Origin of the sequence: Vibrio sp. T3Y01, from assembly GCF_013114525.1 — a bacterium.
GTDB lineage: Bacteria > Pseudomonadota > Gammaproteobacteria > Enterobacterales > Vibrionaceae > Vibrio > Vibrio chagasii_B.
The window spans coordinates 1-115343 of the sequence record NZ_VTXJ01000011.1 but is presented as its reverse complement, the minus strand read 5'-3'; the positions used below and the strand labels follow the sequence as shown (position 1 = coordinate 115343).

The following is a 115343-nucleotide window of genomic DNA, read 5'->3' as shown; positions in this document are numbered from 1 at the left end:
GCAGAGCCACCATTTTCAGAAGACGCTGAATCGACAAGGTAGAAAGCAAACTGCCCATTCATCGTCCATGCATAATCAAATACAAGCGGCATCATTTCCGTTGATTGCAACAAACGGTAGCTGCAACGCCATGAGCCTTGTCTTGTGTCTTTGTCTGGTAACAACGCGTGCAACAAATCTCTTGCTGCGCTTGGGTTGTCCTGTAAGTAATTCAGGTGCCAATGTAATTCTTGGTCTTCCGGGATCTCTCCTCCATCATCCACACAAAACCACTGGCTTGAGAAATCTCGTTGATCTGAAAGGTTGTCGAACGAATCTGTTAATGTGTTGGCAATCGCACTGCTTAGATGACCGTGGTCCTCTAATGGCTTAGCTAAAAAGTCTTTAATACCAAATCGTAGTGCTTTTGCTACGTCAGACATGTCATCTGTCGCAGACACCACAATCATAGGCAGCGATGGGTACTCTAAACTGAGCTCTTCTACAAGCTCGATGCCGTCCAGGATCGGCATTGATAAGTCACACACAATTAAATCTGGCGCTGCATCTCTGAGCTTCTGCAAAGCGTCCAGTCCGTTTTCAGCCTCAACCACTTTATAACCAACCTTCTCAAGGTAAGCACCGGTTATACGGCGAAAAATAGGATCATCATCAACCAACATTACGCATTTCCGGTTAATCACTTCCTGCGCCGAGGTCATTACTGGCTGACTGTGAGTTTTGTACATAATTTCTAACCTCACAAAACTAAGTCGAATTATTATTGTTATCTGTTCTAAGAACTAATATAAAACTTAGTAATAAAATGCTAAATACACAAATGTTCACTCTTTACTGGTAATTCGTGACAAGGCTTGGAATACTTGTAAATAGTGCAACAAGTTGACATGACGCAAACATTGATCTCAATGTTACGTATAAATTAGATGAGATTGTAAACAAATGTGTCTGGATTTATGAAATTAGATGATTTAAACCTCTTTCGACTCGTCGTTGAAAATGGGAGCTACACCGCAACATCGCGCAAGACTATGATTCCGGTTGCGACCATCACACGACGCATCCAAGCTCTAGAAGACTCGCTAAACCTGAGACTTCTCAATAGACACGCGCGTAAACTCTCTTTAACAGAGGCTGGCGAACGTTTCTTTAATGAATGCTCTCCACTGCTGCAACGTCTCTCTTCGACTGCCGAAGAACTGACGGATGTTTGTAAAGGTGCTTCCGGTAAGATCCGCATTACAGCGCCTTCCAACCTAACTAAGCGCATGATGATGCCAATGTTCAGCGACTTTATGACTCAATACCCAGATATCAATATTGAGTTGATGATGAACAACCAAGCCGATCAACTCGACCCTACAGAGTGGGACGTGATTTTCAGAGTGGGTCCGCAACGTGATTCAAGCCTCATCGCTCGAAAAATCAGTGAAGTAAAAGATATTCTTATCGCGAGCCCTGATTACTTAGCGAAGAACCCTGCACCGAGCCATGCTGAAGAACTGGCGAACCATTCATTGCTTAAAGGCTACCCACTGATTAAGTGGCAGCTAAGTAACTCGAATGATGAGACAGTGGTTAACAGTGAAAAAGGCCGCTTCAACGCAAACGCACTTAATGTGGTGAGACAAGCTTGTTCTGAAGGTCTAGGTATCACACTGATGCCTGACGTGATGATTCGCGAATACATTGAAGATGGTAGCCTAGTACAAGTACTGGAAGACTGGAGCGCTAACCCGCGTGACATCTACATGCTTTATAACCACAAAGACCATCTACCTGAGAAAGTTAGATTGTTTATTGATTTTGTGATCGCTTACCACATTCACTAGGTTAATCCCCTACTTCAAAAACAAAAAAACCAGAGCCGATGCTCTGGTTTTTTATATTCTTGCCACTAACGAAAACTAAGCGCCTTCGTTGTGCAACTCTAGATTCGCTAAATCTTGCTGGATCTCACGCTGAATCTTAGAATCGTCATTACGTAGAGAGTCTAGGAAATCTAGGTACGCTTGGTCGATATCACCCGTTACATACTCGCCATTAAACACAGAAGTATCGAAACGCGCGATGTCTTGGTTGCCCATGCCTACCGCAGAAATCAAGTCTGGTAGCGTTTGGAAGATCAGAGCGTCTGCGCCAATCTGCTTACAGATCGTTTCATTGTCACGACCATGAGCAATTAGCTCTGTCGCGCTTGGCATATCGATACCGTAAACGTTAGGGAAGCGAACCTCAGGCGCCGCTGACACCATGAACACTTTGTTTGCGCCAGAGTCACGAGCCATCTCAATGATTTGCTCTGAAGTGGTACCGCGTACAATAGAGTCATCAACCAATAGAACGTTCTTATCCTTAAACTCAGAGCGAATTGCGTTGAGTTTGCGGCGAACCGACTTCTTACGCTGCTGCTGTCCAGGCATGATAAACGTACGACCAACGTAACGGTTTTTCACGAAACCTTGACGGTATGGCTTGTCGATAGCTTGAGCGATACGCAGTGCAATGTCGTTAGAGGTTTCTGGAATTGGGATAACCACATCAATGTCTAGGTCTGAATACTCTTCTTTAATACGCTTACCGAGTAATTCACCCATCTCAACACGTGCGCTGTACACAGAGATTTTATCGATAAATGAATCAGGGCGTGCAAAGTATACAAACTCAAAGATACATGGGTTTAGTTGTGGGTTGTCTGCGCATTGCTTAGTGAAAAGCTCGCCATCGAATGTTGCATAGATAGCTTCGCCAGGTGCCACATCGCGCATGAAATCAAAACCAACAGCATCCAGTGCTACCGACTCAGACGCTACCATGTACTCTGTTTTACCTTCGACTTCACGCTTACCTAGACACAGTGGACGAATACCGTGTGGGTCGCGGAATGCGATCATACCGTGGCCGATGATCATAGCTGTTACTGCGTAAGCGCCACGAATTGTGCGGTGTACGTTTGATACTGCGCGGAAAACATCATCAGAAGTCACGTTACCTTTAACCGTGTCGATCTCATGAGCCAACACGTTCAAAAGTACTTCTGAATCTGAAGTTGTATTCACATGACGACGGTCTTTTTCGAACAACTTTTCACGAACTTCGTTCGCGTTCGTTAGGTTGCCGTTGTGAGCCAACGTGATGCCAAAAGGCGAGTTTACGTAGAAAGGCTGAGCTTCCGACGCGCTTGAGCTACCTGCAGTCGGGTAACGAACATGGCCAATGCCAACGTTACCTTGGAGGCGTTGCATGTGTTTTGCTTCAAAAACATCTTTTACTAAACCGTTCGCCTTACGCAGACGAAAACGATTGCTTTCTATGGTACAAATACCAGCGGCATCTTGGCCACGATGCTGCAATACCGTTAAAGCGTCATAAATAGACTGGTTTACAGGTGTTGAACCCACGATTCCAACAATACCACACATGTCCTAATCCTCGATTTTTCGACATTAACTGGCGCTATAGCGCGCCAGATAAGAAACTAGATGTTGCTTGTAAATGCTCGAAGAACGGCGCAATGATTCGACTAAATTCCGGAACCAACTGCGAATTCTTCCACCACTCAGAACTTGGGAATGCAGTAAACGCATCCATGAAAAACAACACTGCAGAAACAATCAAAACACCACGTAAGCCACCAAAGACGACACCGAGGATTCTGTCTGTACCTGACAGGCCTGTTTTCTGAACTAGCTGCCCGATAACATAGTTAACTAAAGCACCGACAACTAACGTTGCAACAAACAATGCTGCTATCGCAGTTCCGTTTCGAAACATCTCATCTTCGATATTGGTGAAGTACACCGCTAATTTTGCGTAGTACTGGCTAGCAATAAAAAATGCTCCAAACCAAATAACGAGTGACAACGCTTCTTTAGCGAAACCACGAACTAAACTGATCACGGCAGAGAAGCCGATCACGCCTAAAATGACAAAATCTAACCAATTCATGAATTCTTCATCTTAAGTTGGCGCGCATTTTAACAGAAAAAATGCTGACGCAAACGTTTTCTTATGGATTTAACGGTTTAAATTTGAGCAATTGGCCTTTTGAACCCGTAATTTTTTCTAATTCCTTAATTTGTCGCTCAAGTTTGGATTTAGATACATCTGGGCCAATAATTACTCGCGTAAAAGTTTTTTCTTGCTTGGTGTGAGCCTGATAACCACGCTTTTGCAAATCCTTAACCACGCTTTTCGCGTTGTCAGCATTCTTCAAAGCCATCAGTTGAATGATCCAAGCGCTGTCTTGGTACTCATTTTTTTCAGGTACTGGCTTAACCACAACCGCCACTTTATCCGCTTCTTTTTCAGAAGCCGATGCCGTTTGGGTTTCTGATGACCCACCGCTTTCGACCACTCGCTCTACTGGAGAATCCGGCAGTGCAATCTGATCTTCAACTGGGTCAAGCACCTCAAACACTTCCACATTGCTATCAAGTTCAGGCTTAATAGGAATGCTCGCAAACTCTTCTTTGTAGTGAAGCTTTTTACCATCAAGCACATCTGGCAATACAATCACGCCAATGGCCACTAAAATGATGGTGCCGACTAAGCGGCTCTGAAATTTACTTGCCATCTAGTTTCCTTTTTTCTGCCAATGCTCCAGCACTTCCCCTACTGTATGGAAAGAACCGACCACCAACACGACATCGTCTTCACCTTTCGCTGATGCTAACGCCGCCTCAAACGCCGCAACCGGGTTTGTATGCTGCTCAACACCTTGAGGAAGGCTCTGACAAAGTTCAGCTGCCGTTGCTGCACGTGGCCCTTGTAGAGAAGCTGGGTACCAGTGTGTTGCAATTGGTGCTAACACTTCTAATGTTGCTGGAATGTCTTTGTCATGAAGCATAGCGACTACAACGTGCAAGTTCTTGCCCGCATATTTTTGAGTAACTTGCTGTGCAAAGTATTCTGCTGAATGTGGGTTATGAGCCACATCGAGCACAATCACAGGCTGGTCACTAATTTGTTGCATGCGCCCAGGAAGCTGAGCGTTCTTCAAACCATTAACCACGTTCACATCGCTAATATCTAACTCTGATGTGCCCAGTGCCATCAATGCCGTTGCCGCGTTCGGGAGTGGCAATGTTGGGATAGGAAGCGACTCCAGTTGGAATGCACCGCTATGCCAGTTCCAAGTATCGCCATCAACGGCATAGGTATATTGAATACCGACCTGATAAAACTCGGCTTTGATATCATCGGCGTGCGCAGCAACCGTCGCTGGAGGCTTAGGTTGACCACAGATAGCCGGCTTACCGCTACGATAGATTCCCGCCTTCTCAAAACCAATCACATTGATGTCATCGCCAAGCCAATCAACATGGTCAACCGCCAAGCTCGTAATGACAGACACATCGTGATCAACGATATTAGTAGCGTCTAAGCGCCCGCCGAGGCCAACTTCTAACAATACAACGTCGACCGCTTCCGTTTGAAAAGCGCGCAACGCAGCCAAAGTACCGTATTCGAAGAAGCTCAGGCTGATTTCACCACGTTCTTTCTCAATAAAGTCAAAAGACTGAACCATCTTTTCATCAGATAGATCTTGACCATTGATACGAACGCGTTCGTTGTAGCGAATTAAGTGAGGAGAGCTGTAGACACCAACAGAGTATCCCGCATCTAATAGAATGGCTTCCATCAGTGCGCACGTTGAGCCTTTGCCGTTGGTTCCGGCAACGGTAATGACGTGTTTAGCAGGTTTGGTAAGATTTGCCTTAGAGGCGACGGCCTGAACTCGGTCTAGTCCAAGATCAATAGCACTGGTGTGGATGTTTGATAAATAATCAAGCCACATCTCCAAAGAGGATGTGGCTTGAGGAATAGGTTGTTGACTCATCTAACTCATAACCATAATAAAGTTGGTTTGTTAGAAGGTACTTTACCCTTTTTCTGGCGCTTCTGGTACTTCATAAGCAGCTTCATTCGGTGAATCGTTCACAGAAACTACTAATGGTGAAGGCTGATTGGTCATTTTTGCAACTAGGCTAGCTACGCGCTGACGCATTTCACGACGGTCAACGATCATATCGATAGCACCGTGGTCTAGTAGGAACTCACTACGTTGGAAACCTTCAGGTAGGTCTTCACGTACTGTTTGCTCGATTACACGACGACCAGCAAAACCGATCAGTGCTTTTGGCTCACCGATATTGATATCGCCAAGCATTGCCAAACTTGCTGAAACACCGCCCATTGTTGGGTCAGTCATTACTGAAATAAACGGCAGGCCTTTCGCAGATAGACGCTCAAGTGCAGCACTGGTTTTTGCCATTTGCATTAGAGACATTAGTGCCTCTTGCATACGCGCACCACCACTTGCAGAGAAACAAACTAAACCACAGTTGTTTTCAATAGCAGCATCTACAGCACGAACAAAACGAGCACCTACTACAGAGCCCATTGAACCGCCCATGAATGAGAATTCAAACGCACACGCTACGATTGGTAGACCTAGTAGTTCACCTTTCATTGCTACAAGTGCGTCAGTTTCACCACTGTTCTTTTGAGCAGCAGAGATACGCTCTTTATAACGCTTAGAGTCTTTGAACTTCAGTTTGTCTTGCGGCTCAAGATCAGTACCAAGTTCAACACGCTCACCTTTGTCTAGGAATGTTTCTAGGCGGCGACGTGCTTTCATGCGCATGTGATGGTCACATTTTGGACATACTTCTAGGTTACGCTCTAGCTCAGCATGGTAAAGCACCTGCTCACAAGAAGTACATTTAGTCCAAACACCCTCAGGGATAGACGCTTTACGAGATGTTACGATGTTGCTTTTTTCTAAAATCTTTTCAAGCCAACTCATGGAAGACCTTTTGTTTCGATTCTTCCGCTTGATTGCGAAAGAAATAAATTTGGGAATTATGCGAGGAGATTAAAGCACATAAAACAGCAAGTGTAGATAAAAAACTGGTTGTACCTATTTTCTTGAGCTATTTTACGCACGATTTCGCAATATTTTTTGAACCTAAGTCCCACATTTAGTTCAAATTATCTGGAAGAAACAGAGGACCAATTGGCTCTCTTGGAAGACCGAATTCTTCTGGATAATCCACATCTACTAAATAGAGACCTTCAGCTTTAGCAGTCGCTCCAGCCAACTTACGGTCTTTCGCTTCAAGTAACCACTTGATCCACTCTGGCTTCTGCTCACCTTTACCAACGGCAATTAGGCTACCCGTAATGTTTCTCACCATATGGTGCACAAACGCATTCGCCTTAATATCAATCACGATGTAGTGGCCATGACGAGTCACGTTCAAGTGAATCATATTTCGCCACGGGCTATGAGACTGGCAGTGCGTAGCTCTAAACGACGTAAAATCATTTTCACCCAGCAGGTACTGACCTGCCTCATGCATCTTTTTCTCGTCAAGGTGACCATGATAATGGCTCACGCCTGAATTTAAGATTCCAGGGCGCAGTGCATGATTGAAAATGATATAGCGGTAACGACGTGCCGTTGCAGAGAAGCGAGCATGGAAATCTTCATTCACTTCTGTTGCCCAACGAACAGCGATGTCTTTAGGCATGTTGGCGTTTGCACCCATTGTCCATGCCACCATTTTGCGGTCGACATTGGTTTCAAAGTGAACGACTTGTCCCGTACCGTGAACACCGGCATCCGTTCGTCCTGCGCATTGAACTTCTACTGGGTGATTTGCGACAACCGAAAGAGCCTTTTCCAATTCTTCTTGGACACTTTTCACGTCTCGTTGGCGTTGCCAACCAAAGTAGTGGGTACCGTTATATTCAATACCTAAAGCAATTTTCATGTTCTTGTTCTCTTTGAAAATGGGCGAGAAGTATATACGGAAATGAGTGCTATCCCAAATAGGATGGGACTAAATCTATAATATTAAAAGCACGACCCACCAAAAATAAAGGGTAGCCAATGCTACCCTTTATATCTCGTCCAGGTTATCGGCCGTTTAACGTATCGATAAGATTCTTAGCTTCGCGGCGAATATCGTCGCTTCCGTCGACTATCGCTTCTTCTAGAAGCTTAATCGCGCCTTGAGAGTCACTCATCTCAATGTAGATTTTAGCGAGATCAAGCTTACCAGCGGCTTCAGCGTTACTATCAACATCATAGTTTCCTATATCGCCAATCACATCAGGGAATTCGTTAAGACCAACATCCAGCTTCAGCTCTTCTTCGTCTGGGTTAATAGCATCTTCACCTTCTTGCTCAACTTGAGCCATCAACTCATCGATGGTCATGTATTGCTTATCACGACTATTCGATGATTCGGTCAGGTTATCTTGCTGCGCCCAGTTCTCTTCTTTGATCTTAGGTTCAGCTTGCTGTTCTGCAGACGCCCAGATCTCTTGTTGATCATCCGGCACACCATCTTGCATGCTCGATTGCTGTTCTGGTGCAAGATTAAAACCTTTCCAATCTTCACCGCCCACTTCAAGCATTGCATCAATATCTAACCCAGCGCTATCAATCGATGTCGCATCTAATGGCTTCTCGAACATGTTGTCGACTGTGTCTTGAACATCTTCTGAAAGCAATTCAGCCAAATTAGTTTCATCAAAGTTATCGAAGCCTTCTAACGGCTCGTCTTCAACTTCATTCACCTCAGTGCTAGGTGCTAAAGGTGCGCTTGTTGATTCGTTCGCTTCTGGGAATCCAGCTAAATCTGCTTCATTGACACCCGAGAAATCATCCGCACCAGCAAAACTTTGTGGGTTCGAGAACAGGTCATGCAGTGCGTCTTGCTCTTCTCCCTGCGGACTAAAGGCAGTTAATGGCGTAGGCTTTTCTGCAAACGCATCAGAGATCGCTTCATCTTCACCGTATTCAGGCAAATCGAACTCGTCAAACTGTACCCCTTGCTCTTCTGCCACAGGCTCAGCACTGCTCTGCTCAATATCGTCTAAAACAGAGTCCGCTTTAGCGCTTTCTTCATCGTATTCTGGAAGGTCAAGATCATCGAACTCAAACTTCTCACTGCCATCCGATAAATCCTGCTCTAACTGAGCTTCATCAGGTTCACTAACAGCCTCTGCAAGTGCGTCTTCCTCACCAAACTCTGGTAGCTCAAAGTCGTCAAACGAGAATTCGTCTTCACTTGGTTGCTCTGTAGCTTCTGGTTGTGGTGCTGTTTCAGGTTGAGGCTCAGCTTGTACTTCTGTACTAACTTCTGCCCCAGCTTCCGCCAACGCGTCTTCTTCATTAAATTCTGGTAGCTCAAAGTCATCAAACGAGAATTCGTCTTCACTTGGTTGCTCTGTAGCTTCTGGTTGTGGTGCTGTTTCAGGTTGCGGCTCAGCTTGTACTTCTGTACTAACTTCTGCCCCAGCTTCCGCCAACGCGTCTTCTTCATTAAATTCTGGAAGCTCGAAATCATCAAACGAGAACTCGTCTTCGCTCTGTTGTTCTACAACTTCTGGCTGTGAGGCTACTTCAGGTTGAGGCTCAGCTTGCAGTTCAGTGGTAGTTTCAGCCTCAGCTTCCGCCAACGCGTCTTCTTCATTAAATTCTGGAAGCTCAAAATCATCAAACGAGAACTCGTCTTCGCTCTGTTGCTCCGCGGCTTCTGGCTGTGTTGCTGCTTCAGGTTGTGGCTCAGCTTGCGCTTCAACGATAGCCTCTGTCTCGGCTTCAGCTAGTGCATCTTCTTCACCAAACTCTGGAAGCTCGAAGTCATCAAACGAGAATTCATCTTCGCTCTGTTGCTCTACTGGCTCTGGCTGCAGGGCCGTTTCAGGTTGAGACTCTGGCGTTGGTTCTTCAGCAGTTTCAGCCACTGCTTCAAAGGTGTCTTCGTCAATCAGCCAATCGTCGTCTTGTGGTACACCGAATTCATTTGGAATGATCTCTGGCATATTCGCAGCACGAACTGGCTCTGGCTCTGGCTCTGGCTCTGGCTCTGGCTCTGGCTCTGGCTCTGGCTCTGGCTCTGGCTCTGGCTCTGGCTCTGGCTCTGGCAAGGATTCAACAACATTATCAAACTCTTCGCTACCTTGAATCTTAGGTTCAAAATCAAAATCAGAGTCAATGTTCGATGGTGATTCTACATCGTTGATCGCTTCAGCTAGCCAGTCTTCAACTGTATCTTCATCATCGTCAGAAATGTCACCCAATGACGCAGGAGACGTAGCTTCACTCTCAAAGCTGGTTGCGATTTCTTCTGAGCTACCCAGTTCCGGTGAAGGCTCTAGCTCAGGATGTTCCTGCTCAAATTCATCAACACTGGTATTTTCAGAGAGTAACGAGTCGATATCTAACTCATCGCTTTCGACCTCTGGTTTTGTATCTCCGACCGCGGGTTCAATCACGTCAGATTGAGCTTGTTGTTCAGAAGCTTCTTCAACCACTTGGTCAAGTTCTGGCGTCATTAGCTCATCGATAAGCGCTTCATCGGTGGTTTCCAATGCGTCATCCAACAAAGCATCCGTTGCAGGCGCGACACCAAACATATCATCAATAAAGTCATCACGATTAAATGCGGCAGCTTCATCCTTAAGCTCAGGCTCTGTGCTATTTTCTATCGCTTCTGTACTTGCTAGCTCATCGTTAAGTTCGATGTCTTCCAAACTCGGGGCTTGTTCAGTACTTGCCGGTTGCTCCAACTCTGCTTCTGGAGATTCCAAAAACTCTGGGGCAGTAGAAGGCTCTGCAAGTAATGATTCAACATCAGCGTCAGCAAGGCTACTGACTTCATCACTCTGCTTGTCAAAATCAAATGCAGCTTCTAGCTCTTTATCAAAGGCTTGAACTTCGGGTTCAATCTCATCTTCAATACCGCTCGTCAGTAGCTCGTCGAACGGGTCAAGAGACTCTGTCGCTTGTTCACCATTCTCATCGTCAGATAGCTCACTACCCAACAATTCGTCCAAGGTTTCATCACTTTCAAGTGTGAACTTGGCATCATCAACGTCATCGTCAAGGAAATCATCAAGTAGGTCAGTGCTCTCTGCATCGAGTTCGAAGTCATCATCAGAATCACTTAGCAACTCATCCAACATGTCAGTGCTGTCTTCAGAAATGTTAAGTTCATCGTCGGTCGATAAGCCTGACAGTTCTTCCAACTCAGACAGAGCATCAAAACCTAGAGGTTCCCCTTCAGAATCTTCATCAGAGTCGCTCTCTAACATCTCATCAAGTAAGTCTGTCGAGTTACTTAAATCAACATCATCACCAGCTAATTGCTCGTCAAGCAGGTCAACACTCTCCTGCTCCTCTTCGCTTTCTACTGGCTGGTCAAACTGAGCTAAGATGTTTTCGATATCGTCGTCAGACGCCAAACCGCTGTTTAGATCTTTGGCACTGTCATCGTCGCTATCTAGGTTGAAAGGATCGTTCTGTTCATTCTGGGCAGCCACTTGCGCAAAGATGTCATCAATATCATCTTCAACACTTGTTGGCTCTGGTTGAGAGGTTTGTTGCTCAGAAATAAGTGTATCGATATCAAAATCATCGCTTGCAGACGTCTCTGTACTCGGCGTCGAATCACTTTGCTCTTCTGAGATCAGTGCGTCAATGTCGAAGCTGTCGTCGTCTTCGTCATCCAACGCGAACAGATCATCAAGCATCGATTGGTCCAGTTCGTTGGAGCCTAGGTCTTCTGTATGAGACTCTTGAGATAGCAGAGCTTCAATGTCATCAGCAGACATTGAGTTGTCGTCCGACAGGTCAAAGTCACCATCATCAGAATCAAGTGCACTTTCTGCCGTCTTATCAAGCGCACGTTCCATCTCTTCTAGGCCAAGCGCTTTCTCTTCACCATTAACACTGATGCCGTTGCTGCTGTCTAAATCTAGATCATCGAAGTTAGTGTCTAAATCGCCGTTCTCACCAATGCTGGCAAACGGGTCATCGTCTTCACCATCAAGGTTGAAATCAAGGTCTGACTCATCTAGACCCGCAAACACATCGTCTTCATCAGCCAGTGCTTGATCATCAAACAGCTTATTTGCGTCATCTTCCGTACCAAACAGCTCATCATCGAGAGACAACTCATTGTCTAGGTCATCGATCTCATCGCCCAACATCATTGGAGCAGCGCTGCTTGGCTCTGGCTGAATAGGCTGGTCTTGCGTTGGTTGTTGCTGCTCTTCATTTTTAGAACGGCGCCCTAGCAAGATCACAATGATAAGACCAAGTAAAAGGCCTGGAATGATCGCAAGTGCAGCCACTAGCCAACCATTAGACAGCAACTGGTCAATCGCACTTGGCGCCATTTTTTCGATTTCAGCGTTCTTTCTACGCTCTTCAGCAAGTAACTTTTCAACTTCACTGCGAATACGGTCTTCGTCACTTAGTTCTGTCTTAAGAACATCCACCTCGGACTGCACATCCGATAGCATTAATCTAAGTTGGTGATTCTTCTCTTCCAGTGACAACAGCTCTGTTTCAGATAACTCTAACTGCTTCTCGAGTTTGTTCATGTCTTTAACAGGAGAAGTAGCAGCCACTGATTTTTGTACTGTTTCAGCAGCAGGGGCTGGTTTAGTAGCAACCGAACTTTTCGAACCTGCATTCGATTGATTGGAGGTTTGAGCTGCTTTTGGTTTGACTGCAGGCTTAGCGGCCGGATCATCCAGCTTGGCCAAGTGCGAGTTCATGATGTTGATGGCTTGCTGCGTAGAGCTTGCACGAGCTTGCTCTAAAGAAGGGACACGTAAATGACTAGCTGGCAGCAAGCTATGGATATTCTGGTTTTCAAACGCTTGTGGGTTCAGTCGGTAAATTGCCAACAAGGTTTGTTGGACGGAGACAGAGTTATCTGGACGCAATCTTGACGCGATAGACCATAGCGTTTCATTGCCACGAGTCGGGCCATAGAAACGAGAAGGCTCTGCGCTATTCGATTGAGCTCTTTGAAGAGGTTCTGAAAACGTAGGCGCTGATTGTATCTGACCATTAGGCCCTACAACTCGAATGGAATCTGCACGAACAACGGAAATCTGAGTCGCAATGATAACGGCAAAAGGTATTAACCACTGCTTGAAAATTTGAAACATAAAAGGCTCAGCTAGGTGCTTAAATTCGGATAAAGTGATGATCTATTAAATATATCGGATAAATGACGTAAAACTATAGAGATGAAAACAAAAAATGTGTTGCAGCGACAATATTCGCAGCAATTTCACACAATTTGACTAACAATATTTTTAATCGATTAAAAAAGCCCCACTAAAGAGTGAGGCTTGTTTATCAAAGCGGTGAGGCTTAGAAGTAATCGCGAATCAGAACTTCAGCGATTTGTACTGCGTTTGTTGCAGCGCCCTTACGAACGTTATCCGCAACAACCCACATGTTGATGCCGCTGTGATGGCTGATGTCGTTACGAATACGACCCACCATTACATGGTCTTTACCGCCAGCGTCACGTACTTGTGTTGGGAATTCCATACCATGGAAAACTTCAACACCTTCTGTGTTTTCTAGTAGTTGAACCACTTGGTCTGCACCGATTGGTGAGCGAGTTTCTACGTGTAGAGATTCTGCGTGACCGTAGAACACAGGTACACGAACACACGTTGGATTCACCGTGATTGAAGAGTCGTTAAAGATCTTTTGTGTTTCCCAAACCATCTTCATTTCTTCACGCGTGTAGCCGTTTTCCGTAAACTCATCAATCTGAGGGATACAGTTGAACGCGATCTGCTGTGGGAATGCTGAGTTTTCAGCTGGCATGCCGTTAAGAAGCTTAGCGGTTTGACCAGCAAGCTCATCGATACCCGTTTTACCTGCACCAGAAACCGATTGGTAAGTAGATACGTTGATACGTTCTAGGCCGACTTCATCGTGAATTGGCTTAAGCGCAACCAGCATTTGAATCGTTGAACAGTTTGGGTTCGCAATGATATTGCGGTTGCGGAACTCAGCAATTGCTTCTGGGTTCACTTCAGGCACAACCAGTGGAACATCGTATTCGTAGCGGAACTTAGATGTGTTATCGATAACGACCACACCTTCATCCGCAGCAACTGGAGCCCATTGTTCAGAAAGGTCGCCACCAGCAGAGAAAAATGCGATATGAACTTGAGACCAATCGAAGTCTGCAACGTTCTGCACTTGTATCGTCTTACCATTAAAGCGGTAAGTTTTACCTTCACTACGTTCACTTGCTAGTAAGTGCAGTTCACCGATAGGGAATTTACGCTCTTTAAGTACTTCAAGAATGGTTTCACCAACCGCACCAGTCGCACCTAAAATAGCAATATTAAATTCTTGGCTCATTGTTTCTCTCTTTTATAAAGTTGGCTTTACCATAAAACCGAGTTTAGCTAACGGTGCTAGATTACAAGAATCATCACCTGTTAACTCGACTGCACTGTACTCTCTGCGGTCCCAATATTCTTTACGCATCTTGTCAAAAGAACCTGGCGTAGCGATATTGCGACGGAATAAGGCATCGTCTTTGCGCACATCATAGATCAACTGAGTCAAATTGTGCAGTGTTGCTTCGTCCCAAGCTCTATCTAATTTCATTTGAGGCACAGGCGCTGTCGGCAATAGATCGCTCGCGTAAGCGCGTTGTTCACTGCCTAAGAACTCACAATAGCTGTTAAAGATCATCGTCGTACCGCGTGCTTTGCCCTCTAGACCGTAGCCCGCTACGTGAGGTGTTGCAAAAGCGAGTAAAGGAAGCAGCTCCATGTCGACTTCAGGTTCAAACTCAAATACATCAAGGACGGCCGTGAAGCCATCAGCTTTTTGCAGACGAGCTTTTAGCGCTTGGTTATCCACGACAGGGCCGCGAGCCGCATTTATCAGGATTTGATCCGCACGCAAGTTATTTAGCACTTGCTCATTGATTAAGTGATACGTTGGGAATTCACCCGTTTTAGTGATTGGCGTATGCAGCGTGATAACGTCAGATTGCTTAAGCAGCGTGTCTAGTTCTGTAAACTCACGAGTGTCACCCTCTTGCTGTTTTAGAGGGTCGTTCAGTAGAACTTTAATACCAATACCTTCAAGGCATTTTGCTAAGTAGCTGCCCACTTGACCACAACCAATAATACCGACTGTTTTATCAAATACAGAGAAGCCTTGTTGCTGCGCAAGAACCATCATCGCACTGAACGCGTATTCAGCCACACCTACCTTGTTACAGCCCGGTGCTGCGGTAAAGAAAATGCCACGCTCTTTCATCAATTCTTGGTCGACGTGATCCATACCTGCCGTCGCGGTACCGACAAACTTCAGTTTATTGGCTTTGCTGATTAATTCTTCGTTCACCTTGGTGACAGAGCGAATCATCAATGCGTCTACGTCAACCAGATCGTCCGCAGTTAATGTGCGACCAGACTTCATTGTCACTTCACCTAGCTGGCTAAAAAGCGCTTCTGCATAAGGCATGTTTTCGTCGATTAAGATTTTCATTTGGCGAGTACTTTTGTTGGGGTCTATCGACCTAAATGTGAATTGAAATGATTGTGCAAAATTCCACACACGGTGTCGAGTAGCAAATGGAATACATTATGAATAAAGGCTTGTTGAGATAAGGATTGATTGCCCTACGCAGCTTTTACTACTCAAGCCTAAAACGAAAAATGCCCGATTGAATTAACAATCGGGCAAACATCCAGAACAAAAGGATCCTATCTCGCTCTCCAGGAGACAGAGTCTGCGTCTGTTCGACCAGTACTGACCAAAGCCACTACTGATCAAGCTCTGGAAACCTTTCCGTTTCTAAACCTATGTTTAGAAAGCTTTGTTCTGTGGGTCATGGTTAATGGGTTACCTGTGCGTGTTGAAACGGCACTCGCGTCACCCGTTAATAATTAACCTTTATCTATCTAACTCAAGCCTAATTAAGCTTGGTATTTTTTGATTACTAGCGTTGCGTTTGTACCGCCGAAACCAAAGCTGTTAGACATAACTGTTGTTAGCTCTTGCTCACGAGCTTCAGTTACGATGTCTAGACCAGCAGCTGCTTCGTCTAGGTTAGAAACGTTAATGCTTGGAGCGATGAAGCCGTTGTCTAGCATTAGCGTTGAGTAAATCGCTTCGTGTACGCCAGCTGCACCTAGAGCGTGACCTGTCATCGCTTTAGTTGCTGAGATTGCTGGGCTGTTGCCACCAAATACTTCTTGGATAGCACCTAGCTCTTTCACGTCACCAACTGGAGTTGAAGTACCGTGAGTGTTCACGTAGTCAACGCCATCAACGTTTTGCATTGCCATCTTCATACAACGAACCGCGCCTTCACCAGAAGGAGCAACCATGTCGTAGCCATCTGAAGTTGCGCCGTAGCCTACGATCTCACCATAGATTTTCGCGCCACGAGCAACTGCGTGCTCAAGCTCTTCGATTACTAGCATGCCGCCGCCACCAGAGATAACGAAACCATCACGGTCTGCATCGTAAGTACGAGAAGCCAGCTCAGGAGTATCGTTGTACTTAGTAGAAAGTGCGCCCATTGCGTCGAACATCATAGTCAGAGACCAATCTAGTTCTTCACCGCCACCAGCGAATACTACGTCTTGCTTACCTAGTTGGATAAGCTCCATTGCGTGACCAATACAGTGTGCCGATGTTGCACATGCAGAACTCATAGAGTAGTTCACACCACGGATTTTGAAAGGAGTTGCTAGACAAGCAGAAACCGTTGAAGCCATTGTACGTGGAACCATGTATGGACCAACGCGCTTAACGCCTTTCTCACGGATGATGTCTACTGCGTTTACTTGGTTAAGAGAAGAAGCACCACCAGAACCCGCAACGATACCGGTGCGGTCATTAGATACTTGCTCTTCTGTTAGGCCAGCGTCTGCAATTGCTTGCTCCATTGAAAGATAAGCGAATGCCGCTGCATCACCCATAAAGCGCATCTTTTTGCGATCAATATGGTCAGCAGGGTTCATTTTAAGGTTACCCCAAACTTGAGAGCGTAAGCCGTTTTCCTTGAACTGCTCTGAAGCGGTAATACCAGATTTACCCTCTTTCAGTGATGCTAAAACTTCTTCGACGTTGTTACCGATACTTGAAACAATACCCATACCGGTGATTACGACTCGTTTCATGTGACATTCCTATAATTCTAAATTCAGCTAGATGATAACTAAGAAGCCCAACAAAAGTGGTCAGCTTTCCTAGAAATTCGTACAATCCCTACCAACATATCGCTTCAAATCACAAAATGATAGATTTTATGACTTCAATTACTAATGCTGATCTGGAATGGAATGAGTCTGGCACGCCAGTTTCAGACCAATTTGACGATGTTTACTTCTCCAACGTGAATGGTTTGGAAGAGACTCGTTACGTTTTTTTAAAGCAAAACCACCTTCCAGAGCGTTGGCTTGAACATGATCAGCGCCGTTTTGTGATCGCTGAAACTGGCTTTGGTACAGGCCTCAACTTTCTTGCGGTTTGGCAATGGTTCGATGCTTTCTTTAAAGATAACCCTCAAGCTATTACCAAAGAGTTACATTTCATCAGTTTTGAGAAATATCCTTTAAACAAAGAGGATCTCATCAAAGCGCACCAAGCGTGGCCTGAATTAGCCGAGTATGCGACGCAACTCCAAGAACATTACCCTATCGCTCTGCCTGAATGTCACCGCATTGTATTGGGCGATGGCACAATCACATTGGATTTATGGTTCGGTGATATCAAAGACTGTATGCCAAGCGTGCCTACGCCAAAGAAAGGTTTGGTGGATGCATGGTTCCTAGATGGATTCGCCCCAAGCAAAAACCCAGAGATGTGGAACCAAAACCTATTCAATGGCATGGCAAAGCTAGCCAAACAAGATTGTAGCTGTGCGACTTTTACCGCGGCCGGTTTCGTGCGTCGTGGGTTAATTGAAGCTGGCTTTGAGATGAAGAAGGTCAAAGGCTTTGGTACTAAGCGCGAAATGATTGCAGGCCGACTTGGCGAAAAACATACCCATACCAATATCAAACCTTGGTATGGCTTATCAGAGCACAGCGACTCACAAGACATCGCGATCATCGGTGGTGGTGTTGCCAGTGCTGCATTAGCCAAAACGCTAAGCCGCCGCGGCAAGAACATCACCCTTTATTGTGAACATCCACAAGCTGCTGGTAACGCCTCTGGTAATAACCAAGGTGCAATTTACCCGCTATTAAGTGAGGCGACCTCAAACGTTTCGCGTATATTCGGCCCAGGATTGTTGTTTGCTCGCCAGTTCATCAATCAAGCTGCAAAGTCGATTGAGTTTGATCATAACTGGTGCGGTGTGAACATTTTGATGTGGGATGAAGGTTCGACTAAGAAGCTCAATCGCATGTTGGAAGGTAATTTCCACACCGATTTGATTCAGCGTTTATCGCCAGAGCAAGCAAACGAAAAGATCGGTTTACCCGTTGATAAAGAGAGCGTCTACTTTCCTCTGGGTGGATGGTTGAGCCCACTTCAGCTTACTCAAGGCCTTATTGGTCAATTGGAACAAACCAATAAAGTAAGTACACACTATCAACATCAAGTGACTCAGCTAGAGTGGCTCGAAGCTGAACAACAATGGCAACTCACTATTGAGACACCGCAAGGTGAGATTCAAACTAAACATGACCAAGTGGTGGTTGCAAACGGCCACAAGTTCACTCAGTTTGAGCAGACTCAACCTGTACCTCTGACTCCAGTTAAAGGTCAAGTGAGCCACATTCCGACCACGGAAAATCTTAGCAAACTCAAAACCGTGTTGTGCTTTGATGGCTACCTAACACCACAAAACCCAAACAATGGACACCATTGTATTGGCGCGAACTACGACAAAACCAACATCGACCAAAAGTTTGATGCTGAAGTTCAACAGCACAATGGCGAGCGCCTTCATGGCTCACTGCCAGATCAAGCGTGGACAAAAGAGGTCGATACCAGTGGCAACCTAGCGCGCCAAGGTATCCGTAGTGTAAGCCGCGATCATCTTCCGTTTGTCGGTAACGTTGGTAACTTTGAAGCAATTAAAGAGCAGTACCAAAATCTGCATAACTTTAACCCACAGCGTGACTCGGTTGACGATGTTCAAACCGTCACTAGCTTCCCTAACCTATTCTGCTTTATCGGTTTAGGCTCTCGCGGGTTAAGCTCTGCTCCCCTACTCGCAGAGGTTTTAGCATCACAAATTTGTGGCGATCCACTTCCTCTTCCTGCTGATGTACTGGAAGCCATTCACCCAAGCAGAATGTGGGTACGCAGACTACGTAAGGGTAAGGCGTTAACAGCGGGATGGGTCGCAGATAAACAAGCGAAAGCCAATCAATAGCTGACGGACTACTCGCTCGTTAATTCAGAGTATTTGCAATGAAAAAGCCCGAGTGACGTTATGTCTCTCGGGCTTTTTGTATCTGATGACTTAAACTTTCAAACGACTTTACTGGGTTTAAGCACTAATAAGAGTTAAAGCTTAGCGACGGCTTCTTTAATCTGCTGTGCGATCTCTTCGTTGCTGATAGCGCCAGATTCAAAGTCGAAGTTATCGTAGAAGCTTGGTACTGAAACCGATGCTTTAACGTTACCGCCAAAGTACGGTGCAGAACCTGTTGCCGCGCCAAGTACTGTTTGCGCACCACCAGGGCCAGGAGAAGTCGCTAGGTAAACCGCAGGCTTTTCGCCAAATACTGAACGCTCAATGCGTGTCGCCCAATCAAATAGGTTTTTATACGCTGCTGGGTAATGTCCGTTGTGTTCTGCGAAAGAGATAACAAATGCGTCCGCTTCTGCTAAGTCACGCAAAAATGCTTGCGCGCCTTCTGCTTGGCCGATCTCTTTTTCAGTGTCTTCACTGAACATAGGAACGTTATAATCAGTGATGTTGAGAACTTTTACGTCAGCACCTTCAATCAAGTTAGCTGCGTAAGTTGCTAGTGCTTTGTTGATAGAAGTAGAGCTTGTGCTTGCGCCGAATGCGATAACTTTCATGATATAACCCTTTCTGTAATCTCGTTAAGTGGGGTTAGAATAACGTAGTCAGAAAATGGCACCATCACAAGGATTGAACAGACTCATTCAAAAATTTCGAATGAGTCTCAAAATATTCACTGCTCAGCAAAATGGAAAGGAAGGGACTGAGCAGACGATGATAAATAACCCGCGATTAAGCTTGGTTTTGCAGCTCAACCCAAAGGTCATTCACAATGGTGCGATCTGCAGGTGTGAGTTCAGAGCGAGCATCATCTAGGCTCTTCTCAATGCGCGCTTTCACTTCTGCTAAATCTTCAATGCCTTCTTCTTCACATGAAGCCACTGAAAGAGAAATATGACCACGTAAGTAACCACCCGCAAACAGTTCGTCATCTGATGCGTTTTCAATGCGAGCATCAATTACTTCAAGTAGTTTTTCTTCAAATTCGATAATCATAATATTCTCTTATTTCACAATAAACTGGCTAGCACACAGAGGTTCTACATCGTAGAAGTCGCGCAACGCTTCAGAAAGCATTTTGACTCTTGGTGGAAGACCAACTTCTAGGATACCCATGACTTCGTTGTGTACTTTATTCATAAAGGCCAAACGATCTGGCTCAAAATCGCCGTGTAGATTGTCACAGCTAACATTAAAAGGAAAGCCTGCACTGGTTGCAATGATCCATTCATACGCTTGCGGGCGGATTTCTACCTTTTCAAACTCAGCTTGAACCGCTTCTGTTCGACCATCTGGCTCATACCAATAACCAAAATCTTCCAATAAACGACGCTCAGGACCCGCTACACACCAGTGCGCGATCTCGTGCAGTGCAGAGGCATAAAACCCGCGAGCAAACACTATACGATGGTGAGGAACCTGCTCATCGGCTGGTAGATAAATAGGCTCATCTTCACCCAGTTCGAGTTTAGTATTGAAGCTATCGAAAAAGGTTTGGTTGAAAATATTGATGATATCTGGATATTGGTGCGTCATAGAATCAAATTAAAGTAAAAAGAACAGGCGCATTTTGCGTTTTTTTGCGCGCACGGTAAAGCCCTATTAGGGGTAATGACATTCGCAATATCGTTGTCCTAGAGGTGGACAATCGATTGCAGCATCCAGATTACACCACTTTTAGGTGAATGATTAGTTTAGCTAATCTGAAATGCTCATTCACGGTACAAATATTCATTCGTCAATCACCTGTTTTACTACTACACTCGCGCTTCATTTTTATATCTCCAAGGCCTATAAGACTCCAATTTATAGACCTAAATAATAGAGCTACAGCAATGCTACTAAGTGTTTTGTATATCATTGGCATCACGGCAGAAGCCATGACCGGTGCTCTCAGTGCTGGTAAACAAAAAATGGATTGGTTTGGTGTAATGTTGGTTGCCAGCGCAACGGCGATTGGCGGTGGTACAGTGCGAGACATCTTGCTTGGTCACTACCCGTTAGGTTGGGTTGAGAACCCTGAATTTCTTGCGATTACTTGTGTGGCAGGCGTTGTCACAACAGGCCTAGCTAAGTGGGTTATTAAACTTAAAGGTTTGTTCATTCGCTTAGATGCGCTAGGTCTGATTGTATTCAGTATCATAGGCACTAAAGTGGCGATGAACATGGGCCTTCACCCAATGATCTGTATGGTATCAGCACTGGTTACTGGTGTATTTGGTGGTTTGCTGCGTGATCTTATCTGTCGTCAAACACCGCTGGTGCTGCATGAAGAGCTTTACGCCTCTATCGCATTGATTGCTTCAGGCTTATACCTAGGCTTACTCGAGTTTGGCATTAACGATGTCACTGCAACGATTGTGACACTTGTGGTGGGTTACTTGCTGCGTATGGCAGCTGTGAGATTCAAATGGCGCTTGCCTTCATTCCAGCTTGATCCTGAAAGCTCTGTGCATTAACAACGAATACCACTAGAAAACAAAAAGGGTTGCTCCAACAGGAAGCAACCCTTTTTTCATTCACTCAATCGTTAGATTTGAGGAGTATTCGTCGTTACGCCATGGTTCTGACCACGATGGCGTAATAGATGATCAAGTAGAACAATCGCTAGCATCGCTTCTGCAATTGGCACCGCACGAATACCAACACATGGATCGTGACGACCTTTAGTGATGAGCTGCGTCGCTTCACCATCTTTAGTGATAGTGTCACCCGGTACCGTAATGCTTGATGTTGGCTTAAGCGCAATGCTTGCCACAATATCTTGGCCAGTAGAGATACCACCTAAGATACCGCCAGCATGGTTGCTAGCGAAGCCTTCTGGCGTTAATGGATCACGGTGTTCGCTACCGCGTTGATTAACCACATCAAAGCCATCACCAATCTCAACGCCTTTCACAGCGTTAATGCTCATTAGTGCGTGCGCGATATCAGCATCTAAGCGATCAAAGATCGGCTCACCAAGGCCTACAGGCACTTTAGTCGCGACCACTTGAATCTTCGCACCGATCGAGTTGCCTTCTTTTAGTAGGTCACGAATCAGTTGGTCAAACTCAGGTACTTTATCTGCATCAGGGCAGAAGAAAGCGTTGTTTTCAACCTCGTTCCAATCCACTTTATCAATTGAGATATCGCCCATTTGAGAAAGGTAAGCTTGGATTTCAACACCAAATTCTTGTTTTAGGTATTTCTTTGCAATCGCACCAGCCGCAACACGCATTGCAGTTTCACGAGCTGAAGAACGACCACCACCACGGTAATCACGCACACCGTACTTTTGATGGTACGTGTAATCAGCGTGGCCTGGGCGGAATTTGTCTTTAATTTCGGAATAGTCTTTAGAGCGTTGGTCTGTATTTTCAATCAATAGACCAATAGAAGTACCCGTAGTTTGGCCTTCAAATACACCTGATAAAATCTTTACTTCATCTGCTTCACGGCGAGCCGTTGTATAGCGAGAAGTACCAGGGCGACGACGGTCCAAATCTTTTTGAAGGTCTGCTTCGGTAATTTCTAATCCTGGTGGGCACCCATCTACGATACATCCTAGTGCGATACCGTGACTTTCTCCGAACGTGGTCACGCGGAAATGTTGTCCGATACTGTTTCCTGCCATTACTTCCTCTAAATCAGCCATCAGCAGAAGGTTTGATTCCTAAACCCGCTGGTGAACAGCTTTACTTGTCTATTCTTCGTGAATTCATAGTGGCTTTATTACCAAATGATGTAAACCCCAAAAAAGGAACAATTTTAACTTTCTATTACATGAGCCGAACGAAATGAATAAGAGAAGGAAATAACTGGAGCTTTAAAAGAAGTGTTTTATGATGGGTGAAATGCAAAAAACCCGACAACTCAGAGAGCTATCGGGTTTCTTTAAATAATGGCACGCCCTGAAGGATTCGAACCTTCGACCACATCCTTAGAAGGGACGTGCTCTATCCAGCTGAGCTAAGGGCGCGCTACAGGAAGGAATTATACGAATTCGAATCATGAAAGCAACGGCTTTATGTAACATTCTGATCTAAGTGAGTAAAAAAAGGGCAACAAACATATAAGTGTTGGAAAATAGAGCAAAGCAATCGTTTGCTTGATGGTAATCAAAAAGATTTTCTGGAATAATGCGCCAAAAACATCAGCCACTAACTTGAATATCAATACTAAGGAAATTCATGACTGCTCAAAATATTGATGGAAAGCTAATTTCTCAAACGGTTCGCTCCGAAGTTGCTGCACGTGTAAAAGCTCGTACTGAAGCTGGATTACGCGCTCCGGGCCTAGCGGTTGTTTTAGTGGGTGAAGACCCTGCTTCTCAGGTTTACGTTGGTAGTAAGCGTAAAGCGTGTGAAGAAGTTGGCTTCGTATCTAAATCTTACGATTTGCCAGCCACTGCAACAGAAGATGAACTGTTAAACCTAGTAGACCAACTAAACCAAGACCCAGAGATCGACGGTATTCTGGTTCAACTGCCTCTACCTGCTGGTATCGATAGCACTCACGTTCTTGAGCGCATCACACCAGAGAAAGACGTTGATGGCTTCCACCCATACAATGTCGGCCGTTTGGCTCAACGTATGCCTAAGCTTCGCTCTTGTACGCCAAAAGGTATCATCACGCTGCTTGACCGTTACAACATCGATTTACGTGGCAAGCACGCGGTTGTTGTTGGCGCTTCAAACATCGTAGGCCGCCCAATGACTCTAGAACTACTTTTAGCGGGTTGTACGACGACGACATGTCACCGTTTCACCAAAGACCTTGAAGGCCACGTACGTCAAGCAGACGTTGTTGTGGTTGCTGTAGGTAAGCCTAACTTCATTCCTGGTGCATGGATTAAGAAAGGTGCAGTTGTGGTCGATGTTGGTATCAACCGTTTAGAATCTGGCAAACTAGTCGGTGACGTTGAATACGATGTCGCGAAAGAGAGCGCAAGCTTCATCACACCTGTACCGGGTGGTGTTGGCCCAATGACAGTGGCGAGCTTAATCGAGAATACTATGATCGCTTGCGAGCAGTTTCACTCGAAGTAATCTGTAACGCAATATAAATTAAATGAGAAAGCCGCAGCGTGATATACGCTGCGGCTTTTTTAATATTAAGCGATACACTTCGGATACAAAGCTAATCGCTTTTGATAAAGAGCATTTGCTACTTATCCGGAGCCTCGCCTTTTTCTGCCAGATCTGACGGCGGCAACAAACTGATGATCTCACACTCCGTTGATATGAATTTTTCTAAGTCAGCCCCTTGAGTAATTAAACGGAAATCACCGCCATTGATAACTCCAAGTAAAATCGCTTTAGGATACAAAGCATTAAACTCATTCAGATCAAATGCCTCTGTCAGCCCTGTACTCTTAATTTGACAGCCTTGAGCCATTAACGAATTAAGCTTGGAGTAGGTCACGCCTTCCTCAAATAGACTTCGGTTGCCATCTCGACTCACTTGGTGTCTCTCGTGCTTGCTTTCTGGTGACTCAAGCTCAAAAACCTTATTGGCACCAAACTCGTCTTGATAATGCATGCTGACTAACGGGTTAGTTTGGCGATAAGGTGAGACAATCATCGCTCGCCCTATCCCATCCAGTTCCAAATTGTTTTCCGCGTGACTGGAAGCTGGGTTACCAAAGTAGACATTCAAGCTATCCATACGCGCCAAGCGAATACTCTCCCAGTTGGTATCCGCAAGCACACTATTGATGTTATGAGTCGCGAGCACCTTGGCAAACTGTCTTGCGAAGTGGGTGGCACCAAAGAAGATAACCCCTTGCGCTTTCTCTTGAGTGACACCTAGCCTTCTCGCCCACCAACTTGCGGTTAAACTCTGAATAACAACCGTGCCGATAATGACCAAGAACACCATGGGCACCAGCAGATCTGCCCCATCAATCAATTGCTTCTCTTGAAGTTTGATCGCAAACAGAGAAGAAACCGCTGCAGCCACGATCCCGCGCGGCGCCATCCAGCTCAAAAACCATTTATCTGCAGAACTAAGATCCGTGCCGATCCCGCTGATCCACACACTTAACGGGCGAGCCACCAGCATAACCACCGCTAACAACCCTATACCGCCCCAACCTATCGACAGGAACGCGCCCGAATCGAGCCGACTGGCTAACAAAATAAACAGCGCAGAAATGAGCAGCACAGTCAGAGTTTCCTTGAATTCGATGATGTCTTCGATATCCAAGCCTTTCACATTGGCAAGCCAGATCCCCATGATGGTCACGGTTAACAAGCCCGACTCTTCACTCAAGTCATTAGAAAACGAGAACGCCGCCAACATTAACGTCAGCACTGCCACATTACGCAAATAGTGTGGCACCCAATGCCCTTGCAGCATCTTGGCAATCAAATGGCCACCGATGATCCCTAAGCTTAAACCAATAGCCAAAGTCAGCCCAAGCGCAAACAACACGTGACCGGTAGGGTCGGCTGAAGAGACAATGTATTCGTAAACCAGAACCGCAAACAGAGCGCCTATTGGGTCAATCACAATACCTTCCCAGCGCAAAATGCTGCCAAGAGAAGCTTTGGGCTGAATACTACGCAGCATAGGCACAATCACTGTCGGGCCCGTCACCACTACCAAGGCTCCAAATAGCGCTGCTAATGGCCAACTAAAGTTAACAAAGTAATAAGCACCGACCACGATACACGCCCATGTAATCAGCATGCCGACACTCACTAGATGAGTCACCATGCGACCATGGCCTCTGATCTCCTTGAAATTAAGCGTCAATGCGCCTTCAAACAGAATGATGGCAACACCTAATGAAATCAGCGGAAATAGCACTTCGCCAAAAATGGCATCTGGGTTAAGGACATTTAAACCGGGGCCCAATAGCAGGCCGACAATGAGAAGAGGGAGAATAGCGGGAAGACGCAAACGCCAGCCAAGCAGTTGACAGGCTAAAGACAAAAGTCCAATTAGCGCCAAAGAAGAAGTAATCGACAAATCCATTTATGCCTCTAAATAATTGGTGCCACACCCTGTGGTCCAAATCTGTTTACTGAAACAAGAAAGCCTACGTCATTAAACTATAGGCTCTCTTTTTCGTGCTAACCGAATATTATTGTGATTAATCAGTCACTTTACTATAGGGGAAATAAAGTAACTGACTCATCCACTCGGTGCTTAATGATTAAACTAGGTACTTACAGTGAAAGTACCACGCCAGCAATCGCTGCACTCATTAGGTTAGCAAACACACCTGCACAAATCGCTTTAAAGCCGTATTGTGAGATGAAAGAGCGACGCTCTGGTACCAAGCTACCCAGACCACCAATCAGAATCGCCATCGTTGAGATGTTAGCAAAGCCACACAGTGCGAAGGTAACGATCGCTTGTGAATGCTCGCTAAGTACCTCTTTCGCGTCCATTAACTGGATGAAAGCGACAAACTCGTTCACAACAATCTTGTTACCGATCAGTGAACCTGCCACAACAGCTTCAGACCACGGCACACCGATCAGCCATGCAACGGGTGCGAACACATAACCTAGGATAAGTTCGAAGCTTAGGTTTACGCCAAACCAGCCCCCAACAATACCTAGCAAGCCATTCAGCATTGCAATCACACTGATAAAGGCAAGAAGTGTCGCACCCACCGCAACGGCAATACGAAGTCCAGACATAGCCCCATCTGCCATTGCCTCAACTACGTTTGTTGCTCGTGGAATTTCAACATCAGACTCAATGTTTTCTTGAACATCGTCAGCACTACCTGGTACTAAGATTTTAGCCATCAACAAACCTGCCGGTGCAGACATGAATGCCGCTGCGATCAAATAGTTTAGGTCTACACCTAGTGACGCATAACCAACAAGCGTACCACCAGCAACAGATGCCAAACCACACACCATCACTGCGAACAGTTGTGAATCCGTCATGTGTTTCAAGTAAGGCTTAACCACCAATGGTGCTTCAATCATGCCAACGAAGATATTTGCTGTCGCAGACAGGGATTCAGCACGGCCTGTGCCCAAGAACTTCTGTAGCGCACCACCGATAAGGTTGATCACTTTTGGCATAAAACCGATGTGGTACAAACCAGAGATAAGCGCAGAGAAAAAGATAATGATGCCCAGAACATTAATCGCGAAAACGAAACCGTTGTTCGTAAGGCCACCAAATAGGAAGTTAATCCCTTCTTGACCATAGTTGATCAAGCTAGATACCGCACCTGTGGCTGCATTCAACGCTTCTTTACCCATTGGTACATACAGAACCAATAGCGCGAATGAGATTTGTAATAAGAAAGCCAGAGAGACTGTTCTTAGTGGAATATTTTTTCTGTCCGTAGATAGTAACCAAGCGGCAACTAAAATAGTAATAATTCCAAGTAGCGAAGCCATGTGCGTCAACCTAAAAGTTGTAGTTAGGAAAGGCGACGCATTCTATAGAGGAAATCGTTTGCGGCAAGCGGCGGTTGTTAATGTGATGTTGGGGTAATCACTCTTGAGCAATGATTTTAATTAAGTTATTGAATTTTAATAATTAACTTTGATTAAAAAGCATACTTTTTCCATATGGAAATTATATTTATAGATTTGGAAACAGTTAACGATGCAGTTCAACGCAAGTTTTTAGGTTTTCATCCCAGTAGGTTGGCGATCCGATATGATCTTTTATGAACTCAATCACCGCAGAAAGCTTCTTCGGCATGTTCTTTCGACTCGGATACACAGCATAGAACGGCATCAGCTGACTCGCTCTCCATTCCGGCAAGACTTGGATTAATTTGCCCGTTCTGAACTCTTCCTTCACTAAGTAAGTGGCCAAGTAAGCCACGCCCCACCCGGATACCGCTGCGTCTCGAACTGCCTCAGCTAAATCCACCGAGTAATCCCCGGCCACTTTAACACTAAGATTCTCTTGTCCGTTATCAAACGCCCACGATGTGTAGTCTCGCTCTCGGCTGCGATAGATAAGACAGTTGTGGTCGATCAAATCAGACGGTACGTGTGGTGTCCCGGCTTTAATCAGGTAATCGGGCGATGCGGCTACCACAAACTGGCTATCAGCTAATCGCTGCGCAATGTACCCTTCTGGCAAGTCTTCATTATTGGTGATCCAAAGATCTAGACGCTCTTCAATCATATCTACTTTGTAATCGAACAGGTGGACTTCGATTCTCAACTGAGGATACAACTGTCTGAGCTCATCAATCGCGGGAATGATATGTAAGGTGCCAAATGACTGCGACAGCCCAACACGCAGTATTCCAGAGATATCATCACGCTGGCTGTCCATATCCATTTGAGCCGCTTTTACCGTATTAAACAGTTGCTCACAGTGCTGATAGAACACTTCCCCCGCTTCAGTTAGCGTGAGGCTACGTGTGGTTCGTTGGACCAACTTGATACCAATAGAGTCTTCAAGCAAAGCAACTTGCTTACTGATATGAGACACCGAAACGTTCAAGCTTTTTGCAGCACTGGTAAAGCCTTCATGCTTGATCAACGCATGGAATATCACCATCTGTGCAGCTCTATCTGTTAGCACAAGACCACCTTCTTAAAACTCTAAAATATAAAATCAAAAAGGACTCCGAAGAGTCCTTTAGTTCGTTCTGCCTATGGTAGGCCAAATGCTATCAAAGCAAGCCATACCGATTAATACAATTAGGTCTACTAATCAAACTTGATTCTGTCTGCTAGATGGCTAACAGCCAAAGCAAAGTAGTAAGAACGATTCCACTTCATTAACACATTGTAGTTGTTGTAAACGAGGTAAGAACGACCCGCTTCGTCATCTGGCATGATTAACCAAGCTTTAATGTCTTCATCAAGGCTAGGTAATGGGCGATCGTCATAACGCTTAATACCAAGTTCAGACCACTCTTTTAGGTATTTCGCTTTGTCTTCAGAACGACCTCGCAAATCAATAGACACCGTTGATGGTACGTGAACCTGACGGCCCCAAGTGTACTTGTCGTCCCAACCGGATTGGCTCAGATAATTCGCCGCCGAGGCAAATACATCTTCTTCCGTACCCCAGATATCTTTCTTACCATCGCCATTGCCATCAGCGGCATACGCTAAGAATGAGCTAGGCATAAACTGAGGTTGACCCATAGCACCAGCCCAAGAGCCTTTCATCTCTTTTGGTGTGATATGGCCTTGGTCAAGAATAGTTAACGCCGCCATCGCTTCACTGCGGAAAAACGCTTCTCTGCGCCCTTCGTAAGCCATAGTTGTTAAAGCATCGATAACGCTGTAATTACCGGTGAATTTACCGAAGTTACTCTCAACGCCCCATAAAGCGACAATGAATCGCGGCTGAACGCCATATTCATCACCAATGCGCTTTAACGCTTTGTAATGCTTCTTATACAGTGATCTTGCTTGCTTCACTTTCCAATCTGGCACTGCTCGTGGAATATACTCATCCAGAGTCAGTTTCTTTTCAGGTTGGTTTTTATCCGCTTTGACCGCTCTTGGCTTAAACGTTACACCATCAAAGGCTTCATCAATGATCGCTTCAGAAATGCCTTCTTCACGGCCTTGTTGCTTTAGTTTTTCTACATATTGCTCAAAGCTCAGTTCTTGAGCCTGTACTGAGCCAATGGTCAGGCTATTACCTAAAAGTAATGCCGACACCGCCAATATGCTTTTCGAAAATTTACTCAACGATCACTCCTCCCTGAATTGAGATAGTTATCACTCTTCGTCTTGATTGTTTTGCTGAGCTTTGCGCTCTTTGTACAGCTCAAGTTCGTTTACTGGTGGAGGCGGAACTTGCAAAAAGAAACCATCGGTGTTCAGTGATTCTCTCACCTTATCGATGTTCACTTGAGCCAGTTTGCGGCCATCCATTTTAATTACCATTACAAAACTAGGTTTACCAAACATTTGCATCAATGCGTCAGGAACTTGTGAAAAATCATCCTTCTTCGGGATATAAAGGTATGTTCCTTCTTTCTTTGAGCTTTTATATATAGAACACAGCATGACAAACCTTTTTAATTGATTATGACTACAAAACTCTCACATGCGAGATCAATAGTTTATGTTAGGGAAATATTGGGAACAAAACGTTCATTTGACAACAAGATTACTTGCTGTGCTTGGTTTGGGAATATAACATGATAAACCTAGTTTCAGGCAATGCCCTTTATTTTATTCATAAAGAAATTGTACCAATTCGCTATTGAGGTCCTGTAGTTTTTCGATGTCTAGTAATCCAGATCTAAAAGGTAGCAGCTTTACGCTATCTGTTTTGCACTTATCCGATGATCAAGTCGAAAATGCAGTCTCTTTTCTTCAAGAGAAGGTAGACCAAGCGCCCACTTTTTTTGCTGCCGCACCTGTGGTTATCAACATCAGTAAAGTGGCTGGCGATATCGACTTCGTAAAACTCAAAGATGGTATCTCTCAAGCGGGTATGATTCCGGTTGGCGTCGCTGGCTGTTCTGACAAACGTATGCAAAACCTCGCGAGGGAAGCTGGCTTTGCAGTAATGACAGCAAGTAAGTCTCCATCGCAAGCGCCTGCTAAGATGGCACCAATTAAAGTGGTTCGAACCCCAATTCGTTCTGGTCAGCAGGTATACGCAAAAGATGGCGACCTATTAATCCTAAGCCACGTAAGTGCAGGTGCAGAAGTGATTGCCGATGGCAGCATCCATATTCATGGCACGTTACGCGGCCGCGCGATTGCGGGCGCAAGTGGTCAAACTGAAGCAAAAATAATTTGTAATGATTTACAAGCCGAGTTGGTTTCTATTGCAGGAAATTACTGGCTCAGCGATCAAATTGAAAGCGAGTACTGGCAGAAGAAAACCATGTTCAGTATGGCAAACGATGTATTACACGTTGACGTCCTCGCAATATAAGAGAAATAAAAGGAAAAAATAATGGCACGCATTATCGTTGTAACGTCAGGTAAAGGCGGGGTAGGCAAAACGACCTCTAGTGCAGCTATTGCCTCTGGTCTGGCTCTAAAAGGAAAGAAAACCGCAGTTATCGACTTTGATATCGGTCTGCGTAACCTGGATTTAATCATGGGTTGTGAGCGTCGTGTTGTTTACGACTTCGTTAACGTTATCAATGGTGAAGCAACGCTTAACCAAGCGATGATCAAAGATAAGCGCACAGAAAACCTATTCATTCTCCCTGCTTCTCAAACTCGTGATAAAGATGCACTAACCAAAGACGGTGTTCGTCGCGTATTTGATGAACTGGATGAGATGGGCTTTGATTTCATCATCTGTGATTCTCCAGCGGGTATCGAGCAAGGCGCTCTAATGGCGTTGTACTTTGCTGATGAAGCAATTGTAACGACCAACCCTGAAGTCTCTTCTGTACGCGACTCAGACCGTATTCTAGGTATTCTTGACTCTAAATCTCGTCGTTCAGAGGACGGCTTGGAGCCTGTGAAAACTCACCTTCTACTGACTCGCTACAACCCAGCTCGCGTAAATCAAGGCGAGATGCTGAGTGTTGAAGATGTTGAAGAGATCCTACACATTTCTCTACTGGGCGTAATCCCTGAGAGCCAAGCGGTACTGAACGCATCGAACAAAGGTGTTCCAGTGATCTTTGACGAAGCAACCGACGCAGGTATGGCTTACAATGATACTGTAGAGCGACTACTAGGTAGCCAAGTTGACTTCCGCTTCTTAACGGAACAGAAGAAAGGCATCTTCAAACGACTGTTCGGGGGCTAATACGCAATGTCATTACTAGAGTTTTTCAGACCACAGAAGAAGACCACTGCAAACCTAGCCAAAGAGCGTTTGCAAATCATTGTTGCAGAACGACGCAGCCATGACGACCCAGCGCCGTCTTACCTGCCGCAACTAAAAGAAGACATCTTGAAGTGTATTGCTAAGTACGTAGAAGTGGATCCATCAATGGTTGACCTTACGTTCGAACACAAAGATGACGATATCTCAGTATTAGAGCTGAACGTTAAACTGCCTGAAGACGATAAGTAATCATCACTATCTCGTCAGCAGATTGATTAAAAAAGAGAGCCTAGGCTCTCTTTTTTGTGTCTGCGTTTTGTTCTTAAACAGTTTGGCTATTTGATTGCTTTATTCAGCCTCTCGCCAACCAGATCTAAACGCCAACCTTGCATCACATCCGGCAGTTTTTCTGGATTACGATCGTGCTTCCAAACCCAACTCAACATTTGGTTTAGTTGCTTCTTCGATGCCAAAAATTCAGTCGCTAGGCCACTGTGTTGCGAAGCGGTTTTCACTTCATCTTTCAACACTTTAAAGACTTGCTTATAGCCCGGGTAGTCCATCAAGCGTTCAACTGGTGCTGGGTACTCTTCTTCTGGCGTGTGTTCCGCTAACTTAACGATTGAGCTGATCTTCGCGCCATGACGACGTACAGAGCGGAAATCAAAACCTTCTTCTTCCATACGCTTCGGATTCTTAATCGCAAAACGCGCGACAGCCCAAAGATCTTGTTCTTTAAAGATAAAGTTCAATGCGAGATCGCGCTTAATCGCTTCTTTCAAACGCCACGTTGCAAGTGGTCTTAAGATAGCAAGTTGCTGTGGCTTCAGTTGCCATGCGCCTTTGATATCAAGGTAAGCCGTGTCTGGGTTTACTTTGCGGATACGCTTAGCTACTTGTAAGTCAGACTCTTGTTGCGCCGCTTCCCACCAGCCCGCTTCCATCACTTTCTCAAGAAGCTTATTGTACATAGGCATTAGGTAATGAACGTCTGCTGCCGCGTAGTCGAGTTGCTTTTGAGAAAGCGGACGCGCCAGCCAATCGGTACGAGATTCACTCTTATCTAAATCCACACCAACAAACTCTGAAACCAAAGCAGCAAAGCCTGTTGATAAGCCATGCCCTAAGAACGCAGCCATGATTTGAGTATCGACCATTGGGGTTGGTGTACAATCAAATGCGTTCTGGAATACTTCTAAATCTTCACCGCATGCGTGTAACACTTTCAGTACTGAAGCGTCTTTCAATAGCCCAACGAACGGTGTCATTTCATCAAGAGCAATAGGGTCAATCAGAGACAGCGTTTCGCCGTCAAATAACTGAATCAAGCCTAATTGAGGGTAATAGGTTCTTGTACGAACAAACTCCGTATCAAGCATAACGACATCGGCTTCACGTGCTTGTTGGCAAACTCGCTCAAGGTCTTTCAATTGGGTAATGATTTGATAATCCACAAAAACTCTCACAGGTTTCTATTTGATCGCCGGATACAAAAATGCCGACATTAACTGTCGGCATTCTAACACCATTTTTCAGCGCTCGCTTAGATTAAGCGCCTCTATGGTTATGGTGCAGTGCTTTCTCGTAAACGGGCTAATTATTCGCTAGCGCGTTTCGCAAGTTCTGCATCATTTTCTTCACGCAGTACGCGGCGTAAGATCTTACCTACGTTAGTCTTTGGAAGATCATCTCTGAACTCGACTAATTTAGGGATCTTGTAACCCGTTAAGTGCTCACGACAGTGCGCGATAATGTCTTCTTTGGTCAGGCTAGGGTCACGCTTAACCACGTAGATCTTAACTAACTCACCAGACACTTCATGAGGCTGGCCGATAGCTGCTACTTCTAACACTTTACCGTGCAGAGCCACGACGTCTTCAATCTCGTTCGGGTAGACGTTGAAGCCTGATACAAGAATCATGTCTTTCTTACGGTCAACGATGTACAACAAGCCTTCGTCATCAAACTTAACGATGTCACCTGTCGATAACCAACCGTCTTGATCGATCACTTCTTTGGTCGCTTCAGGGCGCTGCCAGTAGCCTTGCATTACCTGAGGACCACGAACTTGTAGCTCGCCTACTTGGTCATTAGCAATAACCTTGCCTTCATCATCAACAATACGAACTTCTGTCGATGGTACAGGTAGGCCAATAGCACCTGTGTAGTCTTTCAGGTCGTATGGGTTACCTGTTACTAGTGGTGAACACTCAGTTAAGCCATAGCCTTCCAATAGGTGAATGCCTGTCGCTTTCTTCCATTGCTCAGCAACAGCGCGTTGAACCGCCATGCCGCCGCCAACAGATAGGCGTAGGTTACTGAAATCCAACTCGTGGAAATCTTCGTTATTAACTAGTGCATTAAACAAGGTGTTTACGCCGGTAATTGCGGTAAACGGAACCTTTTGCAGCTCTTTAATAAAGCCAGGAATGTCACGAGGGTTAGTAATTAGAAGGTTACGCCCCCCCATCTCTACAAACAGTAAGCAGTTCACCGTCAGTGCAAATACGTGGTAAAGCGGTAATGCCGTTACAACCAACTCGCGGCCTTCTTGCAGAACAGGACCGTAAGCCCCTTTCGCTTGAAGTACGTTCGCAATCATATTGCGGTGCGTTAGGATTGCGCCCTTCGCTACACCCGTAGTACCACCTGTGTACTGCAGGAACGCGATGTCATCACCCGCCATGAACGGCTTCACATATTGAAGACGACGACCTTTGTGCAGCGCTTTTCTGAATGAGATAGCACCCGGCAGATCATACTTAGGCACCATGCCTTTAACGTATTTCACTACGAAGTCAACAATTGTCCCTTTCGCACGTGGCAGCATTTGCCCTAGGCTAGTTAGAACAACGTGTTTAACCGGTGTGTTATCAACGACTTTCTCTAAAGTGCTCGCAAAGTTAGATACGATAACAATCGCCTTTGCACCAGAATCGTTCAGTTGATGTTCAAGCTCACGAGGTGTGTACAGTGGGTTGACGTTCACTGCAATCATACCTGCACGCAATACACCAAATAGTGCAATTGGGTATTGCAGTAGGTTTGGCATCATTAGCGCGACGCGATCGCCCTTCTTCAGTTTCAAGTCATTCTGTAGGTAAGCGGCAAAAGCACGGCTGCGCTCTTCAAGCTTACGGAATGTCATAATCGAGCCCATGTTCTCGAATGCAGGTTGGTCCGCGTACTTCTGTACCGACTGTTCAAACATTTCTACAAGAGATGGGTACTGATCTGGGTTGATCGTTTCTGGTACGTCACTTGGATAACGTGAAAGCCAAGGTTTATCCACGATGTTACTCCTCGTTTATCAGCTGACGACTGCTTCGCCGCTTTTTATCATTGCGGTATTACAGCACAGCTTTAGTGCATGAGCACTAAAAGGCTCAAACACTTGTTTAAATTTTGTTAACTACACCAAGAATTAGCTCGGAAACTAGCTCTGGGCTCTCTAAATGACAATGATGTCCACCAGGAACAGTCTCTATATGCAGAGGACTATGCACTGATTTGTAGCGATTATGCTGCAAATGTCGGAATCCATCATTCCCAAGGATTATCAATTGAGGGCATTCAATAGCCGCCATAATCGCTTCAGCGTGCGCCTGTGACATTCGATATAACGAGTCACATTTTAGATTATGGTCGCATCGCCATTGCCAAGAGTTCTCGAACTCGACAATACCTCGCTCAACAATAGGAGCGATTAATTCAGCATTAATTTGGTTGGCGTGAGCTCTCAGCTTAATAGCATCCTCAAGGCTTGCCAGAGGACGTGAAGGCTTTCTTCGCTGTCGAAGACGACTGAGTACCCCATCCCTCAAGCGAGAGACTGTTTCGTGGGGAGCTTCAGAAAGAGGTCCGTGACCTTCAATTTGAATTAATCCTGACACCTTTTCAGGAAAGGCGGCACTATAGCAACTTGCTATCAATGCACCAAGTGAATGTCCTACCAGCACCAGTCTGTTTGGCGATAATTTAGTCACCAACTGATGCAAGTCATCAATATAATCATGAAATGGGTAGTAACTTCCCGATTTGTGCGACGAGAAGCCGTGTCCGAAGAGATCGATAGCAACAAGGTGAGCATTGGGCGCAAACTTGGCGACTTGCTGCATAACCTGATTAAAGCTGGACGAATTATCCAACCACCCATGAATAAAAACGACCGTCTTTGCGGTCGTTTGTGGGTTGCCAATCTGTTGTGTTGCAAGCGTCCCGCTCGCGAGGGAGTATGACTTTTCAATCATCAAACATGTAGTTCCATCTGTTTGCGCAATCAACGTGGAATAAAGTTAATTACTCTACGTCCTGTATCACTCGGCCTTGTCTTGGCATCGTTTGAAAGCTGCGGCAATGTAAACTCCTGCACGAGTAGTAGGTTGGTGCAAAATCGTTAACAACAACGCGCTCAGTAATGTTCCACAGACGTTGGTTGTCCACTTGCATCACAGGGAAGGTGTAAGGGTATTCCCCTATTTTTCCATCTTCACTCCCGCTTGACTGACCAACTAGTGTAATCAGACGGCCTTCTGCAAAACTTAGAGGCTCTACGTACCCTTCAATATAACCAACAAAACGTCCGCTTGGCTCTGCGTCTAGATCTGGCTTACCGCTACTCGAAATCGGCATATTAGCGACTTCGATTCGAGTCTTATCTTTCAAGTTGGTCACTTTAGAGATAACGCCACCCAATCGAACACTTTGCGCATCCGGTAGTTGGTCGACCCACTGTTGGTAATCACTAATTACAGGCTCTGATTTTGCTTCAAGCTCACTAGGAAGTGATGAACACCCGGCAAGTACCAAGACACCAAGAGAAAAGGCTATTAAGCGTAATTTAGAGAGATAATTTGACATGGTTCTGGTCCTTAAACAGGCATTAATAAGAAGCTCTAGATGTAGATATCGACACCGATAAGCTTTGCAAGTTCTTCTTTCTTCGCCTGATTCATTACATCCATATACTCTTCCATAGCCTTACGTCCTCGGCCCTCTGGAAGATCATACTGGATTTGAGCCTTGTGCAGTTCAGACTCTTTAACTTGACGAATAGAATGAGAAACAGCATTAGCCACCTTAGTCGGTTGCCCAACCGCAGTGCTAGCATCAGATTTTTTTGCCTGCTCCTTCTTTTTAATTCGATTCGGCTTAGACGTATTGCCTATCGAAGAAGGGGGTAAGTTGTTAATTGATACCATGACTAAATATCTGCCCTCTCAAATCTAAATAATACGCATTTAGACCTAATTTGCATCAGAACCTTGTGAAAATTATTCGCGACCTGGCAGTTTCTTCCAAGTCACTTTGTCACGAAGATAAACTGGCTCAGACTCTTCTGCTGCAACCGCTTTACCTTCTGCATAAGCGAATTGAGCAAGGAACGCCATATCTTGAGCTTCTGGGAATAGCACTTCACACGCTTTGGTGTTGATCGCAAGTGTATCCATATGCTCGGCATAAGCTTCCCAGCCGGTACCGACTTTCGCCCATGTTTCAGAATCTGCTTCTAACTGCGCAGCCAATTCACTTGGTGGCGTTACACATTCGGCATCAATCGCAGTCCAACGACCATCTTGTTCGCGGCTGTAACGAGCCCAGTACACTTCGCTCATACGCGCATCAATCGCTGTCGCAACATGAGTTTCACCAAATTTACGGTAACTGCCTTGCGCCATCGCTGCCAGTGTAGAGACACCGATCATCGGTAAATCAGCACCAAAAGCTAAGCCTTGAGCAATACCAATACCAATACGCACACCCGTGAAACTGCCTGGGCCTTGGCCAAACGCGATAGCATCGATATCGGTTAAAGCGACATTCGCTTCTTTCAGTACTTCATCCACCATAGGTAGAATTTTTTTCGTATGGTCTCGAGGAGCCTCTTCGCTACGTGCGAACACCTGGTCACCCATTACTAATGCAACTGAACAGTTTTCAGTTGCGGTATCTACTGCAAGAATTTTCGCGCTCATTTGTGTCTCAAATATCTGTTATCTAATCTAAAAATAATGGCTAAACTCAACAATGCCAATTAATCAGCAGCGGTTGAATGGTCTTTAGCTAAGAATTCTTTAATGACCCCTAAGTCACGGGTACGTGGGATAGGCGGTAAACTCGCCAAAAATATGCCACCGTAATCGCGAGTCACCAATCGGTTATCGCAAATAATCAAAGCGCCATTATCGCGCTTGTCACGTATCAATCGGCCGACACCTTGTTTCAAGGTAATCACAGCGTCTGGCAACTGTACCTGTGCAAAAGGATCACCCCCTTTTAATTTACAGTCCTCGATTCGAGCCTTAAGTAAAGGGTCATCAGGGGCCGTAAAGGGCAATTTATCGATGATAACACAGCTTAATGCGTCGCCCCTAACATCTATCCCCTCCCAGAAAGCGCCCGTAGCCACCAGCAATGCGTTTCCTAATTCCATGAATTCGGCTAAGGTTTTTTGCTTACTTGTCTCACCTTGGAGCAGAACTGGAACCGAGAGTGTTTCACGAAATCGCTCCCCCAACTCTTTCATCATGCTGTGTGAAGTACACAAGAAGAAACAGCGACCTTGGTTTTGCTCAATCACCGGGGTCAGCATTCTTACTAGCTTATCGGCGAGACCGGGGCTATTCGGTTCAGGAAGATAACGAGGTACACACAAGCGCGCCTGATTTGGGTAATCAAACGGGCTCGGCAGTGAAAACTGTGCCGACGGTTTTAGTCCCAAGCGTGAGGTAAAATGGTCGAAATCGTCCGATACCGCCAAGGTTGCGGAGGTAAATACCCACGCGCCCGGTTTCAGCTCAATCTGTTCGTGGAATTTATCGGCGACGGAAAGCGGTGTGATGTGCAAAGCAAAGTGGCGCGGTGTAGTGTCATACCAATACGAATAGCCAGTGATCGACACATCGCACACACGCTCAATACGTGACTTAATCATGTTTGCACGTTCAAAAGCCGTGTCTAACAGCTGGCTTCGCCCAAGTGCTAACTTCAATACATCAACCGCAAGTTGCAGCGCATCTTGCAAACGAACCAACTCTCGTGCAATCGACTCGGATTTCAAGGCTTCACGCCAGTTACCGCGAAAGCCGGTATCACCAAGCACAATACGCAGGTCGGCTGACGATTGAACGAGCCTATCCCCTACTTTCTGTAGCTGACGCATGTCTTTGGCTTCAGTTCGGTAAGCGATTTCAATGTCTTTGGCTAACTCTTGGATCTGTCGACTGGAAACCGATTGTCCGAAGTACTGGCTGGCGATGTCAGGAAGTTGATGCGCTTCATCGAAAATAAACACATCAGCTTCAGGAATCAGCTCACCAAATCCGGTCTCTTTAATCGCCAAATCCGCTAAGAACAAGTGGTGGTTTACCACAACCACATCAGAGTCCATCGCTTTTTTACGCGCTTTCAGCACGAAGCAATCGGTGTAGCTTGGGCACTCTTTACCTAAGCAGTTGTCATTGGTCGAGGTAATCGTCGGGATAACCGGGCTGTCTTCGGCAATATCATCACAATCCCCCAAATCACCCGTTTGAGTGGATGACGACCAACTACGCACTTTGACTAACTGAGCCAGCAGTGTTGGGTCGGTATGAGCACCATGACTCTCGATCATTTGACGGCTGAGCCTATCCAAACACAAATAGTTTGAACGCCCTTTGAGTAACGCAACTTGACCATAAAAGCCAAGCGCATCGACCATCAAGGGTAAATCTCGGTGAAACAGCTGTTCTTGAAGGTTTTTAGACCCCGTACTAATGATGGTTTTCTTACCACTCAGCAGCGCTGGCACTAAGTAAGCAAAGGTCTTACCGGTACCCGTTCCCGCTTCAACAACTAATTGGCTCTGTTTCTCAATCGCTTGTGAAACCGCTTCAGCCATGTCTAGCTGAGCTTGTCGTGGTTGAAACCCGGGGATCGCTTTACCCAGAGCACCATCAGCAGAAAACGTTTTAGATATCATAGAGTACGAAGTTTAGAAAAATAGAAGGCGAATTATGGCAGGTTTAGTGAGCCGGCGCGAATCAAGAATGACTTCGCACCGGAGGTGTTTGGTTTAGTTTGACGTGACTTAAGTTACCTTGAAGGTAAGAACTGAAGAAGTAAGAATTAGAGAATCGTTTTTATTTTCGACTTAGATAACGTGACAGCCAAGGGGCACCTTCAAAATGGTTATCATCGGGCTGTATGGCTTTCGCTGCATCGGTTGGTGAGGTCTTACTTTCCCACATTTCATCTAGAACATGACCATCTAACTCGGTACCTCTTGCCAATGAATTCACTCGCTTACAGTACAGTTTTTTGGCTAATAACTCTTTATCCATAAGTATCACCTCTATTTTTGGCCAAGGCATAAATGCCTCGGTTGAAGTTCAAATGCGTACTACGGTCAAAACTTTTAAAAATGAAGCTTCTGCCTGTTTTTCTATCTAAAAACTGATATTTCTATATCAAACAATTTATCAAAGCGATAAATCAGCAGCAGAATTTGTTGAAACCAACTTGATAATAGATTAATTATAACGGTGATATTGCGGCTCAGTTCACCGTTCGACGGCCTGCATTTAATTTGAAGAATAAAAATATTTCATGGAAGTAAGATGCAAATGGAAAGAAAAACTTTACTAACACATTGTACTGATGCCCCGGGCCTCATCTCTAAGATCACCAACATTTGTTATAAGCACCAACTCAACATTATTCACAACAATGAGTTCGTAGATAACACAAGTGGTCACTTCTTTATGCGCACCGAGCTTGAAGGGTATTTCAATGATGAAACCTTGCTTGCCGATTTAGACCAAGCCCTGCCAGAAAACACGAAACGTAAGCTTGTTGATTCATCTCGCAAGCGTGTTGTGATACTCGTGACCAAGGAAGCACACTGCCTTGGCGACATTCTAATGAAGAACTTCGATGGCAGCTTAGACGTTGAAATTGCTGCGGTTGTCGGTAACTACGACATTCTACAAAGCCTGACCGAGCGTTTTGACATCCCTTACCACCATGTATCTCACGAAGGGCTAAACCGTGAAGAGCATGAGAAGAAGATGCTAGAAGTGATTGATCAATACGAGGCTGATTACCTTGTTTTGGCTAAGTACATGCGAGTGCTGACTCCAGGATTTGTTGAAAAGTACAACCACAAGATCATTAATATCCACCACAGCTTCTTACCAGCATTTATTGGCGCAAAGCCATACCAACAAGCGTATGAGCGCGGCGTAAAGATCATTGGTGCTACAGCGCACTTTGTGACTAATGATTTGGATGAAGGTCCAATCATCAAGCAAGATGTTATCCCTGTGGATCACAACTTCAGTGCGAAAGACATGGCGCAAGCGGGTCGTGACGTAGAGAAGAATGTTCTAAGTAAAGCGCTAAACAAGGTGATCAACGATCACGTGTTTGTTTACGGTAACAAGACTGTCATTCTGTAGGTTCAACAACGATTAGAACCCAATAAAAAACGCGTAATAGGATTGCCCCATTACGCGTTTTTTGTATCTGATAATCAGACCAGCTTTATGAGATTCCCGACCACGCTCCTTCGTCGCTATCGGGAATGACGGTGTTCAATCATCGGCTCTCTATTTAGATACTTTTATATTTTAAAAGCGCTCTCGATAGTTAGCAGACCAACACAGCAACTAACCGACAAAATCCGTCATTCCGACGAGCCTAGGCGAGATCAGGAATCTATTTCCTGCAAGCTAAAAACAAACGGTTAATCATCAATCGTTTTATGAGATTACCGACTACGCTCCTTCGTCGCTATCGGGAATGACGGTGTTCAACCATCGGCTCTCTATCTAGAAACTTTTATATTTAGCAAGCGCTCGCGATAGTTAGCAGACCAACACAACCACTGCACACATCCGTCATTCCGACGAGTCTAAGCGAGATCAGGAATCTCGCCCCTTTAAACTATCGACTAAAACTAAGCTTGCTCTGATTCTACAATCTTCTTCAACGAATGTGGGTGCAGCTTGATACAGATCCCTTGATGCTTAAATGCAACGGTTGGGTTGTTCAAACGCTCACCCTCACCTTTCGGGCTAGACAGCTTGATCTTAACACCTTGCTCAGCCAGCGTTTCAAAGTTAGCAGCGAACTGCGGGTAAGTGTCTTTCAGATCCGCTAAGTACTCGTCAGCCGTTTGAGCATGAGACGGAATTACGAACTCAACGTGTTCCCAATCTTGGCTCGGGTAAATCTTGCCTTCTGCGGGGTATGGTAACTCTAAACACTCAATGCTCCAGCCACGGCTTTGCAAAGGCTCATCAAAAGCAATTACAACAATTGGACGACCATTGATCATCGCTTGTGAAATCGTAGAGCCGTATTCAGACCATGCTTGATGTGCAGCTTTCGCTAATTCCGTTTCATTGATTCTTAGCGCGATATGATCCGCTTGAGCAAAACTCAGATCCAAACCCAGTACTTTACCTAGGTTCTCAATCTTCGCCATAAACGTATCAAGGCGGGCGATCATCTGTTGTGGTTCTAATTCGGCTTGCTTGAGGCTCATCGTCATTGTCTGTGTTCTCCAAATATTGGCTGCATGGTATCAGTTTTGCTTTGTTCAACAAGCGCCGCGTATACAAAAAGACAGCCGATAAGCACGTTGGCTCACATTCCTAAATACACAAACGCTGCATGACGAAAATTGATTGTCAAAAACCCCTCAGGAAATGTTAATTTTCTATCAATTCGACCTATAAGAAACCGCACAAAATTGGTATGATTACTGCCATTTTTGTGAACTTAAACAGTGTCTGTTGTTCATTTCGGCATTAAATCGTTAACTAGACGCATAATTAACCAAGTTTGATGACCTCGAAATAACGGCCACTCTTATCATCCTTGAATTGAAGGAAACGCGTGTGAATATCCAAGCACTTATTAATGACAAAGTATCTCAGGCTCTAGAAGCCGCTGGCGCACCTGCAGGCTCTCCTGCTGCTGTTCGCCAATCTGCAAAACCACAATTTGGTGACTACCAAGCAAACGGCGTAATGGGCGTTGCTAAGCGACTAGGCACTAACCCGCGAGAATTTGCTCAGAAAGTATTGGACGTTCTAAACCTAGACGGTATCGCTTCTAAAGTTGAGATCGCAGGTCCAGGTTTCCTTAACATCTTCCTAGATGAAGCTTTCCTAGCAAAACAAGCAGACGCAGCACTTGCTGACTCTCGCCTTGGTGTTGCGGCAGCTGAAGCACAAACCATTGTTGCTGACTACTCAGCGCCAAACGTTGCAAAAGAAATGCACGTTGGTCACCTACGTTCAACGATCATCGGTGATGCCGTTGTTCGTACACTGGAATTCCTAGGCCACAAAGTTATCCGTGCTAACCACATCGGCGACTGGGGTACTCAATTCGGTATGCTTATCGCAAACCTTGAGCGTGTTCAGGCTGAATCAGGTGAAGTTTCAATGGAGCTTGCTGATCTTGAAGGCTTCTACCGTGAATCTAAAAAGCTTTACGACGAAGACGAAGAGTTCGCAGTTAAAGCACGTGGCTACGTAGTGAAACTACAAAGCGGCGACGAGTTCTGCGCAGAGATGTGGAAGAAGCTTGTTGACGTAACAATGATTCAAAACCAACGCAACTACGATCGTCTAAACGTTTCACTAACACGTGATGACGTAATGGGCGAAAGCATGTACAACCACATGCTTCCAGGTATCGTTGCTGATCTTAAAGAGCAAGGTCTTGCTAAAGAAGATGACGGCGCGCAAGTTGTATTCCTAGACGAATACAAAAACAAAGATGGTGACCCAATGGGCGTTATCATCCAGAAGCGCGACGGCGGTTTCCTTTACACAACAACTGATATTGCCTGTGCAAAATACCGTTTTGAAGAGCTAGGCGCAGACCGCGTTCTTTACTTCATCGACTCTCGTCAGCACCAACACCTAATGCAAGCTTGGACTATCGTTCGTAAAGCAGGTTACATCCCTGAATCTGTTTCTCTTGAGCACCACGCGTTCGGCATGATGCTAGGTAAAGACGGTAAGCCATTCAAGACTCGTGCAGGCGGTACGGTTCGTCTAGCTGATCTTCTTGATGAAGCAGAAGTTCGAGCTGCACAGCTGATCGAATCTAAGAACCCAGAACTAGCAAAAGACGAGAAGAAAGCGATCGCTAACACAGTTGCAATGGCAGCGGTTAAGTACGCAGACCTTTCTAAGCACCGTACTACTGACTACGTGTTCGATTGGGACAACATGCTTGCGTTCGAAGGTAACACAGCACCTTACATGCAATACGCATACACTCGTGTTGCTTCTGTATTTGCGAAAGCTGGCGTTTCTATGGACTCTCTTGAAGGTGAAATCAAAATCACTGAAGAGAAAGAAAAAGCACTTATCGCGAAACTTCTGCAGTTTGAAGAAGCAGTTCAATCTGTTGCTCGTGAAGGTCAACCACACATTATGTGTAGCTACCTATTCGAACTAGCAGGTCAGTTCTCTAGCTTCTACGAAGCATGCCCTATCCTAGTAGCAGAAGACGAAGCTGTTAAACAGAGCCGTCTGAAGCTTGCTGCACTAACAGCGAAGACAATCAAACAAGGTCTGTCGCTTCTAGGCATCGAGACTCTAGAACGCATGTAAGCGATTCGAGATTCGAGATTCGAGATTCGAGATTCGAGATAATTAGAAAGGTTGACGTGAAAGCGTCAACCTTTTGTTTTATTGGGAGGTTATATTTACTTAGCTATCCGCTAACTTCCGTTGCATGAGATCTCCTACTACGCTCCTTCGTCGCTCTAGGAGATGACGGCAATGAATGCCGTAAGTCCGAGACAGGATCAATGGCGCGTTCCCACGCCATCCCCTTCATTGATGAGAGAGCGTGATAGGGAATCTGCTGATTGAGATCGTAAGCGCTAGCCACATTCCTATTCCAACCTTATACTCACTAAAACAATTAATTGGAAAGATCATGAGCTTCGAACTTCATCCTCAATTGGCAAAAGACACCACCGTTATTGGCGAATTCCCACTTAGCCTTGCGCTACTGCACAAAGACAACGCTGTGCCTTGGGTTATTCTGGTACCAAAACGTTCCAACCTCAAAGAGCTGCATCACTTACCAATGAAAGAGCAACAGCAGTTCTTACATGAATCTCAAGCAGTGAGCCAAGCACTAGAAGCTACGTTCCAACCGGATAAGCTCAACCTAGGCGCACTAGGTAACATGGTGCCACAACTGCACATCCACCATATCGCACGTTTCAAAGATGATGTGGCATGGCCTGGCCCAGTGTGGGGCAACACCGCAGGCGAACAACGCAGTGAAGAAGAGCAAGCAGCCATCCTAACTCGTATTCAAAATGTGCTGTCACTAAGCTCTATCTTTAAGAAAGCTTAACCTTGTGGCACAGGTGATGCCTCTTAGCTAGGCATCACCATTATTACCAATGTGTAATAATAATTCACAAAAATACCCCATTATCACAACGCAGACTCCCACGTATACTCTCTTGCACACAATATAGAGAGAGCATCATGAAACAAACCTTCAACCTATTTCGTCATATCAGCTGGATCGCCATCATCTGTTCTATGCTTGCTTCCCTACTCTTATTCTTTATGGGAGCAACCAAGACTTACTCTGCTTTTGCGATCTTCATGCTCAATCAGGTACCGCCAGAATCGCTCGCGCATTTAGACACAACAGATATCGCGATCTCTTACTTGATTAAGTCTCTGGATACGTTTTTGATTGCTTTTGTACTCTTCATCTTTTCTCACGGTGTGTTCACTTTATTCATCTCGGATAAAAGCCATGCCGCGAAAAGTGACCAACAAGTCAATAAAAGCAAAGTACTTAGCTGGATAAAAACACCCAACATTGGCCACCTGAAAAACATTTTGGCTGAAGTGATTATCATCATTCTCTTCGTGAAATTTTTGGAGCTTGTGCTCGTCAACTTCGACAGCATTGGGTGGGACATATTGGTTCTTCCAGTATCCATATTGTTACTGAGTATCGGCCTTAAAGTTCTTGGATTAGGTGAAACCAAAGAGTCTTAAGTTGTTAAACACAAACAAAAAAACCGCAGCTCATAGGCTGCGGTTTTTTATTAGATATTGACCGAACTACATCATCACATTCAGCGACAGACCATCTTGTTTGCAGATGGTGTAGCGAACACGCGTCGTATGACCATGTTTGTTAGTGTCGACCAAACGAGATACTTTGCCCTTCTTGACCCACACGCTCAACATCGCATCCACGCCATCTTCACTCATACCAAATTTCGCTGCAATCTCTTTACGAGCTGCGAAACCTTGGCTATCTATGTACTGATGAAGTTCAGTTAAAATCATACCACTTGCACCTCTAATGCTTTTTGCTTGCTGCCAACCTTCTTGAATACACGGTAGGTGATCACAAAGCCACCAGCAATCGCGACCATCCACACTGCACTTGTCACAGGGTGCGCTGCAAAGTTTGCCGCTTGGTAGTAGAAAGTTGCACCAAAGTAGCCAAGCGCCATTGTCCAAACCGCAATAAAGCGTGCAAACATTTGACCAAATTCACGAACATAAGCACCCATTGCTGCCACACAAGGTGTGTAAAGCAAGATAAGGATTAAATAAGCAAACGCAGCGTGACCAGAAACAAATTTGTCTTTCAGGTTACCAAAGATAGACGAGTCAACCTCTTGCTCTTCAGCAACAGCGCCTGAATCGCTTAGGTCACCAACCTCAATGCCTAGAGGATCCGAGTAGCTCAAGCCTGATAGGTTTTCAGGGATCGTCATCACCGCTTCTTGTAAGCTCGCCGCTAAGTCAAACTCGGCCGCTTCTTCATCAGAAGGCGTTGTGTAAAGGCTGTTCAAGGTACCTACTACCGCTTCTTTCGCGAAGATGCCAGTAATGATACCTACCGTTGCTGGCCAGTTTTCTTCTGTAATACCAATTGGTTGGAATACAGGAGTCACAACTTGAGCTGCCTTAGAGAGTACTGAATTTTCGCTGTCTTCGTTACCGAAACTGCCATCCATACCTAGAGAGTTCAAGAAGCTTAAGATTGCTACCACAACCACAATTGTTTTACCGGCACCAAGCACGAAGCGCTTTAGTTTCTGCCACGTTTTAAGCATCACGTTTTGTACAGTTGGCAGCTCGTAGTCTGGCATCTCCATCACTAAACTATCGCTGCTACCTGGGTAGATCGTGTTTTTAAGGAACAAGCCAGTAAATACAGACGCTAGAATACCCATGATGTACAAAGCAAATACTACGTTTTGGCCCGCACCAGGGAAGAACGCCGCTGCAAACAGTGCGTATACCGGTAGACGAGCACCACATGACATAAATGGTGCCATCGATGCAGCTAGCTTACGCTCACGCTCTTGGTCAAGCGTACGAGTTGCCATGATTGACGGTACGTTACAGCCAAAACCAAGAACTAACGGTACAAATGCTTTGCCCGGAAGACCAATCTTTTGCATCACTTTATCAAGTACAAACGCAGCACGCGCCATGTAGCCTGAACTTTCAAGTACCGCTAAGAACAAGTAAAGCGCCGCGATAACAGGAATAAAGGTTGCAACAGTTTGAATACCACCACCGATACCATCTGCAAGAATAGTAACCAGCCAAACTGGTAGGTGTCCGTCTAATAAATGGTGCCCACCATCAACCAATATTGCACCAACACCAATATCAAAGAAGTCGATGAACGCACTACCAATATTGATAGAGAACATGAACATTAGGTACATAATGACAAAGAAGAAAGGGATACCGACCCATTTGTTCAGAATGAATTGGTCAGCTTTCTCTGTGAAGTTACGACTTAGTTTGCCTTCACTGCGGCGAACACGCTTACACAGGTCATGTAAGAAGGTGTACTTCGCGTCTGCTACTGCAAGGTCGATATCAAACTCGGTACTAAGACGCACATTGTCAATTTGAGTACGTGTTTGCGGAGCTAAACCGTTTAGCACCAAGTAATCATTTTCGAGAGCACGAATCGCAAGCGCTCGGTGAGAAACATCAGCATCATCAAAGTGTGATTCAACAGAAGGAATAAGTGCTTCTAATGCTTCGTCATAGTTAATAGAGATAGGATCAAGGCTAACACCTTGGACAAGAAGCTTATGCAGGCGCTCTTTGAAGCGAGCCACTTGGCCTTTATCGTTCGCAGACAAACTAAGAACCGGACAACCTAGCTCTTTCTCCAGCGCTTTCAGGTTAATCACCTGACGCTCACGCTTTAATACATCCATTTTATTCAATACCACGATCATTGGGCGACCCAACTCTCGCAATTGCAATGTCATGTATAAGCTTCGTTCTAAACAACTTGCATCAACAACATTAATGATCACGTCAGCAGGGTGAGTCAGAACAGCTCGCGACGCGATAGATTCATCAATACTATTTGCATCATTACCACTATCTAGTGCGTAGATACCAGGCAAGTCAGTTAGCTGAAATTGGTCACCCGCATGTGAATAGACACCCGTTTTCTTTTCAACGGTTACGCCTACCCAGTTACCAACATGCTGCTTCGCACCTGTTAGTGCATTGAATAACGTTGTTTTGCCACTATTCGGGTTACCAACGGTAAGAACTTGATAATCCATTTAGATAACCTCGATTTGTTCTGCGATGCTTTCACGAATGGCGATAGAGACACCTCTCACCTCAACTTGAAGCGGGTCACCCATCGGTGCGCGGCGGATTAGTGTTACCTCTGTTTTTGGCAACATACCCATGACCATGAGTTTTTTTCTAACGTCTGGTGTTAGACCAGTTAGCGCAACTATAGAAGCCGCTTTTCCTTGCTCTAGTTGTGAGAGTTTCATATATACCCAACTTCGTGACTGATAATGAGAAAGATTGTTATTAACACCATGATACACATACATGACCACAATTCTATTGTGTGAAATCAATGTTTTCGAAAATACATACTCGTAAATTTCGTTAAAAACGTTTACGTCAAAACCGTTACTTTCAACAACTAGTGAGAACTACCTCACTAGTACACCACAATCAAAAACCAAACAAACCATTATATATCAACAACTTATAAAAATGTCGCTTTTCTCATAGCCTTCTGTCGTTAATTTTATAAGTAAAATAAGTCACTAATAGTATAGTTACTCCATCGAAGAGAAACTCCTTCTCTTTAATTTAATTCCAGAGGTGATGTGGCTTGCCATATCACTCCGGCAGCAAGCGAAGGTGTCATTGGCACCCGTGGTATAGTCCCCCCGGCTATACCACGATATTTTTTTTTCTTATCTCCCTCAACAAAACCATACTCAAACAACTCAATCGTAAATACCCCAATTATCTCGTATCTCGTATCTCGTATCTCGTATCTCGTATCTCGTATCTCGTAGAAGCATAAAAAAAGCCCCAACACGAATGTCGAGGCTTCAATAAAACTATCTGTCGTTAACGTAAGGCTGGCTGGTTAATATTGTTCGCTCTAGTCTTCACTGTTTTCTGCAAACTTAGATGGAGACATACCAAAGTGATGTTTGAACCTTTGGCTGAAATAAGACGGGTCATTAAAGCCAGAGTCAAAAGCAACGTCTGATATCTTCTCTCCCGCGAGCAACCGCTCACACGCATGCTCCAAGCGAACCTCATTCAAATGTTCTTTAAAGGTCTTGTTATAAGCCATCTTAAAGCGCCTTTGTAAGCTTCTCTCAGACATAAATAGATACTTAGCAGCAGTAGCGGTACCAAACTCAGCATCAGCGTAGTGCTCACTAACAAGCTGAGACACTCGGTTCTTCCACTCTTGCTCTGCACTAAGCTTTAACTGCTCAGGTGAGGTATTAGCGAGCTTAATAGTCTCAATCTGCTCTATTGTATTGGTTTCGAGATTATCTAATACCTGATAGTCGATTGGCCAAGTAAGCTGAACCTTATTTTGAGAATCCGACACAAAGGCATTGATTTCACCACCGCTCTGATTCATCAGCAACGGCAACTTTTCTATGTTTAAGTCGGTCGACTTACCACTGTTGTCACTAATACTGGAAGTTAACTTAGGGAAAGGCATGCCATGATCTAAAATGGTAACGACTAGGTGTTCTTTCAGCTCCTCCACCATGACCACCATACTCTGCGACTTAAAGTTACGCTTGATGATGCTCGCGATCAGGCTATTGAAGATAATATCGAGATTAAAATACAGTAAAGAGACATGTCTGTGCTTAGTATCTACCTTTATTTCTAGCTCAATGCCAGCCTTGGCTAAGTCTTCCTGCCACGCCTTAAGCACCGACTCCAAGATTAAGATCATATCGTAACCAACGGCGCCACCACCTTGACGGCTATTGCTCAATTGAGCCAAACCATTCTTTAACGCAAGAATCGGCGATTTACCTTGTTCATCACTCCAATTAGGGAGCATGGCTGCAACTTGGTTAACCTCTGAAGAGAGTTCGTCGGCGGTATGAGACACAAGCGCATTCTTAACCGATAACTGCTTCTTAAGTTGCTGATTAGTCGTCAGTAGTATCCGACTTTGGTGCCTCAACTGATCAGTTTTCAAAGCTACTTGTGCTTTAAGATGTCTGTTGGCAAAAGTGACGTAACGCGAACGCCAAAAAACCAAAATGGTGACCACACAAATCAGTAAGATAAGAGAGCTCGCAGCAGCCCAATTACTGAGATACCAAGGTTCCGCTATAGAGAAGCTTTGATTGGTGGAGACAAAACGATAGTGTGAATCCTTTACCGGCTTCACATCGAGCGTATAATCCCCCGGAAGCAAGTGGTCGAGTGTTAATAAGCCACCTTCAAACTCACTCCAAGGTTCATCATCATTGAGTCGATACTCCATCGCAGGGGCAAATGTAGCAGGCAAAATGCCTAGCTTAAAGCCAATCGATGAACCATAAGGGATCTCGGCTAAATCCGCGGCCTTCCCACCCAATGATACGGTCTTTTGGTTAACACTTATCTTACTCAGCAATGCTCGGCTATGAGGCGTGGTAGATACCAACAACTCATTAGACAATGCACTCACCACACCATACTTGGAACCTAAAACTAACCGTGAGGATTGATTCTCTTCACTATAAAAGAGTTCACATGCACCGGCCGCCAACTCATTGGTGATCAAACCAAATGGTGAACCTATGTGCTTGTGCAGCTGACCATCCAGTCCATAATAGCTAAGTCCTTTTGAAGACCCCAACCACACACCATTCTCATCGCTAATCAGACAACTCGGACTGATATTCTCTTCAACCAAGGCGATCTCTTCTATCATCGAACCATCGTAAGGGATCCGATAAACGCCATAACTACCCGCAAACCACTGAGAGCCATCATTGGCTTTTTCTATATCAACCACTTTGCCAAATCGTTCGCTTGAACGACTAAAACTGATCCGTTTATCAACAAAGGAATAGAAGCCATGGTCGGTGCCGATGTAGACGCGACCTTGTAAACCAATATTTAGATCTGTAATTTTTGCTGGCAGGAACTTATCCACCAACCAATCCATTCCGTAGCCCGTAAGCTCCATATGGTCGATCGATAATGAATAGAGGCTTTGACCAGAGGTCATCCAAAGGGTGTTATCACCTTGAAGAGCAAAATTCTCGATGTGGACGCCTTCAATGGCTCTTGGCAAATTCAGCGCTTCAAACTCCAACGTCTCGGTATTGAAGCTTATAATCCCTTCTTCGGTCGCCAACCAAATTGACGTACCAAAAATCTGAAAGTCCTGTACTGGTTTTTGATATACGCGCCTAGGCCTCTCTTCAGTTTCAGAATCAACGAGGTAGAGGCCCATCGAAGATGCCACCCAAGATAGATGCTCACCGATTGGCTCAACTTTATTGATCACCATACTGCTGGAGTGCATGCCCATTCCGGTGAGTGGCGTTCTTGAGAATGTCTTACTAAACAAAGAAAAATACCGAATACCGTTGTTGGTCGCGACCCACATCCCACCAGCATGATCGTTAATTAATGAGTAAATCTTCTCTCCCGGTAACGAAAAGTCTTGGTTAGCAGCTTGTTCAAAACGAGTGATTTCGCCAGTAATAAAGTTGTAGCTAATCAAGCCGTGCTCAGTACCAATCCAATATTGATTCGTGGTTTCAGCAACAGAGAGCACATGCGAGCCACTGATCTTGGTCTCTTTCTCAGAATTAGCCAAATCAACAATCACAACACCATTTAATGTACCAATCAGTAATTCACGTCGCGCATTCGAAAAGTATACGGTCTCGATGTAGTGTTTATCAGAGGCAGCAACATGGGTAAATTCTTGATTTTCTGATAGGTAAGTGCCGGAACTGGTTGCCAGTACCCATTTTGATAATACCCACTCAGCATCATTAATCGTAATGTCGCTGCTGTTGTTGTATCGGTACAATTTGAGAAGTGAATAGGTATTAAATTCTAACGACTGAGTGTTATAGGTGTAGAAGTTATTGCCGTCGGTCACCCAGATGTAATTGTCAGACGCACCAATATTGGTTATATCTGAACCAGGGCTAAGGCTAAATGCGAGCTCGTTACCAAGCCCAGGAGTATGTCGATATACCTCATTATCAAAAAACGTCCAAAACTCATCGTTCAGGAAAGCAACGCGTTCCGATGAGAACTGTAGCAGACTGCCTTTTCGTGGTAGCAAAGCTCGACCATCGTAAAACAGGACTTTTCCATGCACATCATGGATCCAAAGCCCACCACCAGCGCCTAGATAAAGATTTTTAGCCGCGAGAAAATTCCCTTGCGCTTGAACAGGCAAAGGATAAAAGACAGACGGTGATGTATTTAACGCAAGAGCGCTAAATGAAATGCTCATTAGCATGAACATTCGGAAGACAATTCGATACAACTTCTAATCCTGAACAGCAACAACGTATGAAGTTTCGGCTACCGCAATGTCTTAACCTGCTCGACCAGAAACTGAGTTTTTTTGTGATTATTATTATCTTTCCATTTTAGCGGAAATCTACGAAGGAGAAAGAAGGTTTATTGTTTGTTGAAAGGTTTTATCTTAGCGGTCACGAAAATGCCGCAAAAAGCGGCATTATTCATAATCATATCGAGAGCAAAGTGGAGTAAAGGTTACTCACTATTGATTACTTTGCGTTTAGGCAGCTTGTGTAACTATCGGTAAGTTGCTGAAGAAAATCGAAATAACTTCCACTCTTTACTTCAACTGTAGAACCTATTGGGTCCAATTGACCTTGTTTCGCATTACTTCCACGAGTCACTGATTCAATTACAGCCGGTGTAAATTGAGGCTCAGAAAATACACATTGAACGTTTTCACGTACTATCGTTTTCTTAATCGCAATCAAGCTTTTTGCACCCGGTTTACGCTCTGGGCTCACGGTGAAATGACCCAAGTTATTTAGGCCAAATTCTTCTTCATAGTAACCATATGCATCGTGGAAAACGTAGTAGCCTTTGTCTTTCACCGGAGCAAGTTGCTCACGAATAGACTGCTGCTTCTCTTTCAATGCAATCAGGAATGAATCGAGATTTTCTTGATATGCCATTGCATTGTCTGGGTCAGTTTCAATTAGCTTATCTGAAATGTACTTAGCAGCTACTTCCACTTGATCGATGCCTAACCAAAAGTGTGGGTCATGGCTGCCATGATGGTGCCCTTCATGTGCACCGTGATCATGCTCTTCATGACCAAACTCTCGTAAGTTGATACCAGGGATTTTACCGATTTCGATAACGTTATCATTCGATTCAATCACCTTAGTCAGAAACGCTTCTAAGTCAGGGCCAAACCAAACAACCATGTCTGCACTGTGAACTTTTTTGACATCAGACGGTTTAAGCGCATAATCGTGCGGCGAAGCATTGCTGTTCATCAACACATCCGGTTCACTAACGCCTTGCGTTAATTCTGTCACAATCATTTGAATTGGTTTGAAGCTTGTTAGAATGGTATTAGCACTTGCAACACTTGGCGCTAAAAGCAAAGTAGCAAGTATATAAGATGAACGTGACATAATTCCTCGATAATAGAAAAGTAGCTTAGGCTTGAGGTAAATGTTACATTATAACATTAGCGAATTGCAAATGAGTTCTATTCATGGATAACTTAATCCAACTAGATTCTGTGAGCGTCGAGTTTGACGGTCGAAAAGTCCTAGACAATATCTCTCTAAATTTAGAGCGTGGCAGAATCACTACCCTAATTGGGCCAAACGGTGCGGGAAAATCAACCCTAGTAAAAGTACTACTTGGGCTCCAACACAAATACTCTGGAAAGATTACCAAATCAAAAAAACTAAAAATTGGTTATGTTCCTCAAAAGCTAAAGCTGAATGATTCTCTGCCTCTCAATGTAGAGCGTTTCCTTAAGCTCACCGGTAGATTCAGTAAACAAGAGATCTTGGAAGCTCTAAAACTCGTTGGCGCTGAGCATCTGATGAAAAGCAACATGCATCAGCTATCAGGTGGTGAAAACCAACGCGTACTAATTGCTCGTTCTCTCTTGAGAAGGCCAGACCTATTGGTTCTTGATGAACCTGCACAAGGCGTAGATGTACAAGGTCAAATCGATCTCTACGAACTGATTGATTCTATTCGTCACCGCTTTGGCTGTGCAGTCTTTATGGTTTCACACGACTTACATTTAGTGATGGCAAAAACAGACGACGTGATCTGTTTACACCACCACATCTGCTGCTCTGGTGCACCCGCTGATATTAAGCATCATCCTTCTTATATCGCTCTATTTGGTACTGCGGTTCAAGAAAGTTTGGCGTTCTATCATCACCAACATGACCATCATCACCATGACTTAGCAGGCCAACCTGTATCTGGAGATGTGCACGACTGTTCTAACCATAAACACGGACATCACCACTAATGCTTGAGTTTCTTTTACCTTCTATCCTCGCAGGCTTAGGCATCGCGCTTATTGCTGGCCCACTGGGGTCGTTCGTAGTGTGGCGTAAGATGGCGTACTTTGGCGACACATTGGCTCACGCCTCTTTAATGGGTTTAGCGCTTGGTTTCCTGTTCAATATTAACTTGTACTTCGCGCTGCTGATTTGCTGCTTAATGTTGGCTGTATTACTCGTGACCTTACAAAAGCAAAAGCTGGTCGCGACCGATACGTTGCTCGGCATATTAGCCCACAGTGCACTCTCGCTCGGCTTGGTTGCTGTTAGCTTCTTAGATAACGTTCGTGTTGATCTAATGAGTTACCTATTCGGTGACCTGCTTGCCGTTTCTCCCACTGATTTAGTGTTCATCTATGCAGGCGCTGGTGTTATTGGTTTAGTGTTGGCTATCTTCTGGCGGCCACTGCTATCAACAACAGTGAACGAAGATCTTGCGGCGGTTGATGGCATCAACATTGATTTAATGCGCCTGATTCTAATGCTACTGGTCGGCATCGTGATTGCGGTTGGTATGAAGTTTGTTGGGGCGTTAATCATGACATCATTACTGATTATCCCTGCTGCAACAGCAAGAAAGTTCTCAAGTACACCTGAACAAATGACGTTGCTCGCTTCGATTATTGGCTCTATCGCAGTATGTGGTGGGTTGAGCCTATCTTGGTTCTACGACACACCAGCAGGCCCATCTGTTGTGATCAGTGCTGCTGCAATGTTTATGTTATCTCAGATGGTGAAAACCCGAGCGTAGTCATACGGTTCGTATCTCGTATCTCGTATCTCGTATCTCGTATCTCGTATCTCGTATCTCGTATCATTGAAAGCATACAAAAAAGGCTTGGTCATCGACCAAGCCTTTCTATTATTCATCGCTTAACGCGCTGATTACCAACCAGTAATCTCACGTAAACCTTTACCGATGTCAGCAAGAGACTTAACTGTCTTAACGCCTGCTGCTTCTAGTGCTGCGAATTTGTCTTCAGCAGTACCTTTACCGCCAGAGATGATTGCGCCAGCGTGGCCCATACGTTTACCTGGAGGAGCAGTAACACCTGCAATGTAAGAAACAACTGGCTTAGTTACGTTCGCTTTAATGAACGCTGCCGCTTCTTCTTCCGCAGTACCACCGATCTCACCAATCATTACGATTGCTTCAGTCTCAGGGTCTTCTTGGAACAGTTTTAGGATATCAATGAAGTTTGAACCAGGGATTGGGTCACCACCGATACCAACACATGTAGACTGACCGAAGCCTTCATCTGTTGTTTGTTTAACTGCTTCGTAAGTAAGAGTACCTGAACGAGATACGATACCTACTTTACCTTTCTTGTGGATGTGACCAGGCATGATACCAATCTTACACTCGTCTGGAGTGATAAGACCTGGACAGTTAGGACCGATCATGCGAACGCCAGTTTCTTCTAGCTTCACTTTAACGTCGATCATGTCTGTTGTTGGGATACCTTCAGTGATCGTTACGATCAGTTCGATACCTGCATCAATCGCTTCTAGGATTGCGTCTTTACAGAAAGGTGCTGGTACGTAGATAACCGTTGCTGTTGCGCCTGTTACTTCTACTGCTTCGCGTACAGTGTTGAATACTGGAAGACCAAGGTGAGTTTGACCACCTTTACCAGGAGATACACCACCAACCATTTGCGTACCGTATGCGATAGCTTGCTCTGAGTGGAATGTACCTTGACCGCCAGTGAAACCCTGACAGATTACTTTAGTGTCTTTGTTAATTAATACAGACATTATTTCGCCTCCGCAGCAGCAACAACTTTCTGAGCAGCATCTGTTAGAGATTCAGCTGCAATGATATCAACGTCAGAATTAGCAAGTACTTCGCGACCTAGGTCTGCGTTTGTACCTTCTAGACGAACAACAACTGGTACTGTTACGCCTACTTCTTTAACCGCACCGATAATACCTTCAGCGATCATGTCACAACGTACGATGCCACCGAAGATGTTTACTAGTACTGCGCTAACATTGTCATCAGAAAGGATGATCTTGAATGCTTCAGCTACACGCTCTTTAGTTGCGCCGCCGCCTACATCAAGGAAGTTTGCTGGTTTGCCGCCGTGTAAGTTAACGATATCCATCGTACCCATCGCAAGACCTGCACCGTTAACCATACAGCCAACGTTACCATCTAGTGCTACGTAGTTTAGTTCCCACTGTGCTGCGTGTGCTTCGCGCTCATCTTCTTGAGATGGATCGTGCATTTCACGCAGTTTAGGTTGACGGTACATCGCGTTTGAGTCGATGTTGATCTTGCCGTCTAGACAAAGCAGGTTGCCTTCACCAGTGATAACAAGTGGGTTAATTTCCAGTAGAGCTAGATCGTACTGAGCGAACATTTCACCAAGACCCATGAAGATCTTAACGAACTGTTTGATTTGATCGCCAACTAGACCAAGTTTGAATGCCAGTTCACGGCCTTGGTAAGCTTGAGGGCCTACTAGAGGATCGATCGCAGATTGGTGAATCAACTCTGGAGTTTCTTCAGCGATTTTCTCGATGTCCACACCGCCTTCAGTTGACGCCATGAATACAATTTTACGAGTTGCGCGGTCAACAACAGCACCTAGGTAAAGTTCGTTAGCGATGTTTGACGCTTCTTCAACTAGGATCTTAGTTACAGGCTGACCATTAGCGTCTGTTTGGTAAGTCACTAGGTTTTTACCTAGCCACTTTTGTGCAAACTCTTTAACGCCTTCTTTTGTGTCGTGTAGCTCTACGCCACCCGCTTTACCGCGGCCACCAGCGTGTACTTGACACTTAACGACTTTTTTCTCAGTTGAGATACGGCCAGCAGCTTCGAAAGCTTCTTGTGCAGTATCACATGCGAAACCTTCTGGTACAGGCAAACCGAATTCTGCAAACAGCTGTTTGGCTTGGTATTCATGCAAATTCATTTTGATATTCCGTTTATTTTCCCTTAAGGGATTATTATTTCCATAACGACACAGTTTCCTGTGTTACGTCTGTAGGGTCTTCTCAAATCAACTGCTGTCCATTTTGTAATGGCTTGGCAGTTCAAGTGAAGGCCAGACGTTGAGCAGCCTAGCCTTTGAAACTTTTTACTTCTAGCTAACAGGGCTAACTAGACGTTTTAGCGATACTAAACGTCTAATAGCAGACGTGCAGGATCTTCTAGTAGCTCTTTGATGGTCACTAGAAAGCCAACTGATTCACGGCCATCGATTAGACGGTGGTCGTAAGAAAGCGCTAGGTACATCATTGGTAGAATTTCTACTTTGCCATCAACTGCCATTGGACGTTCTTGGATTTTGTGCATACCCAAGATAGCCGCTTGTGGTGGGTTGATGATTGGCGTAGACATTAGAGAGCCGAATACACCACCGTTTGTGATAGTGAAGTTACCACCCATTAGCTCATCAACAGTTAGCTTGCCGTCACGGCCTTTGATCGCTAACTCTTTGATGCCTTTTTCGATGTCAGCGAAACCTAGCGTGTCACAGTCTTTCAGTACTGGAGTCACTAGACCACGTGGCGTAGATACCGCCATGCTGATGTCGAAGTAGTTGTGGTAAACGATATCATCACCATCGATAGATGCGTTTACTTCTGGGTAACGCTTAAGTGCTTCAGTTACCGCTTTCACGTAGAAAGACATGAAGCCAAGACGCGTGTCGTGACGCTTCTCGAATTGGTCTTTGTACTGCTTACGAAGATCCATGATTGGCTTCATGTTTACTTCGTTGAAAGTCGTTAGCATTGCTGTGCTGTTCTTCGCTTCTAGAAGACGGTTAGCTACTGTCTTACGTAGGCGAGTCATAGGCACGCGCTTCTGGCTACGAGCTGCCGCTGGCGCTTCAACCGCTGGTGCAGCTGCTGCCGGCGCCGCTTTCGCTGCCGCTAGGTGTGCGTCGATGTCTTCACGAGTAATACGACCACCAACACCAGTGCCTTTCACGTCAGCTGGTTGTAGGTTGTGTTCAGCTAGAAGACGACGAACAGCTGGGCTCAGTGCGTCGTTGCTCTCTTCTGTAAGCGCTGCTTTATGGCGTTTATCAGGAGATGCTTCTGTGTCTTCAGTGGTATCTGTTGTTGGCTCACCTGCAACCGCACCAGGCTTCAACTTAGCGATAAGCTGCTTAGAAAGTACCGTAGCACCCTCATCTTCGATGATAGCTTCCAGAACACCCGCTTCAGGCGCAGGTACTTCTAGAACTACTTTGTCTGTTTCGATATCTACAATGACTTCATCACGTGCAACCGCTTCGCCTGGTTTTTTGTGCCAAGTCGCAACTGTTGCATCAGCCACAGATTCAGGTAAATCTGGAACCAGAATTTCAATTGTCATGTCTGTATTTTCCTTTTACTTCTAGTTCTTTGGTAGGGTCAGAGCGTCATCTACTAACGCTTTTTGTTGTTTCAAGTGTACCGACATATAGCCTACAGCTGGTGATGCTGATGCAGGACGACCTGCGTATTGAATATCAGCGCCTACTGGGATAGCAGCTCGGAAGTTATGTTGGCTGCTGTACCAAGCACCTTGGTTCTGAGGCTCTTCTTGACACCAAACGTAATCAACAACATTTGTGTATTGTGCAATTGCAGCGCGAACATCCTCGTAAGGGAATGGGTATAGCTGCTCAATACGAACAATAGCAACGTCGTCTTGCTCGTTCTTACGTCTTTGGTCAAGTAGGTCGAAGTAAACCTTACCTGAACAGAATACGACGCGTTTTACGTTCTCAGGAGCGATATCGTCAATCTCTGCGATAGCTGGTTGGAACGTACCTTCTGCTAGGTCTTCTAGAGAAGACGTACACAGCGGGTGACGAAGCAGTGACTTAGGTGACATTACAATCAGAGGACGACGCATTGGTCGAACTACCTGACGACGAATCATGTGGTAAACCTGAGCAGGTGTTGAAGGAACAACAACCTGCATGTTTTGTTCAGCACACAATTGAAGGTAGCGCTCAAGACGCGCAGAGGAGTGCTCTGGGCCTTGGCCTTCATAGCCGTGAGGAAGCAGCATAGTCAAGCCACATAGACGTGCCCACTTTTGCTCACCTGACGAAATAAATTGGTCGATAACCACTTGCGCACCGTTTGCAAAATCACCAAATTGTGCTTCCCAAAGGGTTAGACCGCTTGGCTCTGCTGTTGCGTAACCATACTCGAACGCTAACACTGCTTCTTCAGACAATACCGAGTCAAATACTTGGAATGGACCCTGCTTATCATGAATGTTCGCAAGAGGAACATACGTGCTTGCGTCTGATTGGTTGTGCAGTACTGAGTGACGGTGGAAGAAGGTACCACGGCCTGAATCTTGGCCAGAGATACGAATACGCTTGCCATCATCAACAAGTGTTGCATACGCCAGAGTTTCAGCCATACCCCAATCGACTTGTTTCTCACCATTCACCATGGCAGTACGATCGTTGTACAGTTTATTTACTCGGCTTTGCAGTTTGTGGCTCTCTGGGTATTGGCAAATCTTAGTACCAAGGTCTTTTAGACGCTCAATATCAACTTTGTTGTCCCAATCAATATTCCAGTCGTGACCTAGATAAGGAGACCAGTCTACAGAGTGAAGTGCCATTGGACGCCACTCTTTAACCACAACTTCACCGTGATCAAGTGCGTCACGATATTCGTTAACCAGTTGAGTTGCCGTATCAATACCAAACTCACCGCGCTCCATTAGCACGTCAGCGTAAAGCTTACGTGGTGTTGGGTGCTTCTTGATTTTTTGGTACATCAAAGGCTGAGTTGCGTTCGGCTCATCGGCTTCGTTGTGACCGTGGCGACGGTAACAAACTAGGTCGATAACAACATCACGTTTGAAAGTATTACGGTAATCCAGTGCTAAACGAGCAACAAAAGCAACCGCTTCTGGATCATCAGCATTAACGTGGAAAATCGGAGCCTGTACCATCTTAGCGATATCGGTACAGTACATCGTAGAGCGTGTGTCGCGAGGGTTAGACGTTGTAAAACCAACTTGGTTATTTACAACGATACGAACCGTACCACCTACACAGAAACCACGAGCTTGAGACATGTTAAACGTCTCTTGCACAACACCCTGACCAGCGATTGCTGAGTCACCGTGAATAGTGATTGGCAGTACACGGCTACCATCAGTATCACCTAGGCGATCTTGACGTGCACGTACTGAACCGATAACCACTGGGTTTACGATTTCTAAGTGTGATGGGTTAAATGCTAGTGCTAAGTGAACGTTGCCACCTGGTGTCGCGAAATCCGCAGAGAAACCTTGGTGGTATTTAACATCACCAGTACCCCACGTTTCGTCGTGCTTACCCGCGAACTCGTCAAACAGGTCTTGCGGCTTTTTACCAAGCACGTTAACCAACATGTTTAGACGACCACGGTGAGCCATACCAACAACGACTTCACGCATGCCTTGCCCACCAGCATGACGAATGATCTCTTTCGTCATTGGGATAAGTGCATCACCACCTTCCAACGAGAAACGTTTCGCGCCTGGGAATTTCGCACCAAGATAGCGCTCAAGACCTTCAGCAGCGGTTAGCTCTTCTAGGAAAGCTTGCTTTTCTTCTTTGTTGAAAGAGGGTTGACCAGACACAGACTCTAAACGTTGTTGAATCCAACGTTTTTGCTCTGTATTAGTCATGTGCATGTATTCAGCACCAATTGAACCACAATAGGTTTGCTTTAGAGATTTGTGTAAATCTTTAAGCACCATCGTCTCTTGGCCAATCGCGTAAGAGCCGACGTTAAACGTCTCATTGAGGTCTTCTTCGGTAAGAGTGTGGAAAGAAGGGTCCAGTTCATCAACTGTCGCTCTCTTCCATAAACCTAGGGGGTCTAGATTTGCTGCTTGATGCCCTCGGAATCGATAAGCATTAATCAGTTGCAGAACTTTTACTTGTTTCGCATCGACATCTGGATCACTAACTTGGACACTGTAATGCTTTGTTTCTTGAGCGAGTCGACGGAAGTATTCACGAACACGAGAGTGTGGTTGTTCCACCGCTTCTGAAGCTTGCACAGGCAATTCTTCAAAAACACTTCTCCATTCGTCACTTACCGAATCGGGGTCACTTAGATACAGTTCATAGAGTTCTTCTACGTACGTTGCATTGGCGCCAGCCAAGTGTGAAGACTCGAGCCATGCCTTCATCACGCCGTTGTGCATATTTTCCCTTAACCAGTAGTTTTCACGTTTGCTGCGGTCTATGCCGAGCTATTAAAAGGCCGCCCCAAAACTTCTAGGGCGGCAATTTTTTTATAACTTAAACCGAACGATTCACTAACATGGTCTTGATGTGACCAATCGCTTTCGTCGGATTTAATCCCTTAGGACAAACACTTACACAATTCATGATGCCATGGCAACGAAAAACGCTAAATGCATCATCAAGATCAGACAAACGTTCATCTGTCGCAGTATCTCGGCTATCAATTAGCCAACGGTACGCGGCAAGTAGGCCTGCTGGTCCGATGAACTTGTCAGGGTTCCACCAGAACGATGGGCATGACGTTGTACAACATGCACACATGATACATTCGTACAGTCCATCTAAATGAGCACGCTCATCAGGGCTTTGTAAGTTTTCACGTGCCGGTGGTACATTGCCATCAGACACTAGGAATGGTTTTACTTTTTCGTAGTTATCGTAGAACTGAGTCATATCAACAATCAGGTCACGAACAACAGGTAAACCTGGCAGCGGGCGAATCACGATCTTATCGCCTTTCAGCGCAGATAGAGGCGTGATACACGCTAGACCGTTTTTACCGTTCATGTTCAGACCATCCGAACCACATACACCCTCACGGCATGAGCGGCGGAATGCGATTGTTGGATCTTGTTCTTTCAGTAGAATAAGCGCATCCAGAAGCATCATGTCTGAACCTTCATCCACCTCTAAGGTGTATTCCTTCATGTAAGGCTTTTGGTCGACATCTGGATTGTAACGGTATAAAGAGAAATTCAGTTTCATGGTCATGTCTCCTTAGTACGTACGTGCTTTTGGCGGGAACGCTTCACGATGGATAGGTTCCATGTTTACGTTACGCTTAGTCATGCTTTCTGACTCAGGATTGTAAAGCGTGTGGCATAGCCATTGCTCATCATCACGATCAGGGAAGTCAAAACGAGCATGTGCACCACGACTCTCTGTGCGGTAGTTTGCCGCTACAGCCGTCGCGTAAGCTGTTTCCATTAGGTTTTCAAGCTCTAGACACTCAATACGCTGCGTGTTGAACTCAGTAGACTTATCTGAAAGGTGTGCATTCTTCAGACGCTCGCGAATTGCTTTAAGCTCTTCTAGGCCGTCAGCCATTGCTTGACCTTCGCGGAATACAGAGAAGTTGTTCTGCATACATTGCTGTAGATCTTTACGGATCTGCGCTGGATCTTCGCCGTCTGTGCTGTTTTCCCAACGGTTGTAGCGCTCTAGAGAACGAGCGATATCTTCTTCCGTTGCAGGTTTAGCATCAGCTTGCTTCTTCAGAGTCTCACCTAGGTGTAGACCTGTAGCACGACCGAATACAACCAAATCAAGCAGTGAGTTACCACCTAGACGGTTAGCACCGTGTACGGATACTGAAGCAATCTCACCACAAGCGAATAGACCTTGTACTTCTACATCGCTACCATCTGTACCCTGCTTAATCGCTTGGCCAGAAACTTGTGTCGGTACACCACCCATCATGTAGTGACACGTTGGGATTACTGGGATTGGCTCTTTTACTGGATCAACGTGTGCGAATGTACGAGACAGTTCACATACACCTGGTAGACGAGATTCAAGTGTCTCTTTACCTAGGTGGTCCAGTTTCAGCTTGATATGTGGACCCCAAGGACCGTCACAACCACGACCTTCACGGATTTCGACCATCATTGAACGAGCAACAACGTCACGACCCGCTAAGTCCTTCGCATTTGGAGCGTAACGTTCCATGAAACGTTCGCCGTCTTTATTTAGAAGGTAACCACCTTCACCACGACAGCCTTCTGTTACAAGAACACCTGCGCCAGCAATACCCGTTGGGTGGAACTGCCACATTTCGATATCTTGCATTGGAACGCCAGCACGAATCGCCATACCAACACCGTCACCAGTATTGATGTGTGCGTTAGTTGTCGATGCGTAGATACGGCCAGCACCACCGGTCGCTAGGATCGTTGCTTTCGCTTTGAAGTAGCATACTTCGCCTGTTTCCATGCAAAGTGCTGTTGTACCAAGAATGGCACCGTCTTCATTCTTCACAAGATCAAGCGCGTACCACTCAGAGAACACGGTTGTTTTGTGCTTGATATTTTGTTGGTAAAGCGTGTGTAGCAGTGCGTGACCAGTACGGTCAGCTGCTGCAGCGGTACGAGCCGCTTGCTCACCACCAAAGTTTTTCGATTGGCCGCCAAAAGGACGTTGGTAAATGGTGCCGTTGTCGAAACGAGAAAATGGAAGACCCATCTTTTCTAGTTCGATAACTGATTCTGGGCCATTTTTACACATGTATTCGATAGCATCTTGGTCACCGATGTAATCAGAACCTTTTACTGTGTCATACATATGTTGTTCCCAATGATCTTCGTGCGCATTACCTAGCGCAACCGTAATACCACCTTGAGCAGATACGGTATGAGAACGAGTTGGGAAAACTTTAGAAAGCAATGCACATGATAGGCCTTGCTCTGAAATTTGCAGTGCGGCACGCATACCTGCACCACCAGCGCCGATAACCACGGCATCAAACTCACGAACAGGAATAGTCACTTACGCACCCCACAAAATAAACAGACCAGAGAAGAAATATCCAAGAAGAACCGCAACTACACCTACTTGAAGGCCAACACGCAGTTTAGCGCACTTGATGTAGTCGGTTAGCACTTGCCATAGGCCGATCCAAGCGTGAACAAGAACCGAAGTAAGCGCTAACATGGTAAATACTTTAGTGAAAGTTCCACCAAAGAACTGAGTCCATGATACGTAAGAGATATCGGTGAAGGCACAAAAGCTCACCAAATAAATTGTATATAGCGTCATAATGATTGCAGTTGCACGAATCAATAAGAAATCGTGAACGCCATTACGGCCAAATGTCGAAACGTTGTTTACCATACTAAGATCCCCGCTAGTAGAGACAATACCGCTGTCGCTGCGAATGCAACCTTAGCGCTCTTCGCGCCAGATTCCAGCTCTTCAAAGTGACCTAAGTCCATAAGAAGGTGACGAATACCACCAGCAATGTGGTAAGCCAAAGCGGTTAAAATGCCCCACAGAATAAACTTCACAAAGAAACCGTCGACAATGTCGCTAGCTTCCATAAAGCCTACTGGGGATGAGAGGGAAATGGATAGTAACCAAAGCAAAATTCCAATCGCAACAAAAGTAATCACCCCAGACACACGGTGTAGGATGGAAGCTATTGCAGTGATCGGAAAGTGGATGGTCTGTAAATCTAAATTAACAGGTCTTGTCTTTCTTTCTTTCACGGGCTTGCTCACTCAGCTCCATTGAGCATTATGGTCATTAAATAACCTTATGATATTGTTATGGACAAAATTTGATCGCAAACCTTCAAAGTTTAACATTAACTTAACAAATAACTGAAGTTGAGCCTTAGATAATTGTAAAATAATTGTTAACAACAAGATTAAGATAGACACCTCACATTTCTTCTTAGCCTTGCATTTATAAGGTTTTAACCAAATTTTTCATCGCCACTATACGGTCGGCAACATTCTAATACAATTGATGTAACAAATAATGCTACACAGACCAGATTTTTAACGAATTTAATGTAAAAAACACTAACAAGTGCACACAAAGCTGCAGAAAAATTGACTTTCCCACGTAAGACCAGTAAAAAAATGGCACATAAACATCCTGGACGGATTAAATAATAAACAAAGGAGATTGTTATGGCGGATAAGAAAGCTACCCTTCACATTGAAGGTCAAGCGCCAATCGAGCTGCCGATTACAGAAGGTGTACTAGGTACTCCAGTGATCGATGTTCGTACACTAGGTTCTAATGGTTTTTTCACTTTTGACCCTGGTTTTCTTGCCACTGCATCTTGTGAGTCTCAAATCACTTTTATTGACGGTGGGAAAGGTATCCTTTTACACCGTGGTTATCCAATTGACCAACTTGCCAATAACGCTGATTACTTAGAAGTATGTTACATACTTCTTTACGGTGAAGCCCCATCTCGAGCTGAATACGAAAAGTTCAAGACTACCGTGACACGTCACACTATGGTTCACGAGCAAATTGCTAGTTTCTTCCACGGCTTCCGTCGTGATGCTCACCCAATGGCTGTAATGTGTGGTGTAGTAGGCGCTTTAGCAGCGTTCTACCACGACTCACTTGATATCAACAACGATACACACCGTGAAATTGCGGCTTACCGCCTAATTTCAAAAATGCCGACACTAGCAGCAATGTGTTACAAATATTCAATCGGTCAGCCGTTTATCTACCCACGTAACGACCTAGGCTACGCGGAAAACTTCTTACACATGATGTTCGCAAACCCATGTGAAGAGTACGAAGTGAACCCTATTGTTGCTCGCGCAATGGATAAGATTTTCACTCTACACGCTGATCACGAACAAAACGCTTCTACATCGACAGTACGTCTATCTGGTTCATCTGGTGCTAACCCGTTTGCGTGTATCGCAGCTGGTATCGCGTCACTTTGGGGCCCAGCTCACGGCGGTGCAAACGAAGCATGTCTACGTATGCTTGAAGAGATCGGTAGCGTAGATAACATCGAAGAGTATGTTGCAAAAGCGAAAGACAAAGATGACCCATTCCGTTTGATGGGCTTCGGTCACCGCGTTTACAAGAACTACGATCCACGTGCAACAGTAATGCGCGAAGCGTGTCACGAAGTACTTAAAGAGCTAAACATCCAAGATCCACTACTTGACGTAGCAATGGAACTTGAACGTATCGCTCTTTCTGATGAATACTTTGTGTCTAAGAAGCTATACCCGAACGTAGACTTCTACTCAGGTATCATTCTGAAAGCGATCGGCATTCCAGTGTCTATGTTTACAGTAATCTTCGCGATGTCTCGTACTATCGGTTGGATTGCACACTGGAACGAAATGCACAGCGATCCGACAAACCGTATCGGTCGTCCTCGTCAGCTATACACTGGTGAAGAGCAACGTGACTTTAAAGCACTTCACGAACGTGAATAATTGCGATTAAAGTATGATTGTTAAAAAGGGTTGATGCTTTCGCATCAACCCTTTTCTTTTATGTGCTCGCAACACTGTCATCCTCAAGAGCGAGGAACGAGTGAGTTGGGGATCTTATTCAACGAGTAGATGGCCCAAAGAGATTCCCTACTCCCTCCTTCGTCAGTCTAGGGAATGACGGATTCGGATATGACCCTTTAACGTTCTGACTCGCGCATCACATCGACAGATACAAATTTATAGTTGCTCGTATACCTAAGAGTGAGGGACGAGTGAGTTGGGGATCTCATTCAACGAATAGATAACCCAAAGAGATTCCCTACTCCTTCCTTCGTCAGTCTAGCGAATGACGGATTCGGATATCCCCCTTTAGCGTTCGGACTGGCGCGTCGCATAGACGGATACAAATTTATAGGTGCTCGTTATACCTAAGAGCGAGGAATGAGCGAGTTGGGGATCTCATTCAACGAGTAGATAGCCCAAAGAGATTCCCTACTCCCTCCTTCGTCAGTCTAGGGAATGACGGATTCGGGATATCCCCCTTTAACGTTCTGACTCGCGCATCACATCGACAGATACAAATTTATAGTTGCTCGTTATACCTAAGAGTGAGGGTCGAGTGAGTTGGGGATCTCATTCAACGAATAGATAGCCCAAAAAGATTCCATACTCTTTCCTTCGTCAGTCTAGGGAATGACTATAGGAGCAAACTATGCCGTCATCCCCAAGAACGAGGGACGAGTGAGTTGGGGATCTCATTCAGCGAGTAGATAGCCCAAAAAATTCTCTACTCCCTCCTTCGTCAGTCTGGGGAATGACGAACACTATTTACTCGTATCCCTCATCTCGCATCTGCTCTTATACCGGATTATCGATATCGATAAACTCAACATCCAATCCGTGCTCTTTTTCTAACCATTCACCTAGTGCCTTCACGCCGTAGCGTTCTGTCGCATGGTGACCTGCAGCAAAATAATGGATGTCTTGCTCGCGAGCCGAGTAAGTTGTGCGCTCAGAAATTTCACCAGAGATAAATGCGTCGATACCTTGAGAGGCTGCAAGTTCAATGTAATCTTGACCGCCGCCAGTACACCAACCTACCGTTTCAATCATTTTATCTGCGTTTTCAGGAGCGATATGTAGCGGCTTACGATTCAGTACTTGATCAATTTTTGCCGCAAACTCAGCACCGGTCATCGGTGTCTTTATTCTACCAAACATAGCAACCGATTGTGGGTGCCCTTCCAAGCCACCTTCTACTTCAATATCAAGCAGTTCAGCGAGTTTGGCGTTGTTACCAAGTTCAGGATGGATATCGAGAGGTAAGTGATAACCCAAAAGGTTAATGTCATTCTTAATCAGAGTACGAATGCGTTTGCCCTTCATGCCACGAATTGCCTCTGACTCACCTTTCCAAAAGAAACCGTGATGAACCAACAAAGCGTCAGCCTCTAGCTCAACCGCTTTATTAATCAAAGCTTGCGAAGCCGTAACACCAGTAACAATACGCTTGACTTCAGAAGCACCTTCGACTTGAAGGCCATTCGGACAGTAATCTTTAATCTGCTGTGGCTGCAGTTTTTCGTTAAGTAGCTTTTCTAATTGTAAGTTATTCATTTTTATTTCCAGCTTACCTTTATAATAACGTCGTTATATCAATTTACGGGTAGAATGTCGAAAGCCCTTCCACTCTGTTTCTAGAGAACAGATGACTGAAGTTTACGAGGAACCGATGACCGAACTGCAACGCTTTTATCAATGGGTGATTAGCTCACCACCGCTACTAGAAATCAAGCCGCCCATTTCTGATCTCACTGTATTCTCAAACCACCAAAAGCTCGACGATGCACATACTTATGGTGGAAACCCTAGATTAGGCTTCCTCTACCAACACCTATGTGAACAAGTCATCACCACTTCGGATAATTATTCAATCAAGCACGATGAGATTCAGATTAATGTTGAGGGACGAACACTCGGCGCAATCGACTTTATCCTGGAAGACACGAGCAGCCAAAAATTAGAACACTGGGAAGTGGCAATTAAGTTTTACCTACTTCATGAGCAAACATGGTTTGGTCCCAATTCTCACGACCAATTGGACAAGAAGCTCGATAGGATGCTCTGCCATCAACTTGGTATGTCCTCTTCAAACGCCTTTGTTGAGCAGTACCCGGAGATCGATGTCGACTCAAAACATCTTCTGATGCAAGGTCGCCTCTATACCAACCCATTTCTAGAACAAAATATACCTACAGAATGTTTGGGCTACAGCATTAACCCAAGCCAAGTAAATGGATTTTGGTGTTATCAAAATCAGGCTCACTTGATCACCGAAACACTCTATCCTCTAAACAAAGAGCAATGGGCCGCAGGAACGGATGATTTCAGCGGTGAACCTATCACCGAATTTGGTGACCGCTTTGTTCACGGGCAAACTAAGTCTGGTCAATTCTGGTTTGTGATGCCGCAAAGCTGGCCACACAGCTAATCCATTCGTCATTGAACTGACTTAGTCTAGCCACTTACTCACAGACAAATAAAAAGGGCTGATGCTTTCACATCAACCCTTCCATTATTTGCTTTATAACTCTATGAATCGTATTCGATTATAGACCTGCAGCGGCAAATACTTGGTTAACAATCTCTTGAGCTTCTGCTTCGATTGCTTTTAGGTGCTCTTCACCTTTAAAGCTTTCACAGTAGATCTTGTAGATGTCTTCAGTGCCTGATGGACGAGCAGCGAACCAACCGTTCTCAGTGGTCACTTTAAGGCCACCAATCGCAGCACCATTACCAGGAGCATGCGTTAAGCGAGCAGTAATCGCATCGCCAGCAAGCGTTTCAGCAGAAACCATCTCTGGAGATAGCTTTTTCAGCACGTCTTTTTGTGCGCCATTTGCTACCGCTTGAATACGGTTGTACTTAGATTCACCGTGTTTAGCAGCCAGTTCTTCGTAGTATTCTTGTGGGTTCTTACCTGTAACAGCTGTGATCTCAGCAGCAAGTAGGCAAAGAATTAGGCCATCTTTATCTGTTGACCAAGGCGTACCGTCTTTACGTAAGAAAGATGCACCTGCACTCTCCTCACCACCGAAACCAAACTGACCGTTGTAAAGGCCATCAACGAACCATTTGAAACCAACTGGCACTTCACAAAGTTCACGACCTAAGTCTGCTACTACACGGTCGATCAATGCGCTTGATACCAAAGTTTTACCAACAGCAACCTCTTTACCCCAACCTTCACGGTTACGGTATAGGTAATCGATACAAACCGCTAGGAAGTGGTTTGGGTTCATTAGGCCTTTAGGCGTAACAATGCCGTGGCGATCGTAATCAGGGTCGTTACCAAACGCTAGTGCGTATTCATCTTTAAGTGCAAGCAAACCTGCCATTGCGTATGGCGAAGAACAGTCCATACGAACCACGCCATCTTTATCTAGAGACATGAATTGGAATGAAGGGTCAACCGCTTCACTTACCAAAGTAAGATCTAGGTTGTACGCTTTACCAATTTGACGCCAGTAATCAATACCGCTGCCGCCCAGTGGATCAACACCAATTTTGATGTTCGCTTTCTGGATCGCTTCCATATCAACCACGTTAACCAAATCAGCAACGTATGGCGCCACTAGGTCGACTTCTTTCACTAACTCAGACTGTTTAGCCTGTGCGATAGGAGTGCGTTTAACACCTTGCATTTGCTCAGCAATGATCACGTTCGCACGGTCTTCAATCGCTTGAGTCAATTCAGCTTCAGCAGGACCACCGTGTGTCGGGTTGTATTTGATACCGCCATCTTGAGGTGGGTTGTGTGAAGGTGTGATAACGATGCCGTCGGCTTTTTTGTCATTCACTAGGTTGTGCGTAAGAATCGCATGCGAGATACCAGGTGTTGGAGTAAAGCCGTTGTTTTCTTGAATAATAACTTCAACACCGTTCGCTACAAGTACTTCGATTACCGTAGAAAATGCAGGTTCAGATAGCGCGTGCGTATCTTTACCTAAGAAAAGCGGGCCTGTTGTACCCTGCTCAGCACGCACCTCAGCCACTGCTTGTGCAATCGCTAAAATGTGGTTTTCGTTAAATGTTGATTTGTCTGCTGTACCGCGGTGACCTGAAGTACCGAATAGTACCTTGTGATCTGGGTTGGTCGCATCCGGTTGCTGTAAGAAATAGTTAGCCACTAAAGCCGGAATATTATGAAGATCTTCCTGCTGAGCTTTTTGCCCAGCACGAGGGTGCATAGCCATTTTTCGACATCCTTATATATATAAAATTTAAAAACAAAAAAACCTCATAATATCTTCTTATCCATGGATATTATGAGGTTTAAATCAGATTTCGTTAAATTGAACCTGTTACTTTTTCAATCAATTCTGCTTGGAAATTCATGCGGCTCATAAGCTGCTCAACCATCTGTCTTTTGCGGCTAGTATTATTATTTGTAATAACCCAAAAAGGACTTTGTGGAATGGCTTTAGGCTTAGTCGTGTTACCGTTTGCTAGTAACGTCGCTTCGTTGTCTGCAAAGTAAACACGCTTGCGGCCTTTCACTTGAGTTGCTTCTGAAAAGCTTAAAGGGTCGATTTTATGCAGTGTTGATAACACTAGCATGAAACGATCAATGGCTTTCTTTAATGATGCAAACTCATCTGATATTAGTAGTGAGCGCATTTCTTTAACGCCATCGAACTTCTCTGGAGTAAAGCCTACCTCTTTGCTAACAACGATACCTTTCGGCTCTACGATCTCTTCGATCGGAGCCATGCCTTGGCTATCAACCTGTAACAAGCGGCGCAGAATATCTGAAGCGCTTTCGCCAATACGTTCTGTCTGACCCGCAATAAAACGGTATAGGTCCTCATCAACCTCAATTGTTTTCATTCGCTTTTCACAATCTCAATGTTTAAACTCAGGGGGATTATAGCGAGATCCGCGCGGATACTCTACGTCAAACCCACCATGAATAAGATAAAAATGTCAGTACAGCTCAACTATAAAATCGAAGGTGAGGGTCACACCATAGTTTTGATCCATGGATTATTCGGTAATCTGGACAACCTAGGCTTGCTGGCTAGGGATCTAAAAGTCGACCATCAGGTACTGAGTATCGATCTTCGTAACCACGGTCAATCCTTCCACAGTGATACTCATAATTACCAAGCGATGGCACAAGATGTCGCTCAACTGTTGAAAGATCTCGAGCTGAATGATGTTACTGTCATTGGTCACTCGATGGGCGGAAAAGTTGCTATGGCGCTTACCCAACATCTAGAGCTGCGCAAACTGATTGTATTGGACATGGCACCAGTCGCTTACACCCAAAGCCGTCACGACAACGTATTCGCAGGCCTTAAAGCGGTCATTGAAGAAAAGCCAGGATCTCGTGCCGAAGCACTTAAAGTGCTCGCCAAACATATCGAAATAGACGGTGTTCGCCAATTCTTAACAAAATCACTGTTTAAGTCAGAACAAGGCATTATGGAGTGGCGATTTAACGTCGCATCACTACTCGCAAATTATGCACATATTATTGGCTGGGAACCGATCGATAAAACGTCGGTCAAAACCTTACTAATAAAAGGTGGGGATTCGGACTACCTCATGGCTGAGCACCAAACTGCGGTCCAACAGCAATTTTCTAACGCAAAGGCGCACGTTATTGCGAATACGGGCCACTGGCTGCACGCAGAAAAACCAACTGAAGTGCTGAGAGCAATTCGAAAATTCATCGCTTAAGTGCGCTTTTTCATGCAGATAAATGAGAGTTGAGTAATCACTGCACATTAACTTTATCTCGCAACAGTGATATAGTGCGCCCAAGCAAAATTGGTATATAAGGTTCCCATGCTTTACGACTACATGAACATCATTGAATCTGTTGGTTTAGATCTCCTATTTGCCGCGATTTTCTTTTTGATCGGCATGGCAATTAAGGACGTTCTCAAGCAAGGAAATGTTCCTCCATTTGGTCGTCGCATTGTGTGGTTAGTACTTTTCCTTGGCTGTGCAGGTTTTATCGCCAAAGGGATAATCCAACTAAGCTGGGAAGGAACTGGGATCTAACGATTCCCCTCCGAACTTTATTACACCGACAACAGACAAAATGAAAGGTAATGATTCTATGGCAAGTGTAGGTCTCTTCTTTGGTAGCGATACAGGTAACACTGAAGCTGTTGCTAAGATGATTCAAAAGCAATTGAGCAAACAGCTCGTTCACGTTCAAGACATTGCAAAAAGCAGCAAAGAAGATATCGATAACTTCGATCTACTGCTGCTTGGTATCCCTACGTGGTACTACGGCGAAGCACAATGTGATTGGGATGATTTCTTCCCAGAGCTAGAAGCTATTGATTTCTCAACTAAGCTTGTTGCTATCTTTGGTTGTGGTGACCAAGAAGATTACGCAGAATACTTCTGTGATGCTATGGGTACTATCCGTGACATCGTTGAAGCGAAAGGCGGTACTATCCTAGGTTACACTTCTACTGAAGGCTACGAGTTCGAAGCATCTAAAGGTCTAGTTGAAGGCGATGACAGCCAATTCGTTGGCCTATGTATCGACGAAGACCGTCAACCAGAGCTAACTGATGAGCGTGTATCTAACTGGGTTAAACAAATCCACGAAGAGATGTGCCTAGCAGAGCTTGAAGACTAATTATCTGGTAGTTGTCCATTGTTACAATTAGTGACAACTCTCTAGATATGAAAAAACCTCCTAATTGGAGGTTTTTTTCTATTTGTCTATATAAGTTCTGTCTGTCTAAATTAGCACTCTGCTTCTAGTGCTTCGTCATCATCTCTGAATTGTGGCTTCTTTCTGACATAAAGCGTACGCTGAATTTCTGAGACCACATTACCCTGCTTATCTTTGACATAGATAATAAACTCAGGAAAACACTTCTCACCAAGTTGAGTCTGACGGTAAATCTCATCAAGCTGACCTTGGCTTATTTCAAAGTCTGCATACAGATCTGACTGACCAGGTTTGATGAAGTTAATGCTCGCCTCTTTGTCCCACACATAATACCTTTCACCTAAAATTCCCATTAACATCAATGAGTAAACAGGATCCGTTAGGGAAAATATGCTGCCGCCATACTGAGTACGATTGGCATTTTTGTTCCACCAGCGCAACTTAAGCACTGTTTTTACTACCCTAAAATCCGAACTAATATGGGCTATCTTTATCCCTGCTCCCCAAAATGGAGGCCAAATATTAAGAGCGAATTTTACGATGTTTGGTTTGTATATTTTTGCAAGTTGCTTATTCATAACAACATTCCGTGTTCATATTAGAATTACCGCCACCCTGACTGGTCGTACCTCCACTATAAGTGAGATACTTCCAATTTACAAAACAGATTGTGATGTTGATTAGTAACCCTTTGAAGTTCGTGGTTTATTGTTATGCCTGACTAAACTATAATGGTATTAATATTGAATTCTGTTAATTGCTGCAGATCATCAACAGGAAAGTATATGTCAGACAATAATCAAGCGCTAAAAGATGCTGGTCTTAAAGTGACCCTCCCAAGGCTCAAAATTTTAGAAGTATTACAACAACCAGACTGCCAACATATTAGTGCTGAAGATTTATATAAAAAGCTGATCGACTTAGGTGAAGAGATCGGGCTTGCGACCGTTTATCGAGTATTAAACCAATTCGATGATGCTGGCATTGTAACTCGCCACCACTTCGAAGGCGGTAAGTCTGTATTTGAACTTTCAACACAGCACCACCACGATCATCTAGTATGTCTAGATTGTGGCGAAGTTATCGAGTTCTCTGATGACATCATCGAAGAGAGACAAAAAGAGATAGCGAAGCGCTATAACGTTCAGCTAACGAACCACAGTTTATACCTTTACGGTAAAAGCATGACGGGTGATTGCAAAGGCAACCCAGACGCGCACAAACCGAAAAATTAAACAAACGCTGACTTCGGTCAGCGTTTTTTATATTGGGCTGAAAGTCTGCTAGATTGTTCTTTAGATCCACGCATTATTCAGATACAAAAAAACCGGCACTAAGCCGGTTTTTTATTAGACAACTTGTTAGCGTTAGCAATTATGCTTCAGCTTTACCCCAAGTATCACGTAGGCCAACCGTGCGGTTGAATACTAGCGCATCTGCTTTAGAGTCTGTTGAATCAACACAGAAATAACCTGTACGCTCAAACTGGAAACCTTGCTCTGCAGCGGCTTCCGCTAGGCTAGGCTCAACAAAACCGTTCAACTTAACCAGAGACTCTGGGTTGATCGTTGCAGCGAAATCATCCGCAGCAGCTGGGTTTGCAACAGTGAATAGACGATCGTATAGACGAATCTCAGCTGGCAGTGCTTTATCAGCAGATACCCAGTGGATAACACCCTTCACTTTGCGGCCATCTGCCGGGTTCTTACCTAGCGTTTCGTCATCGTAAGAACAGAAGATAGTTGTAATGTTGCCTTCTGCATCTTTCTCGATACGCTCTGCTTTAATTACGTAAGCACCACGTAGACGAACTTCTTTACCTAGAACCAAACGCTTGTACTTCTTGTTTGCTTCTTCACGGAAGTCATCACGCTCGATCCAAACTTCACGAGTAAACGGTACTTCACGAGTACCCATTTCAGGTTTGTTCGGGTGGTTAGCAACTGTTAGTGTTTCTACCTTGTCTGCATCGTAGTTTTCAATCACGATCTTAACCGGGTCTAGAACAGCCATTGCACGTGGTGCATTTTCGTTCAAGTCATCACGGATACAAGACTCAAGTGAACCGAACTCAATCATGTTCTCTTGTTTAGTCACACCGATACGCTTACAGAACTCACGAATAGACGCAGAAGTGAAACCACGACGACGTAAACCAGAGATAGTCGGCATACGTGGGTCATCCCAACCTTGAACTAGGTTTTCAACCACAAGTTGGTTTAGTTTACGCTTAGACATCACCGTGTATTCAAGATTCAGACGGCTAAACTCGTACTGACGAGGTTGGCAATCGATCGTAATGTTATCTAGAACCCAGTCGTACAAACGACGGTTATCTTGGAATTCAAGAGTACAGATTGAGTGCGTAATACCTTCCAGCGCATCAGAGATACAGTGAGTGAAATCGTACATTGGGTAAATGCACCATTTGTCACCTGTCTGATGGTGGTGAGCAAAACGAACACGGTAGATAACAGGATCACGCATTACCATGAATGATGAGCTCATGTCGATCTTGGCACGCAGACACGCTTTACCTTCTTCAAAGCCACCGTCACGCATTTTTTCAAATAACGCTAGGTTCTCTTCAGGGCTGCGGTCGCGGTATGGGCTTGCTTTACCTGGCTCTTTTAGCGTGCCACGGTATTCGCGGATCTGCTCAGGACTTAGCTCGTCAACGTACGCTAAGCCTTTATTAATTAATTCCACAGCATAAGCGTAAAGCGTATCGAAGTAGTTTGATGAGTAACAAATGTCACCAGACCATTCGAAGCCTAACCAGCTTACATCATTCTTAATTGACTCAACGTATTCAACGTCTTCTTTTTCAGGGTTTGTATCATCGAAACGAAGATTACATTGTCCCTGGTAGTCCTGAGCAATACCAAAATTCAAGCAAATAGATTTAGCGTGACCGATGTGCAGGTAACCATTTGGCTCCGGCGGGAAACGAGTATGCACGCTACTGTGTGTACCATCCGCTAAATCTTTATCAATAATTTGGCGAATGAAATTCGATGGACGAGCCTCAGCTTCACTCATCTATAGCACCTCTATGTATTTAGTATTGTCAGAGAAAGTTATCTTTTATCTCCTAGCCAAGCGCCACTTTTAGCGTCAGCTCTAGATAGAAAGATCATTGTTGCTAATCATCCACAATTCTTCGCCTTTGCACAATAAGAACCGTCCGTTAATTACGATTATTTCTGCTATTCGATGAAGAATAGAACGAACCGTATCCCAAAGACTTAAACTGCAGATACAAAAAAGCCTCCCTTATGGGAGGCTTTCAATTTGACACTTACTTGAGAGTATTAATGACTGCTCAGTTAAGTACTTCCTTACTATGGAAGTTTTACATCAGATAGGTCTTCACCTGCGCCGATAGCTTTCATTTCGCCAGCTACGATTTCAGCAAGTGGGCCTAGGATAACTTGTAGGTTGTTTTCACCTAGCTTCACAACACCTTTAGCACCTAGCTTCTTAAGAACGGCTTCGTCAGCAACAGAGCGGTCTTTAAGAGTTAGACGTAGACGTGTGATACAAGCGTCGATTGAAGTTAGGTTGTCGTGACCACCTAGAGCTTTTAGGTATTGACGTGCAAGGTCGCCTTTTGGAGCGTCACCAGCTGGAGCTGCAGCTTCTTCGTCATCTTCACGACCTGGCGATTTCAGGTTGAAAGCGCGGATTGCGAAAGAGAAAGTGAAGAAGTATAGAGCACCGAAGCCAAGGCCGATTGCTAGAAGTACTAGAGGTTTAGTTGCTAGACCCCAGTTCAATACGAAGTCGATAAGACCAGCAGAGAAACCGAAACCGTGCAGAGTACCAAACATGTTAGCAACAACTAGAGACAGACCAGTGAATACAGCGTGCATTGCGTATAGAGCAGGAGCTAGGAATACGAACATGAATTCTAGCGGCTCTGTGATACCAGTTAGGAATGAACAGAATGCTACTGAGAATAGTGCACCACCAACTTGGCTACGTTTTTCAGCAGGAGCTGCTAGGTACATTGCAAGTGCAGCACCTGGTAGACCGAACATCATTACTGGGAAGAAACCGTTCATGAATACGCCTGCACCTTTATCGCCACCGAAGAAACGGTGTAGGTCGCCAGACTTAACAGTGTCAGTAACTTCTTTAACAACAGTAGTGATTTCTGGAGTTACAGAGTTAGCGAATGTGAATGTGTGCTCTTGGCCAACAACTAGAGTTTTAGCTAGAGATGGGTCAACACAAAGCTGAGTGATGTTAGCGAATGCGCCTTGACCAGCAACGATGATTTCTTGACATGTACCCATACCGAACCAGAAGTACGAGTTCAATACGTGGTGTAGACCTACAGGGATAAGTGCACGGTTAAGAGTACCGTAAACGAATTGACCGATAGCGCCAGACGTTGATACTGCGTGAGCCAGTGCGTCTAGACCAGATTGAACACCAGGCCAAACCACACCAGACACAGCACCTGCAACAAGTGCAAATAGACCAGCCATGATTGGTACTAAACGTTTACCTGCGAAGAATGCCAGCCACTCAGGAAGACGTGTAGCATGGAAAGCGTTGTAAGAGTGACCCGCGATGATACCTGCGAAGATACCGCCGAAGAAAGACATGTTAACGTCAGCGTTAATCGTTGTCGCTGTCGCTGTTAGAACGAAGTAAGCAACTGCACCAGCAAGACCCGCTGCGCCGTTACCGTCTTTAGAAAGACCAATCGCGATACCTAGACCAAATAGCAATGGTAGGTTACCGAAGATAGCACCACCAGCTTGCGCCATGAATGGAATATCAAGTAGATCGCCTTGACCTAAACGTAATAGAAGCGCCGCAATCGGAAGCGTTGCGATAGGTAGCATTAACGCCTTACCTAGCTTCTGTGCATATCCTAGAATATTCACCAGTTGTTTCCCCCTATAGGATTTTTTAGAATTCGTTTGAGAAACTTATTTTAGTCGCTCAATTTAGTCCTATTCAGTGTATTCAATTAATTTTGCTCCGCAAATTAAAACCTTACCATTTGTGATCGTAATCACCAGTTTTTACCAAATCCAGAGGTTTTTGCTAGCGAGATCATAAAACTTATTTTATCATTCAAAAAAATGAACATTTATAGATAAAATCCAAATCTAACTATTGGGTCAAGAGTGGGTTATGTTCAGCTTTAAAAGCCAGCTAACTTACTGATATTTCTTAACCCATAATCATAAAAACAATGAATTGTTCACATATTTTTCAAACACTTAAAATCGCTTCCCTTTTTGAAGCCGTTTGCCCATAAAAGATAAATCGTTACGTAAATGATGCTCGCAAACTAAGTCCACATTTAGGTAACGAACGAATTTAAAAGATCTGACGAAATAAGGATTAGCTGACTATGTACGCGCTAAGTAACTGTAAAATTTACACTGGTAGTGATGTTCTAACCGATCATGCTGTAGTAATCGAAAACGAACTGATCAAAAAAGTCTGCCCTATCTCTGAATTACCGGAAGGTATCGAGGTTCGCGACCTAGACGGAGCAAACCTAAGCCCAGGTTTCATTGACCTACAACTTAATGGTTGTGGCGGTGTAATGCTGAACGATGAGATCACTGCAGAAACAATGCAGATCATGCACAAAGCCAACCTCAAATCAGGCTGTACTAGCTTCTTACCGACTCTGATCACTTCTTCAGACGAAGACATGCGCGCTGTTATCACAGCTGCTCGTGAGTACCACAACCAATACCAGAACCAATCTTTAGGTCTTCACCTTGAAGGTCCATACCTAAACGTTGCAAAAAAAGGCATTCACAGCGTTGATCATATTCGTAAGTCTGACAGCGAGATGATTGAGCTTATCTGTGAGAACAGCGACCTTGTTGCGAAAGTAACACTGGCTCCTGAGCTGAACGACCCAGAGCATATCGAGCGTCTGCACAAAGCTGGTGTTGTTGTTTCTATCGGTCACACCAACGCAACTTATGCAGAAGCACGCCAAGGTTTCGAATCTGGTATCACATTCGCAACGCACCTATTCAATGCAATGACGCCTATGGTTGGTCGTGAACCAGGTGTGGTTGGCGCAATTTACGATACGCCAGAAGTATACGCAGGCATCATCGCCGACGGCTTCCACGTTGATTACGCAAACATCAGAATTGCGCACAAAATCAAGGGAGAAAAGTTGGTATTAGTGACGGATGCCACAGCTCCTGCAGGTGCTGACATGGAATACTTTATTTTTGTCGGTAAGAAAGTATATTACCGAGATGGTAAGTGTGTTGATGAAAACGGCACACTGGGCGGCTCAGCTCTGACTATGATTGAAGCAGTTCAGAATACAGTTGAGCACGCTGGTATCGCTTTAGACGAAGCTCTTCGCATGGCTACGCTATACCCAGCTACGGCTATCGGTGTAGAAAGCAAGCTAGGTCGAATCAAAAAAGGCATGGTTGCAAACCTAGCTGTATTTGACCGAGACTTTAACGTTAAAGCGACTGTTGTTAATGGACAATACGAGCACAATTAAGTATGAATGGCGGACAAATAGGTAACGTAGACTTAGTTAAACAACTAAACAGTGCGGCGGTATACCGACTAATAGACCAACAAGGGCCTATCAGTCGTATACAAGTGGCTGATGTAAGCCAACTCGCACCGGCAAGTGTTACAAAAATTACCCGCCAATTATTAGAGCGCGGCCTAATCAAAGAGGTCGCACAGCAAGCGTCTACTGGCGGTAGACGCGCTATCTCTCTAACCACAGAAGTAGAGCCTTTCCACTCTATCGCTGTGCGCTTAGGTCGAGACTATATTCAAGTTAGCCTTCATGACCTTGGTGGTCGTGAATTGGCTTTCCAGCAGCAAGACCTGAATTATTCAGATCAGTCAGACCTTACTCAAGGCTTGGTCAATACGCTTAAGGCCTTCATCGCTGAGCACCAACCGAAAATCGATCAGCTGATTGCGATTGGCGTAACTCTTCCAGGCTTAGTTAACCCGACGACGGGTGTCGTTGAGTACATGCCAAATACAGACATCGATAACCTTGCATTGAGCGACATTATTCGCGACACATTCCATGTCGCTTGTTTTGTTGGCAACGATGTTCGCGGAATGGCACTAGCGGAGCACTACTTTGGCGCGAGCCAAGACAGCCAAGACTCTATCTTAGTAAGTGTTCACCGCGGTACTGGTGCGGGGATTATCGTTAACGGCCAGGTTTTCTTAGGCCATAACCGTAACGTCGGTGAAATCGGTCATATCCAAATCGATCCACTTGGTGAACAGTGCCAATGTGGTAACTTTGGTTGTCTTGAAACGGTAGCGGCGAACCCAGCAATCGTAGAGCGCGTGCAAAAGCTGATTAAACAAGGTTATGAGTCCTCTTTAACCGAACTTGAGCGTATTACTATTCAAGACGTTTGCGACCATGCAATGAATGGTGACGAATTAGCTAAGCAGAGCTTGGTTCGAGTAGGAAACCAGTTAGGTAAAGCGATCGCCATGACGATCAACCTATTTAACCCTCAAAAAGTGATCATTGCTGGTGATATTACTAAGGCACAAGAGATTGTTTTCCCTGCAATTAAGCGTAATGTAGAGAATCAGTCGCTAACGACTTTCCATAGCGGCCTGCCTATTGTAGCATCACAGATCGATAAACATCCTACGATGGGAGCTTTTGCTATGATCAAGCGCGCCATGCTCAACGGTGTGTTACTGCAGAAGTTACTTGAAGATTAAAGAACAACAATTCTGATTTTCCGCGGGCCGTGTTTGTAAAAACACGGCCCGTTTTTTTAAGCTAGGGAACTACAACAACAAGTTATGGAACTTATATTAATATCCACTGCGTTTATCGCAGGATTTATTGCTTTAAAATGTCATCTTCCGCCACTGGTTGGTTTTTTGGTTGCGGGATTTGGGCTTTTTGCCTTTGGTTTCGAAACGAATGACACCATCATTACCTTGGCTGACCTCGGTGTCACCCTGCTCCTATTCACCATCGGCTTGAAGCTAGATATCAAAACCCTACTCTCTAAAGAGATCTGGGCTGGCGCGACAATACATAACCTTTTATCCACTCTGTTTTTTGCCGTCGCCCTATTTGGTTTTAAGTTCCTTGGCATTTCGTCACTGGCAGCTATGTCAGTCGAGCAGATTGTTCTACTCGGCTTCGCCCTATCATTCTCGAGTACCGTATTTGCGGTAAAGACTCTTCAAGAGAAAGGCGAAATGAATGCGACCTACGGTACATTGGCGATTGGTATCTTGGTCATGCAAGATATTTTCGCGGTGGTATTCCTAACGGCCTCGACAGGTAAAATACCAGAGTGGTATGCAATTGCGCTATTTGCCCTACCTTTATTACGCCCACTGTTCTACAAAATACTTGATTGGGTTGGACACGGCGAAATGTTGGTTCTTTCCGGCATCTTTTTCGCATTAGTCGTCGGTGCTGGTTTATTCCATTTGGTTGGTGTTAAGCCAGACCTAGGCGCTCTTGTTCTAGGTATGCTGCTTGCTGGTCATCCAAAAGCCTCAGAGTTATCAAAATCGCTGTTTAACCTTAAAGAGCTTTTCCTTGTCTGTTTCTTCTTGAACATTGGTTTGTCAGAGCAACCAACCATTCAAGGCGTTATGCTTGCAATCTTGTTCTTGCTTATGCTGCCAGTGAAAGGTGTTCTCTACTTCTTGGTGCTTAACCGCTTCAAGTTCCGTGTTCGAACGTCTCTACTTGCCTCTTTATCACTGTTTAACTACAGCGAATTTGGCCTCATCGTTGGTGGCCTAGCCTTCAAGATGGGTTGGATGTCTGGCGATATCCTAGTTGCCGTCGCGATTGCGGTTTCACTGTCTTTCTTAATCGCTGCACCTTTAAATCGAGCTGGTCACAAGCTTTATCAGCAGTCAGGTAAATGGCTAAAAGAGCATGCCTCAGAAAAGCTTCACCGACGCGATAAGCGAATTGACCCTGGTCGTGCCCAAGTGCTTATTCTTGGTATGGGCCGAATTGGTACTGGTGCTTATGACGAATTACGCTCTCGCTATGGCAAGGTAAGTTTAGGTGTCGAAGTTCGTGAAGAAGCAGCACATAACCACAGAAGCCACGGTAGAAACGTGATTTCTGGCGACGCGACTGACCCAGACTTCTGGGAGCGCATCTTAGATACAGCGAATGTAAAGCTGGTTATCTTAGCCATGCCACATCACCAAGGTAACCAGACCGCTTTAGATCAACTAAAGTCACGTAACTTTAAAGGACAGATCGCAGCTATCGCAGAATACCCTGATCAACTCGAAACCTTGAAAGAGAATGGTGTTGATGCCGCATTCAATATCTACAGCGAAGCCGGTAGTGGTTTTGCTCGCCATGTTTGTGAGCAATTAAACCCAAACATCAACAAAATCTAGCCTAAATCCCTCTCAGAAAAACCTCTCAAGGCTGTGAATTTTCGCACTTTTGAGAGGTTTTTGTATAAAAAAGCAACCACATTTAGATACCAAACACCAAAACGACAAAATAATTAAATAATTTCTAACATAACACCCTTTATATTATTTTTTTGCTCACATCCGGTTGCTTTTTTTAGCCAGAATGGCAAATTGAATACAGTTGATTTAGAAATTATTTAAAAGGAAGTTCTATGTGTTCAGTATTTGGCATTCTCGACATAAAAAGTGATGCCGCAGCACTTCGCCCTATCGCTTTAGAAATGTCTAAAAAGCTTCGTCACCGTGGACCAGATTGGTCTGGTATCTATGCAAGTGACAAAGCAATCCTTGCTCACGAGCGTTTAGCTATCGTCGGTCTAAATAGTGGTGCTCAGCCGCTATACAGCCAAGACAAGAAACACATTCTTGCGGTAAACGGTGAAATCTATAACCACAAAGAACTCCGTGCTCGCTATGAAGATAAGTACCAGTTCCAGACAGACTCTGACTGTGAAGTTATCCTTGCGCTATACCAAGAAATGGGCGCAGACCTGCTAGAAGAGCTAAACGGTATCTTCGCATTCGTTTTATACGATGAAGAAAAAGACGAATACCTAGTAGGCCGCGACCACATCGGTATCATCCCGCTTTACCAAGGCTACGATGAACACGGTAACTACTATGTTGCTTCTGAAATGAAAGCTCTGGTTCCTGTATGTAAGACCATCAGCGAGTTCCCTCCTGGTAGCTTCTACTCTTCGAAAGATGCAGAGCCACAACGTTACTACATTCGTGACTGGAACGAATACGCTGCAGTACAAGGCAACAGCACAAGTAAAGAAGACCTAACGGAAGCACTAGAAGCAGCGGTGAAGCGTCAACTAATGACTGACGTACCTTACGGTGTACTTCTTTCTGGTGGTTTAGATTCATCTATCACTTCAGCAGTCGCTAAACGCTTTGCGGCAATGCGTATTGAAGATGACGAACAGTCTGAAGCTTGGTGGCCACAACTGCACTCATTTGCGGTTGGCCTAGAAGGTGCTCCTGATCTTATCGCTGCTCGTGAAGTGGCAGACAAGATTGGTACCGTACACCACGAGATGACATACACCATTCAAGAAGGTCTGGATGCAATCCGTGATGTTATCTACCACATCGAGACCTACGACGTAACGACAATTCGCGCGTCTACGCCAATGTACCTACTTGCTCGTAAGATCAAAGCAATGGGTATCAAAATGGTACTGTCTGGTGAAGGTGCTGATGAGATCTTTGGCGGTTACTTGTACTTCCACAAAGCGCCAAACGCAAAAGAATTCCATGAAGAAACAGTACGTAAACTGCTGGCTCTGAACATGTTTGACTGTGCTCGTGCGAATAAATCACTAGCAGCATGGGGCGTAGAAGGCCGCGTACCATTCTTGGACAAAGAGTTCATCGATGTAGCAATGCGCTTAAACCCAGAAGACAAAATGTGTGGCAACGGTAAGATGGAGAAACACATCCTACGTGAGTGTTTTGAAGATTATCTACCAGACTCAATTGCATGGCGTCAAAAAGAGCAGTTCTCTGATGGGGTTGGCTACGACTGGATTGATACGTTGAAAGCAACCGCTGAAGCGAAAGTAACGGACAAGCAAATGGAAACTGCGCAGTTCCGCTTCCCATACAACACGCCAACGACTAAAGAAGGCTACGCTTACCGCGAAATCTTTGAAGAGTTGTTCCCGCTAGAATCTGCAGCAGAGTGTGTACCAGGTGGTCCATCTGTCGCTTGTTCATCAGCAAAAGCTATCGAATGGGATGAGTCGTTCCAAAACTGTGTTGACCCATCAGGCCGTGCAGTACAAGCCGTTCACAACGATGCTTACAACGCTTAAGGCGATTGGTAAATTCTAAGTACTAAAAAAGGCGCATCATGCGCCTTTTTATTTTTAAGCCGATTTTTTTATTGTTGCATTTATGCGTGAGCTTGCAGTGCTTCATTCTCAATGCTGATAGGCACCACCTGGCTGATCATCTTCACTAACATGATAGAGCGAGCCTCGCCATCTTTCTGGTGGAATATTGCTTCTATGCCTGCAAACTGACCACTCGTAATTTTCACAACCTGACCAGATTCGAACTCAGCACAGCACTCTTCGACATCATTGGTGCAATTCTTCTCAAGTTCTTTAAGCTCAAAAACCAAGTCGCCTTGTACTTCATGTGGTAGCGCTCCAAACTTAATGAAGTCCACTACGCCGCGTGTGGAACGAACGGTCGTAAAGCTTGGTCCTTGTTCATAATCAAATCGAACAAAAACGTATGAAGGGAACAGCGGTTCTTTGACTACCTTTTCTTTCCCTCTAACTACTTTTTCGACTTCTATTTGTGGGTAAAAGCACTCTACCCCTTGATTCTCTAAGTGCTGCTGAGCGCGTTTTTGATCGCCACGCTTACAGTAGAGTAAATACCAACGTTTCATTTAACTAGCCATTTTCTATTTTGGGGACATTTTACCACAAGCCTAAAACGGTTTAATTGCTATTAACTAAATGAATCTTAATAGCCACAAAATTATGCGTAGCAAACCAATTTATCAACAAAAAATTATAGATATAAAAGTGATTAAGCATTGTACAGAGTTCTATTGCCAATCAAAAGGTGCGCTTCTATGGCTGCATATACAGTCAAAAAATAAAACACACCGTTCCCTTTAGTGACGATAGGATACATAAAATTGATAACTCACGCCTTTAATATTCAAGAATTTTTTCAATAAGATCATTTAACAACCAGCTCAAATCTGGAAAATTAGTTTGCAGCACGCATTTTAAGGGCGACATTACCAACAAAGCATATAATTTTCATACACTTACAAAATGCAGGTTATCGTTACCATAAAATACCTCTATTGCAGATGTTTATCCCACTCTGTATACATAAGTAACTATAAAATCTTTTAATAACTAAAATTAGTAAAACTTATGCCAAGCAATCACAACATCTTTGGCCACCCTAGAGGCCTATTTCTACTTTTCAGCACAGAGCTATGGGAACGTTTCTCCTACTACGCTATGCGTGCGATTCTTGTTTTATTCTTAACAGATACAACAATCAACGGCGGGCTGGGTTGGTCTACAAAAGACGCACTCGATCTTTATGGTATCTACACTGGCCTGGTCTACATCACACCATTAATCGGTGGTTGGATTGCCGACAACTACCTAGGGCAACGTAAATCGATTCTAATCGGTGGCGTGCTTATGGCACTTGGTCAATTTACGCTGGCTCTACCTACTGGCTTTATGGGCTTAGACCAAGTAAGTGCACTTTACTTAGGTTTAGGGCTGCTTATCAGTGGTAACGGTATGTTTAAGCCAAACATCTCAACTATGGTTGGTGACCTTTACCAAGAAGGTGATAACCGTCGTGATGGCGCATTTACAATTTTCTACATGGGCATCAACTTAGGTGCACTATTCGGTGGTCTTATCTCTGGTGCTGCGGCTGAGTCATACGGCTGGAAAGCAGGTTTCCTAGCGGCTGGTATCGGTATGGTTATTAGCTTAATCATGCAAATGACGATGGCTCAATCATGGCTGGGTAATATCGGTTCTGTGCCAGCAGCTGCACGCGCAAAAGCTCTGAGTAAATCGAAAGAGAAAGCACCGCTAACTAAAGAAGAGTTCGATCGACTAAAAGTTATTCTGATCATGGGTCTGTTCGTGATTATTTTCTGGGCAGGCTTTGAACAAGCTGGCGGCCTAATGAACATCTACACTCAACAATATACAGACCGTATGATTGGTGATTTTGAAGTTCCGGCTGCGTGGTTCCAATCTCTAAACCCATTCTTCATCATTACACTTGCACCAATCATTGCTGCATTCTGGGTGAAGTTAGGTAAGCGTGAACCAAACTCACCGGTTAAATTTGCGATGGCTCTGTTCTTCTTGGCGCTAGGCTTCGTTTGCATGATGGGCGCGGTAATGGAGCAAGGTGGTGACCTTACAGTTAAAACTTCGATGCTATGGTTAGTAGGTGCATTCTTCTTCCATACACTTGGTGAGCTTTGCCTATCTCCTATCGGTCTATCGTTAGTGACTAAGCTGGCACCGCTACGTTTAGCATCACTAATGATGGGTGCATGGTTTGGTTTCAACGCTATTGCAAACTACGTAGCTGGCCTTGTGGGCTCTCATGTAGGTGAACTAGGCGCGATGGCAATCTTCAGTGGTATTGCAATTACAGCAACGATCAGCGGCATCTTACTACTTCTTTGTGCTGGTAAGCTTGTATCTTGGATGCACGGCGTAGAGAGCAACATGACGCTAGAGTCTGAACCAAAAGAAGAGCGTACTGCAGAAACTTCTGTTGCTTAATATCTAATATCGTTCAGTGTCTAATAGACGCTAGAGAACATTCAAAAAAGGGCTGCTCATTGAGCAGCCCTTTTAATATTTATTTAGCCGATATTAACGGTGAATCTGTACCAGTTCAGCCATCATGTCGATATGCGAATCTCTGTCGTTGAGACACATGATATAGCTAAACTCAGAACCACCAGCGTCAATGAAGGTTTCCTTGCACTGATCTGAAATCTCTTCCAGCGTTTCTAAACAGTCCACCGAGAAAGCTGGAGCCATGATATCAATCTTCTTGATGCCTTTGCTTGGCAATGATTCTAGCGTCTCATCGGTATATGGCTTTAACCACTCTTCTCGACCAAATCGAGACTGGTAAGTCATGGTGATATCGTCTGCAGATAAACCAAGCTCCTCAGCGAGTAGCTTAGTTGTCGCTTCACAATGTTGAGGGTAGATATCCCCTTCATCTGCCAATCGCTTCGGAATGCCGTGGAAAGAGCAAACCAAATGATCCGCTCGGCCATTTTTTTCCCAATGACTACGAACACTCTCAGCCAGTGCTTTGGTGTAGCTAGGATGTGCGTAGTAGTCACGGATAAAACGGTAGCTTGGAATAACAGGCATCTGTTTAAAGGCTTTGGTTAACCCATCAGAAACCGCAGCAGTGGTGGTGCCCGAATACTGAGGATACAGAGGCAGTACGATGATCTCCTCAACGCCCTGCTCCATCAGCTGCTCAACGCCCGCTTTTAGGCTTGGGTTGCCATAAGTCATGCCTAAGGCGACAGGCATCTCTAACTTCTTTTGTAGCTTTTCAGCTTGTCTTTGAGAGTACACAAGCAGTGGTGAACCGTCTTCCATCCAAACAGATTGGTAAAGCTTGGCTACTTTAGGTGAGCGAATCGGTAAAATCACCCCGTGCAAGATTGGGCACCACAGCCAGCGCGTTAGGTTAACAACTCGCTTGTCGTGCAAGAATTCACTCAAAAATCGACGAACGCCAGCCGGGGTCGCAGAATCTGGCGTACCTAAGTTCACCAGTAAAACACCCTGCTTTTTATTATTTTCCATAGATACCTGAGACCAATATGTGATTTTGTAGAGAGTAATATACTAATCTGCTTAAGTTTAAGATCATTGCTTATCGCTAAATGTCTAAATAATCATTTGAGCGTGAGGTTTCACAACGTCAACTTTAGATGATGGATGCTCTTTTCAAAACTTACAGCCTTGGGTAGAGGACTCATCATTGCCTTAGATTGGTATCGTACTAAAAATTGAGACAAAAAAAGCGACCTTTAAGGTCGCTTACAATATATCAAATTCTAAAACTGGCTGTTAGCCAATTATGCTAGTGCTTTCTCAAGTTCTGCACTAACTTCAGCAACTTGCTTAGTACCGTCAAACTTAAGGTACTTAGTGTTACCTGCTTCAGCTTCTTTACCGTAGTAAGAGATTAGCGGAGCTGTTTGCTCGTGGTACACGCCTAGACGAGCACGAACTGTTTCTTCTTTGTCGTCATCACGTACAACTAGCTCTTCACCAGTTACGTCATCTTTACCTTCTTCTTTTGGTGGATTGTACACAGTGTGGTATGTACGACCTGAAGGAAGGTGAGCACGACGACCAGCCATACGCTCAACAATCACATCGTCAGCTACGTCGAATTCAACAACGTAATCTACAGCGATACCCATTTCTTTTAGGCCATCAGCTTGTGGGATTGTGCGTGGGAAACCGTCTAGTAGGAAACCTTTCTCACAGTCATCTTGAGCGATACGCTCTTTGATAAGACCAAGGATAATTTCATCAGAAACTAGCTGACCAGCGTCGATTACTGATTTTGCTTGCTTACCAAGCTCAGTACCCGCTTTGATAGCAGCACGTAGCATGTCACCAGTTGAAATTTGAGGGATACCAAATTTGTTCATGATGAAGTTAGCTTGAGTGCCTTTACCCGCGCCAGGAGCACCTAGAAGAATGATGCGCATGTTTAATCCTCTTATAAAATTATGATTTATACCGAAGCTCACTATCCCAACTTCCTAGCTCATCGTTTAGATGAACAGAAATCGTTAGGTAACCGTTGAGGTTAAGCAAAACTGCAAATAGAAGCAAAACGGTAAGTTTCGGTATAACGTTTAAAAATCATACAACTGGAACAAATTGGATCCTAGTACCAGCTGATTAGGTCGAGCATTCTATCACATTAATATTCAATTTGGCTGAATTTACGACTAAAGAATGCATCGCCTCATTTTGTTGTGACGATAACGGTGACGTTGACCACGTTTAACATATTTTCAACGACGTTCATTAAAAAAAGCCCGCATTTGCGAGCTTTTAATTACAATTCGTGGTTTAGCCCAAAGTCGAAAGACTAACGCTTTGTTAGCAGCTCGTTGATTGCACCCAAGAATTGTGACGGATCTTCCATAGAGCCTTTCTCAGCTAGCATCGCTTGACCAAGTAGTAGCTCAACCCAACGACCAAACGCTTGCTCATCGGCTTCGTCAGCCATTTGTTTAACAAGTGCGTGCTCTGGGTTAATTTCAAAGATGTACTTAACTTCAGGTGCAGCTTGACCTGCCGCTTCAAGAAGCTTAGCCATTTGCGTACCCATTTCGAAGTCATCCGTTACAACAACTGCAGGTGTCGTTGCGAGTTTAAACGTAGTACGAACTTCTTTAACGCGATCACCCAGGTAAGATTGAGTGCGCTCAACAACAGACTTAAACTCTTCTTCAGTCTCTTTCTGCTTTTCTTTCTCTTCTTCACCTTCAAACTTGCTTAAATCTAAGCCCGCTTTTGTGATCGATTGGAATTGTTTACCGTCAAAGTCTGTTAGGTAGTTCATTACGTACTCATCGATGCGATCGTACATCAGCACCACTTCAATACCTTTTGCTTTAAACTGCTCCAAGTGTGGGCTGTTTTTAGCTGCTGCGTAGCTATCTGCTGTCAGGTAGTAAATCTTATCTTGGCCTTCTTTCATACGCTCAACGTAAGATGCTAGGCTGATTGTCTGGTCTGCAGAATCAACTTCTGTAGATGCGAAACGAAGAAGACCTGCGATCTTCTCTTTGTTTGCCATGTCTTCCGCTGGGCCTTCTTTCATTACAAGGCCAAACTCTTTCCAGAATTCTAGGTACTTCTCGTTGTCATTTTTCGCCATGCGCTCAAGCATTGTAAGTACACGCTTAGTACATGCACCACGAAGAGACTGAGTCACCTTGTTATCTTGAAGGATTTCACGCGATACGTTCAGTGGTAGATCGTTTGAGTCAATCAGGCCGCGCACGAAACGCATATAAGATGGCATGAACTGCTCTGCGTCATCCATGATGAATACACGCTGTACATAAAGTTTCAAGCCGCTCTTGTGGTCACGGTTCATCATATCCCAAGGTGCTTTAGCTGGGATATAAAGCAGGCTTGTGTAATCGTTCTTACCTTCAACCTTGTTGTGGCTCCACGTTAGTGGATCAGCAAAGTCGTGAGATACATGCTTGTAAAACTCTTGGTACTCTTCTTTCTCAATGTCTGACTTGTTACGAGTCCAAAGCGCTTGAGCTTTGTTAATCTGTTCCCAATGTTTCTCTTCGGTGTCTTTACCTTCGTCATCTTTAACCGCAGTTAAGATAGAAACAGGGATACCAATGTGATCAGAATATTTACCAATCACTTCGCGCAGACGCCATTCATTTAAGAACTCTTTACCGTCTTCACGCATATGAAGAATGATGTCAGTACCACGAGACTCTTTAGTGATGTCTTCGATTGTGTAATCGCCTTCACCTGCAGAGTGCCATTGCACGGCTTCATTGCTTGCAAGGCCTGCGGCACGTGTGCGAACCGTTACCGCATCAGCAACGATGAATGCTGAGTAGAAACCAACACCAAATTGACCAATCAATTGAGAGTCTTTGCTTTGGTCTTCAGATAGCTTTGAGAAAAAGTCTGCTGTACCTGATTTAGCAATGGTACCTAAATGTTCAATAACGTTGTCACGGCTCATGCCGATACCGTTATCAGAAATCGTTAACGTATTTGCCTCAGCGTTAAATGACAGTTTTACACCGAGGTCTGCGTCGCCTTGATAAAGTTCGCCGTTTGATAGTGCTTGAAAACGAAGCTTGTCAGCCGCGTCAGATGCGTTAGAGATCAGCTCACGTAGAAAGATTTCTTTATTTGAATACAGTGAGTGAATCATTAGATGAAGTAGTTGTTTTACTTCAGATTGAAAGCCACGAGTCTCTTTATTTTGCGTTGCTGTTTCGCTCATTTTTACTCCAAAACATCTATACTTTATGTTGAAAACTACAGGGGCGGGATACGTAATGCCGCTCTGATGTTCATTAACATGAGGATGACAATTGTAAATTCAAGGTCAAAAATCATAAAAACACTGTTTTTTTGATCTGTTTTTATTATCCTTGAGTCTCATAAATATAAAAGAACATAAAAGAAGTCATGATTTGGTGAAGATTTGAATAAATTTCACCTCAGATTTGTCTATTTCGCACTCAAAATAACCCAAAGTAGAAGAATTCAATGAGCAATATCGGCACAAAGTTTATTCTCGCGCAGCGGTTCGTATTCGATCCAAACAGCAACTCACTTGTTGACCAAATGAGCGACGGCGAAGTCGTACGCCTTGGCAGTAATGAAAGCCGCATTCTCCTAATGCTGTCGGAAAGACCCAATGAAGTTATCACTCGTAATGAATTACATGAATATGTTTGGCGTGATCAAGGTTTTGAGGTTGATGACTCAAGCCTAACTCAAGCCGTTTCAACACTACGTAAAATGCTGAAAGATTCAACGAAATCTCCAGAGTTCGTTAAGACTGTGCCTAAACGCGGTTATCAATTTATCGCAACCGTTGAACGCTCAGCGCCACTTTCATCAAACGACCAACCTGCTGCAGTTGAAATTGCCGAAAATGACGTAGAACCAAGCTTAACGTTTGCAACGGCATCTGTGGCGGAAGACGTTGTTTCTGAGACTCGCCTGCCAGAGCCTGTATCTAAAGTTCAAGAAACCACGGTTTCCGTTGAGCCGCAGCAAGTACCACCAGCTACAGACACGAAGAACAGTAACAAGTGGTTAATCCTTGGTTTGCTGTTTGCCGCTGTCATGATGCCAATTATGGTGCTCACCTTTACCAATCCAGCGGAATCTGAATTCCGTACATTAGCAGAAGTCGATGGTGTAAAAGTTCAGTCACCAATTAATCATCCAGACCTTACCAGCTGGCTGCCTGCTATTGAGAAGTGTGTATTACGTTACAACACCAATCACACTGGTATGCTGAAACCAACTGAAGTGATTGCGACAGGTGGGCAAACTAACAACTTAGCCCTCAACTACATTCACCCGCAAGAATACTCTAGCGAAAACATTACTCTAAGAATTTATGCAAACCAGTCGGACGTAGACGACATTTGTAAAGGTGGCCAGTAACATGAAATTAAAAGTATCTATTATCTTACTGGTTCTTTCTGCTTTTCTAAGTGGTTGGTTGTATTGGGGTAGTGACGCAAAAGTAGAGCGCCTACTTACCTCACATGAGTGGCAATCAAAAATGGTGACGCTGATCAGTGATACCAAGCAAGCGGATTCAATCGGTCCACTGCGTAAAGTTGAGCTGTCATCAAATGCTAAGTACCTACCGAATGGCACGTATCTGAGAATGTCGGTGGTAAGGCTATACGGCACACAAACCGCACCAGCTAACGTAATCAACATTTCAGAGACGGGGCAGTGGGATATCAACGACAACTACCTACTGGTTTCGCCAACTGAGTTTAAAGATGTTACATCGGCTCAGCGCCAAGACTTCTCTCAAGAGCAACTAGAGCTGATTACTCAAGTAATCAAGATGGATGCAGAGCAAAGTCGTCGCATCGATATTGTTAACCCGAAGGCACTGCTACTGACTAGCTTAAATCACGGTTCTACCGTATTGTTTTCGAACTAACATTGAAAAGCTATTTACGACATATCGATGGATGAATACCATTCACGATAAACCTAAAGAAGGGGCATGAAGCCCCTTTTTGTTATCTTAAACTCAAAGATAAAAACTCTATGGATTGGATAAACTCACTCGCCTTATTCTTTGGCTCATTAGTCGCCAACACGCTTGCCTCTTTATCAGGTGGCGGTGCTGGGCTTCTACAGTTCCCTCTTCTCATCTTTCTAGGACTGCCCTTTTCAGTTGCACTGGCTACCCACAAAGTCGCTAGCGTCGCTCTCGGCTTAGGTGCTGCATATACCCATATCAAGGGTGGCATGTTAAGTTGGAAAATTTGTATCTACCTAATTATCGTCGGCAGCATTGGAGTGGTCGTTGGCGCGAATATCGTACTCATGATCCCAGATGCCATTGCACAGAAACTGCTTGGCGCAATGATCTTAGCACTGGGCGTTTACTCACGACTAAAGAAACAATTGGGTCAAGAAGAGCAGCTTAAAAACCGAGACATAAAAGGTTGGATAATTGGTGGGGTTGGACTTGCACTCATTGGCATCATCAACGGTTCACTCACTGCCGGATCTGGTCTTTTAGTTACCCTATTTCTAGTTCGTTGGTTTGGTTTTACTTATAAACAAGCCGTCGCATTAACCATGATATGTGTCGGTTTGTTCTGGAATGGCATCGGTGGTATTGCCATTGTTCAAGCGGGTGCACCAATATACTGGGTATGGTTACCCATATTACTGCTGAGTTCATTCATTGGTGGGAGCTTAGGCGCTGTTCTGGCAAACCGCTCGAGTAATCAACTCGTCAAAACGGCTTTCGAAATATTGACGTTTGCCGTCGGCATCAAACTATTGCTTTAGAATTTTCAAGGTTATCTATGAATACAGAGTTAGATCAAAACAACCCTACCGTGGCAAAAGCAACAATAGCGATACACTACTGCCGTCAATGTAATTGGATGCTTCGCTCAAGTTGGTTGTGTCAGGAGCTGCTTCATACCTTCAGCGAAGAGATTGAACAAGTCAGTTTAAACCCAGATACCGGTGGACGATTTGAGATCTTTTGCAATGGGATACAGATATGGGAAAGAAAAGCGGACGGCGGCTTTCCTGAAGCGAAAGTTCTGAAGCAAAGAGTGAGAAACATCATTGCTCCAGACAGAGACCTCGGCCACGTGGATTCAAAATAAACCCATGACGGCCAGTTCTATGATTTAAAGCTGGCCGCTAACCAGTACATCGCCGTCAAGGCTGATCACTTTGAAGGTACCATTCTCGTAGATACCATAGCTTGCAGCATGCCCTTCTCGTGGGAACGTCACCGAGCTAGGGTTAAAAATGAAGATGTCATCTTGGTACTCAGCAACTGGGATATGGGTATGACCATGAGCAATGATATCACCCGCTTTCAGTGCTGGTCGTTTCTTTGTGTTATACAGGTGACCGTGAGTTAAGAAGATACGTTGGCCTGACTCTAGTAACACCCATGAGTAATCCATCATCATTGGGAAAGAGAGCAACATCTGATCGACTTCGCTGTCGCAGTTACCACGGACAGCAATGATCTCTTGGGAGAACTCGTTCAGCTTGTCTGCAACAGCTGGCGGGTTGTAACCCTCTGGAATCGGATTTCTAGGGCCATGATTCAGAATGTCACCCAGTAGGATTAAATATTGGGCACCCGAAGCTTGGTATAGCTCTAATACCTTTTCTGTTGCTGGTAGCGAACCGTGTAGGTCTGAAGCAAAAAATAATTTCACACGTACTTCTCCATAAAATTTATGGGCCTATTGTACGTACCTATCGGCTATACGTCATCTCTCACCATACCGTTGATAACAATATTATTGTAACTAACCATACCGACAATCTTATTATCACGGACCACAGGAGCGCGGCTAATACCAAAGCGTTCAAATAGGCGCGCACAGTACTTCACATTCATCTCGGCAGACACGCTTAACGCGGGCTTAGTCATGATTTCATAAATATTGGTGCGTTCGGGAGAGCGATTTTTGGCTAAGACTTTTTTGGCAATGTCGTTCATCAACACAATCCCGTACTCATCATCTTGATGACGCTTATCCACAATGATTGCCTTTACCTTATGCTTTTTCGCCATTTCTATCGCCGCTAACACTGTGGTTAAGCCATCAATAATCACATAGGTATTAGCCATTACATCGCCAACCCGGATTTTGTCACTGGTACTCATAGCTCATCCTCCACAACTTTAGTTAATGTCTCGACTTGATGCGCAACCCCAACCGCATCTTCAACATCGATTTGTACTGCTATTCCTTGCCCTGATTCTTGGTCGAACTCGCCAACTTTGCCGATGGTCTCTAAAATGTGTCGTGCTAAGTGCTCTTCAACGACGAACAGCAGCACATCTTTTTGTACCTCAAGCGTCAAACCGAAGAAGGTACGTTTTTGGTTTAGCCCCTGCCCTCTGGCATTGTTGATAACGGTGGCCCCCGTCGCGCCCGCATCACGCGCCGCGTCGAGTACGATGTCAGTCTTGCTCTCTTCCACAAACGCTAAGATCAATTTAAAGCGCATCTTTGCTCTCCTTAGAGGTGTGTAAACGGTTTAACCATTGCGTTATTTGGGCATAGCCCATTACTGAAATAATCGGAAACAAGCTAGCAAAGGCGATTAACCCAAAACCATCGATCACCGGGTTTCTCCCAGGTACGGTAGAGGCAAGTCCAAGCCCCAATGCTGTCACCAATGGCACTGTCACCGTCGATGTGGTTACACCGCCCGAGTCATAGGCCAAAGGCACTATAAGTTTGGGCGCGTAAAACGTTTGGATCACCACAACCACGTAACCAACAATGATGTAGTAATGAATAGGATCACCAGCCACGATCCGATAGCTGCCCAGCGAAATACCGATTGCAACACCGAGTGCAACGGCAATCCGGAGCCCATTGACGCTAATACTGCCACCGGAAACTTGATTCGCTTTAATCGCAACCGCTATCAATGAAGGCTCGGCGATCGTGGTACTGAATCCGATACAGAACGCAAAAAGATAGACCCAGTAATAATCAAACCATGTTAGGGCTAAGCCAGAACTGATTTTAAATTCAGTAAGAAAAGACGGCTCAGTTAACTGCATCGCCATCGTCTCTCCTAAAGGAAATAAGGCCAGTTCTAGCCCCATCAAGAAAAGAGACAAGCCAAGAATGACGTAAAAGAACCCTATCAATACTTTGGGCAGGTTGTTGACTGGCCTGCGTAGCACCGCCAATTGAAAACCAAATATGATCACCGCAATCGGAATCACATCCATCACGGTGCCAAGAAAGGTATCGATAAACTGTTGAACACTGATCATGTCACCACCATTCCATAGACCATGACAAACATCATCGGCAGCAGTGAAGCGAATGCGATCAATCCAAAACCGTCGATCATCGGATTACGCCCTTTAATGGCTGAAGCCAAGCCCACGCCTAATGCCGTCACCAACGGAACGGTGATGGTTGATGTGGTGACGCCGCCAGAATCATACGCTATGCCAATGATATTTTCGGGGGCAAAAGCAGTGAGCACCACCACACCAATATAGCCACCGATGATCATGTATTGAATTGGCCAACCTTTTAGGATCCGAAGTACCCCAAGTAATATTGCGATACCTACCGACAATGCAACGGTGAAACGCAGGCCGTCGGCGTATTCTTCCATTTCATCATTAGAATTAGGTATTACACCGCCCTCGGCTGCCACTTCTGCTGCTTCTGCCGCCACCGCAGTTAAAGCAGGCTCCGCTATGGTTGTTCCAAAGCCCAAGCAAAAAGCAAAAGTCAGTAACCAGAACACACTTCCTTTGCGGGCAAAAGCTTGAGCCATAGATTCGCCAATCGGGAACAGCCCCATTTCAAGCCCGAAGATAAAGAATGTGAGCCCAAAGACCACCAGCACTAAACCCGCCAAAATAGACAACAGATGAGGAAGCGGCTCTTGCAAAACAGCAAGCTGGAAAAAAGCGATCACCGCAACAATAGGCAATAGATCACGAAGGCTACCTAACATAGCTCGAAACAAAGCTAGCACTGCCGTCATCGCAACTCCCTATAGCCAATAATTACGTTTGATTATCTATCCGTAGTAATCATGGCAAATCCTTATTATTTCTAATGTGATAAACATTACGCAGTTGGTAACATATGCGAGTAAAATCTCTTAACTGTGATAACGATACACATATCTAAACTAATGAATTAAATTTCACTGTTTAACCAATTGTTGGTGCGGCTATTTAGGTATCACACGATTGAAACCAACTGATCGTTATAGTGATTTTTTCGTATTGGTTGGCGACTAAAAACAAGCCATGTCTATAATTATGTTTAATAAGGAGATTGGTATGAAGATATTGTTAACTGGTGGTACTGGATTTATTGGCTCTGAATTGATCAAGAGCTTGAACACTGACGACGTCACATTGCTCACGCGAAACACTGAAAAAGCGAGACAATGCCTAAGCCACCTGAACCAAAACAACCTTCATTACATCCAATCCCTTGATGAGCTGAATGACGTCAACGATTTCGATGCAGTGATAAACCTCGCTGGTGAACCGATTGCAGACAAACGCTGGAGTGATGAGCAAAAAGAGAGAATCTGTAGCAGCCGCTGGCTGATCACAGAGAAGATCGTCGAGCTCATTCAAGCAAGCACAACACCACCTGAAGTCTTTATCAGCGGATCTGCCGTCGGCTACTATGGCGACCAGCAACAACACCCATTTGATGAATCACTGCAAGTCGAAGACGAGAGCTTCCCTCATAAAGTTTGTGCTCACTGGGAAGAGATAGCTAAACGAGCCGAATCAGAGAACACTCGCGTTATCCTATTAAGAACAGGGATTGTTTTGGGTGAAAACGGTGGCGCACTCAAAAAGATGCTGATGCCTTACAAGCTTGGTGTTGGTGGTCCATTAGGGTCAGGTAAACAGTACATGCCCTGGATTCACATGCTCGACATGGTCAGAGCCATAAATCACTTGTTGTCACTCCCTCACGCTCAAGGGGAATTCAACATGTGCGCTCCGCACCCTGTGACCAACAAGCAGTTCAGTAGCACCCTCGCGAAACAATTGCGTCGCCCACATTTCTTATTCACCCCCAAATGGGCGATGTCGCTACTAATGGGCGAGTCGTCCTGCCTACTGTTCGATAGCATTCGTTCCAAGCCTAAGAAGTTAACTGAGATGGGCTTTATATTCAGTTACTCAAGAATCGAGCCTGCATTAAAAAACTTGTTACAACATCAAGACTAATTCTTTACTCTAAGAGCAAAGAAGCTCTTACAAAGGATTAAGTGTGAACAAGTCGATTCTCATCACTGGTTGCTCAACTGGCATTGGCTACACCTGTGCTCACGCACTTCACAAACGCGGCTTTCATGTCATCGCATCTTGCCGCGACCCACAAGACGTTCAACGTCTTCAAGAAGAAGGCCTCATCTGTATCCAGTTGGATCTTGCCAACAAGGAAAGTATTGAGAACGGAGCTAAGCAAGCCATAGAGCTAGCGCCAAGTGGGTTATATGGACTGTTCAACAATGGCGCGTATGGTCAGGCCGGTGCCTTAGAAGATCTACCGACGCAAGGGCTAAGAGAACAGTTCGAAACCAACTTTTTTGGTTGGCACCACCTCGTTTGCCAGATCCTGCCTCATATGCGAGAGCGCGGCGAAGGGCGTATTGTCCAAAACAGTTCGGTACTCGGCTTTGCTGCGATGAAATATCGTGGTGCGTATAACGCATCAAAGTTCGCAATTGAAGGTTGGACCGACACTCTACGTTTAGAGCTACATGGCAGTGGCATACACATTTCATTACTGCAGCCCGGCCCAATCGAAACCCAATTTCGAACCAACGCCTTAAAAGCTTTCAATAAGTGGATCAACATAGAAGGCAGTGTTCATCAAAATGCTTACCAAAAACAAAAAGGCCGACTTGAGAAAGAGTCATCGAATAACGCGTTTGTTTTGCCTGCTGAAAGCTGTATCGAACCTGTTTATCACGCGCTCACCGCCAGTAAGCCAAAGTTACGATACCGAGTCACCACTCCCACTAAGGTGTTTGCTGTATTAAAAAGATTACTTCCGAGCCGCTTGCTAGACCCTATTCTAAGAAAAGCCGCATAAATTACTAACTTTGAATGAACAGTCGCAAACTTTAATGTAACGATGTAATTTATTCGTAACAATAAGATGTCATGATTTAGCCTATCTCATCAGTTATCCCCAATTGATGGACTAGCCCTTTGGATACTTCATGACTTTAAACCGCCTTAATTTGGTAGGTCTGAGTCTGGCAATTACGTTGTTTATTCTGTTTTGAGTATCTTACGTAATACCTCACTGAGCACCTCACAGATAACGCTGTGTCTTCCATGTCGAGTTAACAACTCTATCAACATTGAAGCATGGCGTTTTTCTATTTTTGCCTCTTTTTATCCGAGATTACCCAGTTAGATCTTGAAGTTACCCGCTTATCCCCCCATATTTGCAACGTATCCCAAACAAATCTCAAGGAACGTAAATGCAATCTCCGCATATTGTTGAACTTAATGAGCAGAACTTTCGTCAAGTACTAGAAGGTTCGATGCAGACCCCTGTCCTCATCCATTTTTGGGCACCAATGAGCCAAGAGAGTGCTCAAGTCATTCCTGAACTACAAACCTTAACTCAGCAATACAATGGTGCATTCACGCTCGCCCTATTAAATTGCGAACAAGAGCAAGCCATTGCTAGCCAATTTGGTGTTCAAGCACTGCCTACTATTGCACTGTTTGTTAACGGTCAACCTGTCGATGGCCTAGGTGGCCCGCAACGCATAGAAGCAATTGTGGAAATGCTTGGCAAACACCTTCCAAGCCAAGATGAATTGGCACTACGCCAAGCACTTGAGCAGATGCAAGCCGGTGAGCACACTCAAGCTTTAGCGGCTATGCAGCAGCTTCCAGCAGAACTAACGAGCAAAGGTGAAGTTAAACTGGCAATTGCAGAGTGTTTACTAGAAACCCAGCAATTTGACCTTGCTGAGGCTCAGCTGGCAACAATTCCACTCGAGTACCAAGACAACTACTACAAAGGCTTAGTCGCCAAGCTTGAACTTCATAAGCAAGCTGCCGATAGTCCAGAGATCCAAGCATTAGAAGCGGCGCTGCAGCAAAACCCAAGCGATGCGAAAACCGCGTCAGAATTGGCACTGCAATACCATCAAGTAAACCGTAGTGAAGAAGCAATGGACCTACTGTGGTCTTTCCTAGTCAAAGACCTCAATGCTCTTGATGGAGACATGAAAAAAGAGTTCATGGATATCCTAAGTGCACTTGGGCAAGGCAATCCTGTTGCTAGTAAGTACCGCCGTCAACTTTACTCTCTGCTTTACTAATTAGGCTCCTTGATTCCTAAATAGTAAGTAGTCAAATACAAAATCGACAAAGCAACTCATAATCTTTTTGAATGAAAAACTCGTAATGGGCCATAAAATCAATGTTTTATGGCCCATTTCTCATTTATAAATTTGCTCCCACTTTAAATATGCGCCAGTATGAGTAATAAATAATTTGAAACTTAAACTTGCAAAGGACTTTGTATGCCTATCGATACTTTGATTACTATTGGCGTCTTTACTGTCGTCGCACTGCTCTTTATTTTCGCTGGTGTAAAAACCGTACCACAGGGTAATAACTGGACGGTAGAGCGCTTCGGCCGCTACACACACACCCTAAAACCAGGCCTTAACTTAATCATTCCGTTCATTGATAAGATCGGTCAACGAATCAATATGATGGAGCGAGTTCTTGATATCCCCGCGCAAGAAGTTATCTCTAAAGACAATGCCAATGTGGTTATTGATGCGGTCTGTTTCGTACAAGTGATTGATGCACCGCGAGCAGCGTATGAAGTCAATGACCTCGAGCACGCGATTCGTAACCTAACTTTGACTAACATTCGTACGGTACTGGGTTCAATGGAACTTGATGAGATGCTAAGTCAACGTGACATGATCAACACCAAGCTTCTTAACATCGTGGATGAAGCCACCAACCCGTGGGGCGTAAAGGTTACCCGTATCGAAATTAAAGACGTACAGCCACCAGCAGACCTGACGGCTGCGATGAATGCTCAGATGAAAGCGGAACGTAACAAGCGTGCCGATATCTTAGAAGCAGAAGGTGTAAGACAAGCTGAGATCCTTAAGGCTGAAGGTCACAAACAATCAGAGATCCTAAAAGCTGAAGGTGAAAAGCAAGCCGCAATACTTCAAGCAGAAGCACGTGAACGTGCGGCAGAAGCAGAAGCGAAAGCAACAGAAATGGTATCAACCGCAATTGCACAGGGTGACATGCAAGCCGTGAACTACTTTATTGCACAAGGCTATACCGAGGCATTGAAGTCAATTGGACAAGCAGAAAACGGTAAGATCATCATGCTACCACTTGAAGCGACTGGCCTAATGGGCTCTGTTGCTGGTATCGCAGAAATGTTCACACACAAGAATGATACAAATAGTAAGGACTAACTTATGGTCGAATTACTAGAACAAGTAAACCACTGGCATTGGCTGGCGTTTGGTCTAGCGTTGCTTGCACTTGAACTGGTTGGAACCGCTGGTTACTTTTTGTGGATAGGCATCTCAGCCATGTTGGTCGGTGCTCTTTTAGGTGCTCTACCAATTGGTTGGCAGATGCAATGGCTATCCTTTGCTAGCTTCTCCCTTATCACCACTTGGTTGTGGTGGAGAAGGCAACTATCTAGTGATAAGCGGTCAGATTCAAATAGAGAACTCAACCAAAGAGAAAAGCAGCTGGTAGGTCAAACCCTCGTTCTAAGTGAAGACGTCAAAAAAGGTAGCTGTCGTATTAAGTTCGGTGACTCTTCTTGGTCTGCAAAGGCTAGCCAAGATATTCCATCTGGCACAGAAATAAAGATTGTTGCTTTAGACGGAATAGTTCTAATAATAGAACCTTTATAGCTTATTAATATATAAAGCCTGCATTTTCAATAAATGCAGGCTTTTTTAGTTTTTATTCATCAATAATATTTTAAATATCATTACGATAGATTTAATTGATAACAAAATAAGTTCTTATTTCATAAAGCTAAAAAATTTGAATGAATCCAAAAGGCATAAGAAAGCCAAGTTTGTTAGCCAAAATACATATGAATAGTTCGTCTCACTATCGCTTAATTATAATTATTAAAAATGTTAAGTCCGTCCAATTTTTGAAATTTTCTTCACCTTGTCCATACTTTCACTTATCTCAATCGGAGATAAAACTAACGGAGTTTGTATGAGACATTTTCTAATCATTGTTACGGCTATTTTTAGCTTGTCATTCGGAAGCGCTCTAGCGAGCAGTCAATCACCAGGTAACGGTAATATGGGACCTATTGTTAAGTGTTCAGATGGTAACGCGGTCACTCATGTACCACTACTGATCTGTAAACATTACGGCGGAAAAGTGCTGTGATAAGTGGTTAAGTCAGGCTAGTAACATCATTTACAGCCTGACTGATATTTATTACTGAAATGGTCTAAGGACGGCCAGATAAATTGTTTAAGATAGGACAATCCGTAGAGGCGTCACCTGGGCAGTCGTGTACCCAAGATTGCAATTGAGCCTTCATTTTATTGAGCTCCGCGAGCTTCAATTCTATTTCGTCTAACTTCTGAGTCGCTTTCTGTTTTACTTCGAAACTTTGCCTATTAGGGTTCATAGCTAGCTCAACCAAGGATTTACACTCATCCAGTGTGAAGCCAACCATCTTTGCTCTGAGCACAAATTCTAGCTGCTCGATATGAATCTCGCCATATTGCCTGTAGCCATTTTCTGAACGATGTGGCGGACTCATCATGCCTTTACTTTCGTAAAAACGAATGGATTTCGCTGTTGTACCAACACGTTTCGCTACTTCACCAATATTCACAATGTTACCTGTAAGCTTAAAATGAAAAACCGCAGTACTGCTGTTATACAATACTGCGGTTGAAAAACATAGTTTGAGGCTTAGGTTAAAGGCTTACTCTTGCTCTAACAACCAAATCATCGTCTGAGATTTTTCTTCGTTGTCTAATTTATTGAACCAGTAAGAAACCATTTCGATCTCTTTTGAGCCTTCTAGTGGTGCTGGGTTCGCGTTCTTACGATTCTTGAATGCCCAATCTGTCACTGCAGATTGCTCTTCTTTGGTTGCTTCACCATACCAGTAATTCACCATCTCTTGTGCTTGTGAGGCTTTTGGCTCTTCAGCAGCTACTGCTGCTACTGGAGCAACCGCGATAGCTGTATGATTATTTGCACCGTTATAAATTGTGTCGATGTACGCTTTCGGCACGATAAAAGTCGTACTCATTACTGAGTTTTGGCCTTCAAGCGTAAATTCTAAATTCTTTTCTCTTGCTTGCTGGATATCAGCGTCACTTAGTGGAAATTTAATATATTGAGTCTTAGTACAGTGCTCGCTGCAGCTTTCTCTTGGTACTTGTCTATCTTCTAGTTCTATCGTCTTGCCAAAAAAACTAACCGTTTCGTACTCTTTGTAACTTTGGAAGTAACTTACGTCCATAGTAATTGAAGATTCTGGGGCAGTATTCGGTGTTACTTCTTTATTGTATGTAAAATAAAGCGACGACTTGAGAATGTCTGCGCCTACATTTGCTCTATTTTCTGCTACGTAAGATTGACCGGTTACTTTAATGTAACCACCTTTAGGCTGAACATCAGCAACTGAGTCTGCAAAATTACTTTGTGAATCGAGTGAACTACAAGCTCCCAAAAATAATGATAATACAACTACACTAACTTTATTCATTATGACTAATTCCTTATGTTCACTATGGAAAAACGCTGGCAAACAAAATTTACCAGCGTTTTGATTTTTATCTAACTGTTTAAGCTAAAGATTCTAGCTTAGAAACCGTATTCAAGGCCAACGCGAGTTACGATATCTGTATCAGCGTCACCAACAGTACGACCCGCTACACGTAGGTAAGGTACGAAACCGTTATGAACAGCCATTAGCTGACCTGAGATAGTGTTGCTGTCTGAGTTAGCATCTTTAGAACCATTTGTTTCAGACTCAAGGTTAGCTGCGTAACCTAGTTTGAAACCGATTGGACCATTCCAGTATTGACCGATGATAGAGTAAGAATCTTGAGTCACTTTACGGATGCCGTTGTCTAGCTCTTCGCCTTTATATGCTGCAGCGAAACCGAAACCTGCTGGTAGGCTAGCTTCAAAACCAACGATGTATGCGAATGTGTCGTCATCGTAACCAGCTACAGTATCAGTTAGGTAAATTTCACCTTTAGGCGTAGTTACGGTGCCGTTTGCATCTTTAATATCTTCTTGAGCTACAACATACTCACCACCAGAAGCCGCAACTACACGAGTACCAGATTCAACCGCACCCATGAATGTGATTTTCTCAAAGCTGTATTTAGCACTTGCGCCAACGAAGTTTGCATCACGAGTCGCTGCACCACCACCATTGTCGTTATCATCACGACCAACAGAAGCTGCAAAAGAGAAACCGCCAAATTTAGCTGAATCGTAACGAACTTGGTTAGATTGACGATCGTAGTGACCATTGATACCGCCCCAATCGAATACAGAACCTAGACCAGGGTTAGAGAATGGCCAGTCGACGATTTCGTATAGTGGTGTCAGAACACGACCAACACGTAGGTTACCCCAAGAGCCAGAAGCACCAATGAAAGTATCACGGAAACCTAGAACACCACCTGAAACACCACCGTGAGACCAGTCTGTGCTATCTACGTAACCAGATTCGATCTGCATTGTGATTAATACATCATCAAACATATCTTTATGAGCACGGAAGCCGATACGAGATTCGTTCTCTACAGCGTAACCAGTACTAGAGTCGTTGTTATCAGTTGTGTTGTAGTTAACTAGAGAGATAGCTGCAACACCGTATACGTCAACGTTGAAGTCAGAGTTGATACCAACTTCTTTCGCCATTACGCCTGTCGATAAAAGTGCAACGGATGCACCTAGTAGAGTACGTTTGAAAAATTTGTTTTCCATGGAATAAAACTCCTAAAAATGGATATAGCTGTTTGAATATTCCCCACCTAAAGTTGGCCGCCGTAGAGAGAAATACCTTTTCTTGTTTGAGAATCCTTAACGCTGAATTCTCTATTTCCTTTCTGGGTATACACATCGTGCATCCATGGCATTAAGACTAACTTCGCCCTCAAAAAGATCAATGAGAACTTAATTTTCATCTAAAAAAATATGAGTTGGTGCAAATTTACCATGTACTTAGTGATCCAGATCGATAAATTTGAAAGGTCACACACAATAACACCTAAAACCATATAAAACAGCAACTTAAGCAAGATCGCCTTTTATAAAAATAGATATGACTCGCATTTCTGATACAACTAGAACGCTATTTCATTAATGTTGAGCGCCGTCACTGTCCTGATTTTGTAGTTCGTATAGGAACAAAATTCTCAACGATTAAAAAGCCACCATTTTTATAACAGACACAAAAAAGGCACTCTCTTGAAAGGAGTGCCTTTGAGCTTTTTTTACCTGAATTTACTTACGAAAGAAGAGCAATTAGATCTTCTTCGGTTCTTATTTCGATACCTAAATCTTGTGCTTTGGTTAATTTAGAACCTGCTGCTTCTCCGGCAAATAGGATATCGGTTTTCTTAGATACGCTACCCGTTACTTTAGCACCTAACGCTTGAAGTGCAGCTTTCGCTTCGCTTCGGCCCAATTGAGACAATGAACCTGTTAGCACAACCACTTTGCCTTCTAGAGGCAATTCTTGGTCATCTGGCGCATCTTCAATCACAGGCCAGTTCACGCCTAGTTCGATAAGCTGTTCAACGACCGCTCGGTTTTTCTCTTGTGAGAAGAAAGCCGTAATATGACTAGCAACGATGTCGCCAATATCAGACACCTCAACAAGCTGTTCATGAGTTGCCGCTTGTACTAGCTCTAGTGTCTTGAAATGCTGTGCTAAGTTCATCGCAGTCGCTTCACCGACTTCACGAATACCGAGTGAATAAAGGAAACGCGCTAACGTCGTATCTTTCGCTTTGTTCAGCGCACTCACCACGTTCTGTGCCGATTTCGGCCCCATACGGTCAAGCACCGTAATCACACCTGCACTGAGTTTAAATAGGTCCGCTGGTGTCTCGACCATTTCACGATCGACAAGCTGCTCTATTACTTTCACGCCCAGACCATCAACATCAAGCGCCTTTCGAGATACAAAGTGCTTAAGTGCTTCTTTACGCTGAGCCTGACACACCAAACCGCCAGTACAACGCGCTACAGCTTCCCCCTCTACGCGCTCAACCGCAGAGCTACATACAGGGCATGCATCAGGGAAAACGATGTCTTTAGCCGTCTCAGGGCGACGGTCTTGTACAACCGCGACAATCTGTGGAATCACATCACCAGCACGGCGGATAATAACGCTATCACCTACCTTCACACCTAGACGAGCAATCTCATCAGCGTTGTGTAGCGTTGCATTACTCACCGTCACACCACCCACAAAGATAGGCTCCAGTTTAGCTACAGGCGTAATAGCGCCGGTACGGCCTACCTGAAACTCAACATCGTTAAGCAGGGTAATCTCTTCTTGAGCCGGGAACTTGTAAGCAATCGCCCAACGAGGGGCTCTAGCAACAAAGCCAAGCACTTCTTGTGCCGCGATATCATCGACTTTGATCACCACGCCATCGATCTCATAAGCCAGAGCATCGCGACGCGTCATGATATCTTGGTAATACGCTTTTACATCCTCAAGAGAGCTAAGCTGCTTCGTCTCAGGACACATAGGTAAACCCCAGCCTTTCAGCTGCAAAAAGCGTTGGTAGTGGCTAGTTGAGAGCTCTGCACCTTCAACCACACCCACGCTGTAAGCATAGAAAGCTAATGGGCGTTTTGCGGTAATACGAGAATCCAGTTGACGCAAACTACCTGCTGCTGCATTACGTGGGTTAACAAAGACTTTCTCGCCTTTCTTCAACGCCATTTCGTTCAGTTTATCGAAGCCGGCTTTTGGCATGAACACTTCACCACGCACTTCGATACGTTCAGGCCAACCTTCGCCTTGTAGCTTAAGTGGAATCGAGCTAATCGTACGTACATTTTCAGTAATGTTTTCACCCGTTGCGCCATCACCACGAGTCGCCGCTTGAACTAATGTCCCGTTCACGTAAAGCAAACTCACAGCGAGGCCATCGAGTTTAGGCTCGCAACAGAAAGTCTTAAGGTTAGCGGTTGGCGCCCTATCGGACATACGCTTATTGAACGCATCTAAGTCTTCATCAGAGAATGCATTATCCAGAGAAAGCATTGGGATCTCGTGAGTCACTTGTGTGAAGCCATCTAGTGGCTGACCACCAACACGTTGGCTCGGTGAGTCAACCGTTACGAGCTCTGGGTTCTCTTCTTCGATCTTTAGCAACTGTTGCATTAATCGATCGTACTCAACATCAGGGATCTCTGGGCTATCTTCTACGTAATAACGAACGGCATGATAGTGCAGAGTTTCTCTTAACTGCTCTAAGGTCACTTGAATCGATTCTTTCATATCATTCTCTGTCGTGATTGAAATATCAAAAAGGGCTCCCTTAGGAGCCCTTTTCTATAAATATAGATTATTTACTAGGCTAAACAATATGGCTAAGCATTCGCTGCCGACATGAAGTCTCTAATCTGTTTGCGATAGTCTGATAAACGGTTTGGTGTCATCAAGTTACGCGATTCATCCAAGACGTTTCCACCCATATCATCAGCAATCTTCTGTGCTGCACTCAACATCACATTGAAGTTTTGATCAGCTTGACCATAGCATGGCAACGTCATGAAGAACGAAATACCCTTAGTCGTAAAGTCAGCTGGATCATCATGCTCTAAAGTTCCTGGCTGCATCATGTTCGCGACACTGAAGATAACTTTAGGCTCATCAGCTGATTGTGCAAAACAGTGGTAAATAGACATCTCACCGTAAGTTAAGCCATTGTTCTCCATGCTGCGGAAAAGTTCAGTACCAACAAATGGGATTTCTCCAGCACAGTGAACATTAAGAACAATCACCTCTAAGCCTAACTCTTCATCTTGCTTTGTTTCTTCAACAGGAGCAACTGGTGGGGCAACACTCTCTTTAGCTACGAATGGTTCACTTGCAGTAAAAGTTTGTTGTGAAGCCATTGGCTCACTTGCGACTACAGGCTCAGCAACTTGTTCTGCTTCAACTTCTTCAAAAGAGCCGTACTGCTCTTTAAAACCTGCATGGCTCTCTTTTTGCTCATCGGTCAGTTCGAAGCTAGGAACCTCTGGTTCTACTGCTTGTTCAACATCTTCCGGTTCGCTATCAACCTTGATAGGGTCTTCAACACTGAAAGAAGGCAAATCATTCAACTCGATATCGTCTTGTTGCTCTTCTTTTAATTGTGGTGCAGTAAGCGGATCTGAATCGATCAGCGGATCAGCCGCAGATGGCGATACCGCAAAATCCGGCTCTTTACGCTCTTTTCGGATTATTTCAAAATCATCTTCTGGGGCGAATGAACGGTTTGGGATGGTTTCAGCATCGTCTAAGCTATCATTATCTAGCTTGCCAAGTGGCTTATCTCCAAACTTTGCTTTCCCTTCTTTTTTACTCGTCCACAAACCGTGGAACAATAATGCGGCGATAGCTAGTGCGCCAACAATAATGAGTACAAATCGCAATTCCTGCATTTTTCGCTCTCAGCTTTCTTAGTCAACTAGCGGCAAAACGCTGTCACTAAGTTGGGTTAATTTGACCAATCTCACTACTCTATCAAAAGTAGCCACTGTTTTAGAACAACTTAATACAATTAGTTCCTTAGATGGTGTGATTTTCACCACGCTTTTTTTCTTAATTTCGGTCGAGTACACTAGACGTGTTTGCTATTTAACCAAATTCACATGTGACCTTAATTAAATATGACTATTGAATCTGTTCCCCGCTCCGGCTTTGGCTATTTTGTTTTCGGAATAAAAATCGCGTTGTCACCGAGCATTCGTAAATTTGTGCTACTTCCTCTTATCGCTAACGTCCTGCTGGTTGGTGGTGCGTTGTTTTATATCTTCTCTAACTTAAACACTTGGATTGAAGGCTGGATGGAAGGTTTACCAAGCTTCTTGTCATGGTTGTCCTATATCTTATGGCCACTATTGGTGTTAACTGTCTTAGCAACGTTTTCATATTTCTTTAGCACCCTTGCCAATTTCATTGCAGCTCCTTTTAACGGTTTGCTCTCTGAAAAAGTCGAAGAGCTACTTAGCGGCAAGAAAGTCAATGATGATGGCCTGCTTGATGTTCTTAAAGACACACCGCGTATTTTAGCAAGAGAATGGCGCAAGCTTGTCTACGTTCTGCCAAAAGCGATCGGTTTATTCCTACTTTTGTTAATTCCAGCACTAGGACAAACCGTTGCACCGTTTTTATGGTTCATCTTCACCGCGTGGATGTTAGCGATTCAATACGCCGACTACCCATTCGATAACCATAAAATCAAATTTGATGACATGAGAAATAGTTTGAAACAAAAACAAGGTAAGAGCTATAGCTTCGGCGCGCTTGTTTCCGTGTTCACTACTATTCCAATTTTGAACCTGATTGTAATGCCCGTAGCCGTATGTGGTGCAACCGCGATGTGGGTTGCTGAGTTTAAAGACCAAGCTCTACGCTCTCGTCTATAGTTCTCGTATCTAACTCTCTGCCTACACTTCCTAGTTTCGCCTATCTTTTTGAAGTTCTGATTTCAATAAAGATAGGCGTCAATTCTGCTACATATCTATATGATATAACTTTTTAATCCTTTTACCTTTTTTTCAACTTGTTTAATCTAAATTCAAGCTGAACAAACATCGAAAGACACTAGACGGTAAAGTGATTGATATACTACGTTTAGTTCTGTCATTAAATGAAGGAATATCGCATGAGCAAGATCTACGAAGACAACACCCTAACGATTGGTAATACACCTCTAGTCCGCCTAAACAAAGTAAGCAAAGGTAACGTCCTAGCTAAGATCGAAGCTCGTAACCCAAGCTTCAGTGTTAAGTGTCGTATCGGTTCGAACATGATCTGGGAAGCAGAGAAAGCAGGTACCCTTAAGCCAGGCATCGAGCTTGTTGAACCAACCAGTGGTAATACAGGTGTTGCACTCGCATTCGTAGCTGCAGCGCGTGGTTACAAACTTACACTAACTATGCCTGAGTCAATGAGCTTAGAGCGTCGTAAGCTGCTTAAAGCGCTTGGCGCAAACCTAGTACTGACTGAAGCACCAAAAGGCATGAATGGCGCGATTGCTAAAGCAGAAGAGATTGTTGCTTCAGATCCAGACAAATACCTACTACTACAACAGTTCAACAACCCAGCTAACCCACAGATTCACGAACAAACAACAGGTCCTGAGATCTGGGAAGCAACAGACGGCGAGATTGACGTGTTTGTAGCTGGCGTAGGTACAGGCGGTACTATCACTGGTACAAGTCGTTACATTAAAGGTGAAAAAGGCAAAGCCATCACTTCTGTCGCGGTAGAGCCAGCAGAATCTCCAGTAATCGCACAGGCACTTGCAGGTGAAGAAATCAAACCAGCTCCGCACAAAATCCAAGGTATCGGTGCCGGTTTCATCCCTGGAAACTTAGATTTAGAACTTATCGACCGCGTAGAGTCAGTAACTTCTGAAGAAGCAATTGAAATGGCTCAACGACTAATGAAAGAAGAAGGTATCCTTGCAGGTATCTCTTCAGGTGCAGCAGTAGTAGCGGCAAACAGAATCGCTGAACTACCTGAATTTGCAGGAAAAACCATTGTCACTGTACTTCCAAGCTCTGGTGAGCGTTACCTAAGTACAGCGCTATTTGCAGGTATCTTTACGGAAAAAGAGAACCAACAATAATATGTGGTCAAATCAATTTTTCGTCCAAAAAAGCCCCGTTTAGGGGCTTTTTTGTTGATCCCTGCCCCACCTTTGGTAATATCGGGTCTGTTTTATTTTTCGCTTCAAAATAAAAGAAGCAATAAACAGATTCTGAAGGTCGTGAGTCCTCAACAAAAGATGACCATGGCTGGATAAAAATTTATAACCAGTCTAAGTTCTAACACGAACATGGCGTACTAGCCTCTAGCGCATTTGAGCTAAAGCAGTTAAGCTAAACTGGTTACAAACTTACAAAAAATAAATTAATTGGGGTATATAAAATGTACGAGAAGCAAGTAGAAATCACAGCAGAAAACGGTCTTCACACTCGTCCAGCTGCACAGTTCGTTAAAGAAGCAAAATCTTTCGACGCTGACATCACAGTGACTTCTAACGGCAAAAGCGCTAGCGCGAAAAGCCTGTTCAAACTACAAACTTTAGGCCTAGTAAAAGGTACTAACGTTACTATTTCAGCTGAAGGTCCTCAAGCTCAGCAAGCAGTAGACCACCTAGTTGCTCTTATGGATCAACTACACTAATACGGTCTCCTTCTTTCAAAGCCATTTTGCATAGCAAAGTGGCTTTGTTCGAAATAGATAGGAATAAGCGCGACATTAGTCGACGACTTAAAGTCACACACTCTCCCGTTTACAGTTGAACAACTAAGGTAAGGCTATGATTTCAGGCATCCTAGCATCTCCTGGTATTGCTTTCGGTAAAGCACTACTACTTCAAGAAGATGAAATTGTCCTAAACACTCAATCTATCTCTGACGACCAAGTTGAAGCAGAAGTACAGCGTTTCTTTGACGCTCGTAACAAATCTTCTCAGCAACTTGAAGTTGTTAAGCAAAAAGCACTTGAAACTTTTGGCGAAGAAAAAGAAGCAATCTTTGAAGGCCACATCATGCTGCTTGAAGATGAAGAGCTAGAAGAAGAGATTTTAGCACTCATCAAGAAAGACAAAATGCACGCAGACAACGCGATCCACACTGTGATCGAAGAGCAAGCTGTTGCACTAGAGTCTCTTGATGATGAGTACCTAAAAGAACGTGCAACTGATATCCGTGATATCGGTACTCGTTTCGTTAAAAATGCTCTAGGCATCAACATTGTATCTCTAGCAGATATCAATGAAGAAGTTATCCTAGTTGCTTACGACCTAACGCCATCTGAAACTGCACAAATCAACCTAGACTACGTTCTTGGTTTCGCTTGTGACATCGGCGGTCGTACATCTCATACTTCAATCATGGCACGTTCTCTTGAGCTTCCAGCTATCGTTGGTACTAACGATATCACTAAGCAAGTTAAGAACGGCGACATGCTTGTGCTAGACGCGATGAACAACAAGATCATCATCAACCCTTCAGATGCTGAATTAGCAGAAGCTAAGAAAATCAAAGAAGATTTCGAAGCAGAAGCGGTTGAACTAGCAAAACTAAAAGATTTACATGCTGAAACTCTAGACGGTCACCGTGTAGAAGTTTGTGGCAACATCGGTACAGTAAAAGACTGTGACGGTATCCTGCGTAACGGCGGTGAAGGCGTTGGTCTGTACCGTACTGAGTTCCTATTTATGGACCGTGACGCGCTTCCTACTGAAGAAGAGCAATACGTTGCTTACAAAGAAGTAGCAGAAGCAATGGAAGGCGAGTCAGTGATTATCCGTACTATGGATATCGGTGGCGATAAAGACCTACCATACATGGACCTTCCACAAGAGATGAACCCTTTCCTAGGCTGGCGTGCAGTACGTATCAGCTTGGATCGTCGTGAAATCCTACGTGACCAACTACGTGGCATCCTACGTGCATCTGCACACGGTAAACTACGTATCATGTTCCCAATGATCATTTCTGTTGAAGAGATCCGTGAACTGAAAAAAGCAATCGAAGAGTACAAAGTTGAACTTCGCGCTGAAGGCCTAGCTTTCGATGAAGAAATCGAAATCGGCGTAATGGTTGAGACTCCAGCAGCTGCTGCAATCGCACACCACCTAGCGAAAGAAGTATCTTTCTTCTCTATCGGTACTAACGACCTAACGCAATACACTCTTGCGGTAGACCGTGGTAACGAAATGATTTCTCACCTGTACAACCCACTATCTCCTGCTGTTCTTACAGTAATCAAGCAAGTGATCGATGCATCACACGCTGAAGGTAAGTGGACTGGTATGTGTGGTGAGCTTGCTGGTGATGAACGTGCAACGCTACTTCTTCTTGGTATGGGTCTAGATGAGTTCTCTATGAGCGGTATCTCTATCCCTAAAGTGAAGAAAGTAATCCGTAACTCTAACTTCGCTGAAGTTAAAGCTATGGCTGACGAAGCACTATCTCTACCTACAGCTGCAGAAATTGAAGCTTGCGTAGAAAAATTCATCGCTGAGAAAACTCAGTAATCGCCAAGTGCTTAATAAAGTTAGACGGCTAAAAATAGTCGTCTAATTTGTTAGATTGGTATAGTATATTCTACAGAATAAAACTAAACGTTAGGAGCATGACACAATGGGTCTGTTTGACAAACTGAAAAAGCTTGTATCTGATGACAGCGCTGATGCTGGTGCAATCGAAATCATCGCACCTCTTTCTGGTGAAATCGTAAACATCGAAGACGTGCCAGATGTAGTTTTCGCTGAAAAAATCGTTGGTGACGGCATCGCTATCAAACCAGCTGGCGACAAAATGGTAGCTCCAGTTAACGGTACTATCGGTAAGATCTTCGAAACTAACCACGCATTCTCTATCGAGTCTGACGACGGTGTTGAGCTTTTCGTTCACTTCGGTATCGATACTGTTGAGCTTAAAGGCGAAGGTTTCACTCGTGTAGCTGAAGAAGGTCAATCTGTTAAAGCTGGTGACACTATCATCACTTTCGACCTAGCGCTTCTAGAAGAGAAAGCGAAATCTACGCTTACTCCAGTTGTTATCTCTAACATGGACGAAATCAAGGAGCTGAACAAGCTTTCTGGTTCTGTAACTGTTGGTGAAACTCCAGTTCTTAAAGTAACTAAGTAATCTCGATTACTTATCTGCTTTAATTAAAACGCTACCTAAGGGTGGCGTTTTTTGTGCCTGTTATATAGTTCTAATGCCAGATTACCAGCCACTTTGGCCTTATAACAACTACAAATCCTCTTCTTCTTTGGGCCTCTCACGAACAGAGATCCCTGATATCTCGCTCGACTCGATTCTGGGATGACGATTAAAAACGACGGTTTTAGCCCAAGTGATTGTTTACTCAAGCTAACCTATTCTATTCAGCTACCTATGGCGTCACCACTACCCAATCCCCGTCATTCCCTACAGTGAGGCACGAACGTGATAGGGAATCTCGCTTTTCCTTCTGTTTACACACTTATCTTTCCCAATGTGTCTTTGATAAATAGCAGGCAATAAAAAACCCAGCCGAAGCTGGGTTTGTTTAGCGCTCATCTCTCACCACGAGCTAATTTGTGGAGGCCTTACGTTAACGCTTTGTCTCAACAACACTTATAGTCAACGTGGCTTTTTAATCGATTAACCTAGTAGGCTAAGTGCCGAGTTCGGCGCTTGCTTCGCTTGAGCAAGAATCGAGCTTGAAGCTTGAGAAAGGATCTGAGACTTAGTCATCTGAGTCGTTTCTTTCGCGAAATCGGTATCTTTAATACGGCTCTTAGATGCATTAACGTTCTCGTTAATGTTGTCTAAGTTGCTGATTGCATGGTCGAAACGGTTTTGGAAAGCACCTAGCTCTGCACGGTGGCTGTCTACGTACTTAAGTGCTGCATCGATTACTGCTACAGACTCTTGTGCGCCGCCAACAGA

At 44.6% G+C, this 115343-nt stretch carries 102 protein-coding genes and 1 tRNA gene (1 of these 103 running past the window's edge); 39 read left to right on the top strand and 64 right to left on the bottom strand.

The annotated features are described in order from the left end of the window. On the bottom strand, positions 1-728 hold the 5' portion of the coding sequence (locus F0232_RS13995; protein ID WP_061033733.1) for a response regulator. Its footprint begins 376 nt before the window's first position; the window shows 728 of its 1104 coding nt (coding positions 1-728); its start codon is at positions 726-728; the stop codon falls past the left edge of the window. 228 nt (positions 729-956) lie between these two features. Between F0232_RS13995 and F0232_RS13990 the strand changes: the two genes are divergently transcribed. Further along, on the top strand, positions 957-1832 hold the full coding sequence (locus F0232_RS13990; RefSeq protein WP_061033732.1) for a LysR family transcriptional regulator: 876 nt from the start codon (positions 957-959) through the stop codon (positions 1830-1832). 75 nt (positions 1833-1907) lie between these two features. Here the strand turns inward: F0232_RS13990 and purF are convergent, their stop codons facing one another. The 10 genes from purF to fabB form a co-directional block, all read right to left on the bottom strand. Continuing rightward, positions 1908-3422, bottom strand: a complete 1515-nt coding sequence (gene purF, locus F0232_RS13985; protein ID WP_008220291.1) for an amidophosphoribosyltransferase — start codon at positions 3420-3422, stop codon at positions 1908-1910. Between the two features lie 34 nt (positions 3423-3456). Further along, entirely contained in the window at positions 3457-3948 is a 492-nt protein-coding gene (locus tag F0232_RS13980; RefSeq protein ID WP_004740640.1) for a CvpA family protein, read from the bottom strand. Between the two features lie 61 nt (positions 3949-4009). After that, positions 4010-4576 (bottom strand): SPOR domain-containing protein, encoded by a 567-nt coding sequence (locus F0232_RS13975; RefSeq protein ID WP_008220288.1) that lies wholly within the window; start codon positions 4574-4576, stop codon positions 4010-4012. Further along, the gene (folC, locus tag F0232_RS13970; RefSeq protein WP_061033731.1) at positions 4577-5842 is read right to left on the bottom strand and encodes a bifunctional tetrahydrofolate synthase/dihydrofolate synthase; all 1266 of its coding nucleotides are present in this window, start codon (positions 5840-5842) and stop codon (positions 4577-4579) included. It lies immediately after the preceding gene. A gap of 42 nt (positions 5843-5884) precedes the next feature. Continuing rightward, on the bottom strand, positions 5885-6811 hold the full coding sequence (accD, locus tag F0232_RS13965) for an acetyl-CoA carboxylase, carboxyltransferase subunit beta (protein WP_004740637.1): 927 nt from the start codon (positions 6809-6811) through the stop codon (positions 5885-5887). Between the two features lie 175 nt (positions 6812-6986). Next, positions 6987-7781, bottom strand: coding sequence for a tRNA pseudouridine(38-40) synthase TruA (truA, locus tag F0232_RS13960; protein ID WP_008220283.1), 795 nt, complete (start codon positions 7779-7781; stop codon positions 6987-6989). 145 nt (positions 7782-7926) lie between these two features. Further along, on the bottom strand, positions 7927-12984 hold the full coding sequence (locus F0232_RS13955; protein WP_171750846.1) for a FimV/HubP family polar landmark protein: 5058 nt from the start codon (positions 12982-12984) through the stop codon (positions 7927-7929). A 208-nt stretch (positions 12985-13192) separates the two neighbouring features. Beyond that, positions 13193-14206, bottom strand: coding sequence for an aspartate-semialdehyde dehydrogenase (locus F0232_RS13950; protein WP_061033729.1), 1014 nt, complete (start codon positions 14204-14206; stop codon positions 13193-13195). A 12-nt stretch (positions 14207-14218) separates the two neighbouring features. Continuing rightward, positions 14219-15352, bottom strand: coding sequence for a 4-phosphoerythronate dehydrogenase (locus tag F0232_RS13945; protein ID WP_105057445.1), 1134 nt, complete (start codon positions 15350-15352; stop codon positions 14219-14221). Between the two features lie 431 nt (positions 15353-15783). Next, positions 15784-16995, bottom strand: coding sequence for a beta-ketoacyl-ACP synthase I (gene fabB / locus F0232_RS13940; RefSeq protein WP_004737973.1), 1212 nt, complete (start codon positions 16993-16995; stop codon positions 15784-15786). A 56-nt stretch (positions 16996-17051) separates the two neighbouring features. On the opposite strand from fabB, the gene mnmC reads away from it, so the two are divergent. Further along, a complete protein-coding gene (gene mnmC, locus F0232_RS13935; RefSeq protein ID WP_105057446.1) occupies positions 17052-19202 on the top strand; it encodes a bifunctional tRNA (5-methylaminomethyl-2-thiouridine)(34)-methyltransferase MnmD/FAD-dependent 5-carboxymethylaminomethyl-2-thiouridine(34) oxidoreductase MnmC in 2151 nt (716 codons plus the stop codon). Between the two features lie 134 nt (positions 19203-19336). Here the strand turns inward: mnmC and F0232_RS13930 are convergent, their stop codons facing one another. From F0232_RS13930 to F0232_RS13920, 3 genes are all read right to left on the bottom strand, one after another. After that, the gene (locus F0232_RS13930) at positions 19337-19858 is read right to left on the bottom strand and encodes an NADPH-dependent FMN reductase (protein WP_105057447.1); all 522 of its coding nucleotides are present in this window, start codon (positions 19856-19858) and stop codon (positions 19337-19339) included. Positions 19859-20033: 175 nt separating this feature from the next. Continuing rightward, entirely contained in the window at positions 20034-20297 is a 264-nt protein-coding gene (locus tag F0232_RS13925) for a YfcL family protein (protein WP_004737967.1), read from the bottom strand. A gap of 9 nt (positions 20298-20306) precedes the next feature. Then, positions 20307-20837: an elongation factor P hydroxylase gene (locus F0232_RS13920; RefSeq protein WP_061033725.1), complete on the bottom strand. Its 531-nt coding sequence runs from the start codon at positions 20835-20837 to the stop codon at positions 20307-20309. Positions 20838-21136: 299 nt separating this feature from the next. Here F0232_RS13920 and F0232_RS13915 point away from each other — a divergent pair, with 299 nt between their 5' ends. Further along, on the top strand, positions 21137-21760 hold the full coding sequence (locus F0232_RS13915; protein WP_061033724.1) for a trimeric intracellular cation channel family protein: 624 nt from the start codon (positions 21137-21139) through the stop codon (positions 21758-21760). Positions 21761-21831: 71 nt separating this feature from the next. Here F0232_RS13915 and aroC read toward each other — a convergent pair whose 3' ends face one another. Both aroC and F0232_RS13905 read right to left on the bottom strand, forming a co-directional pair. Continuing rightward, positions 21832-22917, bottom strand: coding sequence for a chorismate synthase (aroC, locus tag F0232_RS13910; protein ID WP_061033762.1), 1086 nt, complete (start codon positions 22915-22917; stop codon positions 21832-21834). A 268-nt stretch (positions 22918-23185) separates the two neighbouring features. Beyond that, positions 23186-23262 (bottom strand) — tRNA-Arg (locus tag F0232_RS13905). Between the two features lie 211 nt (positions 23263-23473). On the opposite strand from F0232_RS13905, the gene folD reads away from it, so the two are divergent. Beyond that, positions 23474-24331, top strand: coding sequence for a bifunctional methylenetetrahydrofolate dehydrogenase/methenyltetrahydrofolate cyclohydrolase FolD (folD, locus tag F0232_RS13900; RefSeq protein WP_008221243.1), 858 nt, complete (start codon positions 23474-23476; stop codon positions 24329-24331). Positions 24332-24449: 118 nt separating this feature from the next. On the opposite strand, the gene F0232_RS13895 is transcribed toward folD, so the two are convergent. The 5 genes from F0232_RS13895 to F0232_RS13875 form a co-directional block, all read right to left on the bottom strand. Next, positions 24450-26264 carry a sodium:proton antiporter gene (locus tag F0232_RS13895; RefSeq protein WP_105057448.1) on the bottom strand — a complete coding sequence of 605 codons (1815 nt, stop codon included), beginning with the start codon at positions 26262-26264 and terminating at the stop codon, positions 24450-24452. 194 nt (positions 26265-26458) lie between these two features. Continuing rightward, a complete protein-coding gene (locus tag F0232_RS13890) occupies positions 26459-27658 on the bottom strand; it encodes a NupC/NupG family nucleoside CNT transporter (protein WP_105057449.1) in 1200 nt (399 codons plus the stop codon). Between the two features lie 205 nt (positions 27659-27863). Beyond that, entirely contained in the window at positions 27864-28784 is a 921-nt protein-coding gene (locus F0232_RS13885; RefSeq protein WP_105057859.1) for a LysR family transcriptional regulator, read from the bottom strand. 152 nt (positions 28785-28936) lie between these two features. Continuing rightward, positions 28937-29935 (bottom strand): lytic transglycosylase domain-containing protein, encoded by a 999-nt coding sequence (locus F0232_RS13880; RefSeq protein WP_105057450.1) that lies wholly within the window; start codon positions 29933-29935, stop codon positions 28937-28939. A 30-nt stretch (positions 29936-29965) separates the two neighbouring features. After that, a complete protein-coding gene (locus F0232_RS13875; protein WP_004737952.1) occupies positions 29966-30256 on the bottom strand; it encodes a YcgL domain-containing protein in 291 nt (96 codons plus the stop codon). Between the two features lie 220 nt (positions 30257-30476). Here F0232_RS13875 and minC point away from each other — a divergent pair, with 220 nt between their 5' ends. The 3 genes from minC to minE are packed head-to-tail and all read left to right on the top strand — an operon-like array spanning position 30477 to position 32243. Further along, complete coding sequence (minC, locus tag F0232_RS13870; protein WP_061033720.1) at positions 30477-31139, top strand: septum site-determining protein MinC; 663 nt, start codon at positions 30477-30479, stop codon at positions 31137-31139. A 21-nt stretch (positions 31140-31160) separates the two neighbouring features. Continuing rightward, positions 31161-31973: a septum site-determining protein MinD gene (gene minD / locus F0232_RS13865; RefSeq protein WP_008221225.1), complete on the top strand. Its 813-nt coding sequence runs from the start codon at positions 31161-31163 to the stop codon at positions 31971-31973. Between the two features lie 6 nt (positions 31974-31979). Beyond that, the gene (minE, locus tag F0232_RS13860; protein WP_004737949.1) at positions 31980-32243 is read left to right on the top strand and encodes a cell division topological specificity factor MinE; all 264 of its coding nucleotides are present in this window, start codon (positions 31980-31982) and stop codon (positions 32241-32243) included. A gap of 86 nt (positions 32244-32329) precedes the next feature. Here the strand turns inward: minE and rnd are convergent, their stop codons facing one another. The 8 genes from rnd to F0232_RS13820 all read right to left on the bottom strand — a co-directional run bounded on the left by rnd (position 32330) and on the right by F0232_RS13820 (position 40318). Beyond that, positions 32330-33448 (bottom strand): ribonuclease D, encoded by a 1119-nt coding sequence (gene rnd / locus F0232_RS13855; RefSeq protein WP_061033719.1) that lies wholly within the window; start codon positions 33446-33448, stop codon positions 32330-32332. A 143-nt stretch (positions 33449-33591) separates the two neighbouring features. After that, a complete protein-coding gene (fadD, locus tag F0232_RS13850; RefSeq protein WP_017062375.1) occupies positions 33592-35286 on the bottom strand; it encodes a long-chain-fatty-acid--CoA ligase FadD in 1695 nt (564 codons plus the stop codon). Positions 35287-35392: 106 nt separating this feature from the next. After that, positions 35393-36244, bottom strand: coding sequence for an alpha/beta fold hydrolase (locus F0232_RS13845; RefSeq protein WP_105057451.1), 852 nt, complete (start codon positions 36242-36244; stop codon positions 35393-35395). A gap of 49 nt (positions 36245-36293) precedes the next feature. Continuing rightward, a complete protein-coding gene (locus F0232_RS13840; RefSeq protein WP_105057452.1) occupies positions 36294-36854 on the bottom strand; it encodes a Slp family lipoprotein in 561 nt (186 codons plus the stop codon). A 35-nt stretch (positions 36855-36889) separates the two neighbouring features. Next, positions 36890-37195, bottom strand: coding sequence for a hypothetical protein (locus F0232_RS13835; protein ID WP_048610433.1), 306 nt, complete (start codon positions 37193-37195; stop codon positions 36890-36892). Between the two features lie 72 nt (positions 37196-37267). After that, on the bottom strand, positions 37268-37969 hold the full coding sequence (tsaB, locus tag F0232_RS13830; RefSeq protein ID WP_050645446.1) for a tRNA (adenosine(37)-N6)-threonylcarbamoyltransferase complex dimerization subunit type 1 TsaB: 702 nt from the start codon (positions 37967-37969) through the stop codon (positions 37268-37270). A gap of 59 nt (positions 37970-38028) precedes the next feature. After that, positions 38029-39957, bottom strand: a complete 1929-nt coding sequence (locus F0232_RS13825; protein WP_048611472.1) for an ATP-dependent DNA helicase — start codon at positions 39955-39957, stop codon at positions 38029-38031. Positions 39958-40117: 160 nt separating this feature from the next. After that, complete coding sequence (locus F0232_RS13820) at positions 40118-40318, bottom strand: hypothetical protein (RefSeq protein WP_050052396.1); 201 nt, start codon at positions 40316-40318, stop codon at positions 40118-40120. Between the two features lie 282 nt (positions 40319-40600). On the opposite strand from F0232_RS13820, the gene purU reads away from it, so the two are divergent. Further along, positions 40601-41434, top strand: coding sequence for a formyltetrahydrofolate deformylase (purU, locus tag F0232_RS13815; RefSeq protein WP_048611587.1), 834 nt, complete (start codon positions 40601-40603; stop codon positions 41432-41434). Positions 41435-41934: 500 nt separating this feature from the next. On the opposite strand, the gene F0232_RS13810 is transcribed toward purU, so the two are convergent. After that, positions 41935-42531 carry a VOC family protein gene (locus tag F0232_RS13810; protein ID WP_105057453.1) on the bottom strand — a complete coding sequence of 199 codons (597 nt, stop codon included), beginning with the start codon at positions 42529-42531 and terminating at the stop codon, positions 41935-41937. A 349-nt stretch (positions 42532-42880) separates the two neighbouring features. Here F0232_RS13810 and argS point away from each other — a divergent pair, with 349 nt between their 5' ends. The 3 genes from argS (at position 42881) to F0232_RS13795 (ending at position 46039) form a co-directional block, all read left to right on the top strand. Continuing rightward, positions 42881-44614 carry an arginine--tRNA ligase gene (gene argS / locus F0232_RS13805; protein ID WP_105057454.1) on the top strand — a complete coding sequence of 578 codons (1734 nt, stop codon included), beginning with the start codon at positions 42881-42883 and terminating at the stop codon, positions 44612-44614. 331 nt (positions 44615-44945) lie between these two features. Beyond that, on the top strand, positions 44946-45374 hold the full coding sequence (locus tag F0232_RS13800; RefSeq protein ID WP_171731239.1) for an HIT domain-containing protein: 429 nt from the start codon (positions 44946-44948) through the stop codon (positions 45372-45374). 137 nt (positions 45375-45511) lie between these two features. After that, positions 45512-46039 carry a YqhA family protein gene (locus tag F0232_RS13795; protein WP_008221198.1) on the top strand — a complete coding sequence of 176 codons (528 nt, stop codon included), beginning with the start codon at positions 45512-45514 and terminating at the stop codon, positions 46037-46039. A 66-nt stretch (positions 46040-46105) separates the two neighbouring features. On the opposite strand, the gene F0232_RS13790 is transcribed toward F0232_RS13795, so the two are convergent. From F0232_RS13790 to znuA, 5 genes are all read right to left on the bottom strand, one after another. Further along, positions 46106-46336: a FeoC-like transcriptional regulator gene (locus tag F0232_RS13790; protein WP_105057455.1), complete on the bottom strand. Its 231-nt coding sequence runs from the start codon at positions 46334-46336 to the stop codon at positions 46106-46108. Then, on the bottom strand, positions 46333-48606 hold the full coding sequence (feoB, locus tag F0232_RS13785) for a Fe(2+) transporter permease subunit FeoB (protein WP_171750845.1): 2274 nt from the start codon (positions 48604-48606) through the stop codon (positions 46333-46335). The genes F0232_RS13790 and feoB overlap by 4 nt, the downstream gene beginning before the upstream one ends. Beyond that, positions 48607-48828, bottom strand: a complete 222-nt coding sequence (locus F0232_RS13780; protein ID WP_004734203.1) for a FeoA family protein — start codon at positions 48826-48828, stop codon at positions 48607-48609. A 632-nt stretch (positions 48829-49460) separates the two neighbouring features. Then, a complete protein-coding gene (locus F0232_RS13775; protein WP_105057457.1) occupies positions 49461-52823 on the bottom strand; it encodes a helix-turn-helix domain-containing protein in 3363 nt (1120 codons plus the stop codon). A 268-nt stretch (positions 52824-53091) separates the two neighbouring features. Further along, the gene (gene znuA, locus F0232_RS13770) at positions 53092-53982 is read right to left on the bottom strand and encodes a zinc ABC transporter substrate-binding protein ZnuA (protein WP_105057458.1); all 891 of its coding nucleotides are present in this window, start codon (positions 53980-53982) and stop codon (positions 53092-53094) included. An 83-nt stretch (positions 53983-54065) separates the two neighbouring features. On the opposite strand from znuA, the gene znuC reads away from it, so the two are divergent. Beyond that, positions 54066-54848, top strand: coding sequence for a zinc ABC transporter ATP-binding protein ZnuC (znuC, locus tag F0232_RS13765; protein WP_061034153.1), 783 nt, complete (start codon positions 54066-54068; stop codon positions 54846-54848). Continuing rightward, complete coding sequence (znuB, locus tag F0232_RS13760) at positions 54848-55633, top strand: zinc ABC transporter permease subunit ZnuB (RefSeq protein WP_061034154.1); 786 nt, start codon at positions 54848-54850, stop codon at positions 55631-55633. Before znuC ends, znuB begins: the two co-directional genes overlap by 1 nt. 134 nt (positions 55634-55767) lie before the next feature. Here the strand turns inward: znuB and sucD are convergent, their stop codons facing one another. From sucD to sdhC, 8 genes are all read right to left on the bottom strand, one after another. Continuing rightward, positions 55768-56640, bottom strand: coding sequence for a succinate--CoA ligase subunit alpha (gene sucD, locus F0232_RS13755; protein ID WP_061034155.1), 873 nt, complete (start codon positions 56638-56640; stop codon positions 55768-55770). Further along, entirely contained in the window at positions 56640-57806 is a 1167-nt protein-coding gene (gene sucC, locus F0232_RS13750; protein WP_004737918.1) for an ADP-forming succinate--CoA ligase subunit beta, read from the bottom strand. Before sucC ends, sucD begins: the two co-directional genes overlap by 1 nt. Before the next feature lie 206 nt (positions 57807-58012). Further along, positions 58013-59218 carry a 2-oxoglutarate dehydrogenase complex dihydrolipoyllysine-residue succinyltransferase gene (gene odhB / locus F0232_RS13745; protein WP_061034156.1) on the bottom strand — a complete coding sequence of 402 codons (1206 nt, stop codon included), beginning with the start codon at positions 59216-59218 and terminating at the stop codon, positions 58013-58015. A gap of 21 nt (positions 59219-59239) precedes the next feature. After that, positions 59240-62056: a 2-oxoglutarate dehydrogenase E1 component gene (sucA, locus tag F0232_RS13740; protein ID WP_008221175.1), complete on the bottom strand. Its 2817-nt coding sequence runs from the start codon at positions 62054-62056 to the stop codon at positions 59240-59242. Between the two features lie 97 nt (positions 62057-62153). Then, positions 62154-62864, bottom strand: a complete 711-nt coding sequence (locus F0232_RS13735; protein ID WP_008221173.1) for a succinate dehydrogenase iron-sulfur subunit — start codon at positions 62862-62864, stop codon at positions 62154-62156. Positions 62865-62876: 12 nt separating this feature from the next. Beyond that, positions 62877-64643: a succinate dehydrogenase flavoprotein subunit gene (gene sdhA, locus F0232_RS13730; RefSeq protein ID WP_008221172.1), complete on the bottom strand. Its 1767-nt coding sequence runs from the start codon at positions 64641-64643 to the stop codon at positions 62877-62879. After that, a complete protein-coding gene (sdhD, locus tag F0232_RS13725; protein WP_004737911.1) occupies positions 64644-64988 on the bottom strand; it encodes a succinate dehydrogenase, hydrophobic membrane anchor protein in 345 nt (114 codons plus the stop codon). Then, positions 64982-65374, bottom strand: a complete 393-nt coding sequence (sdhC, locus tag F0232_RS13720) for a succinate dehydrogenase cytochrome b556 subunit (protein WP_019820486.1) — start codon at positions 65372-65374, stop codon at positions 64982-64984. The genes sdhD and sdhC overlap by 7 nt, the downstream gene beginning before the upstream one ends. Positions 65375-65791: 417 nt before the next feature. Here sdhC and F0232_RS13715 point away from each other — a divergent pair, with 417 nt between their 5' ends. After that, positions 65792-67081, top strand: coding sequence for a citrate synthase (locus tag F0232_RS13715; RefSeq protein WP_061034157.1), 1290 nt, complete (start codon positions 65792-65794; stop codon positions 67079-67081). Between the two features lie 858 nt (positions 67082-67939). On the opposite strand, the gene F0232_RS13710 is transcribed toward F0232_RS13715, so the two are convergent. Beyond that, positions 67940-68698: a Nif3-like dinuclear metal center hexameric protein gene (locus F0232_RS13710; protein WP_171750844.1), complete on the bottom strand. Its 759-nt coding sequence runs from the start codon at positions 68696-68698 to the stop codon at positions 67940-67942. Between the two features lie 115 nt (positions 68699-68813). Here F0232_RS13710 and F0232_RS13705 point away from each other — a divergent pair, with 115 nt between their 5' ends. Beyond that, positions 68814-69572, top strand: a complete 759-nt coding sequence (locus F0232_RS13705) for a DUF1853 family protein (protein WP_171750848.1) — start codon at positions 68814-68816, stop codon at positions 69570-69572. 118 nt (positions 69573-69690) lie between these two features. On the opposite strand, the gene pgm is transcribed toward F0232_RS13705, so the two are convergent. Beyond that, positions 69691-71337 carry a phosphoglucomutase (alpha-D-glucose-1,6-bisphosphate-dependent) gene (pgm, locus tag F0232_RS13700; RefSeq protein ID WP_061034159.1) on the bottom strand — a complete coding sequence of 549 codons (1647 nt, stop codon included), beginning with the start codon at positions 71335-71337 and terminating at the stop codon, positions 69691-69693. A 94-nt stretch (positions 71338-71431) separates the two neighbouring features. Then, positions 71432-71971 carry a replication initiation negative regulator SeqA gene (gene seqA / locus F0232_RS13695; protein ID WP_017061953.1) on the bottom strand — a complete coding sequence of 180 codons (540 nt, stop codon included), beginning with the start codon at positions 71969-71971 and terminating at the stop codon, positions 71432-71434. A gap of 93 nt (positions 71972-72064) precedes the next feature. Here seqA and F0232_RS13690 point away from each other — a divergent pair, with 93 nt between their 5' ends. The 3 genes from F0232_RS13690 (at position 72065) to fldA (ending at position 73745) form a co-directional block, all read left to right on the top strand. Beyond that, a complete protein-coding gene (locus F0232_RS13690) occupies positions 72065-72826 on the top strand; it encodes an alpha/beta fold hydrolase (protein ID WP_171750847.1) in 762 nt (253 codons plus the stop codon). A gap of 108 nt (positions 72827-72934) precedes the next feature. Then, positions 72935-73153 (top strand): DUF2788 domain-containing protein, encoded by a 219-nt coding sequence (locus F0232_RS13685; RefSeq protein ID WP_004737900.1) that lies wholly within the window; start codon positions 72935-72937, stop codon positions 73151-73153. A 58-nt stretch (positions 73154-73211) separates the two neighbouring features. Beyond that, complete coding sequence (gene fldA / locus F0232_RS13680) at positions 73212-73745, top strand: flavodoxin FldA (protein WP_004737899.1); 534 nt, start codon at positions 73212-73214, stop codon at positions 73743-73745. Between the two features lie 110 nt (positions 73746-73855). On the opposite strand, the gene F0232_RS13675 is transcribed toward fldA, so the two are convergent. After that, positions 73856-74362, bottom strand: a complete 507-nt coding sequence (locus F0232_RS13675) for a DUF4442 domain-containing protein (protein ID WP_004737898.1) — start codon at positions 74360-74362, stop codon at positions 73856-73858. Between the two features lie 207 nt (positions 74363-74569). Between F0232_RS13675 and fcrX the strand changes: the two genes are divergently transcribed. Continuing rightward, positions 74570-75019 carry a ferric iron uptake transcriptional regulator FcrX gene (gene fcrX, locus F0232_RS13670; RefSeq protein ID WP_004737897.1) on the top strand — a complete coding sequence of 150 codons (450 nt, stop codon included), beginning with the start codon at positions 74570-74572 and terminating at the stop codon, positions 75017-75019. A 139-nt stretch (positions 75020-75158) separates the two neighbouring features. Here fcrX and glnS read toward each other — a convergent pair whose 3' ends face one another. Together glnS and nagE are read right to left on the bottom strand one after the other, a co-directional pair. After that, positions 75159-76826, bottom strand: a complete 1668-nt coding sequence (gene glnS / locus F0232_RS13665; RefSeq protein WP_171750843.1) for a glutamine--tRNA ligase — start codon at positions 76824-76826, stop codon at positions 75159-75161. 302 nt (positions 76827-77128) lie between these two features. Next, positions 77129-78685: an N-acetylglucosamine-specific PTS transporter subunit IIBC gene (nagE, locus tag F0232_RS13660; protein ID WP_032498767.1), complete on the bottom strand. Its 1557-nt coding sequence runs from the start codon at positions 78683-78685 to the stop codon at positions 77129-77131. Positions 78686-79161: 476 nt separating this feature from the next. Between nagE and nagA the strand changes: the two genes are divergently transcribed. The 4 genes from nagA to asnB all read left to right on the top strand — a co-directional run bounded on the left by nagA (position 79162) and on the right by asnB (position 85090). Then, positions 79162-80298 carry an N-acetylglucosamine-6-phosphate deacetylase gene (gene nagA / locus F0232_RS13655; RefSeq protein ID WP_008223817.1) on the top strand — a complete coding sequence of 379 codons (1137 nt, stop codon included), beginning with the start codon at positions 79162-79164 and terminating at the stop codon, positions 80296-80298. A 2-nt stretch (positions 80299-80300) separates the two neighbouring features. Beyond that, a complete protein-coding gene (locus F0232_RS13650) occupies positions 80301-81515 on the top strand; it encodes an ROK family protein (RefSeq protein WP_061034162.1) in 1215 nt (404 codons plus the stop codon). An 84-nt stretch (positions 81516-81599) separates the two neighbouring features. Then, positions 81600-83186 carry a cation:proton antiporter family protein gene (locus F0232_RS13645; protein WP_171731243.1) on the top strand — a complete coding sequence of 529 codons (1587 nt, stop codon included), beginning with the start codon at positions 81600-81602 and terminating at the stop codon, positions 83184-83186. Positions 83187-83419: 233 nt separating this feature from the next. After that, the gene (gene asnB / locus F0232_RS13640; RefSeq protein ID WP_061034164.1) at positions 83420-85090 is read left to right on the top strand and encodes an asparagine synthase B; all 1671 of its coding nucleotides are present in this window, start codon (positions 83420-83422) and stop codon (positions 85088-85090) included. A gap of 80 nt (positions 85091-85170) precedes the next feature. Here asnB and rfaH read toward each other — a convergent pair whose 3' ends face one another. Beyond that, complete coding sequence (rfaH, locus tag F0232_RS13635; protein WP_171750842.1) at positions 85171-85677, bottom strand: transcription/translation regulatory transformer protein RfaH; 507 nt, start codon at positions 85675-85677, stop codon at positions 85171-85173. Positions 85678-86179: 502 nt separating this feature from the next. On the opposite strand from rfaH, the gene F0232_RS13630 reads away from it, so the two are divergent. Then, complete coding sequence (locus F0232_RS13630) at positions 86180-87577, top strand: peptide MFS transporter (protein WP_171750841.1); 1398 nt, start codon at positions 86180-86182, stop codon at positions 87575-87577. A 93-nt stretch (positions 87578-87670) separates the two neighbouring features. Here the strand turns inward: F0232_RS13630 and hemH are convergent, their stop codons facing one another. The 3 genes from hemH to htpG all read right to left on the bottom strand — a co-directional run bounded on the left by hemH (position 87671) and on the right by htpG (position 91847). Further along, complete coding sequence (gene hemH / locus F0232_RS13625) at positions 87671-88633, bottom strand: ferrochelatase (RefSeq protein WP_061034167.1); 963 nt, start codon at positions 88631-88633, stop codon at positions 87671-87673. A 275-nt stretch (positions 88634-88908) separates the two neighbouring features. Then, on the bottom strand, positions 88909-89553 hold the full coding sequence (gene adk, locus F0232_RS13620) for an adenylate kinase (protein WP_061034168.1): 645 nt from the start codon (positions 89551-89553) through the stop codon (positions 88909-88911). Positions 89554-89942: 389 nt separating this feature from the next. Beyond that, positions 89943-91847: a molecular chaperone HtpG gene (htpG, locus tag F0232_RS13615; protein ID WP_116871763.1), complete on the bottom strand. Its 1905-nt coding sequence runs from the start codon at positions 91845-91847 to the stop codon at positions 89943-89945. A 269-nt stretch (positions 91848-92116) separates the two neighbouring features. Here htpG and F0232_RS13610 point away from each other — a divergent pair, with 269 nt between their 5' ends. The 4 genes from F0232_RS13610 to F0232_RS13595 all read left to right on the top strand — a co-directional run bounded on the left by F0232_RS13610 (position 92117) and on the right by F0232_RS13595 (position 94740). Beyond that, positions 92117-93028, top strand: coding sequence for a transcriptional regulator (locus tag F0232_RS13610; RefSeq protein ID WP_061034170.1), 912 nt, complete (start codon positions 92117-92119; stop codon positions 93026-93028). A gap of 1 nt (position 93029) precedes the next feature. Beyond that, the gene (locus F0232_RS13605) at positions 93030-93545 is read left to right on the top strand and encodes a regulatory protein ToxS (RefSeq protein WP_008223800.1); all 516 of its coding nucleotides are present in this window, start codon (positions 93030-93032) and stop codon (positions 93543-93545) included. Between the two features lie 110 nt (positions 93546-93655). After that, complete coding sequence (locus F0232_RS13600) at positions 93656-94411, top strand: sulfite exporter TauE/SafE family protein (RefSeq protein ID WP_171750840.1); 756 nt, start codon at positions 93656-93658, stop codon at positions 94409-94411. A gap of 17 nt (positions 94412-94428) precedes the next feature. Further along, positions 94429-94740: a SelT/SelW/SelH family protein gene (locus tag F0232_RS13595; RefSeq protein ID WP_162884335.1), complete on the top strand. Its 312-nt coding sequence runs from the start codon at positions 94429-94431 to the stop codon at positions 94738-94740. 24 nt (positions 94741-94764) lie between these two features. Here F0232_RS13595 and yfcE read toward each other — a convergent pair whose 3' ends face one another. Genes yfcE through F0232_RS13570 form a run of 5 tightly spaced genes read right to left on the bottom strand, consistent with a single transcriptional unit; the run spans position 94765 to position 97627 of the window. After that, entirely contained in the window at positions 94765-95310 is a 546-nt protein-coding gene (yfcE, locus tag F0232_RS13590) for a phosphodiesterase (RefSeq protein ID WP_171750839.1), read from the bottom strand. Positions 95311-95357: 47 nt separating this feature from the next. Next, complete coding sequence (locus tag F0232_RS13585; RefSeq protein ID WP_116871761.1) at positions 95358-95765, bottom strand: CBS domain-containing protein; 408 nt, start codon at positions 95763-95765, stop codon at positions 95358-95360. Continuing rightward, a complete protein-coding gene (locus F0232_RS13580; RefSeq protein ID WP_004737873.1) occupies positions 95762-96112 on the bottom strand; it encodes a P-II family nitrogen regulator in 351 nt (116 codons plus the stop codon). Before F0232_RS13580 ends, F0232_RS13585 begins: the two co-directional genes overlap by 4 nt. After that, positions 96102-96896: a DUF1538 domain-containing protein gene (locus F0232_RS13575; RefSeq protein WP_004737872.1), complete on the bottom strand. Its 795-nt coding sequence runs from the start codon at positions 96894-96896 to the stop codon at positions 96102-96104. Before F0232_RS13575 ends, F0232_RS13580 begins: the two co-directional genes overlap by 11 nt. Continuing rightward, positions 96893-97627, bottom strand: coding sequence for a DUF1538 domain-containing protein (locus F0232_RS13570; RefSeq protein WP_061034175.1), 735 nt, complete (start codon positions 97625-97627; stop codon positions 96893-96895). Before F0232_RS13570 ends, F0232_RS13575 begins: the two co-directional genes overlap by 4 nt. A gap of 304 nt (positions 97628-97931) precedes the next feature. On the opposite strand from F0232_RS13570, the gene F0232_RS13565 reads away from it, so the two are divergent. The 6 genes from F0232_RS13565 to F0232_RS13540 all read left to right on the top strand — a co-directional run bounded on the left by F0232_RS13565 (position 97932) and on the right by F0232_RS13540 (position 103055). Continuing rightward, the gene (locus tag F0232_RS13565) at positions 97932-98846 is read left to right on the top strand and encodes a TIGR01777 family oxidoreductase (RefSeq protein WP_116871760.1); all 915 of its coding nucleotides are present in this window, start codon (positions 97932-97934) and stop codon (positions 98844-98846) included. A 43-nt stretch (positions 98847-98889) separates the two neighbouring features. Beyond that, positions 98890-99717 carry an SDR family oxidoreductase gene (locus F0232_RS13560; RefSeq protein WP_116871759.1) on the top strand — a complete coding sequence of 276 codons (828 nt, stop codon included), beginning with the start codon at positions 98890-98892 and terminating at the stop codon, positions 99715-99717. A gap of 397 nt (positions 99718-100114) precedes the next feature. Then, complete coding sequence (locus tag F0232_RS13555; protein ID WP_008224546.1) at positions 100115-100969, top strand: co-chaperone YbbN; 855 nt, start codon at positions 100115-100117, stop codon at positions 100967-100969. Between the two features lie 204 nt (positions 100970-101173). After that, positions 101174-102103, top strand: coding sequence for an SPFH domain-containing protein (locus F0232_RS13550; protein ID WP_008224544.1), 930 nt, complete (start codon positions 101174-101176; stop codon positions 102101-102103). Between the two features lie 3 nt (positions 102104-102106). Further along, positions 102107-102556: an NfeD family protein gene (locus F0232_RS13545; RefSeq protein ID WP_105057472.1), complete on the top strand. Its 450-nt coding sequence runs from the start codon at positions 102107-102109 to the stop codon at positions 102554-102556. A 319-nt stretch (positions 102557-102875) separates the two neighbouring features. Then, the gene (locus tag F0232_RS13540) at positions 102876-103055 is read left to right on the top strand and encodes a hypothetical protein (RefSeq protein ID WP_004737863.1); all 180 of its coding nucleotides are present in this window, start codon (positions 102876-102878) and stop codon (positions 103053-103055) included. 64 nt (positions 103056-103119) lie between these two features. Here F0232_RS13540 and cueR read toward each other — a convergent pair whose 3' ends face one another. From cueR to zipA, 5 genes are all read right to left on the bottom strand, one after another. Beyond that, positions 103120-103512, bottom strand: a complete 393-nt coding sequence (gene cueR, locus F0232_RS13535; RefSeq protein ID WP_105057473.1) for a Cu(I)-responsive transcriptional regulator — start codon at positions 103510-103512, stop codon at positions 103120-103122. Between the two features lie 93 nt (positions 103513-103605). Further along, entirely contained in the window at positions 103606-104397 is a 792-nt protein-coding gene (locus tag F0232_RS13530; RefSeq protein WP_105057474.1) for a DUF2057 domain-containing protein, read from the bottom strand. 98 nt (positions 104398-104495) lie between these two features. After that, positions 104496-105635 (bottom strand): porin, encoded by a 1140-nt coding sequence (locus F0232_RS13525; RefSeq protein ID WP_061034181.1) that lies wholly within the window; start codon positions 105633-105635, stop codon positions 104496-104498. 523 nt (positions 105636-106158) lie between these two features. After that, positions 106159-108171, bottom strand: coding sequence for an NAD-dependent DNA ligase LigA (gene ligA, locus F0232_RS13520; RefSeq protein ID WP_061034182.1), 2013 nt, complete (start codon positions 108169-108171; stop codon positions 106159-106161). A gap of 92 nt (positions 108172-108263) precedes the next feature. Then, the gene (gene zipA, locus F0232_RS13515; protein WP_105057475.1) at positions 108264-109322 is read right to left on the bottom strand and encodes a cell division protein ZipA; all 1059 of its coding nucleotides are present in this window, start codon (positions 109320-109322) and stop codon (positions 108264-108266) included. 228 nt (positions 109323-109550) lie between these two features. Here zipA and cysZ point away from each other — a divergent pair, with 228 nt between their 5' ends. The 5 genes from cysZ (at position 109551) to crr (ending at position 114554) form a co-directional block, all read left to right on the top strand. Continuing rightward, positions 109551-110309 carry a sulfate transporter CysZ gene (gene cysZ / locus F0232_RS13510; RefSeq protein WP_061034184.1) on the top strand — a complete coding sequence of 253 codons (759 nt, stop codon included), beginning with the start codon at positions 109551-109553 and terminating at the stop codon, positions 110307-110309. Positions 110310-110548: 239 nt separating this feature from the next. After that, a complete protein-coding gene (gene cysK / locus F0232_RS13505) occupies positions 110549-111517 on the top strand; it encodes a cysteine synthase A (protein WP_008224684.1) in 969 nt (322 codons plus the stop codon). A gap of 302 nt (positions 111518-111819) precedes the next feature. Further along, the gene (locus tag F0232_RS13500) at positions 111820-112077 is read left to right on the top strand and encodes an HPr family phosphocarrier protein (RefSeq protein ID WP_004734263.1); all 258 of its coding nucleotides are present in this window, start codon (positions 111820-111822) and stop codon (positions 112075-112077) included. Between the two features lie 136 nt (positions 112078-112213). Continuing rightward, the gene (gene ptsI, locus F0232_RS13495) at positions 112214-113938 is read left to right on the top strand and encodes a phosphoenolpyruvate-protein phosphotransferase PtsI (RefSeq protein ID WP_017061935.1); all 1725 of its coding nucleotides are present in this window, start codon (positions 112214-112216) and stop codon (positions 113936-113938) included. 106 nt (positions 113939-114044) lie between these two features. Then, the gene (gene crr, locus F0232_RS13490; protein ID WP_004737851.1) at positions 114045-114554 is read left to right on the top strand and encodes a PTS glucose transporter subunit IIA; all 510 of its coding nucleotides are present in this window, start codon (positions 114045-114047) and stop codon (positions 114552-114554) included. Positions 114555-115055: 501 nt separating this feature from the next. Here the strand turns inward: crr and F0232_RS13485 are convergent. Then, a partial coding sequence (locus F0232_RS13485) for a flagellin (protein ID WP_253821956.1) occupies positions 115056-115343 on the bottom strand: 288 nt, incomplete at its 5' end.

Bases quoted from the DNA above. Each gene is read 5' to 3' on its own strand.
- F0232_RS13990 (WP_061033732.1), top strand. From the start codon at position 957: ATGAAATTAGATGATTTAAACCTCTTTCGACTCGTCGTTGAAAATGGG.
- purF (WP_008220291.1), bottom strand. From the start codon at position 3,422: ATGTGTGGTATTGTTGGAATCGTGGGTTCAACACCTGTAAACCAGTCT.
- F0232_RS13980 (WP_004740640.1), bottom strand. From the start codon at position 3,948: ATGAATTGGTTAGATTTTGTCATTTTAGGCGTGATCGGCTTCTCTGCC.
- F0232_RS13975 (WP_008220288.1), bottom strand. From the start codon at position 4,576: ATGGCAAGTAAATTTCAGAGCCGCTTAGTCGGCACCATCATTTTAGTG.
- folC (WP_061033731.1), bottom strand. From the start codon at position 5,842: ATGAGTCAACAACCTATTCCTCAAGCCACATCCTCTTTGGAGATGTGG.
- accD (WP_004740637.1), bottom strand. From the start codon at position 6,811: ATGAGTTGGCTTGAAAAGATTTTAGAAAAAAGCAACATCGTAACATCT.
- truA (WP_008220283.1), bottom strand. From the start codon at position 7,781: ATGAAAATTGCTTTAGGTATTGAATATAACGGTACCCACTACTTTGGT.
- F0232_RS13955 (WP_171750846.1), bottom strand. From the start codon at position 12,984: ATGTTTCAAATTTTCAAGCAGTGGTTAATACCTTTTGCCGTTATCATT.
- F0232_RS13950 (WP_061033729.1), bottom strand. From the start codon at position 14,206: ATGAGCCAAGAATTTAATATTGCTATTTTAGGTGCGACTGGTGCGGTT.
- F0232_RS13945 (WP_105057445.1), bottom strand. From the start codon at position 15,352: ATGAAAATCTTAATCGACGAAAACATGCCTTATGCAGAAGCGCTTTTT.
- fabB (WP_004737973.1), bottom strand. From the start codon at position 16,995: ATGAAACGAGTCGTAATCACCGGTATGGGTATTGTTTCAAGTATCGGT.
- F0232_RS13930 (WP_105057447.1), bottom strand. From the start codon at position 19,858: ATGAAAGTTATCGCATTCGGCGCAAGCACAAGCTCTACTTCTATCAAC.
- F0232_RS13925 (WP_004737967.1), bottom strand. From the start codon at position 20,297: ATGATTATCGAATTTGAAGAAAAACTACTTGAAGTAATTGATGCTCGC.
- F0232_RS13920 (WP_061033725.1), bottom strand. From the start codon at position 20,837: ATGACGCACCAATATCCAGATATCATCAATATTTTCAACCAAACCTTT.
- F0232_RS13915 (WP_061033724.1), top strand. From the start codon at position 21,137: ATGCTACTAAGTGTTTTGTATATCATTGGCATCACGGCAGAAGCCATG.
- aroC (WP_061033762.1), bottom strand. From the start codon at position 22,917: ATGGCAGGAAACAGTATCGGACAACATTTCCGCGTGACCACGTTCGGA.
- folD (WP_008221243.1), top strand. From the start codon at position 23,474: ATGACTGCTCAAAATATTGATGGAAAGCTAATTTCTCAAACGGTTCGC.
- F0232_RS13895 (WP_105057448.1), bottom strand. From the start codon at position 26,264: ATGGATTTGTCGATTACTTCTTCTTTGGCGCTAATTGGACTTTTGTCT.
- F0232_RS13890 (WP_105057449.1), bottom strand. From the start codon at position 27,658: ATGGCTTCGCTACTTGGAATTATTACTATTTTAGTTGCCGCTTGGTTA.
- F0232_RS13885 (WP_105057859.1), bottom strand. From the start codon at position 28,784: ATGGTGATATTCCATGCGTTGATCAAGCATGAAGGCTTTACCAGTGCT.
- F0232_RS13875 (WP_004737952.1), bottom strand. From the start codon at position 30,256: ATGCTGTGTTCTATATATAAAAGCTCAAAGAAAGAAGGAACATACCTT.
- minC (WP_061033720.1), top strand. From the start codon at position 30,477: ATGTCTAGTAATCCAGATCTAAAAGGTAGCAGCTTTACGCTATCTGTT.
- minD (WP_008221225.1), top strand. From the start codon at position 31,161: ATGGCACGCATTATCGTTGTAACGTCAGGTAAAGGCGGGGTAGGCAAA.
- minE (WP_004737949.1), top strand. From the start codon at position 31,980: ATGTCATTACTAGAGTTTTTCAGACCACAGAAGAAGACCACTGCAAAC.
- F0232_RS13845 (WP_105057451.1), bottom strand. From the start codon at position 36,244: ATGATTGAAAAGTCATACTCCCTCGCGAGCGGGACGCTTGCAACACAA.
- F0232_RS13840 (WP_105057452.1), bottom strand. From the start codon at position 36,854: ATGTCAAATTATCTCTCTAAATTACGCTTAATAGCCTTTTCTCTTGGT.
- F0232_RS13835 (WP_048610433.1), bottom strand. From the start codon at position 37,195: ATGGTATCAATTAACAACTTACCCCCTTCTTCGATAGGCAATACGTCT.
- tsaB (WP_050645446.1), bottom strand. From the start codon at position 37,969: ATGAGCGCGAAAATTCTTGCAGTAGATACCGCAACTGAAAACTGTTCA.
- F0232_RS13825 (WP_048611472.1), bottom strand. From the start codon at position 39,957: ATGATATCTAAAACGTTTTCTGCTGATGGTGCTCTGGGTAAAGCGATC.
- F0232_RS13820 (WP_050052396.1), bottom strand. From the start codon at position 40,318: ATGGATAAAGAGTTATTAGCCAAAAAACTGTACTGTAAGCGAGTGAAT.
- purU (WP_048611587.1), top strand. From the start codon at position 40,601: ATGGAAAGAAAAACTTTACTAACACATTGTACTGATGCCCCGGGCCTC.
- F0232_RS13810 (WP_105057453.1), bottom strand. From the start codon at position 42,531: ATGACGATGAGCCTCAAGCAAGCCGAATTAGAACCACAACAGATGATC.
- F0232_RS13800 (WP_171731239.1), top strand. From the start codon at position 44,946: ATGAGCTTCGAACTTCATCCTCAATTGGCAAAAGACACCACCGTTATT.
- F0232_RS13795 (WP_008221198.1), top strand. From the start codon at position 45,512: ATGAAACAAACCTTCAACCTATTTCGTCATATCAGCTGGATCGCCATC.
- F0232_RS13790 (WP_105057455.1), bottom strand. From the start codon at position 46,336: ATGATTTTAACTGAACTTCATCAGTACATAGATAGCCAAGGTTTCGCA.
- feoB (WP_171750845.1), bottom strand. From the start codon at position 48,606: ATGGATTATCAAGTTCTTACCGTTGGTAACCCGAATAGTGGCAAAACA.
- F0232_RS13780 (WP_004734203.1), bottom strand. From the start codon at position 48,828: ATGAAACTCTCACAACTAGAGCAAGGAAAAGCGGCTTCTATAGTTGCG.
- F0232_RS13775 (WP_105057457.1), bottom strand. From the start codon at position 52,823: ATGTTCATGCTAATGAGCATTTCATTTAGCGCTCTTGCGTTAAATACA.
- znuA (WP_105057458.1), bottom strand. From the start codon at position 53,982: ATGTCACGTTCATCTTATATACTTGCTACTTTGCTTTTAGCGCCAAGT.
- znuC (WP_061034153.1), top strand. From the start codon at position 54,066: ATGGATAACTTAATCCAACTAGATTCTGTGAGCGTCGAGTTTGACGGT.
- znuB (WP_061034154.1), top strand. From the start codon at position 54,848: ATGCTTGAGTTTCTTTTACCTTCTATCCTCGCAGGCTTAGGCATCGCG.
- sucD (WP_061034155.1), bottom strand. From the start codon at position 56,640: ATGTCTGTATTAATTAACAAAGACACTAAAGTAATCTGTCAGGGTTTC.
- sucC (WP_004737918.1), bottom strand. From the start codon at position 57,806: ATGAATTTGCATGAATACCAAGCCAAACAGCTGTTTGCAGAATTCGGT.
- odhB (WP_061034156.1), bottom strand. From the start codon at position 59,218: ATGACAATTGAAATTCTGGTTCCAGATTTACCTGAATCTGTGGCTGAT.
- sucA (WP_008221175.1), bottom strand. From the start codon at position 62,056: ATGCACAACGGCGTGATGAAGGCATGGCTCGAGTCTTCACACTTGGCT.
- F0232_RS13735 (WP_008221173.1), bottom strand. From the start codon at position 62,864: ATGAAACTGAATTTCTCTTTATACCGTTACAATCCAGATGTCGACCAA.
- sdhD (WP_004737911.1), bottom strand. From the start codon at position 64,988: ATGGTAAACAACGTTTCGACATTTGGCCGTAATGGCGTTCACGATTTC.
- F0232_RS13715 (WP_061034157.1), top strand. From the start codon at position 65,792: ATGGCGGATAAGAAAGCTACCCTTCACATTGAAGGTCAAGCGCCAATC.
- F0232_RS13710 (WP_171750844.1), bottom strand. From the start codon at position 68,698: ATGAATAACTTACAATTAGAAAAGCTACTTAACGAAAAACTGCAGCCA.
- F0232_RS13705 (WP_171750848.1), top strand. From the start codon at position 68,814: ATGACCGAACTGCAACGCTTTTATCAATGGGTGATTAGCTCACCACCG.
- pgm (WP_061034159.1), bottom strand. From the start codon at position 71,337: ATGGCTATGCACCCTCGTGCTGGGCAAAAAGCTCAGCAGGAAGATCTT.
- seqA (WP_017061953.1), bottom strand. From the start codon at position 71,971: ATGAAAACAATTGAGGTTGATGAGGACCTATACCGTTTTATTGCGGGT.
- F0232_RS13690 (WP_171750847.1), top strand. From the start codon at position 72,065: ATGTCAGTACAGCTCAACTATAAAATCGAAGGTGAGGGTCACACCATA.
- F0232_RS13685 (WP_004737900.1), top strand. From the start codon at position 72,935: ATGCTTTACGACTACATGAACATCATTGAATCTGTTGGTTTAGATCTC.
- fldA (WP_004737899.1), top strand. From the start codon at position 73,212: ATGGCAAGTGTAGGTCTCTTCTTTGGTAGCGATACAGGTAACACTGAA.
- F0232_RS13675 (WP_004737898.1), bottom strand. From the start codon at position 74,362: ATGAATAAGCAACTTGCAAAAATATACAAACCAAACATCGTAAAATTC.
- fcrX (WP_004737897.1), top strand. From the start codon at position 74,570: ATGTCAGACAATAATCAAGCGCTAAAAGATGCTGGTCTTAAAGTGACC.
- glnS (WP_171750843.1), bottom strand. From the start codon at position 76,826: ATGAGTGAAGCTGAGGCTCGTCCATCGAATTTCATTCGCCAAATTATT.
- nagA (WP_008223817.1), top strand. From the start codon at position 79,162: ATGTACGCGCTAAGTAACTGTAAAATTTACACTGGTAGTGATGTTCTA.
- F0232_RS13650 (WP_061034162.1), top strand. From the start codon at position 80,301: ATGAATGGCGGACAAATAGGTAACGTAGACTTAGTTAAACAACTAAAC.
- F0232_RS13645 (WP_171731243.1), top strand. From the start codon at position 81,600: ATGGAACTTATATTAATATCCACTGCGTTTATCGCAGGATTTATTGCT.
- asnB (WP_061034164.1), top strand. From the start codon at position 83,420: ATGTGTTCAGTATTTGGCATTCTCGACATAAAAAGTGATGCCGCAGCA.
- rfaH (WP_171750842.1), bottom strand. From the start codon at position 85,677: ATGAAACGTTGGTATTTACTCTACTGTAAGCGTGGCGATCAAAAACGC.
- F0232_RS13630 (WP_171750841.1), top strand. From the start codon at position 86,180: ATGCCAAGCAATCACAACATCTTTGGCCACCCTAGAGGCCTATTTCTA.
- hemH (WP_061034167.1), bottom strand. From the start codon at position 88,633: ATGGAAAATAATAAAAAGCAGGGTGTTTTACTGGTGAACTTAGGTACG.
- adk (WP_061034168.1), bottom strand. From the start codon at position 89,553: ATGCGCATCATTCTTCTAGGTGCTCCTGGCGCGGGTAAAGGCACTCAA.
- htpG (WP_116871763.1), bottom strand. From the start codon at position 91,847: ATGAGCGAAACAGCAACGCAAAATAAAGAGACTCGTGGCTTTCAATCT.
- F0232_RS13610 (WP_061034170.1), top strand. From the start codon at position 92,117: ATGAGCAATATCGGCACAAAGTTTATTCTCGCGCAGCGGTTCGTATTC.
- F0232_RS13605 (WP_008223800.1), top strand. From the start codon at position 93,030: ATGAAATTAAAAGTATCTATTATCTTACTGGTTCTTTCTGCTTTTCTA.
- F0232_RS13600 (WP_171750840.1), top strand. From the start codon at position 93,656: ATGGATTGGATAAACTCACTCGCCTTATTCTTTGGCTCATTAGTCGCC.
- F0232_RS13595 (WP_162884335.1), top strand. From the start codon at position 94,429: ATGAATACAGAGTTAGATCAAAACAACCCTACCGTGGCAAAAGCAACA.
- F0232_RS13585 (WP_116871761.1), bottom strand. From the start codon at position 95,765: ATGAGTACCAGTGACAAAATCCGGGTTGGCGATGTAATGGCTAATACC.
- F0232_RS13580 (WP_004737873.1), bottom strand. From the start codon at position 96,112: ATGCGCTTTAAATTGATCTTAGCGTTTGTGGAAGAGAGCAAGACTGAC.
- F0232_RS13575 (WP_004737872.1), bottom strand. From the start codon at position 96,896: ATGATCAGTGTTCAACAGTTTATCGATACCTTTCTTGGCACCGTGATG.
- F0232_RS13570 (WP_061034175.1), bottom strand. From the start codon at position 97,627: ATGACGGCAGTGCTAGCTTTGTTTCGAGCTATGTTAGGTAGCCTTCGT.
- F0232_RS13565 (WP_116871760.1), top strand. From the start codon at position 97,932: ATGAAGATATTGTTAACTGGTGGTACTGGATTTATTGGCTCTGAATTG.
- F0232_RS13555 (WP_008224546.1), top strand. From the start codon at position 100,115: ATGCAATCTCCGCATATTGTTGAACTTAATGAGCAGAACTTTCGTCAA.
- F0232_RS13550 (WP_008224544.1), top strand. From the start codon at position 101,174: ATGCCTATCGATACTTTGATTACTATTGGCGTCTTTACTGTCGTCGCA.
- F0232_RS13545 (WP_105057472.1), top strand. From the start codon at position 102,107: ATGGTCGAATTACTAGAACAAGTAAACCACTGGCATTGGCTGGCGTTT.
- F0232_RS13540 (WP_004737863.1), top strand. From the start codon at position 102,876: ATGAGACATTTTCTAATCATTGTTACGGCTATTTTTAGCTTGTCATTC.
- F0232_RS13530 (WP_105057474.1), bottom strand. From the start codon at position 104,397: ATGAATAAAGTTAGTGTAGTTGTATTATCATTATTTTTGGGAGCTTGT.
- F0232_RS13525 (WP_061034181.1), bottom strand. From the start codon at position 105,635: ATGGAAAACAAATTTTTCAAACGTACTCTACTAGGTGCATCCGTTGCA.
- ligA (WP_061034182.1), bottom strand. From the start codon at position 108,171: ATGAAAGAATCGATTCAAGTGACCTTAGAGCAGTTAAGAGAAACTCTG.
- zipA (WP_105057475.1), bottom strand. From the start codon at position 109,322: ATGCAGGAATTGCGATTTGTACTCATTATTGTTGGCGCACTAGCTATC.
- cysZ (WP_061034184.1), top strand. From the start codon at position 109,551: ATGACTATTGAATCTGTTCCCCGCTCCGGCTTTGGCTATTTTGTTTTC.
- cysK (WP_008224684.1), top strand. From the start codon at position 110,549: ATGAGCAAGATCTACGAAGACAACACCCTAACGATTGGTAATACACCT.
- F0232_RS13500 (WP_004734263.1), top strand. From the start codon at position 111,820: ATGTACGAGAAGCAAGTAGAAATCACAGCAGAAAACGGTCTTCACACT.
- ptsI (WP_017061935.1), top strand. From the start codon at position 112,214: ATGATTTCAGGCATCCTAGCATCTCCTGGTATTGCTTTCGGTAAAGCA.
- crr (WP_004737851.1), top strand. From the start codon at position 114,045: ATGGGTCTGTTTGACAAACTGAAAAAGCTTGTATCTGATGACAGCGCT.